This is a genomic window from Mycobacterium sp. 852014-50255_SCH5639931, from assembly GCF_001665605.1.
GTDB lineage: Bacteria > Actinomycetota > Actinomycetes > Mycobacteriales > Mycobacteriaceae > Mycobacterium > Mycobacterium paraffinicum.
In genome coordinates this window covers 1-111,140 of record NZ_LZSV01000034.1, presented here as the reverse complement: position 1 = coordinate 111,140, position 111,140 = coordinate 1, and the positions used below count along the sequence as shown (strand labels likewise).

At 66.2% G+C, this 111,140-nt stretch carries 115 protein-coding genes and 2 pseudogenes (1 of these 117 running past the window's edge); 68 read left to right on the top strand and 49 right to left on the bottom strand.

Annotated elements, in window-relative coordinates:
- The 5 genes from A5758_RS20120 to A5758_RS20100 form a co-directional block, all read left to right on the top strand.
- A protein-coding gene (locus A5758_RS20120; RefSeq protein ID WP_067743587.1) for a fatty acyl-AMP ligase crosses the window boundary here: on the top strand, window positions 1-1,108 show its 3' portion. It extends 728 nt beyond the left edge of the window; only the last 1,108 of its 1,836 coding nucleotides appear in the window; the start codon falls outside the window, past its left edge; its stop codon occupies window positions 1,106-1,108.
- A 76-nt stretch (window positions 1,109-1,184) separates the two neighbouring features.
- The gene (locus A5758_RS20115) at window positions 1,185-2,417 is read left to right on the top strand and encodes a serine hydrolase domain-containing protein (protein ID WP_067743910.1); all 1,233 of its coding nucleotides are present in this window, start codon (window positions 1,185-1,187) and stop codon (window positions 2,415-2,417) included.
- 118 nt (window positions 2,418-2,535) lie between these two features.
- Window positions 2,536-3,192, top strand: a complete 657-nt coding sequence (locus A5758_RS20110) for a hypothetical protein (RefSeq protein WP_067206555.1) — start codon at window positions 2,536-2,538, stop codon at window positions 3,190-3,192.
- A gap of 109 nt (window positions 3,193-3,301) precedes the next feature.
- Window positions 3,302-3,667, top strand: a complete 366-nt coding sequence (locus A5758_RS20105) for an STAS/SEC14 domain-containing protein (protein ID WP_067206552.1) — start codon at window positions 3,302-3,304, stop codon at window positions 3,665-3,667.
- 125 nt (window positions 3,668-3,792) lie between these two features.
- Window positions 3,793-4,566 (top strand): YqjF family protein, encoded by a 774-nt coding sequence (locus A5758_RS20100; RefSeq protein ID WP_067743584.1) that lies wholly within the window; start codon window positions 3,793-3,795, stop codon window positions 4,564-4,566.
- 1 nt (window position 4,567) lies between these two features.
- On the opposite strand, the gene A5758_RS20095 is transcribed toward A5758_RS20100, so the two are convergent.
- On the bottom strand, window positions 4,568-5,338 hold the full coding sequence (locus A5758_RS20095) for an SDR family oxidoreductase (RefSeq protein WP_067743580.1): 771 nt from the start codon (window positions 5,336-5,338) through the stop codon (window positions 4,568-4,570).
- 58 nt (window positions 5,339-5,396) lie between these two features.
- On the opposite strand from A5758_RS20095, the gene A5758_RS20090 reads away from it, so the two are divergent.
- Window positions 5,397-5,873, top strand: coding sequence for a nuclear transport factor 2 family protein (locus A5758_RS20090; protein ID WP_067743577.1), 477 nt, complete (start codon window positions 5,397-5,399; stop codon window positions 5,871-5,873).
- Here the strand turns inward: A5758_RS20090 and A5758_RS20085 are convergent, their stop codons facing one another.
- Both A5758_RS20085 and A5758_RS20080 read right to left on the bottom strand, forming a co-directional pair.
- A complete protein-coding gene (locus tag A5758_RS20085) occupies window positions 5,874-6,611 on the bottom strand; it encodes a DJ-1/PfpI family protein (protein ID WP_067743573.1) in 738 nt (245 codons plus the stop codon).
- Between the two features lie 17 nt (window positions 6,612-6,628).
- Window positions 6,629-7,588 carry a GlxA family transcriptional regulator gene (locus A5758_RS20080; protein WP_067743570.1) on the bottom strand — a complete coding sequence of 320 codons (960 nt, stop codon included), beginning with the start codon at window positions 7,586-7,588 and terminating at the stop codon, window positions 6,629-6,631.
- 110 nt (window positions 7,589-7,698) lie between these two features.
- Between A5758_RS20080 and tpx the strand changes: the two genes are divergently transcribed.
- Both tpx and A5758_RS20070 read left to right on the top strand, forming a co-directional pair.
- Entirely contained in the window at window positions 7,699-8,193 is a 495-nt protein-coding gene (gene tpx / locus A5758_RS20075; RefSeq protein WP_067206535.1) for a thiol peroxidase, read from the top strand.
- Between the two features lie 119 nt (window positions 8,194-8,312).
- A complete protein-coding gene (locus tag A5758_RS20070; RefSeq protein ID WP_067743567.1) occupies window positions 8,313-8,624 on the top strand; it encodes a DUF4333 domain-containing protein in 312 nt (103 codons plus the stop codon).
- On the opposite strand, the gene A5758_RS20065 is transcribed toward A5758_RS20070, so the two are convergent.
- Window positions 8,605-9,579 (bottom strand): nitronate monooxygenase family protein, encoded by a 975-nt coding sequence (locus tag A5758_RS20065; protein WP_067743565.1) that lies wholly within the window; start codon window positions 9,577-9,579, stop codon window positions 8,605-8,607. The two genes, A5758_RS20070 and A5758_RS20065, sit on opposite strands and share 20 nt — an antisense overlap.
- Window positions 9,576-9,965, bottom strand: a complete 390-nt coding sequence (locus A5758_RS20060; RefSeq protein WP_067743561.1) for an NYN domain-containing protein — start codon at window positions 9,963-9,965, stop codon at window positions 9,576-9,578. The genes A5758_RS20065 and A5758_RS20060 overlap by 4 nt, the downstream gene beginning before the upstream one ends.
- A gap of 139 nt (window positions 9,966-10,104) precedes the next feature.
- Between A5758_RS20060 and A5758_RS20055 the strand changes: the two genes are divergently transcribed.
- The 5 genes from A5758_RS20055 to A5758_RS20035 all read left to right on the top strand — a co-directional run bounded on the left by A5758_RS20055 (window position 10,105) and on the right by A5758_RS20035 (window position 14,692).
- The gene (locus tag A5758_RS20055) at window positions 10,105-11,289 is read left to right on the top strand and encodes an acyl-CoA dehydrogenase family protein (protein WP_067743558.1); all 1,185 of its coding nucleotides are present in this window, start codon (window positions 10,105-10,107) and stop codon (window positions 11,287-11,289) included.
- A 17-nt stretch (window positions 11,290-11,306) separates the two neighbouring features.
- Entirely contained in the window at window positions 11,307-12,209 is a 903-nt protein-coding gene (locus tag A5758_RS20050) for an NAD(P)-dependent oxidoreductase (protein ID WP_067743907.1), read from the top strand.
- A 9-nt stretch (window positions 12,210-12,218) separates the two neighbouring features.
- Complete coding sequence (locus A5758_RS20045; RefSeq protein ID WP_067743555.1) at window positions 12,219-12,668, top strand: helix-turn-helix transcriptional regulator; 450 nt, start codon at window positions 12,219-12,221, stop codon at window positions 12,666-12,668.
- Window positions 12,669-12,672: 4 nt separating this feature from the next.
- Window positions 12,673-13,083, top strand: coding sequence for a VOC family protein (locus A5758_RS20040; protein ID WP_067206516.1), 411 nt, complete (start codon window positions 12,673-12,675; stop codon window positions 13,081-13,083).
- Window positions 13,084-13,237: 154 nt separating this feature from the next.
- Entirely contained in the window at window positions 13,238-14,692 is a 1,455-nt protein-coding gene (locus A5758_RS20035) for an aldehyde dehydrogenase (protein WP_067743552.1), read from the top strand.
- Between the two features lie 64 nt (window positions 14,693-14,756).
- Here the strand turns inward: A5758_RS20035 and A5758_RS20030 are convergent, their stop codons facing one another.
- The gene (locus A5758_RS20030) at window positions 14,757-15,011 is read right to left on the bottom strand and encodes a hypothetical protein (protein ID WP_066954494.1); all 255 of its coding nucleotides are present in this window, start codon (window positions 15,009-15,011) and stop codon (window positions 14,757-14,759) included.
- Between the two features lie 198 nt (window positions 15,012-15,209).
- Between A5758_RS20030 and A5758_RS20025 the strand changes: the two genes are divergently transcribed.
- Entirely contained in the window at window positions 15,210-15,866 is a 657-nt protein-coding gene (locus A5758_RS20025; protein WP_067743549.1) for a heme-binding protein, read from the top strand.
- Window positions 15,867-15,931: 65 nt separating this feature from the next.
- On the top strand, window positions 15,932-16,768 hold the full coding sequence (locus tag A5758_RS20020) for a class I SAM-dependent methyltransferase (RefSeq protein ID WP_067743546.1): 837 nt from the start codon (window positions 15,932-15,934) through the stop codon (window positions 16,766-16,768).
- A gap of 2 nt (window positions 16,769-16,770) precedes the next feature.
- Here the strand turns inward: A5758_RS20020 and A5758_RS20015 are convergent, their stop codons facing one another.
- Window positions 16,771-17,781: an NADP-dependent oxidoreductase gene (locus A5758_RS20015; protein ID WP_067743541.1), complete on the bottom strand. Its 1,011-nt coding sequence runs from the start codon at window positions 17,779-17,781 to the stop codon at window positions 16,771-16,773.
- Between the two features lie 50 nt (window positions 17,782-17,831).
- On the opposite strand from A5758_RS20015, the gene A5758_RS20010 reads away from it, so the two are divergent.
- Both A5758_RS20010 and A5758_RS20005 read left to right on the top strand, forming a co-directional pair.
- A complete protein-coding gene (locus A5758_RS20010) occupies window positions 17,832-18,509 on the top strand; it encodes a hypothetical protein (protein ID WP_067743538.1) in 678 nt (225 codons plus the stop codon).
- A 30-nt stretch (window positions 18,510-18,539) separates the two neighbouring features.
- Window positions 18,540-19,385 (top strand): SAM-dependent methyltransferase, encoded by an 846-nt coding sequence (locus A5758_RS20005; RefSeq protein WP_067743534.1) that lies wholly within the window; start codon window positions 18,540-18,542, stop codon window positions 19,383-19,385.
- Between the two features lie 6 nt (window positions 19,386-19,391).
- Here the strand turns inward: A5758_RS20005 and A5758_RS20000 are convergent, their stop codons facing one another.
- Complete coding sequence (locus A5758_RS20000; RefSeq protein ID WP_067743532.1) at window positions 19,392-20,219, bottom strand: family 16 glycosylhydrolase; 828 nt, start codon at window positions 20,217-20,219, stop codon at window positions 19,392-19,394.
- Between the two features lie 255 nt (window positions 20,220-20,474).
- Here A5758_RS20000 and A5758_RS25900 point away from each other — a divergent pair, with 255 nt between their 5' ends.
- Window positions 20,475-20,681: a hypothetical protein gene (locus A5758_RS25900; protein ID WP_156622723.1), complete on the top strand. Its 207-nt coding sequence runs from the start codon at window positions 20,475-20,477 to the stop codon at window positions 20,679-20,681.
- Window positions 20,682-20,867: 186 nt separating this feature from the next.
- Here the strand turns inward: A5758_RS25900 and A5758_RS25895 are convergent, their stop codons facing one another.
- Both A5758_RS25895 and A5758_RS19995 read right to left on the bottom strand, forming a co-directional pair.
- A complete protein-coding gene (locus tag A5758_RS25895) occupies window positions 20,868-21,113 on the bottom strand; it encodes a hypothetical protein (protein ID WP_156622722.1) in 246 nt (81 codons plus the stop codon).
- Window positions 21,114-21,160: 47 nt separating this feature from the next.
- A complete protein-coding gene (locus tag A5758_RS19995; RefSeq protein ID WP_067743529.1) occupies window positions 21,161-21,832 on the bottom strand; it encodes a cutinase family protein in 672 nt (223 codons plus the stop codon).
- Window positions 21,833-21,956: 124 nt separating this feature from the next.
- Between A5758_RS19995 and A5758_RS19990 the strand changes: the two genes are divergently transcribed.
- Complete coding sequence (locus A5758_RS19990) at window positions 21,957-22,619, top strand: class I SAM-dependent methyltransferase (RefSeq protein WP_067743526.1); 663 nt, start codon at window positions 21,957-21,959, stop codon at window positions 22,617-22,619.
- 11 nt (window positions 22,620-22,630) lie between these two features.
- Here A5758_RS19990 and A5758_RS19985 read toward each other — a convergent pair whose 3' ends face one another.
- Genes A5758_RS19985 through A5758_RS19975 form a run of 3 tightly spaced genes read right to left on the bottom strand, consistent with a single transcriptional unit; the run spans window position 22,631 to window position 25,711 of the window.
- Window positions 22,631-23,707, bottom strand: coding sequence for a prenyltransferase (locus A5758_RS19985; protein WP_067743523.1), 1,077 nt, complete (start codon window positions 23,705-23,707; stop codon window positions 22,631-22,633).
- Window positions 23,694-24,452: a class I SAM-dependent methyltransferase gene (locus A5758_RS19980; protein WP_067743520.1), complete on the bottom strand. Its 759-nt coding sequence runs from the start codon at window positions 24,450-24,452 to the stop codon at window positions 23,694-23,696. Before A5758_RS19980 ends, A5758_RS19985 begins: the two co-directional genes overlap by 14 nt.
- Window positions 24,446-25,711: a glycosyltransferase family 4 protein gene (locus tag A5758_RS19975; RefSeq protein ID WP_067743517.1), complete on the bottom strand. Its 1,266-nt coding sequence runs from the start codon at window positions 25,709-25,711 to the stop codon at window positions 24,446-24,448. Before A5758_RS19975 ends, A5758_RS19980 begins: the two co-directional genes overlap by 7 nt.
- 442 nt (window positions 25,712-26,153) lie before the next feature.
- Between A5758_RS19975 and A5758_RS19970 the strand changes: the two genes are divergently transcribed.
- On the top strand, window positions 26,154-26,960 hold the full coding sequence (locus A5758_RS19970) for a DUF1906 domain-containing protein (protein ID WP_067743514.1): 807 nt from the start codon (window positions 26,154-26,156) through the stop codon (window positions 26,958-26,960).
- Between the two features lie 144 nt (window positions 26,961-27,104).
- Here A5758_RS19970 and katG read toward each other — a convergent pair whose 3' ends face one another.
- From katG to A5758_RS19955, 3 genes are all read right to left on the bottom strand, one after another.
- Window positions 27,105-29,345, bottom strand: a complete 2,241-nt coding sequence (gene katG, locus A5758_RS19965; RefSeq protein WP_067743510.1) for a catalase/peroxidase HPI — start codon at window positions 29,343-29,345, stop codon at window positions 27,105-27,107.
- A gap of 34 nt (window positions 29,346-29,379) precedes the next feature.
- Window positions 29,380-29,820, bottom strand: a complete 441-nt coding sequence (locus tag A5758_RS19960; RefSeq protein ID WP_067206463.1) for a Fur family transcriptional regulator — start codon at window positions 29,818-29,820, stop codon at window positions 29,380-29,382.
- A gap of 95 nt (window positions 29,821-29,915) precedes the next feature.
- A complete protein-coding gene (locus tag A5758_RS19955) occupies window positions 29,916-31,202 on the bottom strand; it encodes an Ig-like domain-containing protein (protein ID WP_067743508.1) in 1,287 nt (428 codons plus the stop codon).
- Window positions 31,203-31,333: 131 nt separating this feature from the next.
- On the opposite strand from A5758_RS19955, the gene A5758_RS19950 reads away from it, so the two are divergent.
- The gene (locus A5758_RS19950) at window positions 31,334-32,152 is read left to right on the top strand and encodes a hypothetical protein (protein WP_067743505.1); all 819 of its coding nucleotides are present in this window, start codon (window positions 31,334-31,336) and stop codon (window positions 32,150-32,152) included.
- A 59-nt stretch (window positions 32,153-32,211) separates the two neighbouring features.
- Entirely contained in the window at window positions 32,212-33,717 is a 1,506-nt protein-coding gene (locus A5758_RS19945) for an FAD-dependent oxidoreductase (RefSeq protein ID WP_067743502.1), read from the top strand.
- A gap of 76 nt (window positions 33,718-33,793) precedes the next feature.
- Here the strand turns inward: A5758_RS19945 and A5758_RS19940 are convergent, their stop codons facing one another.
- Window positions 33,794-34,837 (bottom strand): bifunctional 2-polyprenyl-6-hydroxyphenol methylase/3-demethylubiquinol 3-O-methyltransferase UbiG, encoded by a 1,044-nt coding sequence (locus A5758_RS19940; protein WP_067743500.1) that lies wholly within the window; start codon window positions 34,835-34,837, stop codon window positions 33,794-33,796.
- A gap of 56 nt (window positions 34,838-34,893) precedes the next feature.
- Complete coding sequence (locus A5758_RS19935) at window positions 34,894-36,066, bottom strand: glycosyltransferase (protein WP_067743487.1); 1,173 nt, start codon at window positions 36,064-36,066, stop codon at window positions 34,894-34,896.
- Window positions 36,067-36,447: 381 nt separating this feature from the next.
- Between A5758_RS19935 and A5758_RS19930 the strand changes: the two genes are divergently transcribed.
- The 4 genes from A5758_RS19930 (at window position 36,448) to A5758_RS19915 (ending at window position 40,280) form a co-directional block, all read left to right on the top strand.
- Window positions 36,448-37,788, top strand: a complete 1,341-nt coding sequence (locus A5758_RS19930; protein ID WP_067743483.1) for a PPE domain-containing protein — start codon at window positions 36,448-36,450, stop codon at window positions 37,786-37,788.
- Between the two features lie 267 nt (window positions 37,789-38,055).
- On the top strand, window positions 38,056-38,832 hold the full coding sequence (locus tag A5758_RS19925; RefSeq protein WP_067743480.1) for a C39 family peptidase: 777 nt from the start codon (window positions 38,056-38,058) through the stop codon (window positions 38,830-38,832).
- A gap of 231 nt (window positions 38,833-39,063) precedes the next feature.
- Window positions 39,064-39,345: a DUF732 domain-containing protein gene (locus A5758_RS19920; RefSeq protein ID WP_231987364.1), complete on the top strand. Its 282-nt coding sequence runs from the start codon at window positions 39,064-39,066 to the stop codon at window positions 39,343-39,345.
- Window positions 39,346-39,434: 89 nt separating this feature from the next.
- A complete protein-coding gene (locus tag A5758_RS19915; protein ID WP_067743478.1) occupies window positions 39,435-40,280 on the top strand; it encodes an MOSC domain-containing protein in 846 nt (281 codons plus the stop codon).
- Between the two features lie 4 nt (window positions 40,281-40,284).
- Here A5758_RS19915 and A5758_RS19910 read toward each other — a convergent pair whose 3' ends face one another.
- From A5758_RS19910 to A5758_RS19885, 6 genes are all read right to left on the bottom strand, one after another.
- Window positions 40,285-41,553, bottom strand: coding sequence for a cytochrome P450 (locus A5758_RS19910; protein ID WP_067743476.1), 1,269 nt, complete (start codon window positions 41,551-41,553; stop codon window positions 40,285-40,287).
- A 15-nt stretch (window positions 41,554-41,568) separates the two neighbouring features.
- Window positions 41,569-42,972, bottom strand: a complete 1,404-nt coding sequence (locus A5758_RS19905) for an NAD(P)/FAD-dependent oxidoreductase (protein WP_067206428.1) — start codon at window positions 42,970-42,972, stop codon at window positions 41,569-41,571.
- Entirely contained in the window at window positions 42,969-43,184 is a 216-nt protein-coding gene (locus A5758_RS19900) for a ferredoxin (protein WP_067206425.1), read from the bottom strand. Before A5758_RS19900 ends, A5758_RS19905 begins: the two co-directional genes overlap by 4 nt.
- 109 nt (window positions 43,185-43,293) lie before the next feature.
- The gene (locus tag A5758_RS19895; RefSeq protein WP_067206422.1) at window positions 43,294-43,545 is read right to left on the bottom strand and encodes a hypothetical protein; all 252 of its coding nucleotides are present in this window, start codon (window positions 43,543-43,545) and stop codon (window positions 43,294-43,296) included.
- A gap of 1 nt (window position 43,546) precedes the next feature.
- The gene (locus tag A5758_RS19890; protein WP_067743474.1) at window positions 43,547-43,792 is read right to left on the bottom strand and encodes a DUF6480 family protein; all 246 of its coding nucleotides are present in this window, start codon (window positions 43,790-43,792) and stop codon (window positions 43,547-43,549) included.
- A gap of 240 nt (window positions 43,793-44,032) precedes the next feature.
- Window positions 44,033-44,287, bottom strand: coding sequence for a hypothetical protein (locus tag A5758_RS19885; RefSeq protein WP_067743469.1), 255 nt, complete (start codon window positions 44,285-44,287; stop codon window positions 44,033-44,035).
- Window positions 44,288-44,533: 246 nt separating this feature from the next.
- On the opposite strand from A5758_RS19885, the gene A5758_RS19880 reads away from it, so the two are divergent.
- Window positions 44,534-45,091 carry a CsbD family protein gene (locus A5758_RS19880; RefSeq protein WP_067743467.1) on the top strand — a complete coding sequence of 186 codons (558 nt, stop codon included), beginning with the start codon at window positions 44,534-44,536 and terminating at the stop codon, window positions 45,089-45,091.
- 26 nt (window positions 45,092-45,117) lie between these two features.
- Window positions 45,118-45,792, top strand: a complete 675-nt coding sequence (locus tag A5758_RS19875; protein ID WP_067743465.1) for an IF2 family translation initiation factor — start codon at window positions 45,118-45,120, stop codon at window positions 45,790-45,792.
- A 12-nt stretch (window positions 45,793-45,804) separates the two neighbouring features.
- Here A5758_RS19875 and A5758_RS19870 read toward each other — a convergent pair whose 3' ends face one another.
- From A5758_RS19870 to A5758_RS19860, 3 genes are all read right to left on the bottom strand, one after another.
- Window positions 45,805-46,482, bottom strand: a complete 678-nt coding sequence (locus tag A5758_RS19870; RefSeq protein WP_067743463.1) for a cutinase family protein — start codon at window positions 46,480-46,482, stop codon at window positions 45,805-45,807.
- A gap of 105 nt (window positions 46,483-46,587) precedes the next feature.
- Entirely contained in the window at window positions 46,588-46,929 is a 342-nt protein-coding gene (locus tag A5758_RS19865; protein ID WP_082939780.1) for a DUF3253 domain-containing protein, read from the bottom strand.
- A gap of 2 nt (window positions 46,930-46,931) precedes the next feature.
- Window positions 46,932-47,705 carry an enoyl-CoA hydratase/isomerase family protein gene (locus A5758_RS19860; RefSeq protein WP_067743461.1) on the bottom strand — a complete coding sequence of 258 codons (774 nt, stop codon included), beginning with the start codon at window positions 47,703-47,705 and terminating at the stop codon, window positions 46,932-46,934.
- Between the two features lie 115 nt (window positions 47,706-47,820).
- Here A5758_RS19860 and hrpA point away from each other — a divergent pair, with 115 nt between their 5' ends.
- Both hrpA and A5758_RS19850 read left to right on the top strand, forming a co-directional pair.
- Window positions 47,821-51,729 (top strand): ATP-dependent RNA helicase HrpA, encoded by a 3,909-nt coding sequence (hrpA, locus tag A5758_RS19855; protein ID WP_067743459.1) that lies wholly within the window; start codon window positions 47,821-47,823, stop codon window positions 51,727-51,729.
- Window positions 51,730-51,844: 115 nt separating this feature from the next.
- Window positions 51,845-53,344 (top strand): FAD-dependent monooxygenase, encoded by a 1,500-nt coding sequence (locus A5758_RS19850; protein WP_067743457.1) that lies wholly within the window; start codon window positions 51,845-51,847, stop codon window positions 53,342-53,344.
- On the opposite strand, the gene A5758_RS19845 is transcribed toward A5758_RS19850, so the two are convergent.
- Window positions 53,341-53,523 (bottom strand): hypothetical protein, encoded by a 183-nt coding sequence (locus tag A5758_RS19845; RefSeq protein WP_067743455.1) that lies wholly within the window; start codon window positions 53,521-53,523, stop codon window positions 53,341-53,343. The two genes, A5758_RS19850 and A5758_RS19845, sit on opposite strands and share 4 nt — an antisense overlap.
- 161 nt (window positions 53,524-53,684) lie before the next feature.
- On the opposite strand from A5758_RS19845, the gene zwf reads away from it, so the two are divergent.
- The gene (zwf, locus tag A5758_RS19840) at window positions 53,685-55,190 is read left to right on the top strand and encodes a glucose-6-phosphate dehydrogenase (RefSeq protein ID WP_067743453.1); all 1,506 of its coding nucleotides are present in this window, start codon (window positions 53,685-53,687) and stop codon (window positions 55,188-55,190) included.
- A 9-nt stretch (window positions 55,191-55,199) separates the two neighbouring features.
- On the opposite strand, the gene A5758_RS19835 is transcribed toward zwf, so the two are convergent.
- Window positions 55,200-56,123 carry a class I SAM-dependent methyltransferase gene (locus A5758_RS19835; protein WP_067743452.1) on the bottom strand — a complete coding sequence of 308 codons (924 nt, stop codon included), beginning with the start codon at window positions 56,121-56,123 and terminating at the stop codon, window positions 55,200-55,202.
- A 161-nt stretch (window positions 56,124-56,284) separates the two neighbouring features.
- On the opposite strand from A5758_RS19835, the gene A5758_RS19830 reads away from it, so the two are divergent.
- On the top strand, window positions 56,285-57,166 hold the full coding sequence (locus A5758_RS19830) for a CoA ester lyase (protein ID WP_067743450.1): 882 nt from the start codon (window positions 56,285-56,287) through the stop codon (window positions 57,164-57,166).
- 10 nt (window positions 57,167-57,176) lie between these two features.
- Here the strand turns inward: A5758_RS19830 and A5758_RS19825 are convergent, their stop codons facing one another.
- The gene (locus A5758_RS19825; protein WP_067743902.1) at window positions 57,177-57,923 is read right to left on the bottom strand and encodes a sensor domain-containing protein; all 747 of its coding nucleotides are present in this window, start codon (window positions 57,921-57,923) and stop codon (window positions 57,177-57,179) included.
- A gap of 408 nt (window positions 57,924-58,331) precedes the next feature.
- Between A5758_RS19825 and A5758_RS19820 the strand changes: the two genes are divergently transcribed.
- Together A5758_RS19820 and A5758_RS19815 are read left to right on the top strand one after the other, a co-directional pair.
- Window positions 58,332-58,757 carry a hypothetical protein gene (locus A5758_RS19820; RefSeq protein ID WP_067743447.1) on the top strand — a complete coding sequence of 142 codons (426 nt, stop codon included), beginning with the start codon at window positions 58,332-58,334 and terminating at the stop codon, window positions 58,755-58,757.
- Window positions 58,758-58,959: 202 nt separating this feature from the next.
- A complete protein-coding gene (locus A5758_RS19815) occupies window positions 58,960-60,195 on the top strand; it encodes an osmoprotectant NAGGN system M42 family peptidase (protein ID WP_156622721.1) in 1,236 nt (411 codons plus the stop codon).
- 11 nt (window positions 60,196-60,206) lie between these two features.
- On the opposite strand, the gene A5758_RS19810 is transcribed toward A5758_RS19815, so the two are convergent.
- Both A5758_RS19810 and A5758_RS19805 read right to left on the bottom strand, forming a co-directional pair.
- The gene (locus A5758_RS19810; RefSeq protein ID WP_067743444.1) at window positions 60,207-60,980 is read right to left on the bottom strand and encodes a class I SAM-dependent methyltransferase; all 774 of its coding nucleotides are present in this window, start codon (window positions 60,978-60,980) and stop codon (window positions 60,207-60,209) included.
- A gap of 52 nt (window positions 60,981-61,032) precedes the next feature.
- Entirely contained in the window at window positions 61,033-61,716 is a 684-nt protein-coding gene (locus A5758_RS19805; protein WP_067206372.1) for a GAP family protein, read from the bottom strand.
- A gap of 242 nt (window positions 61,717-61,958) precedes the next feature.
- On the opposite strand from A5758_RS19805, the gene A5758_RS19800 reads away from it, so the two are divergent.
- Both A5758_RS19800 and A5758_RS19795 read left to right on the top strand, forming a co-directional pair.
- On the top strand, window positions 61,959-63,392 hold the full coding sequence (locus tag A5758_RS19800) for an FAD-binding oxidoreductase (protein WP_067743440.1): 1,434 nt from the start codon (window positions 61,959-61,961) through the stop codon (window positions 63,390-63,392).
- Window positions 63,393-63,433: 41 nt separating this feature from the next.
- Window positions 63,434-64,498 carry a hypothetical protein gene (locus A5758_RS19795; RefSeq protein ID WP_067743437.1) on the top strand — a complete coding sequence of 355 codons (1,065 nt, stop codon included), beginning with the start codon at window positions 63,434-63,436 and terminating at the stop codon, window positions 64,496-64,498.
- A 37-nt stretch (window positions 64,499-64,535) separates the two neighbouring features.
- Here the strand turns inward: A5758_RS19795 and A5758_RS19790 are convergent, their stop codons facing one another.
- Window positions 64,536-65,186, bottom strand: a complete 651-nt coding sequence (locus A5758_RS19790; protein ID WP_067743435.1) for a heme oxygenase (biliverdin-producing) — start codon at window positions 65,184-65,186, stop codon at window positions 64,536-64,538.
- Window positions 65,187-65,206: 20 nt separating this feature from the next.
- Between A5758_RS19790 and A5758_RS25890 the strand changes: the two genes are divergently transcribed.
- Together A5758_RS25890 and A5758_RS19785 are read left to right on the top strand one after the other, a co-directional pair.
- The gene (locus A5758_RS25890) at window positions 65,207-65,356 is read left to right on the top strand and encodes a hypothetical protein (RefSeq protein ID WP_197503985.1); all 150 of its coding nucleotides are present in this window, start codon (window positions 65,207-65,209) and stop codon (window positions 65,354-65,356) included.
- Window positions 65,357-65,439: 83 nt separating this feature from the next.
- Window positions 65,440-65,883: a nuclear transport factor 2 family protein gene (locus A5758_RS19785; protein WP_067743432.1), complete on the top strand. Its 444-nt coding sequence runs from the start codon at window positions 65,440-65,442 to the stop codon at window positions 65,881-65,883.
- Window positions 65,884-65,908: 25 nt separating this feature from the next.
- Here the strand turns inward: A5758_RS19785 and A5758_RS19780 are convergent, their stop codons facing one another.
- From A5758_RS19780 to A5758_RS19770, 3 genes are all read right to left on the bottom strand, one after another.
- On the bottom strand, window positions 65,909-66,460 hold the full coding sequence (locus A5758_RS19780; protein WP_067743899.1) for an FKBP-type peptidyl-prolyl cis-trans isomerase: 552 nt from the start codon (window positions 66,458-66,460) through the stop codon (window positions 65,909-65,911).
- Between the two features lie 57 nt (window positions 66,461-66,517).
- Window positions 66,518-66,829, bottom strand: a complete 312-nt coding sequence (locus A5758_RS19775; RefSeq protein WP_082939777.1) for a DUF732 domain-containing protein — start codon at window positions 66,827-66,829, stop codon at window positions 66,518-66,520.
- Between the two features lie 176 nt (window positions 66,830-67,005).
- Complete coding sequence (locus A5758_RS19770) at window positions 67,006-67,374, bottom strand: hypothetical protein (protein WP_067743425.1); 369 nt, start codon at window positions 67,372-67,374, stop codon at window positions 67,006-67,008.
- Between the two features lie 165 nt (window positions 67,375-67,539).
- Here A5758_RS19770 and A5758_RS19765 point away from each other — a divergent pair, with 165 nt between their 5' ends.
- Window positions 67,540-69,843 carry a bifunctional diguanylate cyclase/phosphodiesterase gene (locus tag A5758_RS19765; protein WP_082939776.1) on the top strand — a complete coding sequence of 768 codons (2,304 nt, stop codon included), beginning with the start codon at window positions 67,540-67,542 and terminating at the stop codon, window positions 69,841-69,843.
- A gap of 22 nt (window positions 69,844-69,865) precedes the next feature.
- Here the strand turns inward: A5758_RS19765 and A5758_RS19760 are convergent, their stop codons facing one another.
- Together A5758_RS19760 and A5758_RS19755 are read right to left on the bottom strand one after the other, a co-directional pair.
- Window positions 69,866-70,342, bottom strand: a complete 477-nt coding sequence (locus A5758_RS19760) for an ATPase (RefSeq protein ID WP_067743416.1) — start codon at window positions 70,340-70,342, stop codon at window positions 69,866-69,868.
- Window positions 70,339-71,043 (bottom strand): DUF899 family protein, encoded by a 705-nt coding sequence (locus tag A5758_RS19755; RefSeq protein ID WP_067743896.1) that lies wholly within the window; start codon window positions 71,041-71,043, stop codon window positions 70,339-70,341. Before A5758_RS19755 ends, A5758_RS19760 begins: the two co-directional genes overlap by 4 nt.
- A gap of 218 nt (window positions 71,044-71,261) precedes the next feature.
- On the opposite strand from A5758_RS19755, the gene A5758_RS25410 reads away from it, so the two are divergent.
- From A5758_RS25410 to A5758_RS19745, 3 genes and pseudogenes are all read left to right on the top strand, one after another.
- On the top strand, window positions 71,262-71,492 hold the full coding sequence (locus A5758_RS25410; RefSeq protein WP_067206334.1) for a DUF167 domain-containing protein: 231 nt from the start codon (window positions 71,262-71,264) through the stop codon (window positions 71,490-71,492).
- A 122-nt stretch (window positions 71,493-71,614) separates the two neighbouring features.
- Window positions 71,615-72,427, top strand: a complete 813-nt coding sequence (locus A5758_RS19750) for a PPOX class F420-dependent oxidoreductase (RefSeq protein ID WP_067743413.1) — start codon at window positions 71,615-71,617, stop codon at window positions 72,425-72,427.
- A 251-nt stretch (window positions 72,428-72,678) separates the two neighbouring features.
- A pseudogene (locus A5758_RS19745) lies at window positions 72,679-72,948 on the top strand (hypothetical protein); the annotation flags it as partial.
- 20 nt (window positions 72,949-72,968) lie between these two features.
- Here the strand turns inward: A5758_RS19745 and A5758_RS26095 are convergent.
- Both A5758_RS26095 and A5758_RS19735 read right to left on the bottom strand, forming a co-directional pair.
- Entirely contained in the window at window positions 72,969-73,268 is a 300-nt protein-coding gene (locus A5758_RS26095; RefSeq protein WP_082939775.1) for a hypothetical protein, read from the bottom strand.
- A 296-nt stretch (window positions 73,269-73,564) separates the two neighbouring features.
- Window positions 73,565-74,398, bottom strand: coding sequence for a helix-turn-helix transcriptional regulator (locus A5758_RS19735; protein WP_067743410.1), 834 nt, complete (start codon window positions 74,396-74,398; stop codon window positions 73,565-73,567).
- Window positions 74,399-74,499: 101 nt separating this feature from the next.
- On the opposite strand from A5758_RS19735, the gene A5758_RS19730 reads away from it, so the two are divergent.
- The 5 genes from A5758_RS19730 (at window position 74,500) to A5758_RS19710 (ending at window position 78,164) form a co-directional block, all read left to right on the top strand.
- On the top strand, window positions 74,500-75,201 hold the full coding sequence (locus tag A5758_RS19730; protein ID WP_067206322.1) for an SDR family oxidoreductase: 702 nt from the start codon (window positions 74,500-74,502) through the stop codon (window positions 75,199-75,201).
- Window positions 75,202-75,368: 167 nt separating this feature from the next.
- Complete coding sequence (locus A5758_RS19725; RefSeq protein WP_067206319.1) at window positions 75,369-75,845, top strand: DUF1772 domain-containing protein; 477 nt, start codon at window positions 75,369-75,371, stop codon at window positions 75,843-75,845.
- A gap of 45 nt (window positions 75,846-75,890) precedes the next feature.
- The gene (locus A5758_RS19720) at window positions 75,891-76,208 is read left to right on the top strand and encodes an NIPSNAP family protein (RefSeq protein ID WP_067206316.1); all 318 of its coding nucleotides are present in this window, start codon (window positions 75,891-75,893) and stop codon (window positions 76,206-76,208) included.
- Between the two features lie 21 nt (window positions 76,209-76,229).
- Window positions 76,230-76,613: a DUF4267 domain-containing protein gene (locus tag A5758_RS19715; RefSeq protein WP_369816468.1), complete on the top strand. Its 384-nt coding sequence runs from the start codon at window positions 76,230-76,232 to the stop codon at window positions 76,611-76,613.
- Window positions 76,614-77,057: 444 nt separating this feature from the next.
- Window positions 77,058-78,164: a methyltransferase gene (locus A5758_RS19710; RefSeq protein ID WP_067743407.1), complete on the top strand. Its 1,107-nt coding sequence runs from the start codon at window positions 77,058-77,060 to the stop codon at window positions 78,162-78,164.
- 18 nt (window positions 78,165-78,182) lie between these two features.
- Here A5758_RS19710 and A5758_RS26335 read toward each other — a convergent pair.
- Window positions 78,183-78,314: pseudogene (locus A5758_RS26335) on the bottom strand (TetR family transcriptional regulator); the annotation flags it as partial.
- Window positions 78,315-78,402: 88 nt separating this feature from the next.
- Here A5758_RS26335 and A5758_RS19705 point away from each other — a divergent pair.
- Window positions 78,403-80,469, top strand: a complete 2,067-nt coding sequence (locus A5758_RS19705) for a protein kinase (RefSeq protein WP_369816467.1) — start codon at window positions 78,403-78,405, stop codon at window positions 80,467-80,469.
- Window positions 80,470-80,640: 171 nt separating this feature from the next.
- Here the strand turns inward: A5758_RS19705 and A5758_RS19700 are convergent, their stop codons facing one another.
- Window positions 80,641-80,967, bottom strand: a complete 327-nt coding sequence (locus A5758_RS19700) for a hypothetical protein (protein ID WP_067743891.1) — start codon at window positions 80,965-80,967, stop codon at window positions 80,641-80,643.
- Between the two features lie 283 nt (window positions 80,968-81,250).
- On the opposite strand from A5758_RS19700, the gene A5758_RS19695 reads away from it, so the two are divergent.
- Window positions 81,251-81,859, top strand: a complete 609-nt coding sequence (locus A5758_RS19695; RefSeq protein WP_067743394.1) for an LGFP repeat-containing protein — start codon at window positions 81,251-81,253, stop codon at window positions 81,857-81,859.
- Window positions 81,860-82,016: 157 nt separating this feature from the next.
- On the opposite strand, the gene A5758_RS19690 is transcribed toward A5758_RS19695, so the two are convergent.
- Window positions 82,017-83,702: a GMC family oxidoreductase gene (locus A5758_RS19690; RefSeq protein WP_067743391.1), complete on the bottom strand. Its 1,686-nt coding sequence runs from the start codon at window positions 83,700-83,702 to the stop codon at window positions 82,017-82,019.
- A 259-nt stretch (window positions 83,703-83,961) separates the two neighbouring features.
- Here A5758_RS19690 and A5758_RS19685 point away from each other — a divergent pair, with 259 nt between their 5' ends.
- From A5758_RS19685 to A5758_RS19670, 4 genes are all read left to right on the top strand, one after another.
- Window positions 83,962-84,528, top strand: a complete 567-nt coding sequence (locus A5758_RS19685; RefSeq protein ID WP_067743888.1) for a dihydrofolate reductase family protein — start codon at window positions 83,962-83,964, stop codon at window positions 84,526-84,528.
- A 337-nt stretch (window positions 84,529-84,865) separates the two neighbouring features.
- On the top strand, window positions 84,866-85,111 hold the full coding sequence (locus A5758_RS19680; RefSeq protein WP_067206275.1) for a hypothetical protein: 246 nt from the start codon (window positions 84,866-84,868) through the stop codon (window positions 85,109-85,111).
- Window positions 85,112-85,298: 187 nt separating this feature from the next.
- Complete coding sequence (locus A5758_RS19675; protein ID WP_082939784.1) at window positions 85,299-85,973, top strand: cysteine hydrolase family protein; 675 nt, start codon at window positions 85,299-85,301, stop codon at window positions 85,971-85,973.
- 1,246 nt (window positions 85,974-87,219) lie between these two features.
- Window positions 87,220-88,836, top strand: a complete 1,617-nt coding sequence (locus A5758_RS19670) for a PPE family protein (RefSeq protein ID WP_067743388.1) — start codon at window positions 87,220-87,222, stop codon at window positions 88,834-88,836.
- Window positions 88,837-88,859: 23 nt separating this feature from the next.
- Here A5758_RS19670 and A5758_RS19665 read toward each other — a convergent pair whose 3' ends face one another.
- Window positions 88,860-90,227, bottom strand: coding sequence for an aldehyde dehydrogenase (locus A5758_RS19665; protein ID WP_369816466.1), 1,368 nt, complete (start codon window positions 90,225-90,227; stop codon window positions 88,860-88,862).
- Window positions 90,228-90,367: 140 nt separating this feature from the next.
- Here A5758_RS19665 and A5758_RS19660 point away from each other — a divergent pair, with 140 nt between their 5' ends.
- From A5758_RS19660 to A5758_RS19645, 4 genes are all read left to right on the top strand, one after another.
- Window positions 90,368-91,297, top strand: a complete 930-nt coding sequence (locus A5758_RS19660) for an alpha/beta hydrolase (protein WP_067743880.1) — start codon at window positions 90,368-90,370, stop codon at window positions 91,295-91,297.
- A 213-nt stretch (window positions 91,298-91,510) separates the two neighbouring features.
- On the top strand, window positions 91,511-92,119 hold the full coding sequence (locus A5758_RS19655; RefSeq protein WP_066948717.1) for a TetR/AcrR family transcriptional regulator: 609 nt from the start codon (window positions 91,511-91,513) through the stop codon (window positions 92,117-92,119).
- 313 nt (window positions 92,120-92,432) lie between these two features.
- Window positions 92,433-92,849 carry an MmpS family transport accessory protein gene (locus tag A5758_RS19650; RefSeq protein WP_067207230.1) on the top strand — a complete coding sequence of 139 codons (417 nt, stop codon included), beginning with the start codon at window positions 92,433-92,435 and terminating at the stop codon, window positions 92,847-92,849.
- Window positions 92,846-95,761, top strand: coding sequence for an RND family transporter (locus A5758_RS19645; RefSeq protein ID WP_067207183.1), 2,916 nt, complete (start codon window positions 92,846-92,848; stop codon window positions 95,759-95,761). The genes A5758_RS19650 and A5758_RS19645 overlap by 4 nt, the downstream gene beginning before the upstream one ends.
- Here the strand turns inward: A5758_RS19645 and A5758_RS19640 are convergent.
- The 4 genes from A5758_RS19640 to A5758_RS19625 all read right to left on the bottom strand — a co-directional run bounded on the left by A5758_RS19640 (window position 95,754) and on the right by A5758_RS19625 (window position 99,170).
- A complete protein-coding gene (locus A5758_RS19640; protein WP_067743385.1) occupies window positions 95,754-96,536 on the bottom strand; it encodes an SDR family oxidoreductase in 783 nt (260 codons plus the stop codon). The two genes, A5758_RS19645 and A5758_RS19640, sit on opposite strands and share 8 nt — an antisense overlap.
- A gap of 68 nt (window positions 96,537-96,604) precedes the next feature.
- Window positions 96,605-97,471: a hypothetical protein gene (locus A5758_RS19635; protein ID WP_067743383.1), complete on the bottom strand. Its 867-nt coding sequence runs from the start codon at window positions 97,469-97,471 to the stop codon at window positions 96,605-96,607.
- Window positions 97,472-97,483: 12 nt separating this feature from the next.
- The gene (locus tag A5758_RS19630) at window positions 97,484-98,713 is read right to left on the bottom strand and encodes an acyl-CoA dehydrogenase family protein (protein WP_067743877.1); all 1,230 of its coding nucleotides are present in this window, start codon (window positions 98,711-98,713) and stop codon (window positions 97,484-97,486) included.
- Window positions 98,714-98,792: 79 nt separating this feature from the next.
- Window positions 98,793-99,170, bottom strand: a complete 378-nt coding sequence (locus A5758_RS19625; protein WP_067207176.1) for a DUF1801 domain-containing protein — start codon at window positions 99,168-99,170, stop codon at window positions 98,793-98,795.
- 82 nt (window positions 99,171-99,252) lie between these two features.
- Here A5758_RS19625 and A5758_RS19620 point away from each other — a divergent pair, with 82 nt between their 5' ends.
- The 3 genes from A5758_RS19620 (at window position 99,253) to A5758_RS19610 (ending at window position 101,760) form a co-directional block, all read left to right on the top strand.
- Window positions 99,253-100,059, top strand: coding sequence for an acyl-CoA thioesterase II (locus A5758_RS19620; protein ID WP_067743380.1), 807 nt, complete (start codon window positions 99,253-99,255; stop codon window positions 100,057-100,059).
- Window positions 100,060-100,121: 62 nt separating this feature from the next.
- Complete coding sequence (locus tag A5758_RS19615) at window positions 100,122-100,652, top strand: nuclear transport factor 2 family protein (RefSeq protein WP_067743376.1); 531 nt, start codon at window positions 100,122-100,124, stop codon at window positions 100,650-100,652.
- A 7-nt stretch (window positions 100,653-100,659) separates the two neighbouring features.
- A complete protein-coding gene (locus A5758_RS19610) occupies window positions 100,660-101,760 on the top strand; it encodes an NAD(P)-dependent oxidoreductase (protein ID WP_067743373.1) in 1,101 nt (366 codons plus the stop codon).
- A 58-nt stretch (window positions 101,761-101,818) separates the two neighbouring features.
- Here the strand turns inward: A5758_RS19610 and A5758_RS19605 are convergent, their stop codons facing one another.
- Window positions 101,819-102,790 (bottom strand): aldo/keto reductase, encoded by a 972-nt coding sequence (locus A5758_RS19605; RefSeq protein WP_067743370.1) that lies wholly within the window; start codon window positions 102,788-102,790, stop codon window positions 101,819-101,821.
- An 83-nt stretch (window positions 102,791-102,873) separates the two neighbouring features.
- On the opposite strand from A5758_RS19605, the gene A5758_RS19600 reads away from it, so the two are divergent.
- The 8 genes from A5758_RS19600 to A5758_RS19565 form a co-directional block, all read left to right on the top strand.
- Window positions 102,874-104,208 (top strand): acyltransferase, encoded by a 1,335-nt coding sequence (locus A5758_RS19600; protein ID WP_067743367.1) that lies wholly within the window; start codon window positions 102,874-102,876, stop codon window positions 104,206-104,208.
- A 174-nt stretch (window positions 104,209-104,382) separates the two neighbouring features.
- Window positions 104,383-104,688, top strand: coding sequence for a hypothetical protein (locus tag A5758_RS19595; RefSeq protein ID WP_067743363.1), 306 nt, complete (start codon window positions 104,383-104,385; stop codon window positions 104,686-104,688).
- 228 nt (window positions 104,689-104,916) lie between these two features.
- Complete coding sequence (locus A5758_RS19590) at window positions 104,917-105,585, top strand: TetR/AcrR family transcriptional regulator (protein WP_067743360.1); 669 nt, start codon at window positions 104,917-104,919, stop codon at window positions 105,583-105,585.
- Window positions 105,586-106,238: 653 nt separating this feature from the next.
- A complete protein-coding gene (locus tag A5758_RS19585; protein ID WP_369806105.1) occupies window positions 106,239-106,952 on the top strand; it encodes an MlaE family ABC transporter permease in 714 nt (237 codons plus the stop codon).
- Window position 106,953: 1 nt separating this feature from the next.
- The gene (locus A5758_RS19580; RefSeq protein ID WP_066948763.1) at window positions 106,954-107,823 is read left to right on the top strand and encodes an ABC transporter permease; all 870 of its coding nucleotides are present in this window, start codon (window positions 106,954-106,956) and stop codon (window positions 107,821-107,823) included.
- A gap of 5 nt (window positions 107,824-107,828) precedes the next feature.
- Entirely contained in the window at window positions 107,829-109,136 is a 1,308-nt protein-coding gene (locus A5758_RS19575) for an MCE family protein (protein WP_067207144.1), read from the top strand.
- Entirely contained in the window at window positions 109,133-110,173 is a 1,041-nt protein-coding gene (locus tag A5758_RS19570) for a virulence factor Mce family protein (RefSeq protein ID WP_067207142.1), read from the top strand. The genes A5758_RS19575 and A5758_RS19570 overlap by 4 nt, the downstream gene beginning before the upstream one ends.
- On the top strand, window positions 110,170-111,140 hold a 971-nt coding region (locus A5758_RS19565), incomplete at its 3' end, for a virulence factor Mce family protein (protein WP_156622717.1). The genes A5758_RS19570 and A5758_RS19565, both read left to right, overlap by 4 nt.

Below are 111,140 nucleotides of genomic sequence, written 5' to 3'. Positions count from 1 at the left end.
GCTCTACCACGACATGGGACTATCGATGATCGGCTTCCCGGCGGTATACGGCGGCCACTCCACGCTGATGTCGCCCGCCGCGTTCGTCCGCAGGCCGCAACGCTGGATCAAGGCCTTGTCGGCCCAGACGGGCCGGGCCGTCACCGCGGCGCCGAACTTCGCCTACGAATGGACCGCCCAGCGGGGACTGCCCGCACCGGGCGACGATATCGACCTGAGCAACGTGGTGCTGATCATCGGGTCCGAACCCGTCAGCATCGAGGCGATCACGGCCTTCAACAAGGCGTTCTCCCCGTACGGATTGCCGCCGACGGCGTTCAAGCCGTCATACGGCATCGCGGAGGCCACCCTGTTCGTTGCGACCATCGCGCCCGCCGCCGAGGCGACTGCCGCCTACTTCGACCGTAAGGAACTGGGCGCCGGCCGCGCGGTGCGGGTTGCGGCGGGCGACCCCGAGGCCGTGGCGCAGGTCTCCTGCGGCCAGGTGGGCCGCAGCGAATGGGCCGTCATCGTCGACCCGGCCACCGGGACAGAACTGCCCGACGGTCAGGTCGGCGAGATCTGGGTGCAGGGCAACAACGTCGGCCGGGGCTACTGGGGACTGCCCGACGAAACCGGGCGAGCGTTCGGCGCCTGGTTGCGATCGCGGCTCGCCGACGGCGGCCACGCCGAGGGCTCGGTGCTCGATCGCCCATGGCTGCGGACCGGGGACTTGGGTACCTATCTCGACGGCGAGCTGTACGTCACCGGCCGGATCGTCGACATGGTCACCATCGGCGGCCGCAACCACTACCCACAGGACATCGAGGCGACCGTCGCCGAAGCGTCCCCGCTGGTGCGGCGCGGATACGTGACCGCCTTCGCCGTGCCGGGCGAGGACGCCGAACAGCGACTGGTGATCATCGCCGAGCGGGCGACGGGCACCAGCCGCGCCGACCCGCGGCCGGCCATCGAGGCCATCGGGACCGCGGTCCTGGGCCGCCACGGGCTGACGGTCGCCGAGGTGTGTTTCCTGCCGGCCGGCGCCATTCCCCGTACCACCAGCGGCAAGCTGGCGCGCCGGGCCTGCCGCGCCCAGTACCTGAGCGGCAGCTTGGGCGCCCACTGACCCGGCTGGGCTGAGACCGCCCGAAAAACGCTGCTCGCGTCCGGCGCTGGCTTAGTCTCCTTTCGGAGGCGTGACGATGGTGCTCAAGGTTGCGGTGTCGGCGGACTTGATCGGTGGCGACGTGGATGTCGGCTACGGAAAGGTCGCCGACGCCTTTCGCGCCAGTTTCCGCGACGGCGCGGAAGTCGGCGCGGCCGTCGCCGTCTACCGCGACGGGGTCAAGGTCGTCGACCTGTGGGGCGGCTACCGGGACGGGTTGGCGAAAAAACCCTGGCAGGCCGACACCATGGTCAACATGTTCTCCACGACCAAAGGGGTCGCCGCCCTGGTCGTGGCCGTCGCGGTGTCCCGCGGACTCATCTCCTATGACACCAAGGTGGCCGATTACTGGCCGGAATTCGCGCGCGCGGGCAAGGGCGACGTGACCGTCCGCCAACTCCTGGGGCATCAGGCCGGCCTGTGCGCGCTCAAACCGAAGCCGGCGCTTGCCGACGTCGCCGACCCGGCCAGGCTCTCGCCCATCCTGGCGGCCCAGGCGCCGGCGTGGCGACCGGGCTCGCGGCACGGTTACCACGCGATCACGCTGGGCTGGTACGAATCCGAGCTCATCCGCCGGACGGACCCGGCCCGCCGCACGCTGGGCCGCTTCATGGCCGACGAGATCGTCCGGCCGCTGGGGCTCGACCTGCACATCGGCCTGCCGGATGGGGTCAACCGTGAGCGTGTCGCGCACGTCCACAACTGGGTGCGCGCCGAAACGCTGCTGCATTTGAACGTCATGCCCCGGGGATTCGTGGGTGCCTCGCTCAACCCGGTCGGCCTGACCGCCCGCGCGATCGCAGTCCCGCGCGGGGTCAACGCGTTCAACGGCGACTACAACCGCGAGGACGTTCGGGCGGTCGAGATCCCGTCGGCCAACGGCATCGGCACCGCCCGGTCGGTGGCGCGCATGTACGGCAGCGCGGCAACCGGGGGAGCCGAGCTCGGCCTCGGCGGCGACACCGTCGACGCTCTGGCGGCGCCGGCGCTCGCGCCGAGCCAGGGCGTCCGCGACAAGGTGATGAACGTCGACGTGGCGTATTCCCTCGGCTTCTGTAAACCCGTGCCGCACTTTTCATTCGGCTCTTCGGGCCGGGCCTTCGGGACTCCCGGCTTCGGCGGCTCTTTCGGCTGCGCCGACCCGGACACCGGCGTCGGCTTCGCGTACGTGATGAACCGGCTGGGTTTTCACCTGTGGAGTGACCCGCGTGAACTCGCGCTGCGGCAGGCGTTGTTTCGCGACGTCCTCGGGGTGCGACCGCAGACGTGACATCGCCACTCCCTGGGTCGCCGACTGTAGGCCCTATGTCCGGGTACGGCCCTGGATTCGTCCTTAGGCCCCACGTTCGACGTGCGTCTTGGCCGGGCGCGGGTGGCATCCTGGCCGTGTGGGTTTACTCATCCGGTTGGCGGAGCTCTTGATCGTCATCCTGCCCCTGGCTGGGGCCACCATCGCCGCGGTGCGCGCATTCAGCGCCAACCGTCGGCCGGCCGAACCACCCCCGCAGATCGATCGGACGGAAATACCGGACACCGGGGACAACCACGTCGCCCAGTGGCGGTCGCTGCGCCGCGTCCTCGAGGAGCACAGCCGCACCGACGCGCGCTGGCTCGAGTACGAACTCGACGTCGCCAAGTTGCTCGACTTCCCCCTCATGACGGACATGCGCGACCCGCTCACGGTCGCCTTCCACAAAGCCAAGCTCCGAGCCGACTTCCTGCGCCCCGCCAAAGCCGAAGACCTACTCGACGACCGCGAAGCAGCCGCGCAGTACCGGGCCGCCGTCGAGGATTACGTGACCGCCTTCCACGCCGCCGAGACGGAGGCGATGCGCAGACGCCGCAGCGACTTCTCTCGAGCGGACCAGCAGCGGATCGCGCGCGCTCAAAACCTGCTACGGGTCGCGGCGGATTCCGCCGCGACAGGGCAGGAACGCCGGCAGGCCTATGAGTTGGCGCGCCAGGAACTCGAGGGGCTCGTCGTCTTGCCCTCCACCACGCGGGTCAGCCTCGAACGCGGAATCTCCGGCGAAATAGAAAGTTAGGCCTAGCCGCGGCGTGTCGCCGATGACCTTCGCCTCTTATCGGTTTGGCCGGTCAACGGCATCATGACGGCATCGCCCTCTCAGACCCGCTATCCACTAGGAGCGAACCATGATCGAATACGACCTGGATACCGAGCATTCCATCCTGGAAGTGCGGCCGAAGGCCGCGCTCGACAAGAGCGATTTCGACGAACTCGCAAAGTCTGTCGATCCTCAGATCGAGGCGAACGGCGACCTCGCCGGCCTCATCATCAGCGCGGCGTCCTTCCCCGGCTGGGACAGCTTCGGGGCGATGGTCAATCACTTCCGCTTCATTCACGATCATCAAAAGCACATCAAGAAAGTCGCGGTGGTCACCGACTCGCTTCTTGGGGATGTCGCCGAGCATCTGGCCTCGCACTTTGTGTCGGCCAAGATCCAGCACTTTCCCGCCGGCCAAATCCAACAAGCGCGAGATTGGATCAACGGCTCGTAATGCGTTGCGGCTGAGCTAAACTCAGAGAGAGGTCCGGGAGTACTTCGACATGGCGACAATCGCGCGGTTCGCGCCGGTTACGCCGGCCCGTCACCCCTAGCCGCGGCGCGTGTCACGATGGTCCGATGACCGCGACTCCCGGGTTACCGGCGCCCGAACCCGGCGGCGGTCGGGGCCTCGAGGGATACCCGGTCACCCCGCCGCCGCTTCGCGGCCCCGTCACCTTCGATCAGTGCTGGCGTGAATTGACCTTCATCCATTGGCCGGTGCGGCCCGATACCGTCGAGACGATGTACCCGCCCGGCACCAGGCCCGACGTCTTCGCCGACGGGATGACCTACGTCGGGTTGGTTCCATTCGTCATGGGCAGCACCAAAGTTGGCTCCGTGCTACGACTTCCGTACTTCGGCAGCTTCCCGGAGACGAACGTCCGGCTGTATTCGGTCGACGACGCCGGCCGGCACGGTGTGCTGTTCCGGTCGCTGGAAACGGCGCGGCTCGCGGTCGTGCCGGTCGCCCGGGTCGGCCTCGGCGTTCCGTACACCTGGGCGAAAATGCGGACGAACCGGCACCGCGACCGCGTCACATATGACAGTGTGCGCCGGTGGCCCCGCCGCGGCCTGCGCAGCCGGATCGAGATCGCCATCGGCGCCCCGGTGAAACCGACACCGCTGGAAATCTGGCTCACCGCCCGATGGGGTGCGCACACCCGCACGGCCGGCCGCACTTGGTGGGTACCGAACGAACACGAGACCTGGCCGCTGCACGCGGCCGACATCGTCGAGCTGCACGACGAGCTGGTGGCGGCCAGCAAGGTTCGGCCCGCGGGCGAGCCGTTGCGCGCGCTCTTCTCGCCCGGTGTGCGAGCCCGTTTCGGCCGCCGCATCGTCGTCGCATGATCTACGGGCAGGTGTATCCGCCGTCGATCACGACGTCCGAACCGGTCATGTAGCTGGAAGCCTCGCTCGCCAGGTAGAGGTACAGGCCGGTCAGTTCCTCGGGCCGGCCGATCCGCCCGAGCGGAATTTTCGGCTCCCACAGCCGGTGATACTCCGTCAACGGCTCCACGAGTTCGGTCAGTATGTAACCCGGGCTGACGCTGTTGACCCGAATATTGTGCGGCGCCAACTCCACGGCCATGGCCTTGGTCAGGTGAATCACCGCCGCCTTGGACGTGCAGTAGTGGCCCACTTGCTGCGGCACGTTGATGATGTGGCCCGACATGGAGGCCGTGGTGATGATGGCGCCGCCCTGACCCTGCCGGACCATCACCCTGGCCGCCGCTTGCGCCGTGAGGAAAACGCCTGTGACATTGGTGGTTTGGATGCGTTCGAACTCGTCGAGCGACATGTCCAGCATCCCGTTCACCGTGATGATGCCGGCGTTGCAGACCGCGATGTCGACGCCGCCCAACTCCGCGGTCACCCGCTCCAGCATCTCGGTCACTTGATCGGGTTGGGTCACGTCGCAGCGGACGGGCACAACCCTGCCTTCGCCGTCCGCCGCGATCTCCCGGGCGACCTGTTCCAGACCCTCGGCTCGCCGCGCCGCGATGGCCACGTCGGCGCCTGCTTGCAGATATGCCTGCGCCACTTTCTTGCCGATGCCGCTGGATGCCCCAGTTACCAGCGCCCGCTTGCCGCGCAGATCAAACAACTTCAAGACGTTCATGCCATATCCCTATCCAGACGAGCTTCCTGTAACCGAAACACGTTCTAGTGTGTCCGCCATGGGCAAATTCACCAGGGCAGAAATCGAGCAAGCCGTCCAGAACTACACGCGGGTAGTGGAGGGGTGCAGCGCCTCGGGCGACTGGCGACCGTTCGCCGATCTCTTCACCGAGGATGTCGTCTACACCGAACATCACTACGGGGTGTTCCATGGCCGCGAGGCCGTCCGGGACTGGATCGTCGCCGTCATGGCACCGTTCCCGCACATGCGATTTCCGTCCGACTGGACTGCCTACGACGAGGACAACGACGCCGTCGTCGTGATGATCAAGAATCTGCTCGACCATCCGACGGACCCCGAGGGTGAACCCTTCTGGTTTCCGAACTGGACCCGGCTGGTCTACGCCGGGGACGGATTGTTCTCCAGCGAGGAGGACATCTACAACCCCAACCGGGATGCGCCCGGCGTGGTGGCCGCCTGGCTGCAGGCCGGCGGCCGGCTCGAGTCCGACGAAATCCTGCAGCCGGGCGCCTGACTAACTAGTCACCGGCTGTCGCCCCCGTCGCCGCGACCGCACGGCCGCCAACGCCTGCTCCCACGCCAGCATCGTGGCGGCCTTCACGTTGGCCGGCTTCACACTGTCCCTGGACAGCAGCGCGGTCGCGGCCGCCTTCGTGGTGGCCGACGCCTTGGACATGTGGCCGGAGTCGAACGGCGGCTGCGGATCGTATTCGATCGCGAGTTGGATTGCCTTGGCGCGGCTTTCGCCGCCGATCTGCGCGGCCAGCCAGAACGCGAGATCGAGTCCCGCGGAGACGCCCGCGCTCGTCACGATGTCGCCTTCATGCACGACGCGTTCGTCGGCCACCGGGACTGCGCCGAAGGCCTTCAGCGCGGGAATGGTCAGCCAATGCGAGGTGGCCCGCCGGCCTTCGAGGAGGCCGGCGGCCGCCAGGATCACCGACCCGGAGCACACCGACGTCGTCCATCGGGCGATGCGATGCGCTCGGCGCAGCCAGTCCAGCAGCGCCTCGTCGCGGGCATGCACCGGGGTCGACGGGCCGCCCGGCACCAGAATCACCTCGGGCGAGGGTGTTTCGGCCAGTGAGTGGGTGGCCCCGATGACCAGCACACCGGAGTCCGCGGTGATCGGCCCGGCCTCGTGCCAGACGAACCGCACCTCGGCGTCCGGCAGGTTGCGCAGCACCTCATACGGGCCGATCATGTCGAGCGCGGTGAATCCCGGATAGGTCACGATCGCGATTTGGGTCATGGTGTCGTCCTTTCGGTTCAGGCGAAGGCCTTGCGGTATTGGTCCGGCGGAATGCCGACCCGGCGAAGGAAGTTGCGCCGCATGGTTTCCGCGGTGCCGAAGCCGCAGCGGGTGGCGATCGCGACGACGGTGTCGTCGGTCTCCTCCAACTGGCGGCGCGCGGCCTCGGTGCGGACGCGTTCGACGTATTGGCCGGGCGCCTCGCCGACCTCGGCCGTGAACACGCGGGTGAAGTGGCGCGGGCTCATGGCCGCGCGACGGGCCAGCTCGTCGATGCTGTGCTCGCCACCGGGTTCCGCCTCGATCGCCTCCTGCACCTCGCGGATCGCGTTGCGTTTGGCGCGCGGCATCCACACCGGCGCGGCGAATTGGGTCTGCCCGCCGGGGCGGCGCAGATACAGCACCAGCCAGCGGGCGACCGTCTGCGCAACCTCGGTGCCGTGGTCGTCCTCGACGAGCGAGAGCGCCAGGTCTATCCCGGCGGTGACACCGGCGGCCGTCCATACGGTGTCCGAGGTGCGGACGAAGATCGGATCGGCGTCGACGTCGATCGCGGGGAACTCGCGGGCCAACCGACCGGCGAAGGCCCAATGCGTGGTGACCCGCTGCCCGTCCAGCAGCCCCGCCTCGGCCGCCAGGAACGCGCCGGTGCAGACGGTGACCACGCGACGGGCGGTACCGGCGACGGCCTTGATCCACCCGATCAGCTCGGCATCCGACCGCGCCGCCTCGACACCTCCGCCCCCGGGCAGCACGACCGTGTCGATCTTCTCGCTGGGGTCGTTCGGGTCCGGCAGCGGCGACGCGACGAAGGCCAGCCCGGTCGGGGTGGCCACGGGGCCGCCGCCGACGGAGCCCACCACCACGTCGTACCCGCCCCCGGTGAGCAGCGAGGCGCTGGTGAAGACATCGTGCGGGCCCACCACGTCGAGCGCCTGCACGCCGGGGAAACCGGCGATGACGACCTTGCGAGTCATGGACTCAAGTGTTCGGCACGCGGCGGCATGTCGTCTACGCCCTGCAACCCACCAATTAGGACATGGGACCTGGCCCATGGCGGCCGAAGCGGGCTTGGCAGACTGTCCGCATGGCACAGATAACGTTGCGTGGAAACCCGATCAACACCGTCGGCGAGCTGCCTGCCGTCGGATCCCCGGCGCCGGCCTTCAGCCTGACTGGCGGCGATCTGGGGGCGGTCAGTAGCGACCAGCTCGGCGGTAAAGCCGTGGTGCTCAACATCTTCCCGTCCGTGGACACGCCGGTGTGCGCGACCAGCGTCCGGACCTTCAACGAGCGCGCCGCCGCGAGCGGAGCCACGGTGGTGTGCGTGTCAAAGGACCTGCCGTTCGCGTTCGCCCGATTCTGTGGCGCCGAGGGCATCGACAACGTCAAGACGGGCTCGGCGTTTCGCAGCAGCTTCGGCGAGGACTACGGCGTCACCATCAACGACGGGCCGATGGCCGGTCTGCTGGCCCGGGCCATCGTCGTGGTCGGCGCCGACGGAAAAGTCACCTACACGGAGTTGGTCCCCGAGATCGCCCAGGAGCCCAACTACGACGCGGCACTGGCCGCGGCGGGCTAACCCGATCCGCCGACTGCGGTTGCCCGGAGCGCGGGCGTCCAGTCGCTCGTTTGCGAGCTGACAATGTCCGTCGCTGTGAGCTGTTCTAACGCACTGATAGCGTGTTAGCCTGACCGGCTATGGGTTGCGGCAGATTTCCGGTCGTCGCGGGCGTGCTGGCTACTCTGGTGGCCCTGCAGGTCGCCGGATGCAGCGCGAAGTCGACGGTCAAACCCGACGGCGCGGCGCAATCCGTCGTCGACGTCGTCTCGCGCCAAACGGGATTCCACCCGACCGACGTGAGCTGTCCCTCCGGTGTCGAAGCCAAGGTGGGCCAAGAGTTCGACTGTCACTTCACCGGCCCGGAGGGTAAGGGCTACACCGCGCACATGCGCATCACCAAAGTCGAAGGCGAACAGGTCGTCTTCGACGTCAAGAGTCGCCCAAGCTAAGCCCCGGCCGCCCTAGCCGATCCGCGGTGGCCGCCAGCGCTTCGCCGCATCCCGCCCACATCCGCTGGATGATGTCGGCGGCCGGCGGGATGTCCTCGATCCGCCCGGCCACCTGACCGGTGTTGGCGACACTGGCGTCCATGTCCCCGTCGAAATACAGCCGCTGCACCCGTTGCAACGCCGCGGCGCCGTCGCCGGAAGACATTGCGGTGTCCAGCCTTTCTGCGGCGGCCGTCCGGATCACCCGCATCATGCGTTTGCCGTCGAGGGGGAGGAGCACGGTGGAGGTTTCATCGGCCGCGACGACCGCCCGCTTGAGGTTGCCGTGCACCGGGGAATCCGCAGAGGCGAGCAGCCGCGTGCCCATCTGCACGCCCTCGGCGCCGAGAACGAAGGCGGCCGCCATCGAGCGCGCGTCGCAGATCCCTCCCGCCGCCACGATCGGCACGTCGACCTGCGCCGCCACCAGCGGCAGCAGCACCATGGTCGACGCACCGAATCGGTTCTTGAACCCGCCGCCCTCGACGCCCTCGACCACGAGCCCGTCGACTCCGGCGTCGACGGCTTTCCGGGCCGCCGCGAGGGTGCCCACCACATGGAACACGGTGATCCCGGCATCGTGGAGCCGGCCGATGAACAGCGCCGGATCGCCGGCCGATGTGGTGACGAAGCGAATGTCGTTGGCCACCAGGAGATCCACGGTGGCCGGGTCGCGGTTCATGATCAGCGCGATGTTCGCGCCCACCGGACGGTCGGTGAGGTCACGGACGCGCCGCAGGTCGGCCCGGCCCTGCTCGGATGTGGTCTCGATGACGCCCAGCCCGCCCGCGTTCGACACCGCGGCGGCCAGCTGCGCGCCGGCAATATAGGTCATCGGCGCCTGGATGATCGGGATGTCGATTCCCGCGGATGCGCAGACCCGGTTGACCGTGGGGCCGCCTCGGCCGGTGTTCATGAGGCTCGCGGCCCCCGGGGGTCGATGAGGTCGCGGAAGCTTGCAGCGGGGTGGACCGAGGCGCCCAGGCTCACCACGCGGTCGCTCAGCCCTTTGTCCGACGTCACCACCCGAATGTCGTGCGGCCGGGGGTCGGCCTGGACGCGCCGGACGATCTCGTCGTCGGCCGAGTTGGCGGCCGCCCGGGGCGCATAAGCGATCTCGATCGCCGCTGCGGGAATGGCGCTCGACGGCGGCCGCTCAAACACGACCGTCACGTGGTCCCCTTGGGCGGCCGCCCATCGGTCGAGGCGGTCGGCCAATGCGGCCATGGCGCGACCGCGGTCCTTCCACCACCCGTCCGGGCGGCTCCCGATCACATTCATGCCGTCAACGATCCAGCGCACGCCCCCTACGGTAAGGCGAGAATTCGCCGCACCGCTTCCGGCCCCGTGTCCCGCGATTCATTCTTTCCAACGTTAAGCGGTTGGTACGGTCACCGATATCAGTTTCCCGCTGATGCCGTCGCGATGATGGGACAGGTGGATGACGTCGATTGCCGACACCGATGACCGGGTTGTCTCGCTCGCCCGCGGTATGCGCGACCTGGTGCGCGCCGAGGCCGCAGAATCCGAGCGGATGCGCACCCTTACCCCGGCGATCGTCGACGAGATGTGGGCGAGCGGGCTGATGTCCGCGTTCAACCCGGCCCCGGCGGGCGGTACGGAACCGTCTTTCACCGAAATGATCGAGACCTGGATCGAAATGGCTTGGCAGGACGGCTCTTTTGGGTGGGTTGGCATCGCCAACCTGCCGTCTTCCTTCGCCGCCGCGACGTATCTGCCCGACGAGGGTTTTGCCGAGGTGTTCACTGCGCACGACAACCGCGTCACGATGGGCGGCCAATTCTTCCCCAACGGGCAGGGATCCGCCGTCGATGGCGGCTACCTGGTGAGCGGGTCGTGGAACTTCGGCTCCGGCATCGGGCACTCCCAGTACGTCGCGGCCGGGTTCTTTCCCATGGACAACGGCGAAATGCGCTGGATCAGTGAGGGCTTCCCCGAGATGCGGGTCGCGGTGATTCCCCGGGATCAGATCAGCTTCAACGACGGCTGGTTTGTCCAGGGGCTCAAGGGAACCGGGTCCTACGATTACAGCGTCCAGGAGGTGTTCGTACCGGCGAGCCGCACCTTCGAGCTCTTCGTGCGTCAGCCGTATCGCGGGACGTCGCCGGCCACCCGGATGGGGCTGATGCCGGTGACCGCCGCCGGCCACGCGTCATGGGCCCTGGGTGTCGCCAAGAGCATGCTCGACGACGTCCAGGAGTTGGCGGCGACGAAGTTCCGGATGAGCGACATGGCGTCGCTGGCCAGCCGCCCCACCTTCCAGAAGGGGCTGGCGCACCACCGCGCGGCCTGGCGGGCCGCTCGTCTGCTGGTGCTCGACGCGTTCACCACCGCCGAGGCCGCGGTCGCGTCCGGGGAGGAGCTCACACCGGTGCTGCGCGCGGACATGCGCGTGGCTGCGGTCTTTGCGACCGACACGGCCCGAAGCTGCGCCGAGTGGGCGCACCTGGTAGCGGGCACCAGCTCGATCCGGGAGGGCACTCGATTGGAGCGCGCTTTCCGGGACATCTATACCGGGACGCAGCACGCCTTCATCAGCGAGAAAGTCGCCATCGACGTCGCGCAGATCTGGCTCGGCATCATCGAAGACCAACCGGGGCTGTGAGTCGCTACTATCAGCGCATGCGCGGCTCAAAGATCCTGATCACCGGTCCGACCGGTCAAATCGCGACCCCCATTGCGCGGGCGCTCGCGGCCGACAACGAGGTGTGGGGCATCGCCCGCTTCACCGATCCGGCAGCAAGGGAGGGCCTGGAGAAGGCGGGCGTCCGCTGCGAGAAGGTCAACCTGGCGGCGGGTGACTTCGCCAGTCTGCCAACCGATTTCGAGTACATCCTCAACCTGGCAGTGGCCAAGAGCGGGAACTGGGACAAGGACCTCGCGGCCAATGCGGAGTCGGTGGGTCTGCTGATGGCGCACTGCCGCGATGCCAAGGCGTTTCTGCATTGTTCGTCCGCCGCCGTCTATGACCCGCCGGACGAAAATCCGCGAACCGAGGCCGCCGCCCTGGGCGACAACCACAAGTGCCTGTTCCCCACCTACTCCATCTCCAAGATCGCCGGGGAGGTCGTCGCCCGTTCGATGGCGCGGGCCCTCGGAGTGCCCACCACCATCGCCCGGCTCAACGTCCCCTACGGCGACAACGGCGGGTGGCCGTTCTACCACATGGAGATGATGCTGGCGGGCATCCCGATCCCGGTCCCGCCCGGGGAACCCGCGCGCTACAACCCGATTCACGAGGACGACATCATCGCGACCATCCCGAAGCTGCTGGAGGTGGCGTCGGTCCCGGCGACCACGGTCAACTGGTGCGGCGACCAAACGGTCAGCATCCAGGAGTGGTGTGGCTACCTCAGCTCGCTGGTGGGCAAGGAACCGGTGTTCGAGGTGAGCGCTCAAGCGCTGCGCGGCAATCCCACGGACAGCGACCGGATGCACGAGCTCATCGGCGGCACGACGGTCGACTGGCGTGACGGGCTGCGCCGGATGGCGGCCAAGTTCCATCCAGAGTTGGTCGGCGCGTAAGGATTACCTGTGCGCCAAGGAACCGACGCGGCGCAGCGCCTGCGCAACCTCGCGCTGCTCCGCCGCGTCCGCGACCGGATCGATCGCGAGTATGCGCGGCCGTTGGACGTGGAGGCGCTCGCGCGCGAGGTGCACATGTCCGCCGGCCACCTGAGCCGCGAGTTCCGCCGCGCCTACGGCGAGTCGCCGTACTCCTATCTGATGACGCGGCGCATCGAGCGCGCGATGGCGTTGCTGCGGCGTGGCGACCTGAGCGTCACCGACGTATGTTTCGCCGTCGGTTGCTCCTCGTTGGGCACCTTCAGCACTCGCTTCACCGAACTGGTCGGTGTGCCGCCGAGCACCTACCGGCGCCAGGGGGTGGACGCGCTGGCCGGAATGCCGCCGTGCGTGACCAAACAGGTGACCAGACCGATCAGGAATCGAGAAGCATCGGACACCGGACCGCGCTTAGCCTGACGCCATGGACATCACGATTCACTCGAGCTTCCTGCCACACGACGACCCGGAATCCTCGCTCGCCTTCTACCGCGACACCCTCGGCTTCGAAGTCCGCCTCGACGTCGGAAAGGGCAAGATGCGGTGGATCACCGTGGGACCCCCGAACCAGCCCGACACGTCGATCGTCCTGAATCCGCCGGCCGCCAACCCGGGCATCACCGAAGACGAGCGGCGCACCATCGCCGAGATGATGGCCAAGGGCAGCTACGCCACGTTGCTGTTGGCGACCAAGGACCTCGACCGCACCTTCGAGCAGCTGCAGGCCGGCGACGTCGACATCGTCCAGGAGCCGACAGAACAACCGTACGGACTGCGGGACTGCGCGGTCCGCGATCCCGCGGGCAACCTGATCCGCATCCAAGAACTGCGCTGAGTGCTGCGCTAGGTAGTCGATACCAACCGTTTTCGCGGCCCGGCGCCGCGGCCTGATCCGTGAGCGCGGCCTTGACCGCGCCGCACACACAATGCTAAGCAAGTGCTCAGCATTGTGCGCCGGCCGAACGGCCCCGCGATACGGAAGGGATCGGATGACGCTGCAGACGGTATTGGACGACCTCCGAAAGCGCCCGGGAACGGGCGAGGTCATCGCGGTCATCGACCCCGCCACGGAGGAGACGATCACCGAGTTCACCGACTGCGGGGAAGCGGCGGTCGACGATGCCGCCGCGCGGGCGAGGGCTTCCTTCGAGTCGGGCGTCTGGTCCCAGCTGCCGGGCCGCGAGCGCGCCAAGATCATGTGGCGCATCGCGGATTCGATCGACGAGCATGCCGGAGAGTTCGCCCAACTCGACTCGCTCAACACCGGCATGCCGTTGATGCAAGCTCAGTTGCAGATGTCGACCTGCTCGGAATTCTTCCGCTACTACGCGGGCTGGTGTTCCAAACTCAACGGGGTCGCGTACGACGTGAAGACGGACGGCATCGCCACGGACGCCTTCGTCAACATGCACGCCTACACCCTCAAGGAGCCCTTCGGGGTGGTGGGGCTGATCTTCCCGTGGAACGGCCCGATCTTCAACGCCAGCGCAAAGCTGGCGCCCGCGCTGGCGGCCGGGTGCAGCATGCTCGTCAAACCCGCCGAGGAGACCCCGCTGTCGGCGCTGTTGCTGGACAGGCTGATTCACGACGCCGGCGTCCCCGAGGGAGTGGTCAACCTGCTGACCGGTTACGGGCACACCGCCGGTGCGGCGATCACCGCGCATCCCGACGTCGAGAAGATCGCCTTTACCGGGTCGACCGAGGTCGGCAAGGAGATCGTGCGGGCCTCGGCCGGCAACCTGAAGAAGGTCATGCTCGAACTCGGCGGGAAGTCGCCGGTGCTGATCTTCGACGACGCCGACCTGGACAAGGCGATCATGATGGCGTCGTTGGGCATCTTCGTACACTCCGGGCAGGGATGCGTATGTGGCTCAAGGATTTTCGTGCAGCGTGGGGTGTACGACCGCGTGGTGGAAGGCATCGTGCTGATGGCTGACACGTTCAAGCTGGGCGCGCCCAGCGAGGAGGGCTGCGTCAGCGGACCGCTGATCAGCCAGAAGCAACTGACCCGCGTCATGGGTTTTATCGACGAGGGCAAGAGTGACGGTGTCGAAGTGGTGACCGGCGGCTACCGCCTGGACCGCAAGGGCTACTTCGTGCACCCGACGGTGCTGACCAACGTCGACCCCGGCATGCGGCTGTATCAGCAGGAGATCTTCGGACCGGTGGTCAGCATCCTGCCGTTCGACGACGAGGACGAGGCCGTGGCCATGGCCAACGACACGACCTACGGCCTGGCGGCCACGGCCTGGACGGAAAACCTCGGCCGCGCCCACCGAATCGTCAAGCGGCTGCAGGCCGGCAGCGTCCAGGTGAACTGCCAGTTGGTGTTCGACCACGACGTACCGTTCGGCGGTTACAAGCAGTCCGGCTGGGGTCACGAGTTCGGGCGCGAGGGCATCGAGGCCTACCTGAAGACGAAGTCGGTCTGGGCCCAGCTCTAGCCCTCGAACGCAAGAGTTCCGAACCTCCATGAGGTCCGGAACTTCGCGCTGCCCTATGGACGAGTCAAGATCCCTTGGCGTAGCGGGTCAGGAACCCGGCGGCCGCAACCGCCGAGACCGCACCGATCACACCCCACAGCACCAACTGGAAGACCATCGACCCCAAGAACCAGCCGAATGTCATCCCGATGTAGAGGGCCCAGATCAGCCGGAACGCGCTCCACAGCGCCACGGCGCCGGCGCTGAGCCCGATGTACAGGCTGCGTTGCCGGTCCACCCGATTGATCTGCTCTTCGATGCTGGCCGGGACGATCTTCATTTCTGACTTCCTTTCGTGGGGCGCCGCCGGACTGGCGTCGTCGTTGGGCCAAGTACAGACCCCCGGATCGGCTACCGATCCCAACCCGCCACACCGGGATGGACGCGCGTTACCCTCACCCACGACGAAAGACAAGGGCCGGGTGACACCGTCGTTGGGGAGTGACCTCACTTGCGTCACCAGGGCCTGGTGGGTCAAATGGTCCTGATGATGAACCCGATCAAGCTCGCCGAGCAGGTCGCCGAATCGGTCCTGGCGGTGGGCGGGATTCGCGTCGGCCTCGAGGAGCCGAAGTACACGCGCCATCCGCTCACCGGCACCGTCGAGATACGCCGCTACGGTCCGCGGATTGCCGCCGAGACGACAGTCGACGCCGATGAAAACCGCGCTCGTGACGTGGGGTTCCGACGACTGGCGGGGTACATATTCGGCGGCAATCGGGGTAACGAATCGATCTCGATGACGGCACCCGTCAGCCAGCAGCCGGGCCGTCGTGGCCAGCAGATCGCGATGACCGCGCCCGTCGTTCAGTCCGCCGGCGCCGAGAGTGGCTGGGTGATCCGGTTTTTCATGCCCGAGAAGTGGACGATGGAGACCCTTCCCGCGCCCAAAGATGATCAAGTCCGCCTCGTCACCGTGCCGCCCGCGACCATAGCCGTGCTGCGATTCAGCGGTGACCGCAGCCCCAAGGCGGTGGCGTCTCGCACCGATGAGCTCGTGAAAACATTGCGGGACAACGGAATCAAGACCACGGGAGAGGCCGAGGGCTGGTTCTACGATCCGCCCTGGACGCTGCCGATGCGGCGTCGCAACGAGATCGCGATTCCGATCGATCCGTCTTCCGCACCGGCCTAGCCGCCCGGCATGCAACGGCGCGTGGGCAGCTACATTCGGCGCTGAGCCGGTTACGGTTTGGCGTGATGACGAATCGAGACAACCAGAAAGTGGATGCCGGGCTGCTGACCGGTGTTTCGGAAACGGCGCTGCTGACCCTCTACGGCAGGGCATATCAGGCCGGGCGCCCGGACCCGATCATCGACGATCCGATGGCCATCAGGCTGGTGGAGTCCTTCGACTTCGACTTCGAGAAGTTCGGGCGCAGGGGCCAGGAGATGGCGCTGCGTTCGTTGGCCGTCGACCGGTGCGCGATCGAATACCTGACCACGCATCCCAGGGCGACCGTAGTCGCGCTTGCCGAAGGTTTTCAGACGTCCTTCTGGCGCTTGGACCGCGCCCTACCCGGCGCGCAATTCAGTTGGCTTTCGGTGGATTTGCCTCAGGTCATCGACCTTCGGCAGCGGCTGCTGCCGCAATCCACGCGGATCACTCATCTCGCGCAGTCCGCCCTCGACTACAACTGGATGGACAAGGTCGACACCGGCAACGGCGTGTTCATCACCGCCGAAGGGCTGCTGATGTACCTACAGCCCAACGAGGCGCTGGGACTGATCAGCCAGTGCGCCAAGCGGTTTCCCGGCGGCCGGATGTTCTTCGACCTGCCGCCGACGATCGTCAAGAAGGTCGCGCGAAGGGGGCTGCGATCGTCCAAGCGCTACCGGGTACCGCCGATGCCGTTCAGCCTCTCGGTGCGTCAACTGGCGAAGCTCGCGGAAAACGTGCCCGGGATCCGTGCTGTGCACGATGTACCGATGCCCGCGGGGCGGGGCTTCTTCTTCGGGAGGCTATACCCCGCGTTCTGGCGCTTCCCGCCCGCGAAGCCTTATCGCGGCGTCTTCGCCCTACTCGAATTCGGCTGAGATCAGCCGACCTTGACCACCAGCTTGCCGACGTTCTTGCCGTCGAAGAGCATATTGATCGCCGTCGGCAGCTGCTCGAAGCCCTCGACGACGGTCTCGAGCGGCGTGAGCTTTCCGGCCTCGATGAGGCCCGCGATTTCAGTCATCGCTTCCGGCGCGCGCCCGAAGTGATCGAGCACGATGAAACCCTGCAACGTGGCGCGTTGAATGAGCAGATTGCCGAATGCGCGCGGGCCAGGCGGGGGATCGGCCGCGTTGTAGCCGGAGATCAGGCCGCAGAGCGCGACGCGGGCGCCGATGTTGAGGCGCGTGAAAATCGCGTCCATCAGGTCGCCACCGACGTTTTCGAAGTCGACGTCGATGCCTTTGGGCGTCGCCGCCGCCAGCTGGGCGGCCCAGTCGTCGGCGCGGTGGTCGACGGCCGCGTCGAAGCCGAGCTGGTCGGTGAGCAGCGCACACTTCTCGGGCCCACCGGCGATCCCGACGACGCGAGCGCCGGCGGCCTTGGCGAGTTGGCCGGCGACCGACCCGACCGCGCCCGCCGCCGCGGAGACGACGACCGTCTCGCCCGGCCGCGGCTTGCCGATGTCGCGGATCCCGATCCACGCGGTGAGCCCGGTCATCCCGAGCGCACCCAGGTAGGCGCTCGGCGAGATGCCCTCCGCGACGTCGACCGGGTTCACCATCGCGGTGTCCGAGAGGACCGCGTACTCCTGCCAGCCGAGGAGGCCTTGCACCTTCTGGCCGACCGCGTATGTCGAACTCTTGGATGCGACGACCTCACCGAGCCCGCCCGCGCGCATGACCTCACCGATCCCGACTGGAGGTAAGTACGACGGGGTGTCGTTGATCCACATACGGTTCGTCGGGTCCAGCGAGATCCAATCCACTCGCACCAGCGCCTCACCGTCGTCGAGCTCGGGGATCGGCTCTTCGCTGAGTTCGAAAGTGCCCGGACCGATGCGGCCGGTAGGTCGTTCGCGAAGCAGGAAGCGACGGTTTCGATGGGGCATATGCGCACCGTACCCTTCAATCATGGGGGCCGAGCGGAAGGTTTTGCTCGATGAAGGCACTGTCGCGATTCGTCGTAGTCCCCGTCACCGTCCTGATGATGGCCGCCCTTTCGCTGCCCGGGTCGGCCGCCGCGGACCCGCCTCCCACCCAGCAGCTCACCGTCGTGGCGGTCGGGCCCGACGGCCAACCGATTAACGGTTACCACGTGGCGTCCGGACCGGGCGACGTCGGCCAAGCCAGCGACTGCAGCACGCCGTCACCGTCGGCGGTGGCCGACAACGTGTACTACTGCTCACCGACCGCGGCCGGCGCCGGCACGTGCTGGCCGTCGGCCCCGGGATCGCTACTGTGCGTGGACGATCCGTGGGACCGGCGCCTGCATCGGGTGAACTACGACGGTCCGCTGCCGCCGGTGCACCCGACCGCTATGCCGGACCCGTTCGCGCTGACCCTCGACGACGGTACGCATTGCCTTTTCCGCAACGGCGGCGCCTGGAGCGGGCGCGCCGACGGGTATGTCCCGGTCTACGGGTGCGGCCCCGGCGGCGGCGGCAATACCGCGGTGCTGTGGTTGCCCAGCCAGGGCGCCGGGAGTTGCATCGACCGCTCAACGTCGGCGTGGACGGTCAAGGTCGGCCAAATCGGCCGACCGGACACCGGCTACCCACCGCCCCAGACCCGCGGGGTGACGGAAGCGTGGCTCGCCGGTGGCAGGGCCGGTCAGTAGAGCGGCAGCGGGGCTGCTATAACGCAACGTATGTCACGCCCAGGCCAAACGATCACCCATGTTTCCGATACGGCCCGGTGGACGGCGTTGCATCGGGCAACCGAATCGGCCCGCCCCGACGCGCTGTTCAGCGACCCGCTCGCGGAGCGCCTCGCCGGTGAACACGGCCGCGCGATCGTCGACAACGTTCGCTGGACCGATCGCAGCGGCTTTTGGTTGGTCGCGCGCACCAAGCTCATCGACGACGCCATTGCCGACGCGCTCGCGAACGGCTGCGACCGGGTGCTGAATCTGGCCGCCGGTCTGGACACCCGGCCCTATCGCTTAGACCTCCCACCCGATCTCACCTGGATCGAGGCCGATCTGCCCAAGTTGCTCGAGGAAAAGACGCAAGTACTCAGCGATCAGACCCCGCGCTGCCGGCTCCACCGCATAGCGGTTGACCTCGCCGACCCGCGCGCCCGAGACACGTTCTTCAACGACGCGTTGGATGGTGCGACGAAGGCCTTCGTGCTGACCGAGGGTCTGTCGATGTACCTCGAGCCCACCGCCGTCGCCGGGCTTTCAGACGCGATCAAGCGCCCCGAGGTCGCGTGGTGGATGCTCGATTTCGCCTTTCCGGGCCTGAAGAAGCGGATCAACAAGAACGTCGCCGGCATCTCGGAAAACGCGCCGTTCAAATTCGCACCCGACAACGGCCTGGCCTTTTTCGAAGACCTTGGTTGGCGGACCGTCGAGGCTGAGTCGGTACTGGTGGCCGCCCACCGATTGCATCGCCTACCGATCTGGATGCGTCCGCTTGCCTGGCTGCCTCGGCCGGATTTGCGCCGTCCGGGCGGCAAATCGTCGAGTGCGGTCGCCCTGCTCACCCACTGAACCCGCCTACCAGACGCGGATCCAGTCGACGAGCATGTCGGCGGGATAGGTTCCCGGTCCTGGATCGCCGCCGCCGGAACCTGCGACCGCCAGATTGAACACCGGGTAGACCGCGTAGCCCGGCCCGTTGAACGGCCAATCCGGCAGTGAGCTCGCCGGCACGTCGAAATAGGGCTGGGCCCCGTCGGAGTAGTCCTTCCAGAACCGGATGCCGGCCTCGTCCCACTGCGTGCGCCAGGTGTGCCAGGCGCTGTCCATCGCAATGTTGTGAGTCTTCCATTCGCCGCCGTTGGCTTTCGCGTGCACGGTGGTGGCCGAGGGCCAACTGCCGTTGCCGTACCACTCCATCACGTCGATCTCGCCCTGGTCATCGTTACCCAGCCAGTAGGCCGGCCAGGCGCCGGCCGTCAGGCAGTTGAGCTTGATCCGGGTTTCCCAGGTATGGCCGACGCCACCGCGCCAGAGGCTTTGGACTTTGCCGCTGTAGTAGGTGGGGCCGTCCTTGGCGGCGCGGAGAACCAGGTTGGAGTTGCCGTCGAGGAAGACGTTGCGACGATCGTCGCGGTACTGCCCGATGTGCTCGGGCAGCTCCCAATACGTCGGATCCTTGATGGTCTCCCGGGCCTTCGCCACCGTCCACTTCGAAGAATCCGGCGCAGAGCCGGCGGGTCCGTCGAATTCGTCATGAAAAATGTAGGTGCCGGTTTGGCCGCTGGGAGCGGCGGGAGCGGGTGTGCGACCCGGGCGGGCCAGGGCCTCCGGCGCAGGCAGCGCGGCTGCCAGCACGCCGATCCCGGTCGTCAACATCATGCGGCGGCGGTCCATCTTGGGCATACGCGGGGACGATAGCAGCCACCGCCGTCTCGACCGAACTCCGAAATCTGTCGGTGCTCGCCGCTAACGTTTCGAATCGCCGGCGGGCCAGCACGGACGGCGGCGCGGTAGCGGCTGAAGGATTAGTCGAAATTCATGGCTAATTCTCAACTTCGTGGATGGTTTGGTCTCAGGATCGGTCGGGCATCCTGAGATCACAAGCCGATAACCACAAGGCGTAGCATTTGCGGGTTGCACTGGGAGGAGTTAACGATCGTGGCGAATTCAACGGGAGCGACGGTTATTTCCCTTCAGTCCCACCCGGTATGGGCTGCGGCTCGGCGCCAGGAACGCGAACGCCGTGAGGCGATGCGCCGTCATCCCGCTTTCCGCGCCAGCCAGCGTGCCGCGGTGGCCGGTGGCGAGGTCATTCCGCTGATCCGCGACTTCAAGCTCTACTCCAACACCAACACCCCGGCCTGAACCTTTCCGTGCGCAAATTGCGCCAAAGGCGTCCAGGGCGTGGGCTTGCTCGCACGCGTTAATCAAGCCGAAAAATCATTCTGATAACTCCGTCCATCTCTGCGGGGCAATGCGCCGCCGCCGAGCGGAGCCGTCGCATGAGAGCCACGGTCGTGCCCCGAGATTTTCGGATTGCGCCCGTGTACATCATTCCCATCGTTTACTACCGTGAGTAGTAGAAGTCGATTGGGAGAAGCGATGTCGAATAATTGGTTTTCGAGTACCGCGCACCGTCCGCTCACCACGACGATGATCGGGTTCGCCGCCGCGTACGCCCTGCACGCGATCGATCATTTTCGGCGCGGAATGGCGGCATCGCCGCCGTCGATCATGGTCGGCGGCACCATCCAGGGCATCATCGTGCTGATCGCCGTCGTGCTCGTCGTGCGTCATCACCAGCGGGCGTGCGAGGCGGCGATCGATCCGGCGCGCCGGATCGATCAGAGCTTGCCGGCGACGAAGTCGGCCGCCTGGTTGGCCATGCCCGCATCGATATACGCACCGGCGAGGTGTTGCGGCCAGTTCGCCTTCCAGGTGTTCGGGTCGGCGGGGTTGCAGATGGGATCCGCGCCGTGGCACAACTCGATGGTCCGGTCGTTGTAGGTCGGGTTGAAGTTCGCGATCGGACCGACCCACTGGCTGCCGTTGCCGAAGAGGGCCACGGCAGCGATGTGCTGGTCGGCGCCCGGCGGCAGGGGGCTGTCGAAGCCGAATGCGCTGATGGGCGCCGCGAGGACCACGTCGGTCACCGCCGCGCCGAGCGAGTAGCCGCCGAGCACCAGCCGGGTGTTCGGGCAATTGTTGATCATGTCCCCAACGTGGTGGCTCATGTCGTTGGCACCCTGAGCAACCTCGGTGTCGGCGGGGTAATTCACGGCATAGACGCCGATGTTCTTGTTGACCTTGGATCGCAGCGAACTGATGAACGCGTTGCCCAGCGCTCCCGGTCCCGGCGACTCCATCCGGCCGCGGGCGAAGACCACCTGCACCTGTGGGCAGTTCGCGGCCGCGGCGCTGGGAATTGCGGACGACGGGAGCGCAGCGGGCAACGCCGCCGCGGCCGCGATGAGGACCGCCGCCAGGCCGATGTCACAGAGTCTGCGGGCAAGCACAGCATGATGGTAGAGCGGTCCCGGCCCGGCCGCTGGGCTTAGGCGAAGCGACCTCAGTCCGGTCGCGCGGCGGCCACCTCGACCACCGTGGGGGCGCCGGTGGCGCGAACGATAGGTTCAGCTGATGAGTCACGTCGACGCGAGTGCGCCCGAGCGCTTGTTCGCAATGGCCGAACAGGTGCAAGGGTTCCTGCCCGCCGACGAGGGACGGGCGCTCTACGACGCCGCGCTGCGGTATCTCGACGGCGGCGTCGCCGTCGAGATCGGCACATATTGCGGCAAATCCACCCTGTTGCTCGGCGCCGCGGCCCAACAAACCGCGGGCGTGCTCTACACGATCGACCACCACCACGGCTCCGAGGAGCACCAGGCCGGCTGGGAGTACCACGATGCCTCGCTGGTCGACGAAGTCACGGGATTGTTCGACACCCTGCCGACATTCCGTCGCACGCTCGATGCGGCGGCGCTGGACGACCACGTCGTCGCGGTCGTGGGTAAGTCGCCGATCGTGGCCTCCGGGTGGCGATCGCCGCTGCGGTTTTTGTTCATCGACGGCGGCCACAGTGAGGCCGCCGCGAACCAGGACTTCGACGGATGGGCGAAGTGGGTGGCCGTCGGCGGCGCGCTGGCCATCCACGACGTCTTCCCGAACCCCAGGGACGGCGGACGACCCCCTTACTACATCTACTGTCGCGCAATCGATTCCGGCCAGTTCCGAGAGGTATCGGCTACCGGATCGCTGAGGGTCCTGGAACGTGTCAGCGGTCAGCCGGGCGAGCAGATCTAGCCGGACTCACGTCACCAGCCGGATCCTGTAGCGACGCATTCGCAGTCGAAGTCGTTCTGCAGACCCATCGGCAATCCCTCGGCACGGAAAATCCCGGCGCCCGCAGTGGTGTTCGACAGCGCGTCCGCGGCGAGGATCATCGCCGCTCCCGTCCAGGTGGTGCGCTCCTCGGGCCAGCGTTTCCCGTCCGCGAACACCAAACCCGTCCAGTAAGAGCCGTCCTCCTCGCGGAGATGCTGCATGGCGCCGAACTGTCGATGGGCGGCGGACCGCTGACCGATGGCGTCCAGCGCCATCACCAGCTCGCATGTCTCGGCGCCGGTTACCCAGGGCCGGTCCACCACACAGCGGATGCCCAGTCCGCCGACCACGAAGTCGTCCCAACGCTGCTGAATTCGCGCGGACGCCGCTGGCCCCCGCAGCGCGCTACCAAGAATGGGGTAGTACCAGTCCATCGAGTAGCGGTCCTTTTCGGTGAAGGCCTCGGGGTGCGCGGCTATCGCGTGCCCGAGTCGGCCCAGCGCCAGTTCCCACTCCGGCTGAGGCTCGCCGACCAGGGCCGCCAGCGCCAAGGCGCACCGCATGCTGTGAAACACGCTCGCGCAACCGGTCAGCAGCGCTTCCTCCAAAGGACCGGCTTCACCGCGGGCCCAACAGATCTCGCCATAGCCGACCTGCAAGTCGATGACGAAGTCGATCGCCTTGTGCACGACCGGCCACATCTGAGCGGCGAAGCGCCGGTCGCCGGTGACGAGCACGTGATGCCAGACGCCGGTGGCGATGTAGGCGCAGAAGTTGCTGTCGCTGTTGGCATCTTCGACGACGCCCGCGCGGAGCTGGATGGGCCAGGAGCCGTCCGGCCGCTGCGTGCGGCGGCTCCATTCGAACGCGGCGCGCGCCGGTTCCAGCAGTCCGGCGGCGGTGAGCGCCATCGCGCACTCCACGTGATCCCATGGATCGGTGTGGCCCCCCTCAGACCAGGGGATGGCCCCGGTAGGCTCCTGCATGGCCGCGATTGAACGCGCGGTTTGACGGCATTGCTCGGGGGTAAGGACGCCCGGGACCGATGGTGGGTTAGACCGACGCAACTGAATATCCCACCGTCGCTTCGCTTTCGGCCGGCGGTTGTTTGACGAAATACATCGCCACGCTCTTGCCGACCAGCGGATTGAGCAGCGACTCCGCCAGCTGCGTGATCTTCGGCCGTTGCATCAGGTCCCATACCAGGAGTTGGTGATACGCCGACACGGCTCGGTGATCGGTGTTCGACACGCCCACAGCGCATTTCAACCACCAGAAGGGGGAGTGCAGTGCGTGCGCGTGGTGGGAATGCGTCAATTGCATTCCGCCATCCGAGATCTTGGCGCGCAAATCGCTGGCCCGGTAGATGCGCACGTGGCCACCCTCGTTGCTGTGGTATTCGTCGGACAATAGCCAACACACCCGCTCGGGAAGCCAGCGTGGCACGCTGACCGCCAGAGTGCCGCCGACCTTGAGCACCCTGATCAATTCGGCGATGGCGGCGTCGTCGTGCGGTATGTGCTCCAGGATTTCGGACGCGATCACGCAGTCGAATGTCTCGTCGGCGTACGGCAACTTCAGGGCGTCACCCAGGACCACCTTCGCCGACGCACGGGCAGGCGCCTCACCGCCCTCGGCCATCGCGCGCAAAATGGTGTCCACCGAACGCAATTCGCTCTCATCGCGATCGAACGCGACCACGTCGGCGCCGCGCCGGTACGCTTCGAACGCATGCCGGCCGGCTCCGCAGCCGACGTCGATGACCTTCGTCGCCGGCCCCACCCGTAGCCGGTCGAAATCGACTGTCAGCATTGCGTTTCCCCTTTGGGAGTGGCCGAGGCGGCGTTGCGTGCGATCGCCCGCTCATACACCCTCACGGTTTGGGCGGCCACGGCTTCCCAGCTGAACACGTTGACTGCGCGGGTTCGTCCCGCCTTGCCCAGGCTCCGTCGCTTCTCCGGCGAGTCCAGCAGGTCTCCGAGTGCGCGGGTGAGCGCGTCGACGTCGGCGGGCGGTACCAGCTCGGCGCACGCGCCGTCGGTGCCGAGGACTTCGGGGAGCGCACCGACCCGACTCGCGACGATCGGAGTGCCGCTGGCCATCGCCTCCACCGCCGGTAGCGAAAACCCTTCGTAGAGCGAGGGAATGCAGGCGACTTCGGCCGAGGCGAACAACGCGGCCAGCTCGGCGTCGGAAAGCCCGCTGGTGATGTGGACCATGTCGGAGATGCCGAGCTCGGCGATCAGTTTGTGGGTGGGGCCGTTGGGTTCCACCTTGGCGACGAGCCGCAGCTCGAGGTCCCTGCTCGTACGCAGCCGGGCGACCGCATGCAGCAAGGTGCGCACACCCTTCAGCGGTGTGTCGGCACTGGCAATCGCGATGACCCGCCCGGGTTGCCGGGGAACGGATCCCGGCTTGAACAGTTCGGTGTTCACGCCCAGCGGCACCACGTGCAGCTGGTCCGGCGAGACCCCGAAGTCGCTCACGATGTCGGCGGCCGACGACGACGAAACCGTCAGCAGGTCCGGGATCTGGCGCGCCACCTGCTGCTGCATCGCCAGGAATCCATACCAGCGCTGCACCAACGGTTTTCGCCACCATCGCGCGGCCGCCAGGTCAAGCACCCGGTCACGGGTGATGGGATGGTGCACGGTGGCCACCACAGGCAGTCCCGCGCCCGCGATGGTGAGCAGACCGGTGCCCAGGCTCTGGTTGTCGTGGACGACGTCGAAGTCGGCCGTCCGGTCCGCCAGCGACCGGGCGGCACGCATGGTGAACGTCCGCGGTTCCGGAAAACCAGCCGTCCACGTGGTGAGCAGTTCCAACAGGTCGATCGAGTCGCGAATCTCGCTGGGCCGCGGGACCCGGAAGGGGTCGGGTTCGCGGTAGAGGTCGAGGCTCGGCACCTTGGTCAGCCGCACCCGCGGGTCGAGCAGGTCGGGGTAGGGCTGGCCGGAGAACACCTCGACGTCATGACCCAGTTCCACCAGACCGTGGCTGAGATGGCGCACGTAGACGCCCTGTCCGCCGCAATGGGTTTTACTACGGTAGGACAGCAGGGCAATTCGCATACTCAACTCTTCTTTGCTGGTGAATGACCGCGGAATGGCGCCGAATCCATCGCGGTCAACGGGCTCCCGAACCCCGTGACAGCAAACTGGACATGTGTCCAGACTATAGTTCGATCACCTAATCGAGCGCAACGAGGTCGGGTGTCACCGGGTCCCGGGTAAATGGTCTGACGGAAATCCGGCACCCAAAGATCATGCCACTCGGCCCCGAACGGGATTGAACCCTTCGGCCGGCCCCGGCGAGGCACGGGTATTTGCCGCTATACCCAGCCGCGGGTGACGAGCAGGTGCGGGCGCTGCGGGAGCAGAGCGCCGACGCCATGGCGGGGCGAGCCCGGGCGGTCGGGGCGGCGGCCGAGGGCCTCGTCGACGTGCCCGGGATCAGCCGGTGCACCCGCGGCGCGGTTCGTCCAGGTCGGGCGCTGTTTGTTACCATCGCGCGGTGCAGGATTCGGCTGCAGCAGGCGGACGCGGCGCGCGGCGATGGGTGTCGAGGCGCGACGTCCTGAAATTTGCCGCGGCGCCGGCTTTACTCGGCCTCGGAACGCTGGCCACCCACTCCGCGGATCCAAAGGCATTCGCCGCCGACATGCGGCTGATCGATTTCGCCGAACGCAGGATTGCCCCGGACGAGATCAAATCGGCGGGCTATGGCGGGGTGGTGAATTATGTGTCGGAGTCACGGCCGGGGGCCAATTTCGAGGCAAAGCCCATCACCCACGAGTACGCGGACTCGCTGCGCGCGGCGGGCCTCCAGATCGTCAGTAACTTCCAATACGGCAAACCCGGGTGGCCCGACCCGTCCGACTGCACGCGCGGCTACGACGGCGGCGTGGCCGATGCGCAGACCGCCTCGCGGCTGCACGCCGCGGCCGGTGGTCCGGCCTCGGCCCCGATCTTTTTCAGCATCGACGACGACATTGACGTCAACGTCTGGAATAGCGTTGCCGTGCAATGGTTTCGGGGAATCAACTCGGTCCTGGGCGTGGGCCGCACCGGCATCTACGGCCATGCCGGCGCGTGCGGCTGGGCGATCCGCGACGGCGTCATTGGAAACTCGACCACGCCCGGGCACCGCTGGGCGTGGCAGACGAAGTCGTGGTCGCATGGACAGCGCGAACCCGCGGCTGTGCTCTACCAGTCCGTGGTCAACAGCCCGAGCAACCCCAGCCCGCTGCTTGGCGGGATCAACGTGGACATCGACGAGGTCCTGGCGCCCGACTTCGGCCAGTGGGATTTCGCGCGCTGAGCCCGTTGACGTCACGAGACATAAACGAGTTTGCGGCGTGTCGTCTGCATAGGTTATGTGTCGCGGGAACGATCGCGCTCGTTGACCTAAGGCACGGCGCCCCGCGAGCCCATGGCCCGCGGGGCACCGCCTGGTATCCGGGTGTTACTTCAGATCGAACCGGTCGTTGTTCATGACCTTGACCCAGGCCGCGACGAAATCCTCCACGAACTTTCCGTGGCTGTCGTCCTGGGCGTAGACCTCGGCCAATCCGCGCAGCACCGAGTTCGCCCCGAACACAAGGTCATTCGCGGTCGCGGTCCACTTGATCGCGCCCGAGGCCCGGTCTCGGCCCTCGTAGACGTTTTCCGCGGTCTCCGACGGCTTCCACTCGGTACCCATGTCGAGCAGGTTGACGAAGAAGTCGTTGGTCAACGCGCCGGGCCGGTCGGTGAACACCCCGTGCTTGGTGCCGCCGTGATTGGCGCCGAGCGCACGCAGGCCGCCGACGAGCACCGTCGTCTCCGGGGCGGTCACACCGAGTAGGTATGCCCGCTCCATCAGCAGGTGCTCCAGGGGAGCCTTCTCCCCGGGCCGGATGTAGTTGCGGAAGCCGTCGGCCCGCGGTTCGAGCACCGCGAACGACTCCACATCCGTGTTCTCCTGGGAGGCGTCGGTGCGCCCCGGCGCGAAGTGCACCGAGATCTCGTAGCCGGCGTCCTTCGCCGCCTTCTCGACCGCCGCGGAGCCCGCCAGCACGATCAGGTCGGCCAGCGAAATCTTCTTGCCACCCGATGCCGAGCCGTTGAAGTCCCGCTGGATCTTCTCCAGCACGGGCAACACCTTGTCGAGCTCGGAGGGCTCGTTGCACTCCCAGTTCCGTTGCGGCTCCAGCCGCAGCCGCGCCCCGTTGGCGCCACCGCGCTTGTCGGTGTTGCGGTAGCTCCCGGCCGCCGACCAGGCGGCCTTGACCAGCTGGGGAACCGACAGGCCCGCCCCGAGGACCTTGCTCTTCAGCTCCGCGACGTCCCTTTCGTCGACCAGCTCGTGGTCGACGGCCGGAACCGGGTCCTGCCAGAGCTGCGGCTCGGGAATCCACGGCCCGAGGTAGCGGCTGATCGGTCCCATGTCGCGGTGCAGCAGCTTGTACCAGGCCTTGGCGAACGCCTCGGTCAGCTCCTCGGGGTGGTCCAGCCAGCGCCGCGTGATGTCGCGATAAATCGGGGACTCGCGCATCGAGATGTCGGTGACCAGCATCGTCGGCGCCCGACCCGGGCCGCCGAACGGGTCGGGAATGGTGCCGGCGCCGGCGCCGTCCTTGGCGACGAACTGCCAGGCATCGCCGGGGCTCTTGGTGAGCTCCCACTCGTAGCCGTACAGCGTCTCGAGGAAGGTGTTGTCCCATTGGGTCGGGGTCGGCGTCCAGACCACCTCCAGGCCGCTGGTGATGGCGTCCTTGCCAACGCCGGTGCCGTACGAGCTCTTCCAGCCCAACCCCTGCTGTTCGATCGGAGCGGCCTCAGGCTCGGGTCCGACCAGATCGCCACTGCCGGCGCCGTGGGTCTTGCCGAAACTGTGCCCGCCGACGATGAGCGCGGCAGTCTCCTCGTCGTTCATCGCCATGCGGCCGAACGTCTCGCGGATGTCGATCGCCGCGGCGATGGGATCCGGCTTGCCTTCGGGCCCTTCCGGATTGACGTAGATCAGACCCATCGTCGTCGCCCCGTAGGGCTCGGCGAGGTCGCGCTTGCCGGAGTACCGCTTGTCGGTGCCCAGCCAGGTGTCCTCCTCGCCCCAGAGGGTTTCCTCGGGCTCGAAGACGTCTTCGCGGCCGAACGCGAAGCCGAAGGTCTTGAATCCCATCGATTCCAGGGCGCAGTTACCGGCGAAGATGATCAGGTCCGCCCAGGAGATCTTGTTGCCGTACTTCTTCTTGACCGGCCACAGCAGCCGGCGGGCCTTATCCAGGCTCACGTTGTCCGGCCAGCTGTTGAGCGGGGCGAACCGCTGCATGCCCTGGCCGCCGCCGCCCCTGCCGTCGAAGATGCGGTAGGTGCCGGCCGCGTGCCAGCTCATCCGGATGAACAGGCCGCCGTAGTGGCCGTAGTCGGCGGGCCACCAGTCCTGCGAGGTGGTCATCAACGAGATCACGTCGGCCTTGAGCGCGTTGACGTCGAGCTTGGCGAACTCGGCGGCGTAGTCGAAGTCGTCGCCCAGCGGGTTGGACCGAGGGTTGTGCGGCTGCAGCATCGACGGGTCGACCTGGTCGGGCCACCAGTCCCGGTTCGTCAGGGGCGCATTCGATTTCGGCTTGGGGGAGGCGATTGCGGGGTTTTCGCTTTCGCTGGTGCTAGCCGTCTTGCTGTCTTCATGGGGCGGCCGACCTTCGGAGATATCGGATGGCACGGCATTCCTTTCTTAGGGGTGATTGGGCTGCGGTCTAGGAACCTGCAGTCGAACAGTCGGGGCACACGCCCCAATAGATGACCTCGGCCTCGTCCAAGACGAAGCCATCCAGAACGTCGTTGTCGTCGGACGGTGTGAGGCAGGGCGCCTCGCCGACCGCACAGTCGATGTCGGCGATGACGCCGCAAGACCGGCACACGACGTGGTGGTGATTGTCGCCGACGCGCGACTCATAGCGGGCGACCGACCCGGAAGGCTGGATCCGGCGGACCAAACCCACCGTGCTCAGCGCGTTGAGGACGTCGTACACGGCCTGGCGGGAAACATCGGGCAGGCCTACGCGCACCGCCGAGAAGATCGTCTCGGTGTCCGAATGCGGGTGAGCGTCCACCGCCTCCAGCACGGCGACCCTGGGCCGGGTCACCCGGAGATCGGCCATCCGCAGTCGCTCCGCGTAATCGGCCGTCGAGGACACTGCACCAATATGACGCACTTATCTGGAACGAGTCAAGAGTTTACTGTGAAGTGGGGCACAACTCTCGGTGACGAACGAGCTAAGTCACGCTGGTGTCAGGTTGGCTTCAGCGCGCCGCCTTTGCGCCAGTCGTCCCAGCTGACCGTCCAATCGCCGTTCTGCGCCAGTGTCAACGGCGGGCCGCCGCTGTTGCGGACCTCGACCACATCACCCGGCACGGAGAAGTCGTAGAACCATTTCGCGTTGTCCGCGTTGAGGTTCAGGCATCCGTGCGAGGTGTCCTGGTGCCCCTGGGCCCACACCGTGGCGTCGAGCTCATGCAGATAGATGCCGTCGGTGCTGATCTTGGTGGCGTAGTTGATCGTTTCGCGGTAGCCCAGACGGGAGTTCTTGGGCAGCCCGAACGTCGAGGAGTCCATGACGACCGGGTTGCCTTTGTCGAGCACGGTGTAGACGCCGGACGGCGTCCACAACGAAATCTTCTTGCCGCCGACGTCTTCAGTGCCCCCCATCCCCATCGAGGTGGGCATGGTGCGGACCAAGGCTCCGTTGTTGAAGACGCTGACCTGATGGGTGGCGTCGTCGGCGATCGAGACGTGCGCGTCGCCGATCCGGAACGACACCTTGGTGTCATCCTGCCCGAACAGTCCGCCGCCCAAGCCAATTCCGTAGATCTTGGCCTCGGCGGTGACGGTCGTGCCCGGCGCGTAGTAGTGCTCCGGCCGCCAGTGGGCGGTTTGGTCGTCGACCCAGAACCACGACCCCTCCACCTTGGGATCGGTGGTCACCGCCAGATGCCGCTCGGCTTCGGCGCGGTCGGCGATCTGCTCGTCGAAGTGGGCCACGACCACCATTCCGACGCCGTAGGTCCCGCCGTCTTTCAGGGCGGCCTCCGACGTGGTGGTGAACGAGACCTTGGTCTGATTGGACGGCTTCAGCGTCGAAAAGGACGAAACTTGCGTCGACGCAACGCCATTGGGGCCCCGGCTGGTGACCGTCAGGGTGTAGGTGCGGCCATAGCCCAGGGGGACGGTGGGCTTCCATACGGTGTTATCCGGTGTCGTGACGCCCTGCACCGACTTGCCGCTCTCGTTGACCATGCGGACATCGGTCAGCGTTCCCGCGTCGGCCTTGACCATCACGTGCGCGACCGGGTCGACGTCGTGCGCATCGGGCCCCGGCGTGATCGTGATTTGCGCCGGCCCGGAGGTTTTCGACGAGGAGCTGCGGTGACCGCAGCCACCACCGAAGCAGTCCAGCGATGCCGCAACGACGACTGCGCCCACCACCGCGACGACCACCAGCGCGGCAATCAGCAATCGGCGGGCCTTGCGATCCGCGAGGATCCGGTGGACGGACCGGTCACTGGTCTTGGACATCATTGAGCTGTCGGATCCTTGCGTTCCGTTGGTTGCCGGGTCGAATCGCTGCCCAGCAGGACGATGTTGTCCATCAGGTGCCACGGACGTGCGGTTTTTAAACCGACCGGCGCAACGGCGGGGATTATGGCGTCATGGCCGACGACGAACTCGACAGTCTGTATGCGGCGCCGCCGAAGGATTTCACGGCGCAGCGCACCAAGTTAGCCGCAGCGGCCAAGCGCCGGGGGGACGACGCCGGCGCCAAACGGATTTCCGCGGCCAACAAACCGACGTCCGCGGCATGGATCGTCAACCGGCTCGCGGTGCGCGACGCCGACACCAAACGGCGCCTGACCGACTTGGGTGACCGACTACGCGCCGCGCACGCCGCGATGGACGGCGCTCGTATCCGGGACTTGTCCGCCGAGCAGCACCAGCTCGTCGGCGAGCTCACTCGAGCCGCACTGCAGGCCGCCGACGTCAGCAACCCATCGTCGGCGGTGCGCGACGACATCACCAGCACGCTGCAAGCGGCCATCGCCGACCCCGAGGTGAGGGAGCGCCTCGGCCGGTTGGCCAGACCGGAGCAGTGGTCGGGTTTCGCCGACTTCGGCGCCGCGGCGCCCGTAACGGCTGCGCGGACAGGGAAGGCGAAGGAGCGGTCCGTGCCGTCGCGGCCACAACCGGCGAAGCAGCCCCCGCGCGCCGCGGCGGTGCAGCGCCGGCTCGAGAAGCTGACCGCGGCCGTGACAGCCGCCGAGCGCGAGCAGGCCGACGCCGAGGCCAGGCTCTCGGAGCGCCGGGCGGAGCGCACTGCGGCCCGGCAGCGCCGTGAGGAGGCGCTCGCGGCTGTGCGAACCGCCGAGCGCGAACTCGAACGCGCCGAAGCGCACTACGAGCGGGCCAAGCAAGCCAGCCGCGCCGCGGGAGAATCAGTCAAGGAGGCGAAAGCGCAGCTGAAGCGGGGCTGACAGCGTCCGTCAGCCCGCGGCGGTGTTTCCCTGAGTCCAGCCGGGGTATTAGGCCACGCGTGACGTCTTTATGGTTGGCCGATCGGGCCGAACAGCCTTGGGCCGCAAGCAAGCTTGACGAGGGTTCCCGCTCGGCGGATGTCATCGTGGTGGGCGCCGGCATCACCGGGCTGATGACCGCGGTTCTGCTGGCCCGCGCCGGCAAGGACGTGCTGGTGCTCGAAGCGCGCACGGTGGGAGCCTGCGCCACCGGGAACACCACCGCGAAGATCAGCCTGCTGCAGAGCACCCACTTGTCGAAGATCCTGCCCAGGCATGGCAGGGAATTGGCCCGCGCCTACGTCGACGGGAATCGCGAAGGCCAGGACTGGGTGGTCGAATACTGCGAGTCGCACGGCATACCGGTGCAGCGCGAGGACGCCTACACCTATGCCCAATCCGCCAAAGGGGTGCCGTCCGCGCGCCTGGAGCTGAAGGCCTGCCAGGCGGTGGGGTTGCCCGCCGTCTGGGACGACGACGCCGGCGTGCCGTTCCCGTATCACGGCGGGGTGCGGCTGCCCGACCAGGCGCAGTTCGATCCCATGCCGTTCCTGGACGCGCTGGCCACCGAGCTGCTCGACCGCGGCGGGCGGCTGGTCGAGCACACGCGAGTCCGGCGGGTGTCGAGCCGCGGCGAACGCGTGCGCGTGCACGTCAACGACGCCACCCAGCGCGACGTGGAGCTCCAAGCCGGGCAACTGGTCCTCGCCACCGGCATCCCGATCCTGGATCGCGGCGGATATTTCGCGCGCGTCAAGCCGAGCCGGTCCTACTGCATGGCGTTCAAGGTCCCCGGCAACATCACGCGGCCGATGATGATCTCGACCGACTCGCCGACCCGCTCAGTGCGCTACGCGCCGGTGGCGGATGGCGAACGGCTGATCGTGGGCGGGGCGGGCCACACCGTGGGGCGCAAGAAGAGCCCGTCGAAGGCGCTCGAGGAACTGGCGTCGTGGGCCCGCAAGCACTATCCGGGTGCCGAGCAGACGCATTTCTGGTCGGCGCAGGACTACGCGCCCATCGACAAGCTGCCCTACGTCGGGCCCATCCTGCCTCGGACCGAAACCATCTTCGTGGCAACGGGATTCAACAAGTGGGGCATGACGAACGGCGCCGCCGCGGCGTTGGCGCTGTCCAGCCGCATCCTGGGTGGGCGGATGGACTGGGCACGCGCGTTCGCCAGCTGGAGCCCGCACGAGTTGTCCGGCATCCCGACCGCAATGCAGGCCAACCTGGAGGTGGGCTTCGACCTGGCCAAGGGCTGGGTCACCCCCCTGCTGCGCACCGGTCGCCGCAGCCCCGGGGCAGACGAGGGCGGTTTGGTCAGCGGGCCGCCGTGGCACCTGGAGGCGCGTTGCCGTGTTAACGGCACCGAGCATCGGGTTTCGCCGGTGTGCCCGCACCTGGGGGGAATCGTGAACTGGAACGACGCCGACCAGGCGTGGGAATGCCCGCTGCACGGGTCGCGCTTCGCACCGGACGGCACCTTGCTGGAGGGGCCGGCCACCCGTGATTTGACCGCGTGAATCCCGCACCGAACGTGCACTCAGCGCGAAAATTCCGCCAAATTCTCGCAGTACATACACGTTCGACGCGCTGGACTCAGTCCACCTTTCGGTAAACGAGCCAGTGCAACTCGATCGGCGAGTGGTCGCGGTCGACGTCGAACACGTCGAGGCCAGTGGCCCATCCCTCGAACCAGGCCGTGGGCGGCCAGGCACCCTCGGGCAAGTGGGCCTTCTCGTATTCGTAGGCGGGGTCGTCGGCAACCAGCTCGAGGGGTAGCCCGGCCGCCGCGGTCGTCATCTGGTCGCGCGTGTAGATCATGGTGTTGCACTGCTGACCGAATTGCACCGCCGCGTCGTCGGGGACGTAGCCCTCGCGGGGCAAGAAGGCGTTGAACACCAAACGCCCGCCGGGAGCGAGGCATTCGACGGCGAGCTCGAAGACGCCCCGCAACTCGTGCGTCGTTCGGAAGTCGGGCACCACCTCGGAGAGGACCATCAGCTGGTATTTCTCCTGGACGGTTTCCATCGCGGTGAAGACATCGCTCTGAATCACGTGCACGCTCAGCGATTCGCTCTCTGCCTCCGAGCGCATGACGCCGGCGAGCTTCGCCGCCATCTCGACCGCGTCCACCGGGTGGCCGCGGCGGGCCAGGGGCAGGGCGTTGCGCCCGGTCCCCGCTCCGACATCGAGCACGCGGCAAGCCGTCGGGTCGGCCGCTTCGGCGGCCAGAGCCAACACCCGCGCGTCGGGCTCGGTGCCGAACAGGGGCGGCGGACGGACCGCCACCCACTCGTCGTAATCGGCATCGAGTGTCCGCCATTCGGCTTTGGCACGGATGTTCACGCTTATCCCGAACGGCGCGTAAAACGAGATGACGATGTCCGAACGGGGAGAGGCCTTGAAACCCTTCGAGAGCTCGGCCTCCAGCGTGGTCCTGAGCTCAGACGACTGTTCGGGCGTGTGCCAGACGCCCAGCGTGGCACAGAGGTTGCCGCATAACTGGACGTACTCGTCGAGCAGGCTCGGTACGGCCGGCACCCTGATGTGCCCTTCGGCCGACGAACGGCGATACCACCGCCTGACCATCGCTTCGTAAAGCACGGACGGGTCGAAAGAGCCAGGGGGTGGTTCTTGCACCAGAACCTTCTACACGACCCGGCCGCTTTGCACCACTGATCGGACCTACGCGTCGATCAGTCCGAGCGGGCAGCGTCTTCCACGAGGTCGGCGGCCCTGGCGACGCTTTCGGCGGGTTTGGTCATCTGGGCGGCGACCTCGCGGGCGCGAGTGACGTGGTCCCCGGCGAGTAGGGAGCTCAGATCCGCGACTAGTGAATCGTAGGTCGATTCCGAAAAGGGTCTGCCGATGCCCACTCCCAGCTGGGTTACTGCGGATGCCCAGATTGGCTGATCGAGCCACAGCCAGAGCACCAACATGGGAACGCCGGCCCGCATGGCCGCGGCGGTAGTACCGGCGCCCCCATGGTGCACAATCACGCGGCATGCCGGAAAGATCGCCGCGTGGTTGACCGCATCTACGATCTCGGTATGGCCGGCCCGCGCGACGTGGGTGAAATCGTTTGGGCCGCTGCAAATCAACGCCCGTTCGCCTAACTGCTCGCAGGCCCCGTTGATCACTGCGACCGTCTCGGGAGGCGATGTGATCGGCGTGCTGCCGAAGCCGAAGTAGATGGGCGGCGGTCCTTCGGCGATCCATGACAACACCTCGTTGTCGATATCGGTCGGCGTTTCCAGGGTCAGCGGCCCCACGAAAGGCCGTCGATGCCCTGATTCCGCCGATTCGTCCGCCAGCTCGGGCACACCGAGCGCGTCATAGGCCTGAATCTCCAACACTTGTCGGGTGGACGATCCGGCGGCTTCGGGTAAGCCAAGCGCCTCCCGTTGCGCGCCGTCGGCGACGTTCGTTATGTGCGCCTGGACTCCGCCGAGTTCCAGCGCCCGCGCGGGGAAAAAGTGCACCGCGGCGAACGGCATGCCGTAAAACTCCGCGACGTTGGCGGCAAGACGTTGCTCGTTCATGCCGGCGACCAGCAGGTCGGCACCCTCTGCCAGTGTCTTCAGCGCCGCGGTTTTCTCCGCCCACACCTCGGTGACCCGCTCGGCGACATGCGGTAGCGCGCTGATCGGATCCTGCACGCGGCGAACGAAATTCATGGCCGCATCTATCTGCTCTCGCGTGTCATACCCGTAGGCGACGGCCTCAATACCTACGGATTCGACAAAGGGGAGCCTGTCGGGCGGTACCGCCATGCGCACGTCGTGACCCCGGCGCGACAGCTCGCGGCCGAGGGCGGCGCAGGGTTCGACGTCGCCCCGACTCCCGTACGCTGCCAGCACAAATTTCATTCACTCCGACCTAACTCGCGGTGACGGTATCGATCCAAGCAGACCGGCCAGGTCGGGCCGCCGGACGCGGACCCCGCCGGCGCCGGGCGACTCAGGCGTGGCGCGTCCGGTGCGGTTGACGGGTTTCGCCGCCTCACGGAGGTAACTTATCGGTGCTCTGGGACACCCCAACGTCGTAGAAGTCCTGGTCACCGCCCATGCTCGAGCGTCTGCCGCGAAGGCTCCGCGGTTAGGGGGCAGGGCTCGGTCAACCGTCATCGCGGTACCTGTACTACTTAAAAGGATCGAGATTTGTTTGCTGTCCGTTGGGCAATCCCACTACGGCCAGCAACGATCCGTTAACACTGTTGCCACCGTTGAACCGTCCGGAGGAGACGACTCATGGATTTCGCAGCACTACCTCCGGAAGTCAACTCTGGGCGGATGTATACCGGGCCGGGGGCGGCGCCGATGCTGGCCGCCGCGATGGCCTGGGACGCGCTGGCCGTCGCGTTGCATTCGGCGGCGGACTCGTATCAGGCGGAGGTCACGGCGTTGACGGGCGGGCCCTGGCTGGGGCCATCGGCGGCGGCGATGTCGGCCGCGGCCGCCCAGTACGTGGCCTGGACACGGACCGCCGCCGCGCAGGCCGAACAGACCGCCGGCCAGGCCAAAGCCGCGGCCGCCGCCTACGAGGCGGCGTTCGCGGAATCGGTACCGCCGCCCGTCATCGCGGCCAACCGCAGCCTGCTGATGTCCCTGATCGCGACGAACATCTTGGGGCAGAACACGCCCGCGATCGCGACCACCGAGGCGCAGTACTCCGAGATGTGGGCCCAAGATGCCGGGGCCATGTACGGCTACGCGGCGTCGGCGTCGGCGGCCGCGAGGCTGACACCGTTCGCCGCGCCGCAAGAGAGCACGGATTCGGGCGGCTCGGTGCGGCAAGCGGCCGCCCTCAACCAGGCCGCCGGCACCTCGGCCGGAAAGGTGCAGAGCGCCCTCTCGCCGACCCAGCAGGCCTTCAGCGCGACGCCCGACGCGCTGCTCAACCTTGCAAGCCCCCTGGACTTTGGCTTCGGTGGGCGCGACCTGCTGGGCCTGGCCGCCGACCTGAGTGCGGTGTTCGTCGACCCAGAACTCGGGGCGGCGGGGCTCGCCGCCGGCGTAACGGCGCTTCCCTACGACGTTTCCGGCGCTCTGACCGGTTTCCACACCGATGACATCGTCAGCGGCTGGGCAGGGGTCCAGTCCTGGCCCGGGTTTGCGCCCGTGCCCCCCACGCCCTTCCCCGTGATCACCAACCTCGCGGGCGGGTCGGCCGCAACGGCGAGCCTGGGCCAGGCGAACATGGTCGGCGGTTTGTCGGTGCCCCCGGGCTGGGCGGCGGCCGCCCCCGCGGTACGGCCCGCCGCCCTGGCCTTGCCCGCCACCACCGTCGGCGCCGCCGCGCAGGCCTCGTCCAGCAGCTCCGGAAGCCTGTTCGGGGAAATGGCCGCGGCGAGCATGGCCGGGCGCGCCATGGCCGGTACGACAGGCGCGGGTGTCGCGGGCCGCGCCGAACGACTCAGGGCCGCAACGCAAAAGGCGACGCAGGATGGCACGGCGGCGCCGCAGGTTCCGGCGGGTGGCCCGATCACCAGCATCGCCGCCGAGTTGCGCGAGCTGGCATCCCTGCGCGACGCGGGAATCATCACGGAGGACGAATTCAACGAGCAAAAGCAACGCCTGCTCCCACACTGATAGCCAGAAAGGGCGATAGGTGATCGCGTTGCGTTCACTGCCGCCTGCAGAAAAACGTCCAATATCGACAGATGTCACGGGCAATTGTTTCGCATGCTTTTTGTATGTCGAGGCGTCATTTCGCGGTTAATATCGGCCGAAACCTTTGAATTATTGAGCACGTAAGCGCCGCGTCACCGGCGCGGCATTATTCGCCTATAAGGGCGCGCCGAAGTGTTACCGTTTGCACGCTCCCAAGCTTTTTCTCGTCGAACTTCGCGAGCGCTCATGTTCACTTTCACGACGGCGTCCACGGCCCGCGCCGCGGTGGTCGCCGCGTGCGTCGGCGTGGCCGGTGTGTTCCTGGTTTCGTCGTGCCGCCCTGCGCCGCCCTCGACGCCGCGAGCGAACGCGTCGTCGACCATCGTCAGCAGCGCCCCCAGCAATCCCACGCCGACGCAGCCGGCCGGCGCGCAGCCGTCGATCGAAGACGGCACCTACGGTGATCCCGCCGCGGCCGCAAAGTTTTGGCAGCCACAGTCGCTGGAGGACAACTGCGGGCTGATGTCGGTGGCCGACGTGGTCGGCGAGATCACCGGCCAGGCACCGACGGAACAGCAGATGATCAAGCTGGCGGAGTCGACGCCCTCACAGACCAATCCGGGCCCCATCTACGCACCGCGCGACGACCCGAGCCATACCAACGGCGACGGCGGCATCGAAATGGCCGATGCGGTAGTGCTACTCGACCACTACGGCATCAAGTCGGAGATGACCTACGTGGCGCATCCGGATCAGACCGGTCTACCCGCACTGAAGCGGTACCTCGCCGGTAATCGCAAGGTGATCGCCTGGGTCAACTCCGCCGTCATCTGGAACACCAGCGACCAGCGGACCAAGGCCGATCACTTCCTGGTCGTCACCGGTATCGACACCAATAGGGAGATCATCCATCTCAACGACCCGGGCGCCGATCACCCCGACGAACAGGTCACCATTCCAACCTTCGTGACCGGCTGGCAAACCGGACAGGAATCGATTGTCGTCACCGCGGCTCCTGGCTGAGCGCCGGCTTTCGGGCAGGCGTGCCAGCCGTGCTTGTGCGCTCGATACTCACGCTCAGGTCCCGCAAATGTGGTCCCCGCCGCCGGTTACGCACTGGCCGCAGCAATTTTCTTAGTTTTAATATTCGCGGCATCGCTCACTCATATACTGACCCCACCTCGACACCGACAAAGAAAAGAAGGGCACGAAATGCTTGCACCGCGTTGGCTGGCCAAACTGACAATTCCCGTCATGGTTGGCGCTGCCCTCACCGCAACCACCGCCATTGCTTCGGCCGACAGCACGGACGACGCATACCTCGCCAAACTGCACAACCTCGGATTCACCTGGTCGTCGGGAAGTGACTCCGACATGATCGCGATGGGGCACGCAGTCTGCGCCGACCGGATGGCCGGCAAAACACCGGATGCGATCGCGGCCGATTTGCATTCCAGCATGAGTTCGAAGGGCTTCTCGTTCTCGGACATGACCGGCTGGGTCAGCGCGGCAGAGTCGACCTACTGCCCGGGCTGATCGCTTCCTGACCCACCACCGGTTTTAGCGCCCCTCCCGCATACGCTGAGCGGGATAGCTGGTGCGCTCTCGCCGAGTGGGGATGGGCAATGGAGGATTCGACGGCCTTTTCAGGTTTCGCCGCGGTGGACATGCAGGTGCACAGCCTGCTCCGCTACCCCGTGAAGTCGATGCTCGGAGAATCCGTGCCCAGCATGTTCGTCGACGAGCACGGCGCCGAAGGCGACCGGCGGCTGGCGTTGCTCGACGCCGCCACCGGGCATGTCGCCAGTGCCAAGAACGCCCGGTTGTGGCGCGGCCTGCTGAAGTGCACCGCGAATGCAGACGCCGGTCGGGTGAAGATCGCGCTGCCCGACGGCACCAGTGTGACGGTCGACGACCCGGGCATCGACGACCTGCTTTCGCGGCTGATGGGTCGACCGGTTCGCCTGATCGCCCAGCGCCCCGAGGGCGCCACGCTGGTGCGTCCGGACCCGGAGAAGTTGCTCGAGCTGGGCTTGGACGCCGAGGTCAGCGGCCGCATTCTCGAGATCGCAAAGGCGACCCCGGGCGACGCGTTCACCGACGAGGCCCCGCTGCACGCGATCACCACCGCCACGCTCGAGCACATCGGCGTCGAGGCACTGCGGTACCGGCCCAACCTGGTGATCACGACGCCGCCGGGCTACCCGCCCTACGCCGAAAACGATTGGGTTGGCTCGGAAATCGCCGTCGGTGACGCGCGGCTGCGGGTCCTGACCGCCACATCACGGTGCGTCGTGCCGACGCTCGAACACGGCCCACTGCCGCGCGCGCCGCAGGCGCTCCGCACACCGGCAGCCGAAAACCGCTGGGACACAGGCGGTCACGGTGCTCAGCCGTGCGCGGGTGCTTATCTCGCGGTTCTGGCGAAAGGCGTCATCCGCGTGGGTGACCGCGTCACGATCGGCCGGTGAGGGTTCAATCGGCGATCGCCGCGAAGTCAACCCAGAGATGACGCGGCCCGCGGAACACTTGATTGTGGCGATACGGCGGCGGGTCGACCACCAATTCCGGAGAATCGACGCGCCGTAGAAACGTCTCGAGCGCCAGGTTGACCTCCAGGCGCGCCAGCGGCCCGCCCATGCAGGTGTGGATGCCACTGCCCCAACCGAAGTGCTCGTTGTCTTCGCGGAGCGGGTCGAAGCGATCCGGACTGTCGAACCGGCGCGGATCCCGATTGGCCGCCGCGTAGATGAGGTGCACCGCCGACCCTGCGGGGATCACCGTCCCGCCGACCTCGATGTCAGCGGTGGCGCTGCGGCTCGGGAAGAATTGCACCGCCGACTGCAGCCGCTGCACTTCTTCGATCGTGCGCGGGATCAGCTCCGGGCGGTCGCGCACCAGATCCCACGAGCCGGGATTGCGCAGCAGGGTCATCACGCAGTTGGTGATGGTGTTGACCGTGGAGTCGTGGCCCGCGACCAGCAGGAGCATGGCGTTGGACGTCGCCTCCCTGACCGACATGGGACCGTCGGGTCCGTTGTCGTGCAGCAGCTTGGACAGCAGGCCGTCACCGGGGGCCTTCGCGTACCTCTTCACCAAGGCGCCCAGATAGTCCAGCAACGCCGCGGTGCCGACGCGGCCCTTCTCAGCCAGGGCGCGCCCCTCGTCGGTGTCGCCCTCGGGACCCAGGTCGGCGCCCATCATGAAGTCGAAGATCCACGCATGGAACATCGGCTCGTCTTCGACCGGCACGCCGAGGATCTTGCAGATGACGGCCACGGGGATGGGGTAGGCGAAGTCCTCGACAACGTCCAGCCGGGTGCCGCCGCGGGCTTTCACCTTGTCGAGCAGGTCGCCGGCCAGCCGCACGACGAACGGTTCCATGCTCGGGATCAGGCCGGGGGAGTGCGGCGGGCCGAAGTGGCGCATCACCTGACGGCGTGCCCGGTCGTGGTCGGGCGGGTCGGAGACGATGATGCTGGCCTCGCGCCCGTAGGCCTGCATGTGCTCGCCACCGGGTTCGGGTTCGCTTTTGTCGCCGCCGACGCCGGCCGGGCTGCGGCTGATGTCGGAGCTGATCCGCGGGTCGTGGGCCAAGGCGAGCAGCTCCTGATAGCCCGTGACGACGTAGGTCTTGTCGGCGACCTTGGCCACCGGTGTCCTGCGCAGCTCCTCGAAATACGGGTAGGGGTTCGGGCGGTTCCCGAACTTCATCGCTTCGGCCCAGGCGATTGCGGCGTCCATCGTCGTCTCCTACCGTCAGCGGACCCGGGGCCGGAATTCGGCACCACGCGAGGTCGGGTCGTGTCCGGTCAGCACCACGTCGGGCATGGCGGTCGGTTCGCGGGGATCGGGGAACCGGGCCGGCATCGGCTCAAAGATGACCGGACGGTCGTATCCCGGCGGGGGCGGCGGGAAGGGCGCCGACCGCTCGATGAGCGAGGCGTAGTACGGCAACCATTTGCCATGGTTGAACGTCACCGCCCCCACGATTCGACCCCGGTAGCCGTAGGCGGCCGCGAAGCGGCGTTCCGTGATCGAACCCTGGGTGAAGACGATCTCGTCGCCGAACGAGCACACTCCGACGCTTTTGATGTTGACGCCGAACTGGCCGGACCAGAACGACGGCAGCGGCAGGTGCGGCCGGCGCCCCAGCTCCAGGCTGATCATATTGTTCGCCGCCACCTCGGCGCCGAAAACTGCGTTGTCCCAATGCTCTTGGGACATGAACTGGTACTCGTAGAGGACATGCGGCGCGCGCGCGACGTCTCCGGCGACGAAGATGTTGTCGGTCACCACACCGTTGATGTCGAACGCGCGGCAGCCGGCGTCGCACGCCACTCCCCAAAAGCCACTCGCCAGCTGTGCGCCGTCGAGCCATTCCACGTTGCGGATCGATCCCAGCGAGGCGACCACCACGTCGACGTCCAGCAGGGTGCCGTCCGAGAGGCGGGCGGCACAAACGCGGCCGTCGGCGTCGCCGTCGAGGCCGTCGACCGCCACACCCGTGCGCAGGTCGACACCGGCCTCGATCTGCATTCGTGCGGCGATATCGCCGATCACGCCGCCGAGCGCGCCGGCGAGCGGCGCCTTGCCGCGCTCGGCGACCGTCACCGGCAGGTCGAGGTCCCGGCAGACCGACGCGATCTCTGAACCCACGAAACCGGACCCGACGACGAGCACCCGGCGGGGTCGGTCCTTCAGCGCGGCGGCCAACCTTGCCGCATCATCACGGGTGCGCACGGTGAACAAACCGGTCAGGGCGGCCTCCTCCGGGTTGAACCATGGCCGGGCCCTGGTCCCGGTGGCGATCAGCAGCCGGTCGTAGTCGACCTTCTCGCCGTTGGCCAGCAACACTTGACGGTTGGACCGGTCCAATCCCACCGCCGCGACGCCTAACCGCCAGTCCGCGTCGACGGTTCTCAGGCGGGGCAGCTTCGTGTGGTCGGCGGGCACCCAACCCTTCAATACCTGCTTCGACAGGGGCGGGCGGTCGTAGGGCTCATGCGGCTCGTCACCGATGATGGTGAGCGGGCCTCGAAACCCTTTCTGCCGCAACGTTTCGGCCGCACGCAGGCCGGCCAGTGAGGCGCCGACGATGACGATTCGGCCATCGGACTTGAACGAATCGACGAGCTGGCTGACGAGGGAAGCGGTGCTCACCGGGCGTCCCGGTCAGCGGGCGGATCCACTTCGAGGATGATCGCCTGCACCGGGCAGGAGGCCGCCGCGCGCAGCACGCGCAGGCGTTGGGAGTCGTTCGGATTGGGGTCGTAGGCCAGCGCTTCCTCGCCGACGAGCTGCAGAACGTCGGGGGCCAGGGGGACACACTGCGCGTAGCCCTGGCACTTGTTGAGATCGACGACCAGCCGCATGCTCCGACCTTCCGCCCGTCGGCTACTAGCCCCCTTCCGGGCAGACTACTTCGCCGCGGCCTTCGGCTGCGGAGTTCACGGAGATTTCCTGCAGCGGCCGCAGCGAGTGTCAGGCACCCAAATTGCGGAGCGCAGTGTCGAGCTCCTCGGCCTGTTCGGCCAGCTCGCGTTCCGAGAGCTGCGCGCCCCCGGCCCGGTCCAGCACCTCTTGGCGCGTCGCGATCTGTAGGGCGCCACGGTAATCCGGCGCATCCAACTCCGCCGGCGAGGCCACGTCTATGCGGCCCTCGATCGCGACCAGCGCGGCTTGCTCATCTTGGCAGTCGAGTAGCCGCCGGACATCGTCAGCGGTGACGGTCATCTTAAGACGCCCCAACCATTTTCATGACGAGCAGCACCGCTACCGCGAGGAAGACCACGACGAAGACGCAAACGGCGATCACCGTGAGTACGGAACTGGGGGTGAATCGCCCGGTGGGCGGCGGTTGGTGCTCACCCAGGCCCGCTGTTTGCGGCGCCGCAGGGGGGGTGGATCCCGGTGGGACGCCGCCACCGGCCTCGAGCCCGGGCGTTTGTACCGGGTCGGGATTAGGGGGCTGTGCTGTCATCGCTGACGCCCGTCCTTTCCTGGGCTTTCGGTGTCGCTCACCCGGCTTTCATGCCGGGTCGCATCGCCACCCGGACGCAGTCGTCCGTGTTCTCGAACAACTCACGCCGCTCCGTTGGGACGTTGCATTCCCGCCCAGAACGCGCCCAAACGGAATGCTGCGATTACTGGGCAATCAGCGGCGCCCGCCCTGCGATCGCGTCACGTATGAGCAGCATCCGGGCGGTTGGACGCCGAGTACCTAGGATTCCGAGTGCGGAGTGGGACTTTGCACGGATTCCCACTTCGACTCCAGCGACCTCGTCACCGTGGTGCCGGCGGGCAGGTCGAGCTGAAAGGTCTCCCCGTCGTCGCCCTGGAAGGTGACGGTGTAACCGGCGTCGGTGGAGTCTTTGAACACCACCTTGTAGGGCTGTTCGCCCGACCCACAGTCGACGGCGATGAAGTCGCCAGGGGTGACGTCGTCGATGAGGTCGTTACCGGAGGCTTTCGACATACGGTCGACCGTAGTCGATCGGCCACCCGCGCCTGTACCGCGCTGAGTGCCGCCCATCCGCGACAACCGCACCCGGTTCGAATTTTGTTGCAGTGCTGGCGAATTCATTAACATCCGGGCCGCCCATCCGGCTCCACGCGTGGGTGACGCAGGTCACATGCGGGTTTGATCGGCGTCATCGGTGGAACCACTTGGCGTGACACGAACGCACGCAATTCTTGGCTAAAGGCCGCAAGGAGATTTTCGATGAGCGAGCAGAACAAAGCCGACGAAGCGCGCAGGGGCCTGATCGATTCGGTCAAAGGCAAAGCCAAAGAGGTCGTCGGGGCCGTTACCGGCAACGAGTCGCTGACCGCCGAGGGGCAACTCGAGCAGACCCAGGCGCACGAGCGCAAGGAAGCGAACGCGATGGAGGCCGTCGCCGAGGCGCAGGCCAAGCAGGCGCAGGACGCCGCGGCCGAGGCCAAGGTACAGGGCGCCCAAGAGCGCGTCGCGGCAAACGCACAAGCGGTCGCCGCCGAGGAATCGATCGAAGCCCAGGCGGTGGCTCAGAAGCGGGCCGCCGAGCAGGCCGCGCGGCAGCGGGCGACCGCCGAGACGACCCAGGCCGAGCTGGACGCGCAGCGGGAAGCGCAGCGAGCGAAGGCCGAAGAGCGCGCCGAGATCCGTGAAGCGTCGGAGGACATCATCGACGCCGTCGCCGAGCACCAGACGTCGGTCCAGGTGGCGCGCAACGAAGAGTCGGAGGCCGACCGCCTGCGACGTCAAGCCCAGAACGTGACCGACGAAGCCGACCTGCCCTGACGACGGGCCACACACAGGAGAAGTTGATGAGAATATCCGAAGTCCCGTTCGCAGTTCTGCGGTTCCACTACCAGCTGGCCCGATTCCCGTTGCAGGTCATCGAGGACCGGGTCGTCACCCGAATCCCGACCGAAGCGCCCGCGCGGCTGCTGTTCGAGCGCTCGCTCGGCATGCTGGACACCACGGTCGGCAATGTGCTCGATGACCCGAAGCTGGTCGAGCGGGGGACGGCGCTCGTCGAGCGCAGCGACGCGCTGGGCCGCGCGGCGCAGCTGGACGCGAAGGCCGCGGCCCGCAAGGAACAGGCCGACGCGAAGCTGAAGGGCGCCCGCGACGAGGCGATCGAGGACCGGCAGGAAGCGCAGGCGGCCACGCAGCAGGAGATCACAGAGGCCCGCAACGCCGCCGAGCAACGCAAACGGGAAACCGCGCAATCGGCCCAGCAGCAGAGCGCCGCGGCGAAGCGGCGCGCCGACGAGGCGGCGGACAGGCAGAAGCGGACGGTCGAGTCGGCTAAACGCCAGGTGGAGACCAGGACTCAGGCCGCCGAGAAGGCCGCGTCCAAGGCCGCGGCGGCGAAGATCGACGAGGCCGAGGACAAGCTGGGCGACGCCGCCGAAAAGCGCTCCGAGGCGGACCGCGTCGCGCAACTGGCGGCCGCCGAGAAGCGGCAGCGGCAAGAGGAACGCGCGAACGACTGACGGGCGCGCGCCTCAGACGCGCGGCGCCGGGCCCTGGTTGATCTTGTTGGCCGCGAACGTCGCGGCCTGGGCGGTCATTCCGGCGTCGATGTAGGAGACGTGCGCCATGATGTTGCCGCCTCCGGAGCAGATCGGGTCGTCGGGGGCGCACAGGCTGATGGTCTTGGATCCGTACGCCGGATTGATCGTCGGTAGCGGTTGTCCGCCCCACAACATGGACGAGAATCCGCTGCTGGGTTCGCCGAAGAGGGCGACGGCGGCGACGTGATCGGCGGCCGAGGGCGGCATCGCGTTGGTCGCCAGATCGATCACCGTCGAGCCCTGCGAGTATCCGCCGAGGACGATCCTCGAGTTCGGGCAGCTGGCGACGGTGTCTTGGATGTGCGTGCTCGCGTCAGTGGATCCGGCGTTCGCGCTGTTGTGGTAGTCGTCGTTGGCCGGATAGTTGACCGCGTAGACGTCGACGGACTTACCGCCGAGCTGCGAGGTGAGCGAGTCCACGAACGCCTGCCCGATGTTGCCCACACCGGGCTCCTGATGAGTGCCGCGGGCGAAGACCACCGAGACGTCGGAGCATGCGTCGGCGGCAGCGGTGGGCAGGACTGACGATTCCCAGACGGGGATGCTCAGTGCAGCCCAGGTCGTCGCCACCGACACACCAACTATGCGACCAAATCTGCGTCCACTCATGCCGAAATCCTGTCACATCACCAGCCGCAGCGGTCCCGCCGGTTGACGCTGGGGCGAGGAAGCGAACGCATACCGCCGAATCATGTTGCGGCGCAACGGAAGCTCTCAGTCGGCGGTAGTCCGGATGCGAATGGGGCCGGTCCAGTCGCCCTCGGGATCGACGGCGGTGCCGCGCTGCGTGATCTCCACGTCACCCGATCTGGCGAGCTGCCGCGCGACGTCACGCGCGTCGGGCATCAGCTCGCGCCAGTTCTCGCCACCCACGGCCCGGGCGGCGTCCGACGGGCAGATGCTGCTCCGCGGGCCGCGGTGCTCGGCCAGCGCGCGGATCGACGATTCCAGTCGCCGCCTGATCGGCCCGTCCCCGAGCGCGATCTCGGCATGGTCGGCGCCGGGCCCACCGCCCTCACGGACCATGCCCAGCTCGGCACGCAATCGCTCACCCATTCCTAGCGGCCGCGCCACTGGGGCTTGCGCTTCTCGGCCCACGCCCGGAGCCCCTCGGCGACGTCCTCGGTCGCCCCGGCCACCTTGCGCATGGTCTCCCCGAAGCGAACGGCCTCGATCCAGCCCATGTCCGCCGTCCGCCACGCCACTTCCTTGGTCGCCCGCTGGGCCAGGGGAGCGGCCTCGGTCAGGGTCCGGGCCCAGGCCCGGGCCTCAGCCTGCAAGTCGTCCGGCTCTACGAGCTTCCACACCAGGCCGATCTCCTTGGCCCGCTCGGCGCTCATGGGCTTGCCGGTCAGGAGGAGTTCCATGGCGTTGGCCCAGCCGACCCGCTGGGGCAGCCGGATGGCCCCGACGATGGTGGGCACGCCGATCGACACCTCCGGAAAGCAGAAGGTCGCCTCGGTGCTGGCGATGACGAAGTCGCAGAAGAGCACGCCGGTCACTCCGTAGCCGATGCAAGGCCCGTGCACGGCGGCGATGGTCGGCTTGAACAACTCCATCCCGGACTCGAAGGAGTTGATCGTCGGCTTCTCCCAGAAGGTGCCGCCGAAGGTGCCCACCGAGCCCTCGCCGTCCTTGAGGTCGCCGCCGGCGCAGTAGACGCTGCCGCTGGCGGTCAGGATCGCGACCCACGCGTCCAGGTCGTCGCGGAACCGCTCCCACGCCGCGTTCAAGTCCTGGCGAAGAGGCCCGTTGATGGCGTTGCGAGCCTCGGGGCGGTTGAGGGTGATGGTGGCGACGTGGTCGTCAAGCTCATACGTGACGAGACTCATGGGTTCACCCTAGGGCGCCGAGTGTGGGCCCTACGTATGAAAACTGGCTCGAATTCGTTCGTAGACCCACGCTCGGCGAACGGCCCACGGCGACCGCACGCCTACCCTGGCCCCAGTGGCCGAACTGTCCGTCGCCGAACTGCGCACCCGCCTTGACGGTCTGACAACCCGCGACGCCGCACGCCTCGGAAGGCGCCTGAAGAACCTGCGCGGAGCCAAACCCGACCAGCTCCGACAACTCGCCGAGCAGATCACCCGGGCCGAAGCGCTCGTCGCCACGCGGCAGGCCGCGGTGCCGGCCATCAGCTATCCCGATCTCCCGGTCAGCGGGCGCCGGCAGGAGATCGCCGACGCGATTCGGGCGAACCAGGTCGTCGTCGTCGCCGGTGAAACCGGTTCGGGAAAGACCACGCAACTGCCCAAAATCTGTCTCGACGCCGGCCGGGGCGTCCGCGGAACCATCGGGCACACCCAGCCCCGGAGGCTGGCCGCCCGCACGGTCGCGCAGCGCATCGCCGACGAATTGGGCGGCCCGCTCGGCGAGACTGTCGGCTACACGGTCCGGTTCACCGATCAGGTCAGCGACCGCACCCTGGTGAAGCTGATGACCGACGGCATCCTGCTCGCCGAGATTCAGCGGGACCGCAGACTGCTGCGCTACGACACACTGATCCTCGACGAGGCCCATGAGCGCAGCCTGAACATCGACTTCCTACTGGGTTACCTGCGCGAGCTGCTTCCGCGCCGCCCGGACCTGAAGGTGATCGTCACCTCGGCGACCATCGAGCCGCAACGGTTCGCGGACCACTTCGGCGGTGCACCGATCCTCGAAGTGTCCGGGCGTACGCACCCGGTCGAGATCCGCTACCGTCCGCTGGAAGTCCCCGTGTCAAGCGGCCGGGAGGATGATCCCGACGACCCAGACCACGAGATCGTGCGCACCGAGACCCGTGACGAGGTCGAGGCGATCGTCGACGCGATCGCTGAGCTCGAGGCCGAACCAGCCGGGGACGTCCTGGTGTTCCTCTCGGGCGAACGCGAAATCCGGGATACCGCCGAGGCTTTGGGCGGACTGAGAAACACCGAGGTGCTTCCGCTGTACGCCCGGTTGCCGACCGCCGAGCAGCAGAAGGTGTTCGCGCCCCACACCGGGCGCCGGGTCGTCCTGGCGACCAACGTCGCCGAGACGTCGCTGACGGTGCCGGGTATTCGCTACGTCGTCGATCCCGGCAACGCCCGCATCTCGCGCTACAGCCGCCGCTTGAAGGTGCAACGGTTGCCGATCGAACCGATCTCGCAGGCCTCTGCCGCTCAACGGGCGGGCCGCTGCGGCCGGGTCGCGGCCGGCGTGTGCATCCGCCTGTACTCCGAGCAGGATTTCGCGGCCCGTCCGCGCTACACCGAGCCCGAGATCCTGCGGACCAACCTCGCCGCGGTGCTGTTGCAGATGGCGGCACTGCGGCTCGGCGAGGTGGAGAACTTCCCGTTTCTCGACCCGCCGGACCGGCGCAGTGTGCGCGACGGCGTGCAGCTGCTGCAGGAGTTGGGAGCTTTCGACGCCGAGGGCGCCATCACCGACCTCGGCCGCCGCCTGGCCCGCCTGCCGGTCGACCCGCGCCTGGGCCGGATGATCCTGCAGGCCAACACCGAGGGATGCGTGCGGGAGGTGCTGGTGCTGGCCGCGGCGCTGACCATCCACGACCCGCGGGAGCGGCCCACCGACCGCGAGGAGGCCGCCCGTCAGAAGCATGCCCGCTTCGCCGACGAGAACTCCGACTTCCTTACCTACCTCAACCTCTGGCGCTACCTAGGCGAACGGCGGAAGACGCTGACGGGCAGCGGATTTCGCCGCATGTGCCGAGATGAGTTTCTGCACTACCTGCGCATCCGCGAGTGGCAGGACCTGGTGGGGCAACTCCGCGGCATCGCCCGCGACCTGGGCATCGTTGAAGGCACCGCATCCGATGAACCCGCCGACCCGGCGCAGGTGCACGCGGCGCTGCTGGCCGGGTTGCTGTCGCACGTGGGCATGCGCCGCGAGGACGGGCGCGAGTACCTGGGGGCGCGCAACTCGCAATTCGTCCTCGCACCGGGCTCAGCGCTCACCAAACGACCACCCCGCTGGGTGGTCGTGGCCGAGCTGGTCGAAACCAGCCGCCTGTACGGGCGCACCGCCGCGCGCATCCAGCCGGAGGCGGTCGAGCGGATCGCGGGCGACCTCGTGCAGCGCACCTACAGCGAACCGCACTGGGACGCCAGGCGCGGCGAGGTGATGGCCTACGAGCGGGTAACGCTCTACGGCCTGCCGCTGGTTGCGCGACGGCGCGTGGGTTACGCCCGGGTGGAGCCGGCGATGGCGCGGGAGTTGTTCATCCGGCACGCGCTGGTGGAGGGCGACTGGCAGACCCGCCACCACTTCTTTCGCGACAACGCGCGGCTGCGCGCCGAGCTCGAGGAGCTGGAGGAGCGCGCCCGCCGACGCGATCTCGTCGTCGGTGACGACGAGGTCTACGCGCTCTACGATGCCCGCGTCCCGGCCGAAGTCGTCTCCGCGCGGCACTTCGACGGGTGGTGGAAGAAGCAGCGCCACAAGACACCGGAGTTGCTGACCTTCACTCGGGACGCTCTGTTGCGCACCGGCGACACCGCCGACGCCGAGCGGCCGACCGCCTGGCATTCGGGCGACGTCACGCTGCCGCTGACCTACCGGTTCGAGCCGGGTGCCGCCGACGACGGCGTCACGGTGCACGTGCCGATCGACGTGCTCGCGCGGTTGGGCGGTGACGAGTTCGCCTGGCAGGTGCCGGCGCTGCGGGAGGAGCTGGTGACCGCGCTCATCCGCTCACTGCCAAAAGACTTGCGCCGCAACTTCGTTCCCGCCCCCGACACCGCCCGTGCGGTGCTGGCAGGGATCAACCCGGCGGGGCAGCCGTTGCTGGAGGCGCTGCAGCGCGAATTGCGCCGTCGCACCGGCGTTCTGGTGCCCGTCGACGCGTTCGACCTCGACAAGTTACCGGCGCATCTGCGGGTGACCTTCGCCGTCGAGTCCCCCGACGGCACCGAGGTCGCCCGCGGAAAGGACCTCGACGCGTTGCAACGACGGCTGGCCGCGCCCGCTCGTCAGGCCGTGGCGGGGGCGGTCGCCGGCGGGCTGGAACGGGCGGGCCTGCGCACCTGGCCCGACGACCTCGACGTGCTGCCGCGTGTCGTCGAGCGAACGGTCGACGGGCGCGCCGTGCGCGGCTTCCCCGGCTTCGTCGACGCGGGCAGCGGGGTCGACCTGCGGGTCTTTGCGACGCCCGCGGAGCGGGACAACGCGCTGGGGTTCGGGATGCGGCGATTGGTGCGGCTGAGCGTGGCGTCGCCGGTGAAAGCCGTTGAGCGACAACTGAGCCCACGGACCCGCCTGGCGCTCGGCGCCAACCCGGACGGCTCGCTGACCGCGCTGCTCGAGGACTGCGCCGACGCCGCGGCGGACGCGCTGATGCCCGGGCCGGTGTGGACCCGCGAGGAGTTCGCCGCGCTACGCGAGCGGGTGGGCACGGCGCTCGTGTCCGCGACCGCCGACATCGTGGCCCGCATGGAGCAGGTGTTGGCCGCCGCGCAGGACGTGCAACTCGCCCTGCCCGGCCGGCCGCCGCCCGCGCAGTCCGACGCGATCACCGACGTCCGCGCTCAGCTGGATCGACTGTTGGCGCCGGGGTTCGTCGCCGCCACCGGAACTGCCCACCTGGGAGATCTCACCCGCTACCTGAGCGCAATCCGCCGGCGCCTCGAGAGGCTGCCGCACGGGATCGACGCGGACCGGGAGCGAATGCGGCGGGTACGCGCCGTGCAGCGCGCCTACGACGATTTGACACAGTCGCTGCCACCCGCGCGGCAGGCGGCGTCCGACGTCCGCGACCTTGGGCGGCAGATCGAGGAATTACGGGTGAGCCTGTGGGCCCAGCAGCTGGGCACCCCGCGACCGGTGAGCGAGCAGCGGATCTACCGAGCGATCGACGCGCTACGCGACCATACGTGAATTATTGCCCTCCCACTCTCAACCTATAGCGCACCGGGGGGCTTGCGGCAAGGGCGGGGTGATGCCGCACAATCGCTGGCCGAAGCCAATTTTCGCTCTTAGCAGGGGGTTGGGAGTGTTGTCACACGAGAACGTCGACCACGCGGTGCTGATCGCTGGAGGAGGCCCGACAGGCCTGATGTTGACCGGTGAATTGGCGTTGGCGGGGGTCGATGTGGCGATAGTCGAGCGGCGCGCAGGCCAGGACCTCATCGGTGCGCGCGCCGGGGGTCTGCATGCGCGCACCATCGAGGTCCTCGATCAGCGGGGCATCGCCGATCGGTTTCTTGCCCGGGGCCAGGTCGCCCAGGTCGCCGGGTTCTCCCAGATTCGGCTGGACATCAGCGACTTTCCCACCCGGCACCCCTACGGTCTCGCGTTGTGGCAGAACGAGATCGAACGCATACTCGCCGACTGGGTGGACGAGTTGGGGGTGCGGTTCTATCGCGAACATGAGGTGACGGGCATCGCCCAGGACCACAGTGGCGTCAACGTCGCATTGTCCGATGGTCGATTCCTGCGAGGGGCATACCTCGTCGGCTGCGACGGCGGGCGCAGCGTGGTCCGTAAAGCCGCCGGCATCGATTTCCCCGGCTGGGAGCCGACGACCAGCTACCTGCTCGGCGAGGTCCAAATGGATTTCGGGACAGGCGATTCGCCGGTATGGGGCATCCGCCACGATGCACTCGGCGTGCATTCCCTTTCCGCGTCGGAGGAGGGCGGGCCGGTGCGTGTCATGGTCACCGAGCGGCGCCTGGGGCCAAGCAGCGAACCCACGGTAGGCGACCTGAGTGAGGCGCTGATCGCCGTCTACGGAACGGACTACGGGATACACAGTCCCGCTTGGCTTTCCAGATTTACCGACTTGGCGCGGCAAGCCGCAACCTATCGAGACCGGCGCGTCCTGCTGGCCGGGGACGCCGCGCATGTCCACCACCCGGTGGGCGGCCAGGGGCTGAACACCGGCGTGCAGGATGCGGTCAATCTGGGGTGGAAGCTGGGGCAGGTGGTCAACGGCACGTCCCCCGACAGCCTGCTCGACAGCTACCACACCGAACGGCACCCGGTCGCCGCGCGCGTGCTGCGCAACGCGATCGCACAGATGGCGCTTCTTCGCCCCGACGACCGAACCAGGGCCTTGCGCGACACCATGGCCGACCTGCTCGCCATGGACGAACCTCGCCAACGGTTCGCCGCCATGATGTCCGGCCTGGACATCCGCTACGACCTGGGCGACGCACACCCGCTGCTCGGACGGCGCATGCCCGATCTTGACCTGGTCACCGCCGAGGGGCCACTTCGGGTTTTCACGCTGCTACATCGGGCCCGACCGGTGCTGCTCAACCTCGGCGGAGCGGGCCGATTCGACCTGGCTTCCCGGGCGGACACGGTCCAGCTGATCGACGCGGAATATGGCGGTAACTGGGAGCTTCCGGCAATCGGCACCGTACCGGCTCCCGACGCAGTCTTGATTCGTCCGGACGGGCACGTGGCCTGGGTCGGAAACGCCACTAATGAGGGCCTGGGCGACGCGCTCACGGCCTGGTTCGGCGCCCCGCCCGGCCCTTCGGTCTAATCCGGCGGTTCATCGCCCGAGCCGACGGTGGGGGCGCGTTCCCGGTCGCTGGGCTTGCCGGCAACGCCTTCGGCCTCCCGATCGTCGGCGACCTTCTCCTCGAGCCGGTCGACGATGTCTTCGAGCTCCTGAGAGTGGCCCCGGGGGTCTTTGTCGGGTTTCGTCATATCGCTTTCCATCGACTGTGGTCGGGCACGGCCCGTCGCTATCCAGTACCCCATCCGCCGGCTGGTAACCGGGCGGCGATTGTGATCCTCGGTTCATGGCGGCGACGGCCGCGTTGGCCGAGCTAGGAGTGACGGACGCGACATTACGCCGTGGCGGTGGAAGTATCGCAGGGGTGGCCGATAAGAAACCGCAGACCATCTCGTACCCGGCGGCCGACAGGCGTCCGCGCCGCCACGAAACCGAGCCCCTCGATCCCCACGTCATCGTTCTGTTTGGTGCGACCGGGGATCTGGCGAAACGCAAGCTGCTCCCCGGGCTGGCCTATCTGGACCAGTCCGAGCTTGCGCCCGACATCCAGATCGTCGCGACGTCGCTGGAAGACCTCAGTGACGACGACTTCCGCGAGATCGCCAAGGACGCGATCGAGTCGTTCGGCACGCACAAGCTCACGTCCGAACAGTGGGCCAATTTCGCGAAGATCGTCACCTACGTACCGCAGGGGAAGGGACCCGAAGCGCTGGCGGCGGCGGTGGCCGAAGCCGAAGCCGAGCTGGGCCCCAACGTCAGGCGGCTGCATTACTTGTCGGTGCCCCCCAAAGCCGCGCGCGAAGTCATCACCATGCTGAGCGACGCCAAACTCGTCGAGCGCTCGCGGGTGGTGATGGAGAAGCCGTTCGGAACCGACCTTGCCAGCGCGGTGGCGCTCAACGACTTCGTGCACGAAACGTTTGAGGAATCCCAGATCTTCCGTATCGACCACTTCCTGGGTAAGGAGGCCGCGCAGAACATTCTGGCGTTCCGCTTCGCCAACGGACTGTTCGAGCCGATCTGGAACCGCAACTTCATCGACCATATCCAGATCGACATCCCCGAGGCCCTCGGCCTGGATCAACGGGCGAACTTCTACGAGGAGACCGGCGCCTACAAGGACATGGTCGTGACCCACCTGTTCCAGGTGATGGCGTTCGTCGTCATGGAGCCGCCCACGGCGCTCGAACCTTTTGCCATCAGCGAAGAAAAGAACAAGGTTTTCCGCTCGATGCTGCCGGTCAAGCCCTCCAATGTGGTGCGCGGCCAGTACAACGGATACCGCGAAGAGGAAGGCGTCGCAAAGGATTCCGACACCGAGACGTTCATCGCCCTCAAGGTCGGCATCGACAACTGGCGCTGGGCGGGTGTGCCGATCTATCTGCGTACCGGCAAGAAGATGGCCGAGGGCATCCGCATCATCTCGATCGCGTTCCGAGAGGCGCCCCGGACGATGTTTCCGCCCGGCTCGGGGGTCGGGACTCAGGGTCCCGACCACCTGACGTTCGACCTCGCCGACAACTCGAAGGTGTCGCTGTCTTTCTACGGCAAACGGCCGGGCCCCGGGATGAAGTTGGACAAGTTGTCCATGCAGTTCTCCTCGCAGGAGATCGACACCGTCGTGGACGTGCTGGAGGCATATGAACGGCTCATCCTCGACGCGATGCGGGGTGACCACACGCTGTTCAACACCGCGGAGGGCATCGAATCGTTGTGGGAGCGTTCGCAGGACCTGCTCGACGACCCCCCGCCGGCGAAGATGTATCAACCGGGCACCTGGGGCCCCAATGCCATCCACCAACTGATCGCACCCAATGCGTGGCGGTTGCCGTTCGAGCGGGAGTGGCGCGACGCCAGGCCGGACTCCTAGTCGGCGCGGTCAGCCCAGTTCTGCGCTGATGTAGGTGATGGCGTGCCGAAATTCCTTGAGCATTTCGTTGTCGGGAACGACGAAGCCGTAGTCGGCGTATAGCTGATCGGTGGGGTGAGGGGTGACGACCCAGCCGGCGGCAGCCAGGTGTTCTCCGGCGGGTTGGCGCGCCCCCTCCCACACCAGATCGGCGACGTCGATGTCCAGTCCGTGCTTGCGCCACGTGGTGCGCATCGCCCGGGCGCGCTCGTCGGTGAACACGCCCATGTTCGTGATGTTCTCGGTGGCCAGCCGGCTGCCCGATGCGCTGAGCGTGGTGATGCTGTCCAGGAGGCGGTCCTGCGCCTGCGGCGGCAGGTAGGGGAGCAGGCCTTCGGCGATCCAGGCCGTCGGCGCCGTCGGGTCAAATCCGTTGCCACGCAGCGCGGTTGGCCAATCCTCGCGCAGGTCGATGCCTACCGTTCGGCGTTCGGCGGTCGGTTCGGCGCCGATCCGGGCCAGCGTTTCGCTCTTGAAGGCGATGACCTCGGGCTGATCAACCTCGTAAACCACCGTGCCCGCCGTCCAGGCCAACCGATAGGCGCGGGCGTCGAGCCCGGCGGCCAAGATCACGGCCTGACGTATCCCGGCGCTGGACGCCGATGTGAGGAACTCATCGAAAAACCTGGTGCGCACGGCGATCTGCTCGCGACGCTGCTGCAGGCTCAGGGGCATGTCGTCGTTGTCGAGCGGGATCTGGCCGTCGAGCATGCGGACGAAGAACGGGTGCCCGACCGCGCGCACCAACGGCTCGGCGAACCGGTCATCCAGCAGCGGATCGGGCTTGCGGGAAGCCAGCGCCCGGGACGCGGCGACCATCGTCGCGGTCGCCCCAACGCTGGAAGCCAAATCCCAGCTGTCGCCCTCGGTGCGCGCCGAACCAAGTGAAGACACTCGTCGCTCCCTCCTGGGATTCGGCCGCCGCGGCGGCAGGATTTCGGATGTTCGCCGCCAACGGACTGCGCGGCTACACCACCTGAGATCGAAGGGTACTTTCTGCCTAAGCCGCGCTCACCAAGCCCCCGCTGAGCTCGAGACAGGAAGCGAATCACTGGATGGCACCGACTCTGCGCCCGCGCCGCTCGGCGTTGTACCTGCCCGGCAACAAGACCCGCGCATTGGAGAAGGGGAAATCGCTGCCCGCGGACGTGGTCATCCTCGACCTCGAGGACGCCGTAGGACCCGACGCCAAAGCCGACTCGAGGGCCACGGTGTGCGACGCGATCTGTCCGGACAGCTATGGGCCCCGGGAGGTCGTGGTGCGCATCAACGGCTTAGACACCGAGTGGCACGACGAGGACTTGGCCGCCGTGGCCGGTTCGGCCGCCCACGGCGTACTGGTGCCGAAAGTCGAGTCGGGCGATCAGGTCCGAGCGCTGACCGCGACGCTGGTCAAGCTCGGCGCCCCGGAGTCGTTGCAGCTGTGGGTGATGATCGAAACGCCGCGCTCCTTCCTCAGGGTCGAGGAGATCGCTTCGGCCAGCGAGCGACTGGCCGCGCTGGTGATCGGCACCAACGACCTGGTGAACGATCTGCACGGATTGCACGTGCCTGGCCGCGCGCCGGTCGTGCCCGCGTTGGCGTTGGCGGTGCTGGGTGCCAGGGCGGCGGGAAAGGTGATTTTGGACGGCGTGTTCAACGACATCACCGATGAAGACGGATTTCGCGCAGAGGCTCGGCAGGGCCGCGAAATGGGTTTCGACGGCAAGACTTTGATCCATCCGTCCCAGATCGGCCCGGCCAACGACCTGTTCGGTCCGTCGCAGCAGGAAGTCGCCGACGCCCGTAAGGTTGTCGCGGCCTACGAGGAGGCGCGGGCCGCGGGGACCAGTGTCATCACGGTGGACGGTCGGATGGTCGAGAGCCTGCATGTCCGCAACGCGGAGCGGATCCTCGCGCTCGCGGACCTCATCGCGGAACTGGCGTCCGCCTCCTAGGCGTACGGGCTCATTGCTTGTCGACTCGGCCGGCGACCTGGCCGGCGAGTTTGACCGCCAAGTCCGCCGGTTCCTTGCGGACCACACCGACATCGATCGCCACGTTGTTGCGCACGGTCAGCGCGCGCTGGCAGGTCATGGTCAGCAGGACGTTGCCGTTGTCGCGCAGTGTCATCGTCAGGGTGGTGCTCAACATCCCGTTGGCGTTGGAGACCGGTCCCACCTGCCACCCCGTCTCGGGGGTGTCCTGCCCGGCGGGAGTGGTGAATTGGCGGTTGGCGCAGGCCGGCCAGCGCTGCGCCGAGCTGCTGAAGAAGGCATTCGCCTCTTTGGCAGACGGGAACAGCACCAGTACCTGGCCCACCTCGGGATCCGGTTCATTGGAATTCGGGGGAAGGGACGCAACCTCGTCGTCGCCGCTGACCGCGGTGTAACCGCTGCCCGCATACACGGGAGCCTGACCGGGGCCGATGGCATAGACGCAGTCGTCGGGGAATTTCCAGCCCGCGGGCCACGGCTGCTTCGCGTTGTCGTCTTGGAGCTTGTCGTTCTTTTCCTTGCTCTTCGATCCGGTCACACCCAGCCCGCTGTCGATCTCCGCCGAACCGAGCAACAACCCCGACAGCGCCGCCTGCGCGACCGGCGGACGCGTCGAGGTCGTCGTCGACGAGCCCGGGCCACCTTCGTTGCTACTGCCGCACGCGGCAACCAGTAATCCGATGGCCGCGATGGAGATCGCGGCTGACAGTCGGCGCATGTGTAGCTCACCTTTCACGGTCGCGTTCAGCTCTTCAAGCTTCCGCGCGGCCAGACTCATCCACGAAGCTGAGAGGTGGACGGAAGCATAACCGCTCGGACAGCAAATTGCGTGATTCCTCGAAAAGTGTTCCGTGAATCGTCGTTTGAGCCTCGGGATTCATGTCGATCGCGTAGCGCGCCGGCCGAGCCAAGACCGACGGATCGGCCCCGCTCGGCGCCCCGCAACCGGGAATCGTTCGCAGATCAAGGGTTTCCTAGGGCAACAAAGCCGGCGAGTGCCGTCCACCAACGCAGGTACCGCAGCGCGTCTCCGATTCAAATACGAATTAAAACCGCGCCGGGGGTATGTCAGTTACCGGTAAGGTGCATGCAGCAAACGCCATTCGTTGGAACAGAGGAGTCTCCGATGCGGCTAGACCGAACCATGATCGCGGGAGTGGTCGCCATCACGATCGTTGCAGCGGGGTGCTCGAACGGCACGTCAACGTCGGGCTCCTCGTCCAGCCAGTCGGCGACCTCGGGCTCGCAGGCGCCCAGCTCGGCGCCGCCGGCGACGACACCTTCGTCCTCCACGCAAGGCGGCTCCTTCGATCAATCCACCTGCCTGGACATTTCCTTCACGAAAGACAACCTGATGGTGGCCCAGAAACCCGAGGATGCGCGCAAGTTCGCCGACACGCTGGAAAAGTACGGGCCTCCCGAAACGGTGAAGGCCGCGATCGAGCACTTCGTCACCACCGTCGGAGCACAACCCAACGATCCTGACCTCAACGCCAACAGGGATGCGCTTACCGCCTGGATCAAGCAGGTGTGTCCCAACGTCAACCCATAACATCTGATGAGCTAAGTCCGCCGCCTTCGCGCGAGCGAATCCGGTTGCGCCAACGGGCGTCCGGGCACCAGGTGCTCTACCGTGTTGGCAGGCGGGGGACAGGGGTGCCCCCTTTCGGCGGGGACACCTGCCCGGACCGGTGAGTCGACGGTGACCACGCGGTAGGTTGAACGCGGTTCCGGACGACTCGAGAGGAGACACCGTGCGTCACAGCGCGGCCATGGCCGAGGCCGACCGCACGTGGATGGTTGACACGCTGCTCGCGCTGCTGCAGACGCCAAGTCCGGCGGGGCGGACGGACGCGGTGATGCAGCTCATCGGCGACATCTTCGACGACTTTGGTGTGCCGTTCTCCCTGACCCGGCGCGGCGCGCTGACCGCCGAACTCCCTGGGGAATCGGCGGCCATCGACCGCGCGGTGGTCGTTCACGCCGACACCATCGGCTGCATGGTGCGACGGCTCAAGGACAACGGCCGTCTCGAGGTCATTCCGGTCGGCACCTTCTCGGCCCGGTTCGCCGCGGGCGCCCGGGTGCGGATCTTCTCCGACGACCCCGACGAATTCATCACCGGCACGGTCATGCCGCTCAAGGCCAGTGGGCACGCCTTCGGCGACGAGATCGACCTGCAGCCAACCGACTGGGAACACGTCGAGGTCCGCGTCGACCGCAAGGTGTCTTCGCGAGAGGACCTCGTCCGCCTCGGCCTGCAGATCGGCGACTTCGTCGCCTTTATCGCCAGCCCCGAGTTGACCGCCGACGGCTACATCGTTTCTCGGCACCTCGATGGCAAGGCGGGCGTCGCGATCGCGCTTGCGCTGGCCAAGAATTTCGCCGAGAACAAGGTGGTGCTGCCGCACCGCACGATGGTGATGATCACCATCACCGAGGAAGTCGGCCACGGGGCGAGCCACGGCTTGCCCGCCGATGTCGCCGAATTGGTCTCGGTGGACAACGCGGTGTGCGCGCCCGGCCAGCATTCCATCGAGGACGGCGTGACCATTCCGATGGCCGACTTGCACGGTCCGTTCGACTATCACCTGACGCGCAGGCTGTGCCGGCTCGCGCAGGAGCAGGAAATCCCTTGCGCGCGGGATGTCTTTCGCTTCTACCGCTCCGATGCCGCCGCGGCGATCGAGGCGGGCGCGGGCACCCGCGCGGCGCTCGTCGGCTTCGGGCTTGACGGCAGCCACGGTTGGGAACGCACCCACCTGGATTCGCTGCAGGCGGTGTACTGCCTGCTGCACACCTGGCTGCAGACGCCGCTGACCTTCGCCAAATGGGATGCCAAGCCGTCGGGCAAGCTGCGGGACTTTCCGTCGTCGAAGCAGCCTGCCCCGAGCGAGCGGTGGGTGCCGCTGGCCCGCGGGGAACACGATTCACCCGGCGAGGCGTCGCCGGGATCGCACTGGCCGCCGTCGGAGGGCCCCCAGGCCTGAGGCGTTAGCGCCTAGCGTCCGACACCGCGGGGGATCCGATCGGCGCGCCAGCACCGGGACTTCATGGGGACCTCGATCGCTTCGGCCCGGGGGAAACGTGCAGTCAGGGCAGCGCGGGCATTGGCGAGTCGCTCCGCGCGCTCATCCGCAGACGCGATGATCACCCGGCTGTAGGTGCCCACCATTGCGACGACATCGTCGATGCTCATCGTCCGCGCGAACGTGAATGTCTCGCGGGCGACGTTGTGGAAGATCTGCGGGTCGGGGAGCACAACGTTTTCGTGGCGGCGGCGGAAGCGGTCGGGTGATTCAGCCTCGGGTGTGTCCTCGCCCGGCAGCAGGTCGAGGTTGCGCACCCAATCAACGTCACGATCTCGACTGGTCCAGATCAGGCCGAATCGCCCGCCGTCGCGCAGTACCCGGCCGATCTCCGGAACGGCCCGTTGAGGATCCATCCAGTGCCACGCCGACGAAACGAACACCGCGTCCGCGGAAAGGTCGGGAAGCGGAATCGACTCCCCGGTCCCTTCGACGGCACGAACCTCGGGAGACCGCTCGGTGAGTACGGCCCGCATGCGCGCATCGGGTTCCACGGCGATGACCGCCGCCGCCCTGTCCAGAAGTGTGCGGGTGAACAGCCCGGTGCCCGCGCCCAAGTCGACTGCCACCCCGCAATGGGGTGGCATCAGCCAGTCCACGGCTTGCTGCGGAGGGTGCGGACGAAACCCGTCATAGTCCTCGGCGATCGAGCCGAAGGACGTCGCGCGCTCTTGACGATCAGTCACACGCAACAAGATATTGCGGCTCGCTATGCAAGAGATGAGAAAGAGTGCCGCGTCACCACAGGGCGCTGTGATTGACGAGCGCGTCGGCCACCAGTCCTATCCCGAAGACCAGGAACAACAGCCGCACCGACATCGGGCCGTAGCGGGTCAGGGCGCGGACGAGCCTGCGCTGAATGCGCTTGGCGCGCATGGTTCGTCTCATCGAAAGGGCAAGGATCAGCAGCGGTGGGGAAAGCGCGATCGCCCAATAGGCGATGATCGCCAAGGGCCAGAACGGTGGCCTCGGGTGCAGGGCGGCGAGCATGGCCAGCCCCGTGAGATAGGGGATTGCGGTTGGCGCCTGCCCACTACCGACGGCCAATCCGAGAAACCCGAGCAGCCATGGCCGCTCGCGCATCGCCGCCAGAGCCCAGCCGGGAGCCGATGATTGGGCGGTCAACGGGAAGTACGCCAGGCCGGTCAGCACGAGGCCGAGCACCAGCTCGCCGCGAAAACGGATCGCCGGTGTCACGTGGAAATCGACGGCGTGGGTCAAGAAGCTGAGGCCCAGTACCGTGCACAGCCCGAATGTGGTTGTCACGGCGAACACACCCGCGATGAAGCTCAGGGCACCCGGAATCGGCGACCGGCGATTCAACCGGCTGTCGAAAATGACGGCCGAGACCACGCCCAGATTAAGGACGTTCAGCGAATCGAGAAACGCCAGGCCCGCAAGCGCCAGCACAAGAGCACCCACGCGCCTGAACCCGGCTACCGAGGGGACTGGCCGGGCGTGAACATCGGAGCGGCGCTCATGCTGCAGACAATACGAGTCGCAGAGCGGCGTGTCTGTTTGAGGCGGCGCCCGCCGTGCTCGGCGGGTACATCACCGGGGCGGCTCGTATCGGTTTCGATCCGGTCACACGGCCTGGGGCACCGAGGTTTTCGTTGTCACGCGTTTGACAATGCCGGACATGAGGCAGACGCGGGAGCCCGACGGTGGCGCGTGAGATCTCACGCCAGGCGTTCCTGCGGGGTACCGCCGGAGCGTTGGCCGCCGGTGCGGTTTTCGGCTCCGCCCGGGCCACCGCCGCCCCCAATCCCACCGGGTGGGAGGGTCTGTCCACCGCCATCGGTGGACAAGTGCTGCTACCGGACAACGGCGCTTTCGGGTCGGCCAAGCAGGTGTTCAACACCAACTACAACGGTTCGACGCCTGCTGCCATCGTGACCCCGACGTCGCCGGCTGACGTGCAGAAGGCCATGGCGTTCGCCGCCGCGCACAACCTGAAGGTGGCGCCGCGCAGCGGCGGGCATTCCTACATCGGCGCCTCCACGGCGAACGGCGTCATGGTGCTCGACCTGCGTCAGCTGCCCGGAGGAATCAATTACGACGCCGGCACGGGGAACGTCACGGTGACGCCCGCGACCAGCCTGTACGCGATGCACCAGACCTTGGCAGGCGCCGGTCGCGGCATCCCGACGGGTACCTGCCCGTCGGTCGGGGCCTCCGGACACGCCCTGGGCGGGGGACTGGGCGCCAATTCCCGCCACGCGGGGCTGCTCTGTGACCAACTGCTGTCGGCGTCGGTGGTGCTGCCCGGCGGTCAGGCCGTGACCGCGTCCAACGCCAGCAATCCCGACCTGTTCTGGGCGTTGCGCGGTGGCGGCGGCGGCAACTTCGGCGTGACCACCTCGCTGACCTTCGCCACCTTTCCCACGACGGATCTTGACGTGGTGAACCTCAACTTCCCGGCCGAGGCATTCGCGCAAGTACTGGTCGGCTGGCAGAACTGGCTGCGCATCGCCGACCGGAACAGCTGGGCGCTGGCGGACGCCACCGTCGACGGAATGGGGACGCACTGCCGCATCATGGCGACGTGCCCGGTCGGATCGGGTGGCAGCGTAGGGGCGGCCATCACCAAAGCCGTTGGGGTGCAACCGACTGGGACCGAGAACCACACCTTCAACTATCTCGACCTGGTGCAGTACCTGGCCGTCGGGAACCTCAACCCGTCACCGCTCGGATACGTCGGCGGATCCGACGTGCTGCCCGTCGTCAACGCGGCCACCGCGCAGGGCATCGCCAAGGCGGTCGACGCCTTTCCGCGTGGAGCGGGCCGCATGTTGGCGATCATGCATGCGCTGGACGGCGCCCTCGCCGATGTGGCGCCGGGGGCAACCGCCTTCCCGTGGCGCCGGCAGTACGCACTGGTGCAGTGGTACGTCGAAACCGGCGACGCGGCGGCGGCGACCAACTGGCTCAACACCGCACACCAGGCCGTTGGGCCGTACTCGGTCGGGGGATACGTCAATTACATCGAGGCTAACCAACCGGCCTCGCGGTACTTCAGCTCGAACCTGTCCCGGCTGACCGCCGTGCGCCAGAAGTACGATCCCAGCCGAATCATGTTCTCGGGGCTCAACATCTAGTGAATGGCGTGGATGTCTGACGTCGGGACATAATCCCCAGCATGACCGACACGGTAAAAGTCACGCTGGATCGCGACAGCGTGGCGATGGGCGACGACACCGAGTCCCATCGGGTTTTCTGGGTCTTCCCCGAGTCGGCCACCGTCGACGACCTGCTGGTTGAAATCACCCACTATGTACCGGGAATCGCCGGACCGGCCGGCTGGGTTGCCGACGTCAACACCAAGGATGCGGTCTGCCGACGCAACCTTGGCACGATCTACACGCGCGACGACCTCAAACAAGAACCTCACATCTGCAGATTGGTGCCCGGTGAAACGACATTGGGCAATCTGGCCAAGTGGTCAGACGTTCCCGATCTCGATGTGTACGTCCGCTACCTGACCTGGGACATGGGACGCCCACTCGCGCGTAACGAAGTGACGGCCGGCCCCACATACACCGGCGCCCAGCCGACCAAGCTGCAATCCGAAGCCGCGGTACAGGCCAATACCGATTGGGTCTTAGTACGCGAGCTGGATCGCCGCGCCGCCGCGGTCACCACGGCGCGCCGCGACTGGATTCGCACCAACATCGTCGCCGGGAGCACGCCACCGCCCGGGACCGACATCTTCATTGCCCGCAACTTCCACTACTTGGCCGACCTGCACTGCCGCGCCAGCATGCACGTGGCCGCGCAACTGCTGCTCGGGACCGACGAAGCAAAATACAAAAACCTTAGTGCGACGGGCGATATCGACACACGGCCGGCCATGGTGACCCTGGCGATGGTGCTCGCGGCGTTTGAATGGAACACCGCCCGCCTGAGCTGGCAAGCCGGCGGACGTCCCTACTGCGGCCCGTACTTCGAATACCTCGCCGGGTGCGGCTATCGGCTCGCACCGATCGAGCAAGTCATGGCCGGCCAGATCACCGCTGAGCAATTGAAGTTCTCGCCAGGCGACATCGCCCGGCTGGACCGCATCAGGCAATTGCGGGATCTGCAATACCAGCTGCGGATGAACCGGTACTACAACAAAACGCTGAGCGAGGAGCAATACCGGGCGGCTGTCACCTCTGTCCACGCCGAACTCTCCGACCTCGGCGAGCTGCCCGGACCCATGTAGGCCCCGTTGTGCTAGGGCGGCGCACGGTGCACGGGCGTCAACGCCCTGGAGTCGGGATGTGGTCGGCGAGCTCGTCGAGCAAGGCGTGATTCAGGCCGAAGGCCAATCTGACCTCGTCGACGATGCGATCGATGTCATCAGCGCCGGGGCGGAGCGCATCAAGGCGGGCGCGATAGGCGTCTTTGTACGGCTTGGACCGCATCGGGAATTCGTAGAACGCGAGCCCGACGCCGCGAAGACCGAACGTGCGGTCGAGAGCCTTGTAAATGACCCGGCCTCCGGAAAGGTCTCCGAGGTATCGCGTGTAGTGGTGGGCCACCAGGGAGCCACCCCAGGTCAGTGTGCGGACGCGCTCGCTGTAAGCCATCGCCGCGGGGGAGTCGATTGCGCGGGCGCCGTCGGGGCGCCAGTGCCGCAGATCGGCGTCGATGGCGGTCAGTCGCTCCAACGCCGGGTCGTAGACGGCGGCGACCATAGGGTCGTAGCGGTGCGCCCGCATGGCGTCCTCCAGGGCCGCGTACACCACGCGTAACCGAAGCAGGTATTCGGAATAGCCGTGAACGGTGACGCGGCCGGCAAGCAACTCGGAGATGAATGGGCTCTGCTCGGCAGCGATGTGCTCGGCCGCTGACCCGTCCTTCATCGCGACCGACAGGCGGCGGCGTGTCGAGTTGGCGATCGGGCTCATGGCCAGCTCAGATTACAGTGGTGATTGCTGCGGACGGGGCGGCGGAGCGGGACCGGTTGGCCCAGACGCTCGGCAGCGCGGGCGCGACGCCGGCGTCCCGAATCTGGACGGAGATGGCGTCGGGCCACATCGAAGACGACGTCACCATCATCAGCCTCCGCCGTCCGTGAGCTGATCGCGCGAAGCCAAACGCAAACGGCTCTCGGCATCTACAGTTCAGCGAATAGAGCCGATGACGTCTAAAGGAAGCAAGATGGCGAAAAGCGTTGCGCCCAAAAATGACAACGAGAAACTCGTAGTCGATTTTATACATGCCGCTTACGGCGAGAGCATGGACATCGACGGGATGACCGCGCTCATGGCCGACGACTTTGTCTGGCAACTTCATGTGCCTCTTTCGCCGGTCGTTCGCGGGCGTGACGCGGCGCGCGCGGAACTCGAGAAGCACAACACACTTTCGACGGGAATGGTCGAGGGGAGCGAGATCCGCACCATCTTGTCCGACGGTGACAGCGTCGTCGTCGAGCGCGTCGATGTGAACTCCATGAACGGTGTCGCCGTCACGTTCTACGTCACGGCGTTCTTCGGTGTCCGCGACGGCTCGATCACTTACTGGCGCGAGTATTGGGATACCACCCATGTCGCTCAGCAACTCGGCATTGATCCCGCGCTCATGTTCGCGCCGCTGAGCGGTTGAGCGACAGGGGTTTTAGCGCGCCGAGCTAGCTGGATGCGCTGAGGATCTTGATCGCGAACACGAGCGAGTCTCCGGGCCGGATTCCAGCGCTGGGTTGGCCGTTGGGGTATCCATCCGCGGAAGTCATCGCGACGCCCACCGTGGACCCGACCTTTTGCCCCGCGATGGCCTTCTGGAATCCGGGCACGACGCCGTTGAGCGGGAAGTCGACGGGGGCGCCCCGTTGATAGCTGCTGTCGAACACCGACCCGTCACGTCCATTGACGCCCATGTAGCAGACGGAGACCGTGGCCGTGGGGGAGACCACCGGTCCGTCTCCGGCGTGCAGCGTATGCACCTGGGTCTGGGTCACGCTGAACGGCGCCGTCACGTCCACGCGCGGTGCCGTCGTGTCCGTGGACCCGGTAACCGCTACGCTGCCGGTGCTTCCGGCCAGCGTCCAGTCCGACGTTCCGCCATTCTGCGCGGGTGCTGTCGGGCACGAGCCGGCCGCGGTTGCCGTGCCGGATCCGGCGAGGGTCAGAACGGTTGCTGCGACGCAGACCGCGACGGAGGAATACACCAGGGAGGACTTCACGGCCGTCACGCTACAGCCAGTTGAGTTGTTCGTTGGCAGTAGCCCTGCGCCGGCCCGTCAGGTGCAGAGGCTGGGGGCGTCGCACACGTTGCCGGGGCAATAGATCGAGTGCGCGGCGTCGACCATGGTGCCGACGTCCAACAACGTCACGCCCCTCGCGTTCAAGTGGGCGTGAACGTCGTCGGCAATTTGTTGTGGCGTCCAACCCCAGGTGAGGTCGTAGCAGATGAGGTGCGCCTCCCCGATGAGCGCCTCTTCCGTCTGGGGCGGCCAGCTGAGTCCGACGGCGCGCAGTTGTGCGAGGTATGCGTCGTCTTGTGGGGTGGCAACCGCAAGCGCGGCGCTGCTAACCAGGGCGGCGCCGGCCATCACGGGGATGGCGAGTGTGGCCAGCCAACGAGGTGAGGGCATTCGATTCCCTTCCATTCTTCTTGGCGTTAGCACGGCCGCAAAAGTGTGCCGCTTCAAAGCTGCGCAGATATGCACAATAGCGAGAAACCCCGAAGGCGGGTCCGCGTTCTCATTCACTGTCGCGCTTGCCGTCTTTAGCCGGTCAGCGCAGCCAGCCCGAAGCCGGCAAAGTGCGCCGCGCCACCCCCGCAGGCGATCGCGCCGGCCGGCGACAACGTCTGGCGCCGCATGCCGTGGACCGCTGCGACGACGTCCAAGGTGTCGACTAGAAGGCCCAGCTGCAGGGCGCGCGTGCGCAGCCGAGGTGAGGCGGTGTCCATGATGGCGATGGCCAGCGTTAGTTCGCGGGAACCGAACAGTTGGGTGGTCAGCGGCTGCTGACGGTCAGAACCCAACCCGATCAGAGCCCCTGTCTTTTTGGGAGCAAGCCATGCGCTCAGGCCTGTCGCAAACCGCAATGCGGCGAAAGTGGGCAGGAGTACGCGGTTTCGGGTCTCGTTCATACGCCCACCCTCTCAAAAGTGAGGCTTCCAGAGCCATTGGACCTGGTGCGGTGTCCTGATCCCGTTCGGGGCCGTAATGGCCGAGAAACAGGTAAGCAAATTTGCAGAACTACTTTGCGGTGTGTCTTATCCTGCTTGCGAACCGCACCCAGCAGATTGAGGGGAATGTTGTCTCTGACACGAAGCCGCGTTGTGGTGGTCGTGTTGGCAACTATCGGGCTCCTCGCGTTCGCGACGATGCTGTTCATCTCGAACGGCGCCTCGGGCCGCGGGCTAGTCGCCCCGGCAGGCTCCGTCATTGCAGGCGTCTTTGTACTCGCATGTTCAGCCAGTGCCGCACGCGGTTCTCGAGGCCGCCAACGCCTCGCGTGGACCGTTCTGTCTACCGGGTTGCTCGGCTGGACCGCCGGCCAAGCAGTGTGGTGCTACGTCGCGGTGGGTGGCAGTCTTCCGGTCGCGGGCCTCTCGGCGGCCAACTTCGGCTACCTCATCTTGCCGCTGTGCGCGCTGGCGGCCGCGCTCGCAATTCCCAGCCGGGATGACGCGCGATTTGGGATCGGCCTCCTGCTTGACGGCATCCTCGTCACCGCGTCGCTGTTGATCGTTCTTGTCATCCTGGCGTTGGGTCGCGCGCCGCACTCATCACAGACGGTCAGCGTTCCAGCGATCCTGCTGGCCACCGCCGCGGGCGTGTATGTGGGGCTTGTCGCCACGACCTTCGTCGTGGTGAGGAAGGCCGAGGCGGGCCGCAAGCTTTCACCCACGCTGATGATGCTGGGGTGGGGCATCATCGCAGTGGCCGGGGTGGTCCACGTCGCAACGGATCACGCCGACCAGGCGCCGAATAACCTCGTGGTTCTCGGGTGGGCAGGCGGAATGTACTTTGTCGCGCTGTCCGGAATCACTTCTCAGCCGAGCCAGGAACCCGACCTCGGTTTTTCGCAGCCCTCTTCGAGGGCATCGTTGTGGCTGCCCTACCTGCCCGTGTTGCTGGCCATTGTCGTTGGTACCGTGCACTTTTGGCCCGCATACCGGGGCGAGGCGTTCATCTTCTTGGTTTGCGTCGTACTTTTCGTTACCACCCTGGCCCGCCACATCTTGCTGCTCGACCGAAAGCAACGTCTGCTCGTCGCGGTCTCTGACGCCGCCCTACGGGATCCGCTAACGGGGCTGGCAAATCAGCGACTATTTGATGATCGCCTGGCGCACGCGCTGCGCTTGCACGTTCAGCACAGCGTGCCGGTCAGCGTGCTCACGGTGAGCGTCGATGATTTCAAGCTGGTGAACGACACACTGGGTTATGACGTCGGCGACGAGCTCCTGCGCGCCGTCGGCCAGCGGATCCAAGCCAATACCAACGACATTCACACCGTTGCGCGGATGAACGGTGACGAATTCGCGATTCTGGTCGAAGACCGTCCCGACGCGGCAATGCAGGTTGCCAACGGGTTGGCGCGATCTTTCGAGGAACCCATCGACATCGAGGATCACCGCCTGGACGTGCGCGTGAGCATCGGTGTGGCATCGGCTAATTCAGGGCTCGCCGGCGCCCCCACGCCGGGTGATCTCCTCAGACAGGCCGATTCGGCACGATCCGTTGCCCGGCAGGCGAACTCGGCCAATGTCAGGACGTTCACACCCGAGATGGACGATCAACTTGGCGGAGCGCCGGCATACGACAGTGCCATCGCGCGACTCCAGCTGCTCGGCGAACTGCGACGCGCCATTGAGAACGGCTCACTGACCCTGCTATACCAGCCGAAATTCGGCTTGCTGACCGGTTCCGTGCGCGGAGTAGAGGCGCTCGTCCGGTGGCAGCACCCGCGATTTGGCGTACTGAAGCCCGCCCAGTTTTTGCCCCTGGTTCGCGAGCACGGGCTGATGCATGCGCTCACCGATCTGGTGCTGTCGCGCGCGGTCGCCGACGCTGCCGCTTGGCATGCGGCAGGCGCCGCGATCCCGGTCGCGATCAATCTGGCGGCGCCCTCCCTCGATAAGGATGCGCTGCCCGACCGGATCATGTCCGTGCTCCACACATACGCAATGTCTCCTGGTTCTCTCACGATTGAGATCACCGAGGATTTGGTGGTGGCCGACCTGGCTAAGGCCCGCACGGTGCTCAATCGTCTCCGGAAGAACGGCATCCGGGTGGCGATCGACGACTTCGGCAGCGGCTACGCCACTCTGACCTATCTGCGCGAGCTACCGGTCGACGAAGTCAAACTCGGCCGCGAATTCATCGCGCCGATCCTGCACGACGACCGAGCCGCAATCATTACGCACTCGGTCATCGAGTTGGCATCTGCGTTCGGCATCGCCACCGTTGCGGAAGGCGTCGAGGACCTCGCCACGGCCCAACGACTCAAGGACTACGGTTGCGACGCCGTACAGGGGAACTTCTTCTGCCGCCCGTTGCCCGCTTCCGAGATCCCGCGAGTCTCTGGCATCTCGACGCTCGCGGCGCCATAGTCGTCGTCTTCCAATTGACGGCTCAGTTCGCGACCGATCGCTCCAGCGTGGCCAGCGACGCGACGAGGTAGTCCTCGCCGAAGATCGGCATCTCGCCGACTCGGTCGCGGAACTCCTGCGGTGTGCCGCTCCAGTCATAGGTGAGCGTCACGTCGGTGTGGTTCCCGTTAGGTGCGAGGTCGTAGCGCCAGAACCAACCACCGGGATTGTGGTTGCCCGCATCGTCGAGTATGCCCGGCATCCACCCGATGGCACGGTCCTGGTCGAACACATTGACCAGGTTGTGGGTGACGTAGTCACCGCCGGCCTGGGTGAGGTACATGTTCATCGCGAACATCTGGCCCGCGCGGGTGATGGGCGCGGCGTCCACCGCGTCACGGACCCAGTCAGTGGGCTCGGTTTTCTGGTGGCGGGACGGGTCGACGAGCACCGCGAAGATCTCGGCCGGCGTCGCGGCGATGGTGCGGGTGACGACGTAACGTTCGGCGGTTGCGCTCATTCGTTGTCCTCACTGGCGGGCCCGTAGGCGGCTGCGATATCGGGGGAGTCGAGCCAACCCGAGTAAGTGGGGCGAGAGGGCCACCCTTCGGGCGAATCGAGCCATTCCTCCTGCCGGCCCCAGGGCAGGATGTCGATCAGGCCAAAGGAGTGACTGAGCTGCTCGGTGCCCCGCCCATTGGTATGCCAGGTCCTGTACACCGTGTCCCCGTCGCGCAGGAACACGCTGACGCCAAAACCGCCGCCGGGCGGAGCATCCATGTCGGTGGCGAAGGGGCTCCGCGACGACGAGTACCACTCCATGCGGTTGCCGACCTTCCGCTTGTAGGCGAGGGCTTCCTCGATCGGTCCGTTGGTGACGATGACGAACCGGGCGTCGTAGTTGTCGAGGAACTCCAGTCGGGTGAACTGCGACGTGAAGCCCGTGCATCCGCCGCATTGCCACTCCGCGCCGTCCGACCACATGTGGTGGTACACGATGAGCTGGGAGCGGCCGGCGAACACGTCGACCAGGCGGATCGGGCCATCAGCCCCGATCAGGGTGTAGTCGGCCAACTCGACCATCGGCAGACGCCGGCGTTGAGCGGCGACCTCATCCAATTCTCGAGTGGCGGCCTTCTCCCTTTTGCGCAATTCGTCGAGCGCGGCGCGCCATGTTTGTTGATCTACGACCGGCGGCAGGGCCGTGGCTTTGGGTGACATGGGATCCACCTTTGCTTCGATTTCTTCGTCCCGAAAGGTCTGACTGCCGAAGTGTCCGGAATTCATCGGAGCGTCCGCATGGTGGGCAAGCCATCGTCCGGAGGCGCAACCAGTCGAGCGGCGCAAACCAGAGCGCGGCCTCTTCCTACGTCAGCTATGGCAGGGCGCCACCAGGAACCGGCAGGGGAGCGTGTGCCCGGCCGGTAGCCTTACGCGGCATGAGCGACTCCGTCTTCGTCAGGGTCAAGCCCGGCAGTCGCAAGGGGCCCCTCGTTGAGGTCGGTCCTGACGGTGAGCTGACCGTCTACGTTCGGGAACCTGCGGTTGACGGCAAGGCCAACGACGCCGTGACCCGGCTACTGGCAGCCCACCTGCGATTGCCAAGGAGCCAGGTCGAATTGATATCCGGAACCACAACACGGCTCAAACGTTTCCGCGTGAACCGTTGAGTGCCGCGCGACGCGGCGCAAGCCTGGGCACCCGTCGGCGCCATCGCCCGCCTCGTCACATACTGATGCCCAATTCCGTCTAGCGAGTAGGAGCAGTAAGGAAGCATCGTCGGAAGGGCGGCATGATGAATCGCTTGAGTACGGTCGCGCAGATCTACCTGGTCGCGGTTACAGCGGCCGTGGGGGCGACCACCGCTGGGATCGGGATCTGGTGCCTAGTCGATCCGAATTCGTTCGCCGATGCCGTCGGATTCGATGCACATCGGCACTTCCTGCATGACGTGGGCGCGTTCCAGCTGGGCCTGGGCGTCACCCTGCTCCTCGCGCTGATCTGGGCGGACGCGTTGGCAACGGCGCTCGCGGGATTCATCGCGGCGAACACCGTGCACACGGTGAACCACGTCGTGGACCTCGACGTGGGCGGTTCGGCCGCGCAAGCGTGGGTTCTCGGAGTGGTGTCAGTTGCCCTGGCCCTGGCATTCGGGCTGCGGTTGCGTCAACTCGGCTACGTTCTGGGCTCCGTTGGCACGGCAGCCAACCCGACGTTGGTGCCCTTCGTGCGCCAGAAGACCATCGCGCTCACCACCTTTCGCAAGGACGGCACTCCGGGCTCGAGCCCGGTCAGCATTGTGGTGGAAGGAGATCGCGCCTACTTTCGAAGTTTCGAACGGGCGGTCAAAGTGCGCCGGATTCGCCGTAACCCGAGCGTTGAATTCGGCCCGGCGACGGCATCGGGGAAGCCGACGGGAACCGCGCTGCCTGGCCGCGTGCGTCTGCTAGAGGGGGCTGAATATCAGAAGGCGGCACGTCTGCTGCGGCAGAAATATCCTGTTCTGCATGGCGTGCTGGTGCCGTCCGCACACCGGCTCATGCGGCGCAAGTTCGGCCGCACGATTCACGCGGAGGTGACTCTGTTGTCGGAATCTGGGACTTAGCCGCTCGCACGCTGATTCTCTCGCCTAAATACGTTTGGGCACGGCCCCTTTCGCACCTGCATTAAGCTCCGCTTTGATCCCGTCCGCGGTATCTGTCGACGGAGGAGTTATACGGAGGGTAGAGCGAGTCGTGTTTGGCCTACCGCTTCGTTTCACGTCTGCTGGTGAGCTCATCGATGGGCAAATCGGAGACGGTCCGAGTCGTAACCGGGACGTAGTCGGCCGGAACGGGTATGGGTGACAAGTCCTTGCGCCAGCGGGCGCGGCAGCGCGGCCACGGCGACGAGTTCATGGACATGAACGTCGACGTCGATCCGGACCGGGACGAACCGGCAACAATGGCGTCAGAACGCGGTGCCGGGAATCTGGGGTACAGCGGCGCAGCACGCAAGGAAACCGATGCCGCGACGGGCCCGGCCGATCTGGCCGGTGATGAATTCGGCGGCGGGCCCAGCATGCCGATGATTCCAGGCACCTGGGCCCCGGAGGGCGGCCAAGCAGTGCACGACAGCGAGGACTGAGGTTCCTTAACGCTCGGGCGTCAGTGCTCGTCGTAATGTTCGCCGTGAGCGGCGTGCCGACAGCCGTCATGTACGTAGTCGACGTGATCCCCGTGCGGGATCGCGACGTGGCCACACCCTTCGCCGTGCCGATGGTCGTGCGGCTCGTGCACCTCGTGGGCGGCGGACTCACATTCGTCGTAGTGGTTCTCGTGCTGCCGATGAACATGACCGTCGTGCACGTAGTCGACGTGATCCGCATGCGGGATCGCGACGTGACCGCAACCCGCGCCATGCACGTGCTCGTGCTGGAGATGCTCGTTGTGCAGAGTGCCGGTCATTGTCTCTCACCGCCCATGCCGAAATTGGATTCGCGCGCCTAGTGCGACCAACAGCCCCACTGTAGCTCCGTGCTCGCACACGACGCCAGACCTCGGCCACATTTCCTCTATCCGTTGACCGGGTCACAACCTGGACCGACAACACCGCGGCAGCAACGACTTTCAAGAGGGTCTGGGTCGTGTCCACGGCACTTACTTCCGCTGTCATCAGGCGAGTATTTGACGCCCTACCTTGCGAAATCAAGAAGGCGATGCCGACCGACGTCCTGGCCTCCCCGCAGGCGCGCGGCGACGAACTAGCCGACGAGCGGCTGGGTGCCGATGACCCCCAGCAGCGCCAGCCGTTCGGCATCCTCGGACCCAGGCTCGGCGGTGTAGAGCATGATCGTCAGGTCGGCGCCGGGAACGGTCAGCACGTCGCAGTCGAGGGTGATGGCGCCGACCTCCGGGTGGTCGATGATCTTGCGCGACGCCAGCTGGTGGTCTGCGACGGCGCCCGAATCCCACAGCGCGGCGAACAGGTCGCTCCCGGCGCGTACTTCGTGGATCAACCGTCGAACGGTCTGGTCGGCGGGGTAGCGCTGCGCCGTCGCCCGCACCGCCGCGACCTGTGCGGTCTGCAGGTCGAGCAGAGACTCCGGCGTGTGCCGTACTCGACCAGGCGAGCCGAGGAAGTTGCGCCACAAGGCGTTTCTCTCGTTGCCGATGTGCTCGCCCATCAGCGCAACGTAGAGCGGGCTGGCCATCAGCTGCGTCATCGCCGCGTCGAAGACGGCCACCGGCGTCTCGCGTAGCCGATCGAGCATCCGCTGCACGCCCGGCGGGATGTAGGCCGGCACCGTGCCCTGGCCCGGCGGCACCCGGCCGGCCAGATTGAACAACCGGGCGCGTTCGGCGCAGGACAGCCGCAACGCGCGGGCGAGGGCCTCGATGACCTGTTCGGATGGATTGACCGCCCGGCCCTGCTCCAGCCGGGTGATGTAGTCGACCGAGATCCCGGCCAGCTGCGCGACTTCTTCGCGGCGCAGGCCCGTAGCCCGCCGACGGCCTCCGACGGGCAGTCCGGCGGCTTCCGGGGTCACCTGGTCGCGCCAGCGTCGCAACGCCAGCCCGAATTCCGTAGTCGCCATGCCTCCACTGTGCGCCTTTTCGGATTGGCCGTCCTGGTATCGACAGTCCTAGGAAGACGGGACTCCTGGCTGGGGGTAGAACCCGGGCGCACCGTGGAGGCATGACGACGACACTCATCACAGGGGCCAATAAGGGCATCGGCCTGGAGACCGCTCGACAGCTGGCGGCGGCGGGACACACCGTGTACCTCGGTAGCCGCAACCCCGAGCTGGGCCGCCGAGCCGCCGAGGCCGTGGGCGCGCAAGCCATCCAACTCGACATCACCGATGACGCATCGGTGCGGGCCGCGGTCCGGACCGTCGAGGTCGACGGCGGTCTCGACGTTCTCATCAACAACGCCGCGATCGAAGAACGAGCCGACGGCAATGCCGTGATCGGGCCCGCCGATGTCACCGCCGAGGTGATGCGAAAGACCTTCGAAACCAATGTCTTCGGGACAGTCCGCGTACTGCACGCATTTTTGCCGCTGCTGGATAGGTCCGCCGCACCGGTGGTGGTCAACGTCAGCAGCGGGCTGGGGTCACTGACCCTGTTTGCGCCCGCCCCGGCGGACGTGTATTCCGGGGTGGCCTATCCGGCGTCGAAAGCGGCGTTGAACATGGTCACGGTGCAGTACGCCAAGGCGTTCCCGCACATCCGGATCAACGCCGTCGATCCCGGGTTCACGAAGACCGACCTGAACGGCAATACCGGTACGCAGACGGTGGCCGAGGGCGCCGAGGCGATCGTCCGCATGGCGCAAATCGGGGCCGACGGTCCGACCGGCAGCTTCGTCAACCGCGACGGTGCGATCCCGTGGTGACCCACATGCGGCCGCCGATCCCGTGGTGACGATCATCCGCCGCTCACGCTCACGACGATCGTCCACTGCGGAATTGTAGCGCCGATAGAACTGCTAGCAACGCTATTGACACCAGTGCGCTCCGGGGTTAGCGTTGCTAGCAGTTAGGACGTGATTGGAGTTACGACATGGTTTTGGACGTCATCACCCGTGCCGTTGCACTCGTCGCGGTACTGGGTACCGCAGTGGTCTACGGGACCGACGTGTTCTGCGCGATCGTGTTGCGACCGGCCTTGGCGTTGGTCGACGACGATGCCGTGGTCGTGGTCATGGGACGCGTGCACCAATACGGAGACCGGCGCATGCCTGTGCCCGGGGCACTCGGGGTTGTTGCCACCGCGACGAGCGCGGTGCTGGCCACGGTGGCAGCGCATTGGGCACAGGCGATCGCGGCGGGCGTCGCGCTGGTTCTGCTGTTGGTCTGGCTTGCGCTGTACACGAAGGTGAGCGCACCAATCAATCGGCGACTGACAGCGGCTGCGGGCGCTAGCCGGCGGCTATCGGAAGGGCGTGCGCTGCAAGAGAAGTGGGACTCGATCATCGGCGCCCGCGCGACGCTGCAGGGTCTGGCCGTGGCCACCTTATGCGTGGTGCTGATGATCTGACGCGCCACCAAGCCAGTCGACTTCAACTGAAGGAGAGCGGGCTCGATGTTTCAGCTCAGGATCTACACGCTGAGATCACCTCAAGCTCTGCAGCAGTACGTGACGCTTCACTGGGCTCGCCACCTGACGACCTTCAAGGCATTCGGGGTCACGACCCACGGCGTGTGGACCGAGCGCAGCGGCGGCGCGAATCGACTCGTCGCGCTGATCCGCTACCCGCCGGGCGCCGACCCTGAACAACTCACCCGGGATGTCATGACCAGCCCCGAATTCGCCGCCGACATGGCCGGCTTCGACGTCGAGGACATCGTCGACGTTCAGATGACACAGCTTGACCCAACGCCGTTTTCACCGATTCACTAGCGAATCCCAGGAGCGCTCGACATGGCCATGACCACCACAATCGGCTACACGCTGGCCGGACTCCTAGCCGCGGGCATCATCTTCATCGGTGCGCGCTTCCTCGTCTCGCCGCGCGTCGCGGCCGCCGGCTACGGCGTGCTCGCCGATCTGGACCGACCGGGTGCGGGTGCGTACCTAAGCGTCAAGGGCATCCGCGACATCGCCACGGGGGTGTTCGTCATCATCCTGATGGTCGCGGGCGCGACCCACCTGATCGGCTGGGTGATGTTGGCCGCCACCATCATTCCGCTCGTCGACGCGACCATCGTGCTCCGCAACGGCGGCTCGAAGTCGATCGCGTGGGGAGTTCACGGCGTCACCGCCGCCGTCATGCTCATCACGACCGCGCTGCTGCTCGTGCCTTAAGGGAGAACCGAACGTGCGCGCGCCACCCGCCCTGACCGTCGAAGTTGTTACACCACAAGAGCTTTAACCCGCCGCGACCCCGAGGGGAGGCCCTACAGTGGCGGCCGGAACGCATCCCGTCGCTGTTACGGCGGTAAATGCGAGGATCGCCGCAACGACGACCTTGGTGACTAGACGTGACATGGCGACTCCGTTCATCAGGCCCCTGGCCAGAACTCTAGAGGGAGCGGGCGTTTATTTCAACTACTATTGAAATATCCACGCTCCGCGGGCATAGTTCCTATGCGGACGAATTGATCGGTCGCGCAGCAGGAGCACTCAGACGAACGGGTTTCGTTGGCGCATTAGTGTGTGCGCTGATGTGCCGCAGCAACAACGGCTCTGTCATTCCTGCCTGAGCGCCTGAGGGAACTGAGCCCGCGGAGAGGGTTGATTGTGGCGACTATGAACGAGAAGGGGAGTCACTTGACGTCGAAGGTCCCGCCGGTCAAGGTCGCGCGAGCCGTTGAACGGGCCCGCCACCACCTGTCGCGGCTGCGCCAGCGCTCCGCGCCGCCTACGGCGGTGATGATGGAACTGATCCTGAACGCGTGGGTGGCTCAGGCGATCACGTCCGCGGCGGATCTTGGCGTGGCGGATGCCCTGGCAGATGGCCCGTTGTCCGGCGAGCAACTGGGAGAGCGGGTCGGTGCCGACGCCGACGCACTGAGTCGACTCATGCGCGCGTTGATCGGCATCGGGATCTTCAGCCAGGGCAGCAACGGGCGTTACGCACTTAACCCGCTCGCGGAAACGCTGCGCACCGACGCGCCCGTGTCAATGGCCGGGATGGCGCGATGGGTCGGGTCACCTCAGCATCGCGAGCATTGGAGCCACCTCACCGACGCGATCCGGACCGGGAATCCGGTGGTCCCAGCACTTCGCGGCAAACCGATCTTCGAGTACCTGGCCGACGAAGCGGAGCTCGGTGGGATTTTCAACTCTGCGATGACCAATGTGTCCGAGTTCGCGACCGTGCCCTTGACCGCGGCCTACGACTTCGGCGCGTTCGGCACGATCGTCGATGTCGGTGGCGGACATGGTCGGCTGTTGGCGGCGATCCTGCAAACGGCTCCGAATGCGCGCGGCGTGCTGTTCGATCTTCCGGAAGTCGTGGCGGGCGCCTCGGAGTTGTTCCGCGAGTACGGGGTCGACGACCGCGTCCGGATCGAAGAGGGCTCGTTCTTCGATTCCGCGCCGGAGGGCGGCGACGCGTATGTGCTTAAGAACGTCATTCACGACTGGCCCCAGGAAGATGCCGCCCGCATCCTGAAGAACGTCCGCGCCGCGGCCCGCACCGGCGCGCGACTGTTGCTCTGCGAGTTCGTCATTCCCGACCACGACCGGGACTTCCACGGCAAGTGGGTGGACATCGAGATGCTGGTCGTCGCCGGTGCACGCGAACGCACCGCGGACGAGTACCGCCGGCTGTTCGACCACGCCGGTTTCCGGTTGAATCGCGTCGTCGATACCGTGTCGCCGCTCAGCATCATCGAGGCGACCGCCGTATAGCGGTGGCTGCCCGGCAGGTTATTGTGGCGGCCGGTCCAGCCCCAGCTCATCGGCGGGCGCGGTCAAGAACCGGTGCACTGCGGGACCCACCAACCTGACCACTTCGTCAACCCCGAGCGACGACAGAGGCGGCACGCGCATTCGGGAACGACGACTCGTGGCGCCGCCTCAGACCGCGTCCGGGTCGCCGCGCTCCCGCTGGCGAAGCGGTTGCAAGTCTGCGCACCGGCGGTGGACTATGGTGTTGCTGAATTGCAGCCGTCGGGAGGTTTCCATGAAAGGGACCCCGTTCGGCCGGTACCGATTAATCAATTTGCTCGGCCGAGGCGGGATGGGCGAGGTCTGGCGAGCCTATGACACCGTCACCGATCGGATAGTCGCGCTGAAAGTACTCCCGGCGCATTTTGCTGCGGACAAGACGTTTCAACAGCGATTCCGTCGCGAGGCCCACTCAGCGGCACGGTTGAACAACCCTCACGTGGTGCCAATTCACACCTACGGCGAGGTCGACGGGCGGCTATTCGTCGACATGCGCCTGATCGACGGCCGCGACCTGGCAACCGTGCTGGCCTCCGGTTCGATGCCTCCGTCGCGCGCGGTGCACATCGTCGAACAAGTGGCCCGCGCCGTGCATGCGGCGCACAAGATTGGATTGGTGCATCGGGATATCAAGCCCTCCAACATCTTGCTCGATGAAAGCGACTTTGCGTATCTGATCGATTTCGGGATCGCGCGCATTCTGGGCGAGACCGGTCTGACGGGGACCGACGCGGTGGTCGGCACGCTGCGCTACATGGCGCCGGAGCGCTTCAGAGTCGGCCAGCCCGATGCACGCTCCGACATCTACGCGCTTGCCTGCGTGCTCTATGAGTGCTTGACGGGAGTCGCCCCATATCCGGGTGACAGCATCGAGCATCAAGTGGCGGGGCATCTGTCGGCCCCACCGCCGCGCCCGTCTGACTCCGGCGCGCCGGCGGCGTTCGATGCGGTCATCGCCACTGGCATGGCCAAGGACCCCGAGCAGCGCTACGCCACCCCTGTGGACATGGCACGAGCCGCGCGTGACGCGATCACGGTGCCGCTGCGCCTCGGGGACCCGAATGTGCAGTCCCACCCCGCCACTGCCCCCACTCAAGTGGGCTCATGGCCGAGTGAGCCAACGCAGCAAGCGCAGAAACCATTGCACCGCGACCCGCGGCAGGAGACGGCGGGGAACCGCAAGCGCGCCAAGCGATCTTGGGTGGCCGCCGCCACGGTGATTGGAGTGGTCGTGGTGTTGGGAGTCGCGAGCCTATATCTTCTGCGCACACACACATCGACGCCTGGATCTGTGCAGACGACGGGATCTGCGACGGCCGCCCCGCCGTCGGCGCCTAGCGGGGGAGGCACGCCCAGTTCGGGAGTCACGACAGTGCCGAGTGGTCCACCTACGATCGCCACCTCAATCCGGGTAGGCAATGGCCCCTTCGGCGTCGCGGTCGACTCCGCCGGACACACCGCCTATGTCGCGAACACCGGTTCCAACTCCGTGTCGCTGGTCGATACCGCCAGCCGTGCGGTCACGGCCACCGTCGCTGTTGGACGCCACCCGGTGGGTGTTGCCGTGGATCCGTCTACCCGGACCGTCTACGTCACCAACTATGACGACTCCTCGGTGTCGGTCATCGACACCGCCAACGGCACGGTCATCGCCCGGATAGGTGTCGGCAGCCATCCGGGCGGGGTAGTGGTCGACCCGGATGCCCGCATCGCCTATGTCACTAGTGGTGACAACGCATCGGTGTCGGTCATCGATGTGATGACGCATGCTGTGACGGCGACGGTGCCCACCGGAAAGGGCCCAAGCCGGGTAGCCATCGATCGGACCGCCCACCGCTTGTTTGTCACCAATTCCGATCCAACGGTGACGGTCATCGATACCACGAACCGAACCGTCATCGGTTCCGTCGCGCTTCGCGTTCACCCGGCCGGTATCGCCATCGACACCGCATCGCACACCGCCTATATCGCCAGCGGGGATGATGCATCGGTATCGTTGGTCGACACCACCACCCTCGGCGTCACCGCGAGTGTGCCCGTCGGGCAGCGCCCCGCGGGTGTAGCGGTGGATCCGCCGACGAACACCGCGTACGTGGCCAACTACAGCGGCGCGTCCGTGTCAGTGATCGACACCACTAAGCGCATCGTCACCGGAATCCTTGCCGTCGGTAACAATCCACTCGCCATCGCCGTCGACCCAACCACCCACTTCGCCTACGTCACCAGCGACCTAAATCATGGCTCGTTGACCGTAATCGAACGCTGACGCTTGGGAACAGGTGGGCCCATCTCTGGGCTCGGGCAATCCGTCCGCGAAATCGAGCTGCCGAAAGAGCTTCTGGGCGTTGAGGACGTCGTCGACGTTCTACCCAAAGCTGCAAGCGAACCTCAAGAAGTGATCGGACGCACGGGCACAATTCGTGCCGCTCAGCCTCGGTCAAGAATCAGGCATGATCACAACCGGATGGTCGCTCAAAGGTTCAATGACGATTCCCGCTGTTTTCATCACCTCAATAGAACGGTTAGTTTCCATCACACTCTTTACGTCACCCTCAAGGATCATGTAGGCGGCGCGGTTCGTTCGCTCATAGAACTCCTTCATCGATTCCACGCTGCGAAAAACAGGGACGTACCAAACACCGTTGCGTTGAAGCAAGAACGGCTTTTGTTCGCCGTCTTTGGTGTCACCGAAAGGGTTGGAGTAGTAAACCTTGGCATCAGCGGGAGCCGTACCGGGCCGCTTCTTCCTTTTGAATAGGCCCACGGAAACTCCTTTATGGCGGGCGCCGTCGGCGCTGACGACCTGCTGTGCCGTGTCGCCCGAAATCCCCATCGTGCCAGATTGACGACGTAGCCCAATGACTTTCGTGATCCTTTGGGTCACGAGCCCGGTATCAAGCGGTGCCTTAGGGTGGCTTGGGCGGCGGGCAAAAACAGGGGGACGAGCGTTGGCCGGCGCGAGCACAACGTTGGTTCGGTCATGGTCCCGACCGGGCGAGGTCAGCCGCAACTTGATCCACACCACAGGAAGACGCGAGAGGAAGCCCATGAGAACGATCGCTTACCGCCACGCGGCAGTCGTCGGCCTGACCGCCGTCGTGCTGATCACTGCGGGCTGCAGCAATGGCAAGAGCGTCGACGCGTCGGCACCGCCTACGGTCGGGGTGAACGCCACCTCCACATCGACAACCCCAGCGCCGCCCACCGAGGTGAAGATCATCGGGGAGCGGGACGTCGAGGTGACCCTGACCGGCCCGATCGCTGCCAAGTACTCGTCGGCAACCGAGGATCAGAAGAAGGCTCTCGGCAAGCCGCTGACGGGTGACCGCAACGCCGGGACACGGGAGAGCGGCCTGGTATTCCAGCAGTTCCAGGGCGGCGTGATCACCGCCAAGAACGGCGAGGCCGGCACTCCCGCGTATATCACCCTGGGCAAAATCCGGGAGGCCTGGAATATCCCACGCGCCCCGGACGGCACGCCTGCAATCACGGGCAGTAACGGCTCGGCAGGTCCGCTGGGTTTCCCCATCAGCGACCAGAACGCCGTCGGCGATCTGCTCGTGTCGAACTTCGAGCACGGCAAGATCGAGTACAACCCGAAGACCGACCAGGTCGACGTGACGGTAAACGGCAAGGCCGTACCATCCGGGCTCTAGCCCGAATCATGCTGCGCTGCAACAAAACACGTTGGAAAGCAACTCTTCCTCTTACTGGTAAGTCTGCACATTCGATTTTGTGCGTATTGCTCCTCAAGGAGGCGCGCAGACGCAGGTCGCGCGACGCAGGGGAGCGGCTTGGGCGACGTTAACCGACTTATTCCACGATCGCCCGCGCTGCACGTTCGGCGATGAGCATGGTCGGCGCGTTGGTGTTGCCGGAAATGATGTTGGGCATTGCCGAAGCATCGACCACTCGAAGGCCGGCCACCCGGTACACGCGGCAGTCGGTGTCGAGCACCGTGGCGGCCGACCGCGGCAGACCGCGGGCGTCGAAGGCTCCCATCGCGCAGGTGCCCACCGGGTGAAAAATGGTCGTACCGAGTTCACCGGCCGCCTGCTGCAGCTCGTCGTCGCTCACCAGTTGCGGGCCGGGAAGCAACTCCTGCGGACCGTAGCGGGTGAGCGCCGGCGCTGCCATGATCTGCCGGGTCATCCGGAGGCCGGTCACCGCTATTTGGCGATCGGCGTCGGTCGACAGGTAGTTGCACAAGATCTTCGGATTGGTCAGTGGATCTGCACTGGCCATGCGCACATAACCACGCGAGGTGGGTCGCAGATTGCACACCGAGGGAGTGATCGCTCCGAAGGGGTGCAGGGGTTCGCCGAACTTCGGCAAGGACAGGGGCTGCACATGCCACTCCAAATCGGCACTGGCTAGCGCGGGGTCGCTCTTGGCGAAAGCCCCCAGGGTGGAAGGCGGCATTGTCATGGGCCCCGATCGAAACAACAGATACTGAAGACCCATGCCCGCACGGCTGATCCAATTCCGATACAGCGTGTTGACTGTCGGGACGCCCCGGACCCGGTAGATCGTGCGAATCTGCAAGTGGTCTTGGAGATTTTCGCCCACTCCTGGCAGATCGACGGCCACCGGCACCTGGTGCCGGGTGAGCAGTCCCGCCGGGCCCAGACCCGAGACCTGCATCAGATGTGGCGACCCAATAGCTCCGGCGCTCAGGATCACCTCCCGGCGTGCCCGGACATCGACGATTTGGCCGCCTTTGAGCAGGCGCACACCGGCGATGCGGTGCTGCGCCGTGGTCCAGGCGCCCCGACGCTGATCCTCGTACACCTGGTCATCCATCAAGAGCCGTAAGGCTTGAGCTTGCGTGTAGACGGTGAGATTCGGCCGATGGGTGATCGGATGCAAGAAGGCATCGGCCATCGACCAGCGACGGCCACGCCGTTGGTTGACGTGAAAGTACGCAGAGCCGGCGTTGTCGCCCAGGTTGAATTCATCGATCGGGGAGATGCCCACCTGGGCGGCGGCGGCCTGCCAGGCGTCCAAGATCTTCCAGCGCACCCGTGGTAGCTCGACGCGGATCTCACCACCGGCGCCGTGCCAGTCGTCGGCTCCGCCGAAGAAGTTTTCCAACTTTCTGTAGATCGCCAGTGTCTCGCCGGGACTGTCCGGGCTACCCCAGAGCCAGCGCTCGTCGCCGGTGGCCTGTGCCCACAGGTCGTAATCGCTGGCCTGTCCGCGCATGTGGATCATGGCGTTGATCGACGAGCAGCCGCCGATCACCCGGCCGCGCGCGTAGTGGATGCTGCGGCCGGCCAGGCCCGGGTCCGCCTCGGTCGTAAAGCACCAGTCGGTGCGGGGGTTGGCGATCGTGTACAGATAGCCCACCGGCACCTTGATCCAGAACCAATCATCCTTGCCGCCGGCCTCAATCAAGAGCACCCGTCGCTCAGGGTTGGCGCTGAGCCGATTGGCGAGCAGGCAGCCCGCGCTGCCTGCTCCCACGATGATGAAGTCGAATTCGGCGACAGGGCTCATTCCGGGATCGGTCCTCCAAGCGTCGGATGCGTGTCTTAGTGTGCGCGATGACCGCCTCATCTCGTAAGAGAGTGATTGGCCCCGGACAGATACAGGCCATTGACCACGCACTACGTTATGTCCTCGACATCTGAAAACTGTTGTGGCATGGATGAACATGGAAGGCTTTACTGGTAACCCGCCATATTCGATCACTGCATGTTGTGGTGTGCCATGTGGCGTCGCGATGAGTTTCGCCCTCCGGTGCAGTCTGATCTGCATGGGCAAACTCATCTATGGCTTCAACGTGTCGGTGGACGGGTACATCGCCGACGCGCAAGGCAACATCGACTGGAGCGATCCGAGCGAAGAACTGCACCAATACTGGAACGACTTCGAGCGGGAGACCGCGTGCGCGTTCTACGGGCGCCGGCTCTACGAATTGATGTCCTCGTACTGGCCGACCGCCGACAAGGCCCCGGACGCGACCCCTCTGATCGTCGACTTCGCCCACATCTGGCGCGACATGCCCAAGGTCGTGTTCTCGCGCACTCTCAAGTCCGCCGACTGGAACTCCCGCCTGGAACACGGCGACCCGGTCGAGGTGGTAACGAAGCTGAAAGCCGAAACCGACGGCAGGCTGGAGGTGGGCGGCGCGACGCTGGCCGCACCGATCGTGCAGGCCGGACTGGTGGACGAGTACCGGATCGTGGTCACGCCCACCGCCGTGGGCGGTGGCACCCGGTTCTTCCCCACACTGCCGTCATGGATCTCGCTGCGCCTGTTGGAGAACCGCACCTTCCCGGGCGGCACCGTCCTGCTGAGGTACGAGGCCATACACGACTGATCGAATACACGGCTAGACGAGCTGCGGACACACTACGTGAGTCCAAATGCGCTGGCGTGCAACCGAAAACGGAGTGGTTTCCGGTAATCCTCCGTATTCGATTCATGCATATCCCTCCCGCGCGCTGGAGCGGGGGAGGTCTTCCGTCACGATGGCAACTTGACGGCGGCTTACACGGCTCGCCGCGCAGTGCGGGCCCACGACTGTGTGCTGTGACCGTTAAGGATCGTTACCGCAATCGTGATCTCGCACTCGTATCTTTGGATATACGAGAAGGCCGAAGAATTCGACCTTCCAAATAACGCCTACCGGCGTCTGCGAGCCTTGGGGGGCTGATATGACGACCGCAATCGCCGCGCACGACCAAATCGAGCAAGACGCGGCCGACGGGCATGACGATGTCCTTTTGGCGGCCGCAAAAGTGAACGCAATGGCCTGTCTAGAGGACACCGTTCTCGTCGAATTGAAGCCGCGCTGGCGACTCAAGGAAGAAGAGATCGTGCGCGCGTCGATCACGGTGATTTTGGTGGCCCTCGTGGCGGTGATTGGCGTCGCCGCGGGCGCGATCTTGACAATAGGTTAGCTACGGATACGGCGGGGACGGCGAGCCCTGTCAGACTTGGTGATCGGCGTGTGGGTCGGCATCTAATTCCTGTTCTTGTCATGCGCGCGAAGTACCCTAGCGCAGCGGTTTCGGCGTTTCGTGGACTCTGCGGTGTGCTCGTTTGGCGCCGTATCGCTCACCGCGTCGAGGTATCTATGCTGTGAGCGTGCAGTCCCTTGTCGAACCGCATTTCGATTCTGCAGTTCTGCTGACGATCGATGTTCAAGCCGACACCCTCGATGGCGGAGCACTGGAGATCGCGGGAACATCGACCGCTGTGCCCCGGATCGCCGGTCTGTGCCGGGCATTTCGCGGCGCGGGCCTACCGATCGTGCACGTCGTACGGCTCTACCTGGGCGACGGAAGCAACGCCGAGCCGGCCCGCAGACACCTTGTTGCCGGCCCAACCCCGATGCTGCGTCCCGGCACGCCCGGACGTCTGCTAGCTCCGGGCTTAACGCCCGGCCCGGGCGCACAATTCGACGACGAGCTGTTGCTTTCCGGACGGCCGCAGCGGCTGGGCGAACGCGAGGTCATCCTCTACAAGCCCCGGTGGGGTGCCTTCTTCGGCACCGCGCTCGATGAGCATCTCCGCGACAACCACGTCGACACCGTGGTGATCGCCGGGTGCAACTACCCGAACTGTCCCCGCACCACCATCTATGAGGCCAGCGAGCGTGACTACCGGGTCGTACTGGTCGAGGACGCCGTATCCGGACTCTACGAACGCGGCCGCGCCGAGATGACCAACATCGGCGTGACCCTGTGCCGATCCGACTCGGTGATCGCACATCTCAGCACGCCAGATCGCGAGACCGTCGATCGAGTGGTCGACAGGTAGCTCGCGATTGCCGGGTTGATCTCATGCCGTTCGCGCTTGCCGGACAGCTTTGGCGGCGCTCTTGCGTCCGTTGGTAGTTAGTGGCGGTTAGCGCGTGGCGCTTTGGCCGCTGGGTAGGTGGCTATCGGGACGGCGGCGCGGGCTGCGTGGATGTTCATGATCTTGGTTGAGTAGCCGAGGAGATCGGCTAGGGAAGCGGGGTCGAACTTTGATCGTTGTTCGCGCTGGTGTCACGTCGACATCATCGAGTGTGAGTTCACTGATCTTGCTGACGGGAGTGCCGTAGAGCAGCAGGATCAGCGCGGCGATCCTGGTGGATAGGACGACGTGGTCGGCTTCGGCCACGGTCTTGATCAGCTCGAGGCGCTGACTCGATGACGCCAGTGGGGTGGTGCGGGGGTGGCGCGCATCGCATGCCAATAACCAATTTACAACTTGACATAATGTCGCTTATCGGCACAATGCCCACCAGGCCATCGCATGAAAGGGTGGCACTCGACAACGCTCGAGCGACTTCCGCCGAGACAAGCTGTCATGCCCGCGCGGCGTCACCATCAGTGCGGCATTTGACGCGGCGCTTACGAACTTGATTGCTCGTGGACCCGACGATTGAGCTCCCAAGCCGGGCCACGCGCCAGGATCGGGCGGCCGACGGTCCGCGACGCCCCCGATCCGGCTTCCCGCGTGCATGGCCTCAATTCGTCACTGTGACGAATTGCTCTCCGCCCGGGGCGCCGGCGGACCAGACACGCTAGGACAACCCTGGTACACCTACCGCGCCCCGGGCCCCCGCTTTTGATGACGCGACCGAATTGCTCGGCAAGCCGGGCCACGACCGACGCCCGAGCACAATCCAGATTTTGGTGGCGTGGCGGCCCCGCTCCCACTCCCGCGTACATACCTGCAATTCGTCACTGTGACGAATTGCATTCCGCCCCAACGGTATTGGTGACACAGACGCATCATGTCGCCCCCGAACGGCACGACCCCACGCGACCGCCGGGCCGCGTTACGCGTTGCTTGACCTCCCAATGCGGGAGCATCCCGTATCGGTATCGCGCATGAAGCCGCACGGACAGATCGTTACTTTTGAACCGTAGTTACAGGAATATCACAGCGATATCTCCTTATATGCGTAACTGGACAACCTTACGATCAACCCCGTGATCCGCCCACCAAGAGGGCCAGCGTTGATTTCTATCCATGACGTAGCTCGCCCGCGACGGCCCGGAAAGACGAACCGGCGATGACGGCGCCGATCTGGATGGCGTTTCCGCCCGAGGTCCATTCGATGTTGTTGTCCAGCGGGCCGGGTCCCGGACCGTTGCTGGCCTCGGCGAGCGCCTGGCATTCACTGAGCGCCGAGTATGCCGCGGTCGCCGGCGAACTCACCTCGCTCCTCGGCGAGGTTGAGGCCGGCGCATGGGAAGGGCCGAGCGCCGCGCACTACATGGCCGCCCACGCGCCGTACCTCGGCTGGCTAATGCAGTCCAGCGCAGCCAGCGCCGAGATGGCCGCGCGGCATGAGTTGGCCGCGACGGCATACACGACGGCGTTGGCCGCGATGCCGCCGCTAGGCGAGCTGGCGGCGAACCACGCCACGCATGCGGTATTGGTGGCGACGAACTTCTTTGGTATCAACGCAATTCCGATAGCGCTGAACGAGGCCGATTACTCGCGAATGTGGGTGCAGGCCGCCACAACGATGAGCACCTACCAGGCCGTCTCGACCGCCGCGGTCGCCCGGGCCTCATCCAGTACGGGGGTGCCGCAGATCATGAAGGCGGGCATGGGCACAAGGAGCATGGATTCCGGTTCCGGAATGAGCGGCGGCTCGGGCATGGGCGGCGGAAACCCCTACATCATGGGCACCTCACTCCCCCAAAATCTCCAGGAGTGGCTGCAAGCGCTATTCCCCTTCAATCCCTTTTCGCCGCAGGGCTGGTCGATGCACCCGAGTTTGTCGATGTTCCTCTCGCGCGTGGAGACCCTGATCCCTATGTATGCCCACAATCCCGCGCAGCTGTTCGAGACAATCGTGATGCTCGCCCTGCAATTCGTCATTCACCGAACGCTCGTATTCATCAACCTTCTCCTGTTCAACCCGGTGGGGTTGCTCAGCTCTTTTCTGAGCAATCCGCTCTACACCCTCGGATTGGTTACGCCGATGTTGGCGATTCCCGCCGGAGCGGCAGGCGGCTTGGCGGGGCTGGCGGGGCTAGCGGTACTGCCAGCAGCAGCTCCTGTCCCCGCCGCGGTTCCGACCCCATTGCCGGCGACGGCAATTCCCCTCACCCAAACCCCGCCGCTATCCGCGCTCGCCGCCGCACCGACCATCAGCGCCGCACCGTTTCACGCGTCGGCGGTATCGGCGCCGGCGCCAGCCGCTGCGGCCACACCGGGCGCGCCGCCCACCCCGCCCCCAACGCTGGTGGGACCGGAAAGTGCCGTGGCCGCACAGAATTTCGTGTCCCCATATCTGGTGGGTGTGTTCGGCGCCGGGTCGGAGTCCAACGTTGCCGGCCAATCTCGCAAGGCGACCGCAGCTACCGCCGCGGCCGCGGCGACCGCGGCGGGTCCGGCGGCACAACAGCAACAAACCCGGGGGCGTCCGCGAGCGGCACCCCGCCGCACACACAGAGGCTACCGGTACGAATTCCTGGACCTGGAACCCGAATTCAGCGCCTCAAGCGATGCGCTGTCAACTTCAGGGATGGCCTCCGACCAGGGCGCAGAACCGCTCGGTTTCGCCGGATCCGCCACGCGGCGCGCCGCGGGATTGACCAGGCTGGCCGGCGACGGCTTCGGCGGCGAATCAACCGTCCCGATGCTTCCCAGTGGCTGGGAGGCCGACCCAGCCTGACGCGACCTCATGACGCGATGCAATCAGTCGCCCGGCGCCGACCAGTGCACCAGCTTCGTGGCGGTCATCTCGTCGAGCAGTTCGGGCCCGAGGCCGAAGCCCGTGCCGCTGGCACGGCGGGGCTCGGAAGCTCCGCCGGGCGCACCGCCGAAGACGGAGTTGATCTTCACCGTGCCCACCGGAAGACTGCGCCACGCCTCCTGGGCATGCGCCATGTTCCCGGTGAGCACCGTGGCGGCCAGGCCGTAGCGATCATTGGCGGCTTCGGTCAGCGCCGCCGCGAAGTCCGGCACCACCCGCACCGGCGCGACCGGACCGAACGTTTCCTCGCGCATGATCAGCATCTCGGGTGTGCAGTCACTCAACACCGTGGGCGGATAGAACGAGCCCGGCCCGGACTGCGGCTCGCCGCCGACCAGGACGTGGGCCCCGGCCCGGGCCGCGTCTTCGACGTGCGCGTGCACGTGTTCACGATGACGCTCGTCGACCAGCGGTCCGATGCGATCGGCCCACGAGATCGCCTCGTCGATCAGTGCATTGAGGAAAGCGTCGGCGATCGATTGCACGACATAGACCCGCTCTACCGAGACGCAGATCTGTCCGGCGTTGGCGAAGGCGCCCAGTGCGGTCTGGCCGGCCGCCCAGGCCGGGTCCACGTCGGCGTCGACGATCAACGCGTCGTTTCCGCCATTCTCCAGCAGTGCCTTGGCGCCGCGTTCGGCACAGGCGCGCGCGATCTCTCGGCCGGTTGCGCTGCTGCCCACGTGCGCGACGACGTCGACCAGCTCCGCAGCCGCCAAGCGTTCCCCGACGGTTCCGTCGCCGTCCACGATCTCGAGCACGCCATCGGGCAGCCGGGCGGCCAGCAGTTCGGCGAACCGCCGGCCGGTCTGCGGGCAGCGCTCGCTGGCCTTGTGTACCACGGTGTTTCCGGCCACGAGGGCCGCGCCCAGCAATCCGGCCGCCACCGCGACGGGATCGTTCCACGACGTGATCACCGCGACCACGCCGCGGGGTTGGGGAACCATGAGATCAGTTGCGGACCATCCGCCCTGCAAAGCGTGTCCACGATGGAGCGGCCCCAGTTGGGCGTACTGCAGCAGCGTGTCGATTCCGGCGTCCACGCCGCCGCGCGCGTCGCCGCGCAGCTTGCCGGTTTCCCGCTCGTTCAGTTCGGCGAGTTGGTCGGCCGCGGCGCGGACGTCGCCCGCAGCGGCGGCGATCGCGGCGGCCCGTTCGGCCGGCGGGGTGCGGGCCCAGGCGTCGGCCGCAGCCGCGGCGCGTGCGACGGCATCGTCGCAGTCGGCCGGCTCGGTGATCGGCACCTGCGTGACGGTGTCACCGGTCCGGGGATCCAGAACGCTGATGATCTTGGTAAGGGTCGAGGCCACGCCAGCGGATACCCTGTCCCCGGCCCGACCAATCGGCGGCCCCGAAGCGTCGCCAGCTAACGGAACTGAAGATGCCCGTGGACACAACGGTGGTCCTGTATGTTCAGCGTGTCGGCCGGCGCGAGGGAGCAGAGGCATCGATGGCAAACAGACCCGCCGACAATGCCTTCACCTCAGGGCACGCGGTAAATCCCGGCCTGCGCAAGGTGGCCCGATTTCTGCCTCGCGGATACGCCCTGCACCGCGGTCTCAAGGTGCAGCGGGCGATCATGAACCTCTTCAGTAGCACCGGGCGGCTGCGGGACGTACCGGTCGCCACGGTGGACGAGCACGTCACCGTTCGCCTGCATCGTCCGATCAACTTTCCCCACCGCGGACCGGCACTGCTCTGGGTCCACGGCGGCGGCACCATCATGGGTCACGCCGCCCAGGACGACAAGTACCTTCGCAAGTTGTCCCACCGCGCGGGGGTCGCGATCGCGGCGGTGGAGCACCGGCTGGCGCCCGAGCACCCGTATCCGATCCCTCTCGAGGACTGTTATGCGGCGCTGTTGTGGCTCGCACGTCAACCATGGGTAGATCCGGATCGGATCGCTGTTGGAGGGGCCAGCGCCGGCGGGCACTTCGCCGCGGCACTCGCCCACCTGGCCCACGACCGCAATGACGTCGAACTGGCCTACCAGATGCTGGTGTATCCCATGTTGGACGATCGCACCGGCGCCAACCACAGGGGCCAGAGGCGCATCATGTGGAACGAAACCGACAACCAACTGGCCTGGCGCTGGTACCTCAACGACGCCGACCCCAACCAGGCGGCCCCGGCTCGTCGGGACGATCTGTCCGGCCTGCCGCCGACCTGGATCGGGGTCGGGACATTGGACCTCTTCTATGAGGAGTGCCTGCAATATGCCCGGCGCCTGCGCGCGGCGGGTGTTCCCGTGCATGAGGAAATAGCCCCCGGCGCCTTTCACGCGTTCGACCAGATCGCGGATAAGGCGCCGGTGTCGGTGAACTTCTTCGCCAGTCAGTGCGATCACCTTCGGGACGCCCTCGCCGCGCCGCGCGCCTAGCCGCGGATGCCGGCAGCTCCCCCTGCGCCGAATCAATCGAACTCCTTGTGCACCAACGTATTTAAGACCTCCGGCGGAGGGCAAACGGTGCACCCGGCCCGTCCGACGAGCCCTCAGCCGCGAACGGCGCCCGCCGCGGGCCGAAAGGCCCGCGTGACCCGAATCCGCCGCCTTTTGACTGCAAATTGTGCAGAACGTGCAACTATGGGTGCTATGTCCAACCCCGTGGGTTTGCGCGAGCGTCGTCGACGCCAGACGAGCGCCGACATTCGCGACGCCGCGGTGCGCCTCGCGCTGGAACGCGGATTCGACAAGGTGACCATCGATGAGATCTGCGCCGATGCGGGGGTGTCGACGCGCACGTTCTTCAACTACTTCCCGAATAAAGAGTCCGCGATCGCGTACGGCCCTTCGGACATACCCCCGGAGCTGGTGGCCGATTTCGTCGCGGCCGGCCCCGCCCCCTATTCGGTGGTGCTGGAAGAGCTGATCACGCTGGCGGCGCACCACCTGCGCGACGTACCCCCGAAACGCGAACAGGCGGCCGGCATGCTGGAACTCGCCAAAACCTCCCCGGCGGTGCTGGCGGCATTCCTCGCCGACTTGGAGCGGTTCCAGAATCACCTGACCGATGTCGTCGCGCGCCGCCAAGGCATGCGAGCCGACGACGAGATAGTCGCGTTGATCGCCGCACTCGCGTTGACGGCCGTGCGTTCGGGCATCGAGCGCTGGTCAAGCGGGGAAGCCGGCGCCGCCGACGACACGCCGATGCCCTACGTCGAGCGGGCCGCTGCGCTGGTCAACAGCATCTTTACAAAGTGATTTGAAACACCGCGAGCAATTGTTGCATGGTGTGCAAGGTATGCACATTATGTACTATGCTCATCAGGCAGTATCCAAAGACGCTTCATGAAGTAGGTGTCGGTACTGGGGGCGACCGCCGGTGCGCTTGGGCGACCGTTCCAACTACGGGCGATCAAGCGTGCACGCATCATAGTGATCGGCGAGAACCATTGCGGTGCAACGTAAGTCGCGGTCGTGACGCTTCCCTGCCCATGAGCTGGTGCACAGGTCACACTGACGCTGACCGATGACGGCGGCCTGATGGGGAAGGGAACCACCTGAGGTGAAGGTTGTGCGCAACGCGTGGTTGCCGCTGCTGATCGTCGCGGTCCTGGTGGTCGGCGGCTTCGCCGTGGCCCGCGTGAAGTCGTTCTTCAGCGCCCACGACACGGGCGTCATGACGAGCCCGCGGCTGGATGATTCCAAGCCGTTCAAGCCAAAGGTTGTCAAGTATGAGGTCTTCGGCACGGCCAGCACAGCCAACGTGAATTATCTGGACCTGTCCGCCGACCCGAGACGGGTCGACGGCGCACCCCTGCCTTGGACGCTGGTGCTCAGCACTACCGCCCCCTCGGTCTTTCCGAATCTCTCGGCCCAAAGCGACGGAAATTCCCTCGGTTGTCGCATCACCATCGACGACGAAGTCAAGGCCGAGAACCAAACCAACGGCGTGCACGCCCTGACCTTCTGCTTGGTGAAATCCGCATGAGCGCACACTTCGATGACGCCCGCACCGACACCATTCCCGTCGCCGACGAACCGGTGCGGGAGAAGATTCCGCGGCTCATCCGAACGTTCGCCGTGCCCATCATCCTGGGCTGGATCGCGCTCATCGCGGTGCTCAACGTCGTCGTCCCCCAGCTGGACGAGGTCGGGAAGATGCGTTCGGTGTCGATGGCCCCCGACGATGCGCAGTCGGTCGTCGCGACCAAGCGGATGGGTGCGATCTTCAACGAGTACAAGTCGAACAGCTCCGTGATGATTGTGCTGGAGGGCGAAAAGCCCCTCGGCGCCGACGCGCACGCCTACTACGACCAGATGGTGAAGAAGCTCGACGCGGACACCAAACACGTTGAGCACGTTCAGGATATGTGGAGTGATCCGCTGACCGGGGCGGGCGCCCAGAGCAACGACGGCAAGGCCGCCTACGTCCAGGTCTATCTGGCCGGTAACCAGGGCGAAGCCCTGGCCAACGAATCGGTCGAGTCGGTGCAGAGCATCGTCAAGAGCGTGTCCCCGCCGCACGGGGTGAAGGCCTACGTCACCGGGCCGGCGGCGCTCTCGGCGGATCAGCACACGGCCGGTGACCGCAGCCTGCAGCTCATCACCGCGGCCACGTTCACGGTGATCATCGGGATGCTGCTGCTGGTCTACCGGTCGGTCGTCACCGTCTTGCTCACGTTGGTAATGGTGGTGTTCGAGCTTTCGGCCGCGCGCGGGATGGTTGCTTTCCTGGGCTACTACAAGATCATTGGGCTCTCGACGTTCGCGACGAACCTGTTGGTCACGTTGGCGATCGCGGCCGCGACCGACTATGCGATCTTCCTGATCGGCCGATATCAGGAAGCCCGCGCCGTTGGCGAATCGCGCGAAGACGCGTACTACACCATGTACAAGGGCACGGCGCACGTGGTGCTCGGATCGGGTCTGACCATCGCCGGCGCGACCTTCTGCCTGCACTTCACGAACCTGCCCTACTTCCAGACGCTGGGAATTCCGCTGGCCATCGGCATGGTGGTCGTCGTCGCGGCGGCACTCACGCTTGGGCCCGCGGTCATTTCGGTGGTGACCCGCTTTCGTAAGACGCTCGAACCCAAGCGGACGCAACGCATTCGCGGGTGGCGCAAGGTCGGCGCTCTCGTGGTGCGCTGGCCCGGGCCGATCCTGGTCGTGACGATCGGGATCGCGCTCATCGGGTTGCTGACCCTGCCCGGATACCGCACCAACTACAACGACCGCAACTACTTGCCCACCGACCTACCCGCCAACGAGGGTTACGCGGCCGCGGATCGGCACTTCTCCCAGGCGCGGATGAATCCCGAAGTGCTGATGATCGAAAGCGACCACGACCTACGGAACTCCGCGGACTTCCTGGTCATCGACAAGATCGCCAAGACGGTCTTCCGGGTGCCGGGAATCGGTCGCGTGCAGGCCATCACCCGGCCGCAGGGCACGCCGATCGAGCACACCTCGATACCCTTCCAGATCAGCATGCAGGGCGTCACCCAGCAGATGAACCAGAAGTACCAGGAAGACCAGATGGCCGACATGCTGCACCAGGCCGACATGATGCAGACGACCATCGACAGCATGGAAAAGATGTCGAGCATCACCGCGCAGATGGCCAACGACATGCACCAGATGGTCAAGAAGATGCACGACATGACCATCGACATCAACGAATTGCGCCAGCACATGGCCGATTTCGAGGACTTCTTCCGGCCCATCCGCAGCTATCTCTACTGGGAACGGCACTGCTACGACATTCCGGTGTGCTGGTCGCTGCGTTCGGTGTTCGACGGTCTGGACGGCATCGACATCATGACCGACGACATCGAGAGCCTGCTGCCCATCATGGACCATCTCGACACGCTGATGCCCCAGATGGTGGCGCTGATGCCGTCGATGATCGAGAACATGAAGGCCATGAAAACCACCATGCTGACCATGTATTCGACCCAGAAGGGTCTGCAGGATCAGCAGAACGAGGCGCAGAAGAACTCCAACGCCATGGGTAAGGCGTTCGATGCGTCGAAGAACGACGACTCGTTCTACCTGCCGCCGGAGACCTTCAACAACGCTGAGTTCAAGAAGGGGATGAAGAACTTCATCTCCCCCGACGGCCATGCCGTGCGCTTCATCATCAGCCATGACGGCGATCCGATGTCGCAGGAAGGCATTTCGCACATCGGCGCCATCAAGAAGGCCGCCTACGAATCGCTCAAGGGCACGCCGCTGGAGGGCTCCAAGATCTATCTGGCGGGCACCGCGTCGATCTACAAAGACCTCAGCGACGGCAACACCTATGACCTGTTGATCGCCGGGATCTCTTCGCTGTGCTTGATTTTCATCATCATGCTGCTCATCACCCGCGGCGTGGTGGCGTCGGCCGTCATCGTGGGCACCGTCTTGCTCTCGCTGGGCGCGTCGTTCGGCCTGTCGGTATTGATCTGGCAGCACCTCATCGGCATCGAGCTGCACTGGATGGTGCTCGCGATGTCGGTGATTATCCTGCTTGCCGTGGGCGCGGACTACAACTTGTTGTTGGTGGCACGGTTCAAGGAGGAGATCCACGCCGGCCTGAACACCGGGATCATCCGTTCGATGGGCGGCACCGGCTCGGTCGTCACCTCGGCGGGCCTGGTGTTCGCCTTCACGATGATGACGATGGCGGTCAGCGAGCTGACGGTCATCGGCCAGGTCGGTACCACCATCGGATTGGGTCTGTTGTTCGACACCCTGATCGTCCGGTCGCTGATGACGCCGTCGATCGCCGCGCTGCTGGGCAAGTGGTTCTGGTGGCCGCAGCGTGTGCGGCAACGTCCGATTCCTTCCCCGTGGCCCAAGCCAAGCGAAGAGAAGGCGGCCGAGGAAACCGAATCGCTAGCTCCCGCTAGGTAACCCAGTCCGGCTGCCCGGCGGTGTCGACCGCGGAGAAGTCCTTGTGGCCCAGGCCGGCGGTGGTGCCGCCGTCGACGACGAACTCCGAGCCGGTCGAATAGCTCGACTCGTCGCTGGCCAGGTAGACGACGAGGTTCGAGACCTCCTTGGGCTGGGCGATGCGGCCCAGCGCCGTCTGGAAGATGTCCTCGGGAACCCACTCGGTCATCGGCGTCTTGATGAGCCCGGGATGGATCGAATTCACCCGGATCCCGCTGGGCCCGAGCTCTAGTGCCGCCGACTTGGTCAGGCCGCGGACGGCGAACTTGGTGGCGGTGTACCCATGGCAGGCGATGGTGCCGGCGATCCCCTCAATAGAGGAGATGTTGATGATCGATCCCCGCCCGGCTTCCTTCATGGGCTTCACCACGGCGCGGATGCCGAGGAACACACCCGTCAGGTTGATGTCGAGGATGCGCTGCCACTCCGAGATCGCGTAGTCCTCGAAGGTGCCGATGTTGATGATGCCGGCGTTGTTGACGAGGATGTCGATGCCGCCGAACTCACTGACGGCGGCGGCCACGGCGGCGTCCCAATCCTCGGGCATCGTCACGTCGAGGTGCAGGTAGCGAGTTGCGTCTCCGACCTCGGCGGCGACCGCCTTGCCCTCGTCATCGAGGATGTCACCGAACACCACCTTGGCCCCCTCGGCCACCAGCGTCCGCACATGCGAGGCGCCCATTCCCCGCGCGCCCCCGCTGATGAGCGCGACCTTCCCGGCCAACCGTTCTGCCACCGCGATTCTCCTGTCGTGTGAGTCTTTAGCACCATACAGACGCGGACAGATGTATGACCAGGGTTGAGTCAGCCCACGATGTCGAAGATCGCCGCGGCGGAGGTGACGGCCTTGTCCGCGTTCCCCTCGTCGTGCAGCAGCATGCGCACGCCGACGCGTCCGGGGCCGCCGGGATGTGCGGTGCCCTCGACGCGGAAGGGCCCGACCTTGCCGCGGGACATGAACATGACGTGCCAGCTGACCACCTGCAGCCTTCGCGTGCCGGCCACCTCGGCGGCAAGGTCGATAGCAGCGGTTTCGAGGACGACGTGTTGCGGGCCGATGTGCAGCGCGGCGTCCGGGGAAGCGAGTTCGGTACTGAGCTCGGGCAGTACCCAATGGCCGTCGCCACGCCTGCCGGCACCGAACGCCTGCCACAGCGGCGGCAGGCCCGGCGAATCCTCGATCACCAGTTCGGTACCCGAAACGTCCATCCGGTCAAGGCCTTCCGGCGGGATGCCGATGATCGCTCCCTGCCCCTCGTTGAAGGCAATCACCCGATCCGGGTTGTCGGCGTCGACGATCTTGCATCGCCCGTAGCCCATGGTGCGGCCCTGGTGCACGATGCCGGAGTCGACGATCTCGACCCGGCTGACGTCATAGCCGGGGTCGACGATCTGTACCGACGCGATGACCGGGTTGGGCACCGCGACCATGTCGGTCTGGCAGCCCTCCGGGGAAGAAATGGCCAATGGCGCCACCATAATTCCCCCGGCCTCGTTGCGCATGTCGCGGCGGATGGTGACGGTGTCGTCGACCTCCCCGAGGTCCATCGACGAGTGTTTGCGGCCGATGTAGCGGTAACTGAGCAGACCGGTCCAGCGCCGGTACAGTTCGTCCCGGTAGGCCTCGGAGTCTCCCGCCAGCTCTCGGATGTCGCGGAGTCGGTCGCTCAATTCCCGCCCCCCTCAGGCCTTTCCGTGCCGCACCTGGTTGAACGGCACGCCGCGGTCGGCGGCGTACTCGCGCGGGAAGTTCAGCACCCGCTCGCCGATCACGTTGCGCGCCATCTCCGTGGTCCCGCCGCCGATGCTGGCGATCTGACGGCCCAGGTAGCGGGTGCCGATGTCGAGCAGTCCCGCCTCGTCGTCGACCACGGCCGCCGGCCCGGCGACGGCCAACGCGGTGTCGTTTTCGACGTCGTGCACTTCGGCCATGGACAGCCGGATGATCGATCCCGCGGGGGGTGGCAGGGATCCCTTGGTCACGGCGTGGAAAACGTGCTCGCTGAGTTGTCCGTGCACGGACCGATGAACCAAGGCCCTACCCACCATCTCGCGGACTCGTTCGCTGCCGGCCTGGTTCGTCTTCTCGACCAAGGACAGCAGGTCAACCGAAATGTCTTCAGCCTCAGCGATTCCCGGCCCGCTGGTGAACTCCGATCCGTCACCCATTGCGCGGCGCTCGTGGTAGAGCTGGCGCGACGCGACGTCCCATCCCTTCCCCGGCTCCCCCACCACGGCGTCGTCACCGAGGTCGACGTCGTCGAAGAACTCCTCGCAGAACTCGACCGAGCCGTTCACCTGCGTGATGCGGTTGATCGTGACACCGGGATGCCGGAGCGGTACCAGGAACATCGTCAGCCCTTCGTGCTTGGGCACGCTCCAGTCGGTCCGGGCCAGGCACAGACCGTAGTCGGCGGCGAACGCCCACGTGCTCCACGTCTTGGCGCCGTTGAGGATCCATCGCCCGTCCCGGCGTTCGGCGCGGGTGAGGACGCCCGCAAGGTCCGACCCCCCGCTGGGTTCCGACAGCAGCTGCACCAGCACTTCGTCGCCGCGCAGCGCGGCCGCGATGTGCGTGCGCTTCTGCTCCTCGCTGCCCATGTCGAGGATCGTCGCGCAGCAGATGGCGAAGGACGGAACGTTGAGCATGAGCGGCGTCTCGTAGGCCAGGGCCTCGGCGTCGAACGCCTTTTTGTGCTCGTAGCCCAGACCGAGGCCGCCGTACTCGCGCGGGAAGCAGATGCCGGCGAATCCTCCGTCGTACAACTTCTTTTGCAGTTCGCGGGCGCGCCGCCAGGACGACAGTTCGTCGCGCTGCAGGACCATCGCGTCGCCGGAATCCAGCCGCGGGAGGTTGTCGGCCAGCCAGGCCTTGGCCCGCCTCCGGAAGTCTTCGACCGACTCGGGCGTCACCGGATGGCCTCCCATTCGAGCGTCGACCTTGTGCTGGGCGACTGTACAGCACCGCTCCCGCGGCTGTACAGGTTGGCGCCTACGACCGGTTCAGCTCCACCGCGGAGCGGATCAACGCTTTTAATGCCTCTTCGTCGACCTTGTCGCCCTGGTGGAAGTCGATCGCGCGCCTGGTGTTGCCATCGAGACTGGAGTTGAACAGCCCCGAAGGATCCTTCAGCGAGGCGCCCTTGGCGAAGGTCATCTTCACGACGTTCTTGTAGGTCTCGCCCGTACAGATCATCCCGTCGTGATACCAGACCGGAACACCTCGCCACTTCCAGTCCTCGACCACGTGCGGATCGGCGTCCTTGATGAGTTCCCTGATGCGGGCCAGCATCTCGCCGCGCCAATCCCCTAACTCCTTGATCCTGGCGTCGATCAGTTCAGCGGGAGATTTGTCCTGGGAGTTGGCCATCCTGACTCGCCTTTCCGATGGGTCGCTCGACCGCCCCGTGTCCGACGCCGGGGTCGAAGGCCCGTAGTCTGCAGTACTCAGCATGACCGATACACATCCCTTCGACGACGCCATCCGGCTGGAGACCGTCGACGCCCACACCAGGCGCGGCCGAACCCATCCGGAATGGGCCAACATGGTGGGGCCCTTCGGCGGGATCACGGCCGCGGTCATGCTGCGCGCCGTCGAATCGCACCCCGACCGGATCGGCCAGCCGCTCGCGTTGACGGTCAACTACGCCGCCCCCATCGCCGACGGCGAGTTCGACATTTCACTGCGGGCGGCACGCACCAACCGCTCCAACCAGCACTGGATCGTCGAACTCAGCCAGGACGGCGACGTCAAGACCACGGCAACGGCGCTATTCGCCGTCCGCCGCGACGGTTGGGCCGATACCGAAAGCCGCCCACCGAGCGCGCCGGACCCCGAGCAGCTGCCCGCTACCGATCCGGGCCTCGTTCGCTGGACGAACCTGTACGACATGCGGTTCGCCGAAGGCCCCATGCCCGGCAAAGACGGGCAGCCGAGCCCCTCGTCGACGACCACCTTGTGGGTGCGCGACGCCGCGCGACGCCCGGTCGACTACACAGTGCTGGCCGCGCTGTCGGATGCCTTCTACCCGCGGGTGTTCCTACGACGCGGCGGCTTCGTCCCGTCGGGAACGATCTCGTTGACGGCGTACTTCCACGCCGATCAGGACGAACTCGACCGGGTGGGGAACGACTTCGTCCTGTGCAGCGCGCACGCCAATCGCTTCACCCGCGGCTACTTCGACCAGAGCGCACAGCTGTGGACACGAGATGGCACCCTGCTGGTCACCACCCATCAGGTCGTCTACTTCAAAGGCTGAGAGGTTTACACTTCGCCAGTGAAACGTCACGCCGGGACGCTGAGGGACGGGATCGAGCCGCAATGACAGAGCGCGCGGAGGGCGTGGTGGCCGACGCGGACACCGCGACGCTGCTGGCCATCGAATCCATCAAGCAGCTCAAGGCCCGCTATTGCCGGAATCTCGACAGCAAGGACTGGGCGGCTTGGCGCACCGTCTTCACCGATGACTTCGTCAGCGACACAGCGGAGGCCGGCGGCAAGGTGATCGAGGGCGCGGACGACTTCGTGGCGTTCACGCGCAAGGCGCTCGGGCGGCCGACGCAGGCCACGGCGCACCAGGTGCATGCCCCCGAAATCGCGCTCACGTCGGCGACGACCGCGCGCGGAGTGTGGGCCCTGCAAGACGTCGTCCGGTTCGGACCCGGGGTGACGTTGGTGGGCTACGGGCACTACCACGAGACCTACGAGAAGATCGGCGGACAGTGGTTCATCAAGAGCTCCAAACTAACTCGGCTGCGAGAGGATATCGTCACTCCCGTGTTTTCTCTCTATGTCTCCGACCGAATCCGCCGGGCGATCGGCCGGGTCGCCCACGGGCTGATCGGACAGTGATAAGGCCATGACCGCCTCCACTGTTCTGGTCACCGGCGCCTTCGGACAGGTCGGCAAGCGTTGCACGCAGACCCTGCTCGAGCGGGGACGCGCTGTCATCGCGATGGATCTGCGCAACGACAACACCGTCGCCGTCGAAAAAGAACTGGCCGCCGGCCGCCACCCCGGGACGCTGATTCCGGCCTATACCGACCTTCTGGACGCCGAGGCGGTGCGTGATCTCGTCGCGGCCCATCGGCCCGAAGCGGTCGTTCACCTCGCCGCGATCGTGTCCCCGCTCTCGTATCGCAGACCGGCGCTGGCCCGCAAGGTGAACGTGGGCGGCACCGAGAATCTTTTGGCGGCGTGCGCCGCACTCCCCCGCCCGCCCCTGTTCCTGATGGCGTCCAGCGCCGCGGTGTACGGATCGCGCAACCCCTACCGCCAGCCGGAGCGGATCACCCCGGACACCCCGGTGAACCCGATCGATCAATACGGTCAGGACAAAGTGCTCGCCGAGGCGGCGATCCGCGCCAGCGGCCTGCCGTTCGCGCTCTTCCGCCTGGGCGGGGTCATCTCGCCGGACACGCACACGGCGGTCAACGGCGACTCCCTGCTCCTGATGCGGTCGATGCCGGGCGACAACCGCATGCACGCGGTGGACGCCCGCGACGTGGCGCTTGCTTTCGCCAACGGTGTTGATCGGGAAGCGACCATCGCGGGCAAGGTGATACTGATCGGCGGCAACGAGTCGTACGTGCTCACGCAACGCGAGCTCGAGGACGGCCTGATGGAAGCCGTCGGCCTGGGTGGGCTTGGCCCGTCGGCCAGCCTGCCCGGCGATCCCGCCGACGACCGCGGCTGGAGCTTCACCGGCTGGTACGACACGACCGAAGCGCAGGCGCTGCTCGACTTTCAGGAGCACGACTGGTCCGAGACCCTGGGCTGGATCGCCGAGACGCAGGGCCCGACGCGGACCGTGGTGCGACTGCTGAGCCCGATCTTGCGCCCGGTCTTGCGTGCCGTCCTGATGGTGCAGCGCCGGCTCGAGGGACGCGGGCCCTACGCCGACCCGTGGACGCTGATCGAAAAGCATTACGGCACTGCGGCTCTGGCCAGCGCGGACTAGGCAGTCCGCTACGTCCGAAAGCCCTTGCGCCGCAGCATGGCTCGTACGTCGGCGCCCATCATCGGTCGATCCACCCCATCTGCGCTTCGGCGTGATGACCACCCTGAGGTGGGGTGAGTCGGTCGAGCCGGGACAGCTGGTCGGGCGTCAGTTCGACCGCGTCGGCACTGACGTTTTCCTCGAGTCGCGTCACGCGCTTCGTTCCCGGAATCGGCACGATGTCGGAGCCTTTCGCCAACAACCAGGCCAGGGCGACCTGAGCGGGTGTGGCACCGACGTCAGCGCTGATGCTCCGCAGTTCATCCGCGCTTTTCAAGTTGTGCTGGAAGTTCTCGTCGAAGAACCGCGGATTGGTCTTGCGGTAGTCGCTGTCGGGCAACCCCTCGGTGGAGCGAATGGCACCGGTGAGGAAGCCGCGGCCCAACGGTGAGTAGGCGACGAACCCGATCCCCAGTTCGCGCAGCAGCGGCAATATCGCCTCTTCTTGGTCGCGGGTCCAAAGCGAATATTCGGATTGCACGGCGGTGATGGGATGCACGGTGTGGGCGCGCCGGATCGTGTTCACACCGACCTCCGAGAGGCCCACGTGCCGCACCTTCCCGGCAGCGACAAGCTCCGCCAGGGCACCGACCGTGTCTTCGATCGGGGTCTCGCGGTCGAGGCGGTGCTGATAGTAGAGATCGATGTGATCGGCGCCCAGCCTTTGCAGCGAACCGTCCACGGCGATGCGGATGTTGGCCGGGCTACTGTCCGGGCCGGTGCGTCCCGTGTGGGAAATGAGGCCGAACTTGGTGGCCAGCACGACCTGATCGCGCCGCCCCTGCAAGGCACGCGCAAGCAGTTCTTCGTTGACGTAGGGGCCGTAGACCTCGGCGGTGTCGATCAGCGTGACGCCCAGGTCGATGGCGCGATGAACGGTGCGGATCGACTCGGCGTCGTCGCTGCCGGCGCCCGCGTAGGCCACGGACATGCCCATCGCGCCCAGGCCCAGGCGGCCGACCTCCAGGTTGGCGAGCCGAGCTTGCTTCATGGAGTCATTGTGCGCGCAGCGACTTCGCCCCACGGGGCGGGTACCGTTGCGCGAGTGCACCGCATCGATTTTGCCGCGATCCGATGGACGACGTAGAAACCGCGCGACCGGCCCGCAATCTGGCGGTGGACTTCTACCGCGCGTCGGGTGTGGTTCTCATCGTGCTGGGCCACTGGCTTGCCGGTTCGGTGACCTACCATGACGGGCAATTCGGTCGCGAGAACCCGCTGCTCGACATGCCGTGGACGCAATGGCTGACATGGATCTTCCAGGCGGTCCCGGTGTTCTTCTTCGTCGCCGGTTACGCCGGCGCGGTGTCGTGGTCGCACCGCCGCGACGCCGACAGTTTCTCGCGCCAGGACTGGATTCGGCACCGACTGGCTCGGGTGCTGGGACCGACGACGGTGTATGTCGCGCTGGTTTCGTTGGTCGTGGTGGTTCTGCAGGTTCGGCACGTGGCAGGCACGGTGATGGAATACGCGGGTTGGGCCGTCGCCATGCACCTGTGGTTTCTCGCCGTGTACGTGCTGGTGGTGTCACTGACACCGATTGCCGTTGCCGCACATAGGCGTTGGGGTCTCAAGGCGCCGGCGGTGCTGGCCGCGGGCGTCGTGCTGGTCGATGCCGTTTCGCTGGCGGGCCACGTCCCCTATATCGGCTCGCTGAACTACCTGCTGTGCTGGGGCCTGCTCTACCAGCTTGGGATCGCTTGGCACGGTGGGCTGTTGGCCGGCCGCAGACCGATACTGTTGGCGGTCGGTTCGGCCGTCGTTCTGGCGCTGCTGATCCGGGTGGGACCGTATCCGGTCAGCATGATCGGCGTTCCGGGCGAGGCGATCGAGAACACGTCGCCCCCGACGGTGGCGATGACGGCCTTCGCTTGCACGCAAGCGGGGCTGGCCATCGCACTCGCGGCGATGCTCGACCGGGTCCTGCATCACCGCCCGGTGCAGCGCGTGCTGTCCACCGCCAATGCCAACGTGATGGCCCTTTACCTGTGGCACATGATTCCGGTCGTCATCGTCGCGATCGTCGCTTATCCGGCCGGCTTGATACCGCAACCCCACGAGGGTTCGGTGGCGTGGTGGCTGGTTCGGCTGGAGTGGATCGCGATCCTCAGCGTGGTGACGGCGGTCGAGCTGCTGTTGCTTTGGTGGCAGCGGCGGTTCTTCGCGGTTCCGCTGCCCACCTTCGGCCTGCCGCTCGGCGATCGCTTGGCCGAGGCGATCATGTTGACCGGTGCCCTCCTGGCCGCCGTTGGATTGCACTTGTTGGCGCAGGGCGGCTTCGCACCGGACGGGCGTTTCTCGTGGCCGACCGCTGCCGTCTTCGCCGCCGGGGTGGTGCTGGTGGCGGTGCGCCCCAAGACCCCGTCCCGCGTTAGCGGCCACAGCTCGCAGGGGCGCCCGAGCGCTTAGCGGTTTGCCGACAGCCCGGTCACCTCGGGTAAGCGACTTACGACCTCTGGACAGGGGCCGTAGTGCCCTGGGCGGGGTGGTTATTCGGGGAGAAACGTTTCCCCCGAAGGCTCGGATTACTTGAGCAGTTGAGCCTAGGCTAGTAGGAGACACCCTCGCTAAGGGAGTACACAAATGTCACACGCCACGCTCCACACCAGCCAGGTCCCTCAACAGCGCGCACAGGATGCCGAGCTATTGAGGGATTCGGGAGTGCACAAGCTGATCGTCACCGACCGCGACGGCAATTGCTTGGCGTTCCTATTGGCCTGGGACAGCTTCGACTACGACGCCGAAACCGACACCTATGTATGTGTCGTCGACAGCGATGGCAGAGAGCTGATGACCGTGTACACCGCCGGTGAGATCAAACCGACAGCCACGGCCAACACGTATGTGGTAACCGCGCCGGAGAGGTTCGGTGGCCCGAGGGCGCTGTAGCTCCCGCCGGCGACGGAACGGCCTGCTCGTAGCAACGCTATGACACGCCGTTCGGCATAGTGTGTTGAAAGATTCATCGGCCTGATCGCCAGGGGCGCTATTCGGCATGGCGGGTTCTGGCTGCTTCCAAGAGTGTCCGGGGCCCAGTGGCGGAGCCTCAAGGTATCTTGACATCGCGGCGCTTATGATAGACCGTTCGTACGGTTAGTTTGAGCCGAAGGGTGGACGATGCCCCGACCTGGTAGGCGTGGCGAGATATTCGACGCGTTTGTCCGCTATGTCGCCGAACGCGGGTACGACAGAACGAATATGGGCGACATCGCCGACGAGCTTGGCATGTCGAAGGGCACCATCGTTCACCACTTCGGAACCAAAGCGCAGATGTTGCGGGAGCTTGAAGAAACCCACCTCGCCCGCCAACTCGATGCGCTACAGATGGCCTGGGCTCGACTTGCCGCACCGCACGAACGCGTTGCCGCAATCATTTACACCTCCGCACTGCTCCAAGTCATCGCCCGCGACGCGACGGTGGCAAGCCAGCGCGAGGTGGTTCAGCTGTCCGATGACCCGGCGATGCAGCAGGTCCGCAAGTTGCGCCATCAGCTGCAAACGCTGGCGATTGACGAGATCCGCAGCGGAGTCGACAGCGGCGTTTTCCGAAGCGTCGACGTCGAACTCGCGGCACTGCAGCTGTGGGGATCGCTGCAGTGGATGTGGGTGTGGTTCGATCCCGCCGCTTCCCGAACACCCGAGCAAGTCGGGGCCGCGTTCGTCGACGTGTTCCTCGGCGGACTATTACTCGACCGCCTGGGGCTCAGCAAGTGGGCGGACCCGTCCGCCGAGGTCGTCTCGGTGGTGCGCGAATGCCTGGGCGCCGTCACGGGTCCGGCTGCCTGACGCGTAGCCGCGGATACCCCTGCGCGGGGCGGAGATTGGTGCAACACTTGCCGTTTTGATGTGCCCAGCCGTCGGTGGCCGGCGATTGTCGAGGCAAGACGCACCAACGCCGTCACTGTACGATGGGTCGGTTTCGTACGCCTGGCGTTTCTTGCCCACGGCGGCAGGGAACGCGAGGGCAGCCACGCCAAATGGTCAAAGAGCCTGGTAATGGCCAAAATAATTTAGGTAGCGTGCGGTCTCGTGACAAATGCACTCCCAGTGCAGTTCACCCAGGCGTCTCGGGTTATTGACTGACCGTACGGTCTAATGCCATAGTGATGCGTGGCGCAAACTAGGGCGGCATGGAGCCGAAGGGTGGGGTGTGCGAGTGCCGATTCCTCGTCTATCCCGTTTCGTTCGAAACGCTCTGCACTCAAAGGCCTTTCGCTGAACAGCCGCCCTACGAACCGGCGTGCTGATCGCGATCACGGACAGTGCCGCGGTCTCCGGCTAACGACGAGGCGCCGTGCAGTCGAAGAAGCATCGGAGGTGTCGCGGCTCGTTGCATGGCCACGTCAGGGGCGGCGCGGATGACCACCTCGCACTCGGTTGCCAGCAGAGTAGGCAGCAGGATTCGGCCGGGCACCGAAGTGGCGGGCGGGTTCTTCCGCATGTGCGTGTTGACCGGAAAAGCCCTGCGGCAGCCGTTCGAGTGGCGCGAGTTCATCTGGAATGGCTGGTTTCTCATGCGGGTATCCCTGCTGCCGACCATCGCGGTGTCCATCCCGGAAACCGTGCTTCTCATCTTCACGCTCAACCTCCTGCTGGCCGAGATCGGCGCCGCCGACGTCTCCGGTGCCGGTGCCGCGATCGGCGCGGTCACCCAACTCGGCCCGATCGTGACGGTGCTGGTCGTCGCCGGCGCGGGCGGCACCGCTATCTGCGCCGACCTCGGCGCGCGCACCATCCGCGAGGAGATCGATGCGCTCGAGGTGCTCGGCATCGACCCGATCCACCGGCTGGTGGTGCCCCGGGTCGTCGCCTCCACAATCGTCGCGGTGCTGCTCAACGGCCTGGTGGTCGCCGTCGGTCTGGGGGGCGGCTATCTCTTCAGCGTCTACCTGCAGAATGTCTCGAGCGGTGCCTACCTCTCCACGTTGACGGCGCTTACCGGCCTGCCCGAGGTGGTGATCGCGTTTGTCAAGGCCGCGACGTTCGGGCTGATCGCCGGCCTGGTCGGCTGCTATCGGGGGCTGATCGTGCGCGGTGGGTCCAAAGGTTTGGGCACCGCCGTCAACGAGACGGTGGTGCTGTGCTTCATCGCGCTTTTCGCGGTCAACGCAGCGCTGACCACCATCGGCGTCCGGTTCGGGACAGGCCGCTGAGATGTCCACAATTGCAGCACTACGCGTCCGCTTCCCCCGGACATCGGCGTTGGTCATCCGGTACGGGGACGTCCCGTCTCGGCCACTGGTCGAGATCGGGCAGATGGTCTGGTTCGCACTGACCGCAGTCGGGCAGATCCCCTTCGCCATGCACCGCTACCGCAGAGAGTTGCTGCGAATGGTTGCCCAGATGGGGATGGGCACCGGCGCGATGGCCGTGGTCGGTGGTACCGCGGCCATCGTCGGTTTCATCACCCTGTCCGCGGGCTCGCTGGTCGCGATCCAGGGCTACGCGACGCTGGGCAACATCGGTGTCGAGGCATTCACCGGATTCTTGGCCGCACTGGTCAATGTGCGGTTTGTCGCACCGGTAGCCGCCGGTCAGGCGCTGGCCGCCACGGTCGGCGCCGGCGCCACCGCCGAACTGGGCGCCATGCGCATCAGCGAGGAGATCGACGCGCTCGAAGTGATGAGCATCCGGTCGGTCGCCTACCTGGCCTCCACCCGGGTGGTGGCGGGCCTGATCGTCATCATCCCGCTCTACGGGCTGGCGATGACCATGGCTTTCCTGTCCCAGCAGGTCACCACGGTTCTGCTCTACGGGCAGTCGATCGGCACGTACAACCACTACTTCCACACATTCCTGCGCCTCAACGACGTTGGCTGGTCGTTCGCGGAAGTGATCCTGGTTGCGGTGGTCGTGATGACGACCCACTGCTACTACGGCTACACCGCCACCGGCGGGCCGGTCGGCGTCGGTGAAGCGGTCGGCCGGTCGATGCGGCTGTCGTTGATCACGATCGTTGTGGTGGTCGTGCTCACCGCGATGGCGGTCTACGGCAAAACCCCGAACTTCAATCTCACCGTGTAGCCGCCATGACGACCCCGGTAAAGGAGAACCCGAAACGCATTCCGCCGTACAGGACGGCCGCGGTGGTGTTCTTGATGGTCTTCGCGGTGGTACTGGGTGTCGTCTGGTTGCAATTTCGGGGCCGGCTCACGCCGACGACACGCTTGACGATGTTGGCTCCCCGGGCCGGTTTGGTCATGGATCCGGGGTCGAAGGTCACGTACAACGGCGTGGAAATCGGCCGGGTGGCCAGCATTTCGGAGATCGAGCGTGACGGCACACAGGCGGCCAAGTTCGACTTGAACGTGAATCCGAAGTACATCGAGCTGATCCCGGCCAACGTGGACGCCAATATCAAGGCGACCACGGTGTTCGGCAACAAGTATGTGTCGTTGACCTCGCCGAAAAACCCTACGCCGCAACGTATCACACCGCAGCACGTGATTGATGCGAGGTCGGTGACAACGGAGTTCAATACTCTTTTCGAGACCCTCACCTCCATCACGGAGAAGCTGGATCCGGTCAAGGTCAACCTGACGCTGGCCGCAGCCGCGCAGGCGTTGACGGGCTTGGGCGACAAGTTCGGGCAATCGATCGTCAACGCCAACGCCATCCTCGACGACATCAATCCGCAGATGCCGCAGATCCGGCATGACATTCAAGGGCTGGCGGCCCTGGGCGACGTCTACTCCAAGGCCGCACCCGACCTGTTCGACTCTCTCAACAACGCGGTGATCACGGCACGCACGCTGCACCGGCACGAAGCCGACCTGGATGCCGCCTTGTTGGCCGCGGCCGGGTTGGGCAACACCGGCGAAGACATCTTCGCCCGCGGCGGGCCCTACTTTCAGCGGGGAGCCGCCGATCTGGTGCCGACCGCCCAGCTGCTCGACACCTACAGTCCCGAGATCTTCTGCACCATCCGCAATTACTACGACGAAGAACCGGCGGCCTATGCGACGACGGGCGGCGGCAACGGCTACGCGCTCAGAACCATGACCGAGCTGACGTCAGGCTTGGGAGGCATTCTCACGCTCCCGGGATTGGCCGGCACGGCGGCCACCATGGGGCTCCTCGGTCTGGCCGGGCTGGTCGGCGGGGCACCGAATCCCTTTGTGTATCCGGACAATCTGCCGCGGGTGAACGCACGCGGCGGTCCCGGGGGTGCGCCGGGTTGCTGGCAGGCCGTCACCCATGACCTGTGGCCGGCGCCAAGTCTGGTGGTGGACACCGGCGCCAGCCTCGCGCCCTACAACCACTTAGACACCGGCTCACCGTATGCAATCGAGTACGTGTGGGGCCGTCAAGTCGGGGACAACACGATCAACCCATGAAAATCACCGGCTCCGCTATCAAGCTCGGCATCGTCTCGCTGGTGCTGCTGCTGATCACCGTGTCGATCGTCGTGGTGTTCGCTCAGGTGCGCTTCAACAGCACCAACCACTATCACGCGGAGTTCGGGAACGCCACCGGGCTGAAAAACGGCCAGTTCGTCCGCGCCGCTGGAGTGGAGATCGGCAAGGTCAAGGAGGTGCGGCTGATCGAGGGCGGCCAGCGGGTACTGGTGGACTTCGATGTGGACCGCTCGATACCGCTCTACCAGTCGACGACCGCGCAGATCCGTTATCTCAATCTGTTCGCCGACCGCTACTTAGAGCTCAAGCGCGGCGAGGGCGAGGGCGCTGACCGGGTCCTGCCGCCGGGCGGATTCATCCCGCTGTCACGAACCTCGCCGGCGCTGGATCTCGACGCCCTGATCGGTGGTTTCAAGCCATTGTTCCGGGCGCTCGATCCCGACAAGGTCAACACCATCGCGTCGGCCATCATCACCGTGTTTCAGGGCCAGGGCGGCACCATCAACGACATCCTCGACCAGACCGCGCAGGCGACCGCGCATATCGCCGAACGCGACCAGGCGATTGGTGAGGTGATCAAGAACTTGAACACCGTGCTGGACACCACCGTTCGGCATCGCAAGGAATTCGATCAGACCGTCGACAACTTCGAGAGATTGATCACCGGGCTGGAACACCACGCCGACCCGCTGGCCGCCGGCACCGCGAACATCAGCAACGCCGCCGGTACGGTGGCCGACCTACTCGCGGACAACCGCGCTCTGCTGCACAAGGCGATCAACTATCTGCAGGCTCTTCAGCAACCGCTCGTCGACCAACGCGATCAGCTCGGCGATCTGATCCACAAGACGCCGACCGCGCTCAACCTGATCGGACGCAGCATCGGGCTCTATGGCGACTGGGTGAACTTCTACGTCTGCGACCTCACGATCAAGTGGAACGGACTGCAGGCCGGCGGTCCGGTACGCACGGTCCGGATCTGGCAGCAGCCCACCGGTAGGTGCACGCCGCAATGAGAACGCTGACGGAATTCAACCGCAACCGGGTCGGGCTGATGGGCATCACCGTGCTGGTGCTCGTGGTCGCCGTCGGCCAAAGCTTGACCAGTATCCCGATGATCTTCGCCAGCCCGAGTTACTACGGGCAGTTCACCGACACCGGTCAGCTCAACAAGGGCGACAAGGTGCGCATCTCCGGCGTGAATGTCGGAAAGGTGGAGGCGTTCGCTATCGACGGCGACCACGTCGTGATCAAGTTCAACATCGGTCCCAACACCATCGGCAGCGAGAGCCGGCTCGCGATCAAGACCGACACCATCCTGGGTAAGAAGGTGCTCGAGATCGAGCCACGGGGAACCCAGAAGTTGCGGCCCGGGGCCGTGTTGCCACTGGGCCAAAGCACCACGCCATATCAGCTCTACGACGCGAACTTCGACATCACCAAGGCCGCCACCGGCTGGAACATCGACACCGTCAAGCAGTCACTGAATGTCCTGTCGCAGACAATCAATGAGACTTACCCGCATTTGAGTGCCACGCTCGACGGGTTAACCAAATTCTCCGACACCATCGGTAAGCGCGACGAAGAGGTCAAGCACTTACTCGCTCAGGCCCACCAAGTGGCCAGTGTGCTCGGTGACCGCAGCGAACAAATCAACCGGTTGCTGGTCAACGCCAAGACGCTGCTGGCGGCGTTCAACGAACGCGCCCGCGCCATCGGCGTCCTGCTGCAGAACATTTCCGCCTTCTCGGCCGAGGTGCAGGGGTTCATCAACGACAATCCGAACCTCAATCCCGTGCTGGAGCAGTTGCGTGCCATCAGCGACGTGCTGGTGCAACGCAAAGACGACCTGGCTCAAACCCTCACGTATGTCAGCCAATTCGCCGCATCGCTAGGGGAATCCGTCGCGTCGGGACCGTACTTCAAGATCGTCCTGTCCAATCTGCTGCCGTATTGGATCTTGCAGCCGTTCGTCGACGCCGC

What these genes read in the sequence shown, in the direction of transcription:
- A5758_RS20115 (WP_067743910.1), top strand. Translation starts at nt 1,185, where the DNA reads ATGGTGCTCAAGGTTGCGGTGTCGGCGGACTTGATCGGTGGCGACGTG.
- A5758_RS20105 (WP_067206552.1), top strand. Translation starts at nt 3,302, where the DNA reads ATGATCGAATACGACCTGGATACCGAGCATTCCATCCTGGAAGTGCGG.
- A5758_RS20100 (WP_067743584.1), top strand. Translation starts at nt 3,793, where the DNA reads ATGACCGCGACTCCCGGGTTACCGGCGCCCGAACCCGGCGGCGGTCGG.
- A5758_RS20095 (WP_067743580.1), bottom strand. Translation starts at nt 5,338, where the DNA reads ATGAACGTCTTGAAGTTGTTTGATCTGCGCGGCAAGCGGGCGCTGGTA.
- A5758_RS20090 (WP_067743577.1), top strand. Translation starts at nt 5,397, where the DNA reads ATGGGCAAATTCACCAGGGCAGAAATCGAGCAAGCCGTCCAGAACTAC.
- A5758_RS20085 (WP_067743573.1), bottom strand. Translation starts at nt 6,611, where the DNA reads ATGACCCAAATCGCGATCGTGACCTATCCGGGATTCACCGCGCTCGAC.
- A5758_RS20080 (WP_067743570.1), bottom strand. Translation starts at nt 7,588, where the DNA reads ATGACTCGCAAGGTCGTCATCGCCGGTTTCCCCGGCGTGCAGGCGCTC.
- tpx (WP_067206535.1), top strand. Translation starts at nt 7,699, where the DNA reads ATGGCACAGATAACGTTGCGTGGAAACCCGATCAACACCGTCGGCGAG.
- A5758_RS20070 (WP_067743567.1), top strand. Translation starts at nt 8,313, where the DNA reads ATGGGTTGCGGCAGATTTCCGGTCGTCGCGGGCGTGCTGGCTACTCTG.
- A5758_RS20065 (WP_067743565.1), bottom strand. Translation starts at nt 9,579, where the DNA reads ATGAACACCGGCCGAGGCGGCCCCACGGTCAACCGGGTCTGCGCATCC.
- A5758_RS20055 (WP_067743558.1), top strand. Translation starts at nt 10,105, where the DNA reads ATGACGTCGATTGCCGACACCGATGACCGGGTTGTCTCGCTCGCCCGC.
- A5758_RS20050 (WP_067743907.1), top strand. Translation starts at nt 11,307, where the DNA reads ATGCGCGGCTCAAAGATCCTGATCACCGGTCCGACCGGTCAAATCGCG.
- A5758_RS20040 (WP_067206516.1), top strand. Translation starts at nt 12,673, where the DNA reads ATGGACATCACGATTCACTCGAGCTTCCTGCCACACGACGACCCGGAA.
- A5758_RS20035 (WP_067743552.1), top strand. Translation starts at nt 13,238, where the DNA reads ATGACGCTGCAGACGGTATTGGACGACCTCCGAAAGCGCCCGGGAACG.
- A5758_RS20030 (WP_066954494.1), bottom strand. Translation starts at nt 15,011, where the DNA reads ATGAAGATCGTCCCGGCCAGCATCGAAGAGCAGATCAATCGGGTGGAC.
- A5758_RS20025 (WP_067743549.1), top strand. Translation starts at nt 15,210, where the DNA reads ATGGTCCTGATGATGAACCCGATCAAGCTCGCCGAGCAGGTCGCCGAA.
- A5758_RS20020 (WP_067743546.1), top strand. Translation starts at nt 15,932, where the DNA reads ATGACGAATCGAGACAACCAGAAAGTGGATGCCGGGCTGCTGACCGGT.
- A5758_RS20015 (WP_067743541.1), bottom strand. Translation starts at nt 17,781, where the DNA reads ATGCCCCATCGAAACCGTCGCTTCCTGCTTCGCGAACGACCTACCGGC.
- A5758_RS20010 (WP_067743538.1), top strand. Translation starts at nt 17,832, where the DNA reads ATGAAGGCACTGTCGCGATTCGTCGTAGTCCCCGTCACCGTCCTGATG.
- A5758_RS20005 (WP_067743534.1), top strand. Translation starts at nt 18,540, where the DNA reads ATGTCACGCCCAGGCCAAACGATCACCCATGTTTCCGATACGGCCCGG.
- A5758_RS20000 (WP_067743532.1), bottom strand. Translation starts at nt 20,219, where the DNA reads ATGCCCAAGATGGACCGCCGCCGCATGATGTTGACGACCGGGATCGGC.
- A5758_RS25895 (WP_156622722.1), bottom strand. Translation starts at nt 21,113, where the DNA reads ATGACGCACGACGAGCACGACGGCGATCAGCACGATGATGCCCTGGAT.
- A5758_RS19990 (WP_067743526.1), top strand. Translation starts at nt 21,957, where the DNA reads ATGAGTCACGTCGACGCGAGTGCGCCCGAGCGCTTGTTCGCAATGGCC.
- A5758_RS19980 (WP_067743520.1), bottom strand. Translation starts at nt 24,452, where the DNA reads ATGCTGACAGTCGATTTCGACCGGCTACGGGTGGGGCCGGCGACGAAG.
- A5758_RS19975 (WP_067743517.1), bottom strand. Translation starts at nt 25,711, where the DNA reads ATGCGAATTGCCCTGCTGTCCTACCGTAGTAAAACCCATTGCGGCGGA.
- A5758_RS19955 (WP_067743508.1), bottom strand. Translation starts at nt 31,202, where the DNA reads ATGATGTCCAAGACCAGTGACCGGTCCGTCCACCGGATCCTCGCGGAT.
- A5758_RS19950 (WP_067743505.1), top strand. Translation starts at nt 31,334, where the DNA reads ATGGCCGACGACGAACTCGACAGTCTGTATGCGGCGCCGCCGAAGGAT.
- A5758_RS19935 (WP_067743487.1), bottom strand. Translation starts at nt 36,066, where the DNA reads ATGAAATTTGTGCTGGCAGCGTACGGGAGTCGGGGCGACGTCGAACCC.
- A5758_RS19930 (WP_067743483.1), top strand. Translation starts at nt 36,448, where the DNA reads ATGGATTTCGCAGCACTACCTCCGGAAGTCAACTCTGGGCGGATGTAT.
- A5758_RS19925 (WP_067743480.1), top strand. Translation starts at nt 38,056, where the DNA reads ATGTTCACTTTCACGACGGCGTCCACGGCCCGCGCCGCGGTGGTCGCC.
- A5758_RS19920 (WP_231987364.1), top strand. Translation starts at nt 39,064, where the DNA reads ATGGTTGGCGCTGCCCTCACCGCAACCACCGCCATTGCTTCGGCCGAC.
- A5758_RS19915 (WP_067743478.1), top strand. Translation starts at nt 39,435, where the DNA reads ATGGAGGATTCGACGGCCTTTTCAGGTTTCGCCGCGGTGGACATGCAG.
- A5758_RS19910 (WP_067743476.1), bottom strand. Translation starts at nt 41,553, where the DNA reads ATGGACGCCGCAATCGCCTGGGCCGAAGCGATGAAGTTCGGGAACCGC.
- A5758_RS19900 (WP_067206425.1), bottom strand. Translation starts at nt 43,184, where the DNA reads ATGCGGCTGGTCGTCGATCTCAACAAGTGCCAGGGCTACGCGCAGTGT.
- A5758_RS19895 (WP_067206422.1), bottom strand. Translation starts at nt 43,545, where the DNA reads ATGACCGTCACCGCTGACGATGTCCGGCGGCTACTCGACTGCCAAGAT.
- A5758_RS19890 (WP_067743474.1), bottom strand. Translation starts at nt 43,792, where the DNA reads ATGACAGCACAGCCCCCTAATCCCGACCCGGTACAAACGCCCGGGCTC.
- A5758_RS19885 (WP_067743469.1), bottom strand. Translation starts at nt 44,287, where the DNA reads ATGTCGAAAGCCTCCGGTAACGACCTCATCGACGACGTCACCCCTGGC.
- A5758_RS19880 (WP_067743467.1), top strand. Translation starts at nt 44,534, where the DNA reads ATGAGCGAGCAGAACAAAGCCGACGAAGCGCGCAGGGGCCTGATCGAT.
- A5758_RS19875 (WP_067743465.1), top strand. Translation starts at nt 45,118, where the DNA reads ATGAGAATATCCGAAGTCCCGTTCGCAGTTCTGCGGTTCCACTACCAG.
- A5758_RS19870 (WP_067743463.1), bottom strand. Translation starts at nt 46,482, where the DNA reads ATGAGTGGACGCAGATTTGGTCGCATAGTTGGTGTGTCGGTGGCGACG.
- A5758_RS19865 (WP_082939780.1), bottom strand. Translation starts at nt 46,929, where the DNA reads ATGGGTGAGCGATTGCGTGCCGAGCTGGGCATGGTCCGTGAGGGCGGT.
- A5758_RS19860 (WP_067743461.1), bottom strand. Translation starts at nt 47,705, where the DNA reads ATGAGTCTCGTCACGTATGAGCTTGACGACCACGTCGCCACCATCACC.
- A5758_RS19845 (WP_067743455.1), bottom strand. Translation starts at nt 53,523, where the DNA reads ATGGAAAGCGATATGACGAAACCCGACAAAGACCCCCGGGGCCACTCT.
- A5758_RS19830 (WP_067743450.1), top strand. Translation starts at nt 56,285, where the DNA reads ATGGCACCGACTCTGCGCCCGCGCCGCTCGGCGTTGTACCTGCCCGGC.
- A5758_RS19825 (WP_067743902.1), bottom strand. Translation starts at nt 57,923, where the DNA reads ATGCGCCGACTGTCAGCCGCGATCTCCATCGCGGCCATCGGATTACTG.
- A5758_RS19820 (WP_067743447.1), top strand. Translation starts at nt 58,332, where the DNA reads ATGCGGCTAGACCGAACCATGATCGCGGGAGTGGTCGCCATCACGATC.
- A5758_RS19795 (WP_067743437.1), top strand. Translation starts at nt 63,434, where the DNA reads ATGACCGACACGGTAAAAGTCACGCTGGATCGCGACAGCGTGGCGATG.
- A5758_RS19790 (WP_067743435.1), bottom strand. Translation starts at nt 65,186, where the DNA reads ATGAGCCCGATCGCCAACTCGACACGCCGCCGCCTGTCGGTCGCGATG.
- A5758_RS19785 (WP_067743432.1), top strand. Translation starts at nt 65,440, where the DNA reads ATGGCGAAAAGCGTTGCGCCCAAAAATGACAACGAGAAACTCGTAGTC.
- A5758_RS19775 (WP_082939777.1), bottom strand. Translation starts at nt 66,829, where the DNA reads ATGGCCGGCGCCGCCCTGGTTAGCAGCGCCGCGCTTGCGGTTGCCACC.
- A5758_RS19770 (WP_067743425.1), bottom strand. Translation starts at nt 67,374, where the DNA reads ATGAACGAGACCCGAAACCGCGTACTCCTGCCCACTTTCGCCGCATTG.
- A5758_RS19765 (WP_082939776.1), top strand. Translation starts at nt 67,540, where the DNA reads ATGTTGTCTCTGACACGAAGCCGCGTTGTGGTGGTCGTGTTGGCAACT.
- A5758_RS19760 (WP_067743416.1), bottom strand. Translation starts at nt 70,342, where the DNA reads ATGAGCGCAACCGCCGAACGTTACGTCGTCACCCGCACCATCGCCGCG.
- A5758_RS19755 (WP_067743896.1), bottom strand. Translation starts at nt 71,043, where the DNA reads ATGTCACCCAAAGCCACGGCCCTGCCGCCGGTCGTAGATCAACAAACA.
- A5758_RS25410 (WP_067206334.1), top strand. Translation starts at nt 71,262, where the DNA reads ATGAGCGACTCCGTCTTCGTCAGGGTCAAGCCCGGCAGTCGCAAGGGG.
- A5758_RS19750 (WP_067743413.1), top strand. Translation starts at nt 71,615, where the DNA reads ATGATGAATCGCTTGAGTACGGTCGCGCAGATCTACCTGGTCGCGGTT.
- A5758_RS26095 (WP_082939775.1), bottom strand. Translation starts at nt 73,268, where the DNA reads ATGACCGGCACTCTGCACAACGAGCATCTCCAGCACGAGCACGTGCAT.
- A5758_RS19735 (WP_067743410.1), bottom strand. Translation starts at nt 74,398, where the DNA reads ATGGCGACTACGGAATTCGGGCTGGCGTTGCGACGCTGGCGCGACCAG.
- A5758_RS19730 (WP_067206322.1), top strand. Translation starts at nt 74,500, where the DNA reads ATGACGACGACACTCATCACAGGGGCCAATAAGGGCATCGGCCTGGAG.
- A5758_RS19725 (WP_067206319.1), top strand. Translation starts at nt 75,369, where the DNA reads ATGGTTTTGGACGTCATCACCCGTGCCGTTGCACTCGTCGCGGTACTG.
- A5758_RS19720 (WP_067206316.1), top strand. Translation starts at nt 75,891, where the DNA reads ATGTTTCAGCTCAGGATCTACACGCTGAGATCACCTCAAGCTCTGCAG.
- A5758_RS19715 (WP_369816468.1), top strand. Translation starts at nt 76,230, where the DNA reads ATGGCCATGACCACCACAATCGGCTACACGCTGGCCGGACTCCTAGCC.
- A5758_RS19710 (WP_067743407.1), top strand. Translation starts at nt 77,058, where the DNA reads ATGAACGAGAAGGGGAGTCACTTGACGTCGAAGGTCCCGCCGGTCAAG.
- A5758_RS19705 (WP_369816467.1), top strand. Translation starts at nt 78,403, where the DNA reads ATGGTGTTGCTGAATTGCAGCCGTCGGGAGGTTTCCATGAAAGGGACC.
- A5758_RS19695 (WP_067743394.1), top strand. Translation starts at nt 81,251, where the DNA reads ATGAGAACGATCGCTTACCGCCACGCGGCAGTCGTCGGCCTGACCGCC.
- A5758_RS19690 (WP_067743391.1), bottom strand. Translation starts at nt 83,702, where the DNA reads ATGAGCCCTGTCGCCGAATTCGACTTCATCATCGTGGGAGCAGGCAGC.
- A5758_RS19685 (WP_067743888.1), top strand. Translation starts at nt 83,962, where the DNA reads ATGGGCAAACTCATCTATGGCTTCAACGTGTCGGTGGACGGGTACATC.
- A5758_RS19680 (WP_067206275.1), top strand. Translation starts at nt 84,866, where the DNA reads ATGACGACCGCAATCGCCGCGCACGACCAAATCGAGCAAGACGCGGCC.
- A5758_RS19670 (WP_067743388.1), top strand. Translation starts at nt 87,220, where the DNA reads ATGACGGCGCCGATCTGGATGGCGTTTCCGCCCGAGGTCCATTCGATG.
- A5758_RS19660 (WP_067743880.1), top strand. Translation starts at nt 90,368, where the DNA reads ATGGCAAACAGACCCGCCGACAATGCCTTCACCTCAGGGCACGCGGTA.
- A5758_RS19655 (WP_066948717.1), top strand. Translation starts at nt 91,511, where the DNA reads ATGTCCAACCCCGTGGGTTTGCGCGAGCGTCGTCGACGCCAGACGAGC.
- A5758_RS19645 (WP_067207183.1), top strand. Translation starts at nt 92,846, where the DNA reads ATGAGCGCACACTTCGATGACGCCCGCACCGACACCATTCCCGTCGCC.
- A5758_RS19625 (WP_067207176.1), bottom strand. Translation starts at nt 99,170, where the DNA reads ATGGCCAACTCCCAGGACAAATCTCCCGCTGAACTGATCGACGCCAGG.
- A5758_RS19620 (WP_067743380.1), top strand. Translation starts at nt 99,253, where the DNA reads ATGACCGATACACATCCCTTCGACGACGCCATCCGGCTGGAGACCGTC.
- A5758_RS19615 (WP_067743376.1), top strand. Translation starts at nt 100,122, where the DNA reads ATGACAGAGCGCGCGGAGGGCGTGGTGGCCGACGCGGACACCGCGACG.
- A5758_RS19610 (WP_067743373.1), top strand. Translation starts at nt 100,660, where the DNA reads ATGACCGCCTCCACTGTTCTGGTCACCGGCGCCTTCGGACAGGTCGGC.
- A5758_RS19605 (WP_067743370.1), bottom strand. Translation starts at nt 102,790, where the DNA reads ATGAAGCAAGCTCGGCTCGCCAACCTGGAGGTCGGCCGCCTGGGCCTG.
- A5758_RS19600 (WP_067743367.1), top strand. Translation starts at nt 102,874, where the DNA reads ATGGACGACGTAGAAACCGCGCGACCGGCCCGCAATCTGGCGGTGGAC.
- A5758_RS19595 (WP_067743363.1), top strand. Translation starts at nt 104,383, where the DNA reads ATGTCACACGCCACGCTCCACACCAGCCAGGTCCCTCAACAGCGCGCA.
- A5758_RS19590 (WP_067743360.1), top strand. Translation starts at nt 104,917, where the DNA reads ATGCCCCGACCTGGTAGGCGTGGCGAGATATTCGACGCGTTTGTCCGC.
- A5758_RS19585 (WP_369806105.1), top strand. Translation starts at nt 106,239, where the DNA reads ATGTGCGTGTTGACCGGAAAAGCCCTGCGGCAGCCGTTCGAGTGGCGC.
- A5758_RS19580 (WP_066948763.1), top strand. Translation starts at nt 106,954, where the DNA reads ATGTCCACAATTGCAGCACTACGCGTCCGCTTCCCCCGGACATCGGCG.
- A5758_RS19575 (WP_067207144.1), top strand. Translation starts at nt 107,829, where the DNA reads ATGACGACCCCGGTAAAGGAGAACCCGAAACGCATTCCGCCGTACAGG.
- A5758_RS19570 (WP_067207142.1), top strand. Translation starts at nt 109,133, where the DNA reads ATGAAAATCACCGGCTCCGCTATCAAGCTCGGCATCGTCTCGCTGGTG.